The sequence below is a fragment of the Pseudomonas sp. MF6751 genome, assembly GCF_016613265.1.
Taxonomy (GTDB): domain Bacteria; phylum Pseudomonadota; class Gammaproteobacteria; order Pseudomonadales; family Pseudomonadaceae; genus Aquipseudomonas; species Aquipseudomonas fluorescens_BV.
The window spans coordinates 1-113,404 of record NZ_JAENSV010000015.1 but is presented as its reverse complement, the minus strand read 5'-3'; the positions used below and the strand labels follow the sequence as shown (position 1 = coordinate 113,404).

Annotated in this window: 113 protein-coding genes and 1 pseudogene (1 of these 114 cut by a window edge); 47 read left to right on the top strand and 67 right to left on the bottom strand. The window is 59.3% G+C overall.

The annotated features are described in order from the left end of the window. Positions 1–39 (bottom strand): peptide chain release factor 2 gene (prfB, locus tag JJD66_RS14820; protein WP_096001736.1) (it extends 1,057 nt beyond the left edge of the window). Within the gene, positions 1–39 belong to an annotated coding region that runs on past the window's edge; the region does not span the whole gene. 531 nt (positions 40–570) lie between these two features. On the opposite strand from prfB, the gene JJD66_RS14815 reads away from it, so the two are divergent. After that, on the top strand, positions 571–2,838 hold the full coding sequence (locus tag JJD66_RS14815) for an S-type pyocin domain-containing protein (protein WP_200648468.1): 2,268 nt from the start codon (positions 571–573) through the stop codon (positions 2,836–2,838). Position 2,839: 1 nt separating this feature from the next. Next, the gene (locus JJD66_RS14810) at positions 2,840–3,094 is read left to right on the top strand and encodes a bacteriocin immunity protein (protein ID WP_054897112.1); all 255 of its coding nucleotides are present in this window, start codon (positions 2,840–2,842) and stop codon (positions 3,092–3,094) included. 144 nt (positions 3,095–3,238) lie between these two features. On the opposite strand, the gene JJD66_RS14805 is transcribed toward JJD66_RS14810, so the two are convergent. The 8 genes from JJD66_RS14805 to JJD66_RS14770 form a co-directional block, all read right to left on the bottom strand. Next, positions 3,239–4,240 (bottom strand): response regulator, encoded by a 1,002-nt coding sequence (locus tag JJD66_RS14805; protein ID WP_054897111.1) that lies wholly within the window; start codon positions 4,238–4,240, stop codon positions 3,239–3,241. A gap of 52 nt (positions 4,241–4,292) precedes the next feature. Further along, on the bottom strand, positions 4,293–5,303 hold the full coding sequence (locus tag JJD66_RS14800) for a chemotaxis response regulator protein-glutamate methylesterase (protein ID WP_034126508.1): 1,011 nt from the start codon (positions 5,301–5,303) through the stop codon (positions 4,293–4,295). Further along, the gene (locus tag JJD66_RS14795; protein ID WP_200648467.1) at positions 5,300–7,579 is read right to left on the bottom strand and encodes a hybrid sensor histidine kinase/response regulator; all 2,280 of its coding nucleotides are present in this window, start codon (positions 7,577–7,579) and stop codon (positions 5,300–5,302) included. The genes JJD66_RS14800 and JJD66_RS14795 overlap by 4 nt, the downstream gene beginning before the upstream one ends. Further along, positions 7,576–8,277, bottom strand: coding sequence for a chemotaxis protein CheW (locus JJD66_RS14790; protein WP_200648466.1), 702 nt, complete (start codon positions 8,275–8,277; stop codon positions 7,576–7,578). Before JJD66_RS14790 ends, JJD66_RS14795 begins: the two co-directional genes overlap by 4 nt. Further along, positions 8,274–9,536 carry a CheR family methyltransferase gene (locus tag JJD66_RS14785; RefSeq protein ID WP_127882179.1) on the bottom strand — a complete coding sequence of 421 codons (1,263 nt, stop codon included), beginning with the start codon at positions 9,534–9,536 and terminating at the stop codon, positions 8,274–8,276. Before JJD66_RS14785 ends, JJD66_RS14790 begins: the two co-directional genes overlap by 4 nt. Continuing rightward, positions 9,533–10,045 carry a chemotaxis protein CheW gene (locus JJD66_RS14780; RefSeq protein WP_127882178.1) on the bottom strand — a complete coding sequence of 171 codons (513 nt, stop codon included), beginning with the start codon at positions 10,043–10,045 and terminating at the stop codon, positions 9,533–9,535. The genes JJD66_RS14785 and JJD66_RS14780 overlap by 4 nt, the downstream gene beginning before the upstream one ends. Beyond that, positions 10,045–11,667, bottom strand: a complete 1,623-nt coding sequence (locus JJD66_RS14775) for a methyl-accepting chemotaxis protein (protein ID WP_200648465.1) — start codon at positions 11,665–11,667, stop codon at positions 10,045–10,047. Before JJD66_RS14775 ends, JJD66_RS14780 begins: the two co-directional genes overlap by 1 nt. Positions 11,668–11,877: 210 nt before the next feature. Continuing rightward, positions 11,878–12,585, bottom strand: coding sequence for a tellurite resistance TerB family protein (locus JJD66_RS14770; protein ID WP_198716603.1), 708 nt, complete (start codon positions 12,583–12,585; stop codon positions 11,878–11,880). Positions 12,586–12,889: 304 nt separating this feature from the next. Between JJD66_RS14770 and JJD66_RS14765 the strand changes: the two genes are divergently transcribed. Next, positions 12,890–14,515: a glucan biosynthesis protein D gene (locus JJD66_RS14765; protein WP_054897106.1), complete on the top strand. Its 1,626-nt coding sequence runs from the start codon at positions 12,890–12,892 to the stop codon at positions 14,513–14,515. A 54-nt stretch (positions 14,516–14,569) separates the two neighbouring features. Here the strand turns inward: JJD66_RS14765 and JJD66_RS14760 are convergent, their stop codons facing one another. From JJD66_RS14760 to JJD66_RS14745, 4 genes are all read right to left on the bottom strand, one after another. Then, complete coding sequence (locus tag JJD66_RS14760; RefSeq protein ID WP_014717190.1) at positions 14,570–14,755, bottom strand: hypothetical protein; 186 nt, start codon at positions 14,753–14,755, stop codon at positions 14,570–14,572. A 204-nt stretch (positions 14,756–14,959) separates the two neighbouring features. Then, positions 14,960–15,496 carry a GNAT family N-acetyltransferase gene (locus JJD66_RS14755; protein WP_200648464.1) on the bottom strand — a complete coding sequence of 179 codons (537 nt, stop codon included), beginning with the start codon at positions 15,494–15,496 and terminating at the stop codon, positions 14,960–14,962. Positions 15,497–15,599: 103 nt separating this feature from the next. Next, positions 15,600–16,706 (bottom strand): NADH:flavin oxidoreductase/NADH oxidase, encoded by a 1,107-nt coding sequence (locus JJD66_RS14750; protein WP_200648463.1) that lies wholly within the window; start codon positions 16,704–16,706, stop codon positions 15,600–15,602. Between the two features lie 126 nt (positions 16,707–16,832). Then, positions 16,833–18,734, bottom strand: coding sequence for a potassium transporter Kup (locus JJD66_RS14745; RefSeq protein WP_014717187.1), 1,902 nt, complete (start codon positions 18,732–18,734; stop codon positions 16,833–16,835). A gap of 412 nt (positions 18,735–19,146) precedes the next feature. Here JJD66_RS14745 and JJD66_RS14740 point away from each other — a divergent pair. The 7 genes and pseudogenes from JJD66_RS14740 (at position 19,147) to tsaA (ending at position 24,040) form a co-directional block, all read left to right on the top strand. Further along, positions 19,147–19,469 (top strand): annotated as a pseudogene (locus JJD66_RS14740) (type II toxin-antitoxin system RelE/ParE family toxin). Then, positions 19,466–19,801, top strand: a complete 336-nt coding sequence (locus tag JJD66_RS14735; protein ID WP_105225983.1) for an addiction module antidote protein — start codon at positions 19,466–19,468, stop codon at positions 19,799–19,801. Before JJD66_RS14740 ends, JJD66_RS14735 begins: the two are co-directional and overlap by 4 nt. Positions 19,802–19,981: 180 nt before the next feature. Continuing rightward, on the top strand, positions 19,982–21,322 hold the full coding sequence (rimO, locus tag JJD66_RS14730; RefSeq protein ID WP_003231334.1) for a 30S ribosomal protein S12 methylthiotransferase RimO: 1,341 nt from the start codon (positions 19,982–19,984) through the stop codon (positions 21,320–21,322). 100 nt (positions 21,323–21,422) lie between these two features. Continuing rightward, positions 21,423–21,893 (top strand): GNAT family N-acetyltransferase, encoded by a 471-nt coding sequence (locus JJD66_RS14725; protein ID WP_200648461.1) that lies wholly within the window; start codon positions 21,423–21,425, stop codon positions 21,891–21,893. Between the two features lie 207 nt (positions 21,894–22,100). Beyond that, on the top strand, positions 22,101–22,811 hold the full coding sequence (locus JJD66_RS14720) for an rRNA pseudouridine synthase (RefSeq protein WP_034126494.1): 711 nt from the start codon (positions 22,101–22,103) through the stop codon (positions 22,809–22,811). A gap of 68 nt (positions 22,812–22,879) precedes the next feature. After that, entirely contained in the window at positions 22,880–23,341 is a 462-nt protein-coding gene (locus JJD66_RS14715) for a DUF1456 family protein (RefSeq protein WP_005785469.1), read from the top strand. Positions 23,342–23,344: 3 nt separating this feature from the next. Next, positions 23,345–24,040, top strand: a complete 696-nt coding sequence (gene tsaA, locus JJD66_RS14710) for a tRNA (N6-threonylcarbamoyladenosine(37)-N6)-methyltransferase TrmO (protein ID WP_200648460.1) — start codon at positions 23,345–23,347, stop codon at positions 24,038–24,040. Positions 24,041–24,174: 134 nt separating this feature from the next. Here tsaA and fpr read toward each other — a convergent pair whose 3' ends face one another. Then, on the bottom strand, positions 24,175–24,954 hold the full coding sequence (gene fpr / locus JJD66_RS14705) for a ferredoxin-NADP reductase (protein WP_003189055.1): 780 nt from the start codon (positions 24,952–24,954) through the stop codon (positions 24,175–24,177). 125 nt (positions 24,955–25,079) lie between these two features. Here fpr and JJD66_RS14700 point away from each other — a divergent pair, with 125 nt between their 5' ends. Continuing rightward, positions 25,080–26,006 (top strand): LysR family transcriptional regulator, encoded by a 927-nt coding sequence (locus tag JJD66_RS14700; protein ID WP_003189054.1) that lies wholly within the window; start codon positions 25,080–25,082, stop codon positions 26,004–26,006. Positions 26,007–26,009: 3 nt separating this feature from the next. Here the strand turns inward: JJD66_RS14700 and JJD66_RS14695 are convergent, their stop codons facing one another. From JJD66_RS14695 to JJD66_RS14685, 3 genes are all read right to left on the bottom strand, one after another. After that, a complete protein-coding gene (locus tag JJD66_RS14695; protein WP_003189051.1) occupies positions 26,010–26,372 on the bottom strand; it encodes a diacylglycerol kinase in 363 nt (120 codons plus the stop codon). A 75-nt stretch (positions 26,373–26,447) separates the two neighbouring features. Then, complete coding sequence (gene erdR, locus JJD66_RS14690; protein ID WP_003189050.1) at positions 26,448–27,098, bottom strand: response regulator transcription factor ErdR; 651 nt, start codon at positions 27,096–27,098, stop codon at positions 26,448–26,450. Between the two features lie 251 nt (positions 27,099–27,349). After that, positions 27,350–28,069 carry a tRNA-uridine aminocarboxypropyltransferase gene (locus JJD66_RS14685; RefSeq protein WP_054917802.1) on the bottom strand — a complete coding sequence of 240 codons (720 nt, stop codon included), beginning with the start codon at positions 28,067–28,069 and terminating at the stop codon, positions 27,350–27,352. A gap of 178 nt (positions 28,070–28,247) precedes the next feature. Between JJD66_RS14685 and JJD66_RS14680 the strand changes: the two genes are divergently transcribed. Together JJD66_RS14680 and JJD66_RS14675 are read left to right on the top strand one after the other, a co-directional pair. Further along, on the top strand, positions 28,248–28,682 hold the full coding sequence (locus tag JJD66_RS14680; RefSeq protein WP_034126491.1) for a PA3611 family quorum-sensing-regulated virulence factor: 435 nt from the start codon (positions 28,248–28,250) through the stop codon (positions 28,680–28,682). Positions 28,683–28,976: 294 nt separating this feature from the next. Beyond that, positions 28,977–30,089, top strand: coding sequence for a TIGR00730 family Rossman fold protein (locus JJD66_RS14675; protein ID WP_034126490.1), 1,113 nt, complete (start codon positions 28,977–28,979; stop codon positions 30,087–30,089). A gap of 58 nt (positions 30,090–30,147) precedes the next feature. Here the strand turns inward: JJD66_RS14675 and recX are convergent, their stop codons facing one another. The 25 genes from recX to JJD66_RS14555 all read right to left on the bottom strand — a co-directional run bounded on the left by recX (position 30,148) and on the right by JJD66_RS14555 (position 46,830). Next, complete coding sequence (recX, locus tag JJD66_RS14670; RefSeq protein ID WP_034126489.1) at positions 30,148–30,615, bottom strand: recombination regulator RecX; 468 nt, start codon at positions 30,613–30,615, stop codon at positions 30,148–30,150. An 8-nt stretch (positions 30,616–30,623) separates the two neighbouring features. Then, on the bottom strand, positions 30,624–31,682 hold the full coding sequence (gene recA, locus JJD66_RS14665) for a recombinase RecA (RefSeq protein WP_014717176.1): 1,059 nt from the start codon (positions 31,680–31,682) through the stop codon (positions 30,624–30,626). Positions 31,683–31,765: 83 nt separating this feature from the next. After that, positions 31,766–32,266: a CinA family protein gene (locus JJD66_RS14660; protein ID WP_034126488.1), complete on the bottom strand. Its 501-nt coding sequence runs from the start codon at positions 32,264–32,266 to the stop codon at positions 31,766–31,768. Between the two features lie 81 nt (positions 32,267–32,347). Further along, on the bottom strand, positions 32,348–32,842 hold the full coding sequence (locus tag JJD66_RS14655) for a lysis system i-spanin subunit Rz (protein ID WP_105225977.1): 495 nt from the start codon (positions 32,840–32,842) through the stop codon (positions 32,348–32,350). Continuing rightward, positions 32,830–33,387 carry a glycoside hydrolase family 19 protein gene (locus JJD66_RS14650; protein ID WP_200648459.1) on the bottom strand — a complete coding sequence of 186 codons (558 nt, stop codon included), beginning with the start codon at positions 33,385–33,387 and terminating at the stop codon, positions 32,830–32,832. Before JJD66_RS14650 ends, JJD66_RS14655 begins: the two co-directional genes overlap by 13 nt. A 22-nt stretch (positions 33,388–33,409) precedes the next feature. Then, positions 33,410–34,411 carry a phage late control D family protein gene (locus JJD66_RS14645; protein ID WP_200648458.1) on the bottom strand — a complete coding sequence of 334 codons (1,002 nt, stop codon included), beginning with the start codon at positions 34,409–34,411 and terminating at the stop codon, positions 33,410–33,412. A 9-nt stretch (positions 34,412–34,420) separates the two neighbouring features. Beyond that, positions 34,421–34,633: a tail protein X gene (locus JJD66_RS14640; protein ID WP_014717172.1), complete on the bottom strand. Its 213-nt coding sequence runs from the start codon at positions 34,631–34,633 to the stop codon at positions 34,421–34,423. Then, the gene (locus JJD66_RS14635) at positions 34,626–35,009 is read right to left on the bottom strand and encodes a phage tail protein (RefSeq protein WP_014717171.1); all 384 of its coding nucleotides are present in this window, start codon (positions 35,007–35,009) and stop codon (positions 34,626–34,628) included. The genes JJD66_RS14640 and JJD66_RS14635 overlap by 8 nt, the downstream gene beginning before the upstream one ends. Continuing rightward, positions 35,009–37,231 carry a phage tail tape measure protein gene (locus JJD66_RS14630; RefSeq protein ID WP_200648457.1) on the bottom strand — a complete coding sequence of 741 codons (2,223 nt, stop codon included), beginning with the start codon at positions 37,229–37,231 and terminating at the stop codon, positions 35,009–35,011. Before JJD66_RS14630 ends, JJD66_RS14635 begins: the two co-directional genes overlap by 1 nt. Positions 37,232–37,237: 6 nt before the next feature. Then, entirely contained in the window at positions 37,238–37,363 is a 126-nt protein-coding gene (locus JJD66_RS28275) for a hypothetical protein (protein WP_014717169.1), read from the bottom strand. Then, positions 37,360–37,932, bottom strand: a complete 573-nt coding sequence (locus JJD66_RS14625; protein WP_200648456.1) for a phage tail assembly protein — start codon at positions 37,930–37,932, stop codon at positions 37,360–37,362. The genes JJD66_RS28275 and JJD66_RS14625 overlap by 4 nt, the downstream gene beginning before the upstream one ends. A gap of 180 nt (positions 37,933–38,112) precedes the next feature. After that, on the bottom strand, positions 38,113–38,619 hold the full coding sequence (locus tag JJD66_RS14620; RefSeq protein WP_105225973.1) for a phage major tail tube protein: 507 nt from the start codon (positions 38,617–38,619) through the stop codon (positions 38,113–38,115). Continuing rightward, complete coding sequence (locus JJD66_RS14615; protein WP_200648455.1) at positions 38,619–39,785, bottom strand: phage tail protein; 1,167 nt, start codon at positions 39,783–39,785, stop codon at positions 38,619–38,621. Before JJD66_RS14615 ends, JJD66_RS14620 begins: the two co-directional genes overlap by 1 nt. 2 nt (positions 39,786–39,787) lie before the next feature. Continuing rightward, entirely contained in the window at positions 39,788–39,961 is a 174-nt protein-coding gene (locus JJD66_RS14610) for a hypothetical protein (protein ID WP_168220166.1), read from the bottom strand. A gap of 85 nt (positions 39,962–40,046) precedes the next feature. Continuing rightward, entirely contained in the window at positions 40,047–40,304 is a 258-nt protein-coding gene (locus JJD66_RS14605; RefSeq protein WP_256595303.1) for a phage tail assembly chaperone, read from the bottom strand. Then, positions 40,305–40,922 (bottom strand): hypothetical protein, encoded by a 618-nt coding sequence (locus JJD66_RS14600; RefSeq protein ID WP_105225972.1) that lies wholly within the window; start codon positions 40,920–40,922, stop codon positions 40,305–40,307. Between the two features lie 48 nt (positions 40,923–40,970). Continuing rightward, positions 40,971–41,504 carry a hypothetical protein gene (locus JJD66_RS14595; RefSeq protein WP_105225971.1) on the bottom strand — a complete coding sequence of 178 codons (534 nt, stop codon included), beginning with the start codon at positions 41,502–41,504 and terminating at the stop codon, positions 40,971–40,973. Next, positions 41,501–42,139, bottom strand: coding sequence for a phage tail protein I (locus JJD66_RS14590; protein WP_057976043.1), 639 nt, complete (start codon positions 42,137–42,139; stop codon positions 41,501–41,503). Before JJD66_RS14590 ends, JJD66_RS14595 begins: the two co-directional genes overlap by 4 nt. After that, positions 42,136–43,131, bottom strand: coding sequence for a baseplate J/gp47 family protein (locus JJD66_RS14585; RefSeq protein ID WP_105225970.1), 996 nt, complete (start codon positions 43,129–43,131; stop codon positions 42,136–42,138). Before JJD66_RS14585 ends, JJD66_RS14590 begins: the two co-directional genes overlap by 4 nt. Continuing rightward, positions 43,128–43,460 (bottom strand): phage baseplate protein, encoded by a 333-nt coding sequence (locus tag JJD66_RS14580; protein WP_200648454.1) that lies wholly within the window; start codon positions 43,458–43,460, stop codon positions 43,128–43,130. The genes JJD66_RS14585 and JJD66_RS14580 overlap by 4 nt, the downstream gene beginning before the upstream one ends. 9 nt (positions 43,461–43,469) lie before the next feature. After that, positions 43,470–44,081: a phage baseplate assembly protein V gene (locus JJD66_RS14575; RefSeq protein WP_200648453.1), complete on the bottom strand. Its 612-nt coding sequence runs from the start codon at positions 44,079–44,081 to the stop codon at positions 43,470–43,472. 3 nt (positions 44,082–44,084) lie between these two features. Beyond that, positions 44,085–44,600 carry a hypothetical protein gene (locus JJD66_RS14570; protein WP_198714758.1) on the bottom strand — a complete coding sequence of 172 codons (516 nt, stop codon included), beginning with the start codon at positions 44,598–44,600 and terminating at the stop codon, positions 44,085–44,087. Between the two features lie 23 nt (positions 44,601–44,623). Continuing rightward, the gene (locus JJD66_RS14565) at positions 44,624–44,962 is read right to left on the bottom strand and encodes a phage holin family protein (RefSeq protein WP_005785384.1); all 339 of its coding nucleotides are present in this window, start codon (positions 44,960–44,962) and stop codon (positions 44,624–44,626) included. A gap of 592 nt (positions 44,963–45,554) precedes the next feature. Next, positions 45,555–46,289, bottom strand: a complete 735-nt coding sequence (locus tag JJD66_RS14560; RefSeq protein WP_105225966.1) for a LexA family transcriptional regulator — start codon at positions 46,287–46,289, stop codon at positions 45,555–45,557. 319 nt (positions 46,290–46,608) lie between these two features. Further along, positions 46,609–46,830 carry a hypothetical protein gene (locus JJD66_RS14555; RefSeq protein WP_198714759.1) on the bottom strand — a complete coding sequence of 74 codons (222 nt, stop codon included), beginning with the start codon at positions 46,828–46,830 and terminating at the stop codon, positions 46,609–46,611. Positions 46,831–46,955: 125 nt separating this feature from the next. On the opposite strand from JJD66_RS14555, the gene mutS reads away from it, so the two are divergent. Together mutS and fdxA are read left to right on the top strand one after the other, a co-directional pair. Then, complete coding sequence (gene mutS, locus JJD66_RS14550) at positions 46,956–49,547, top strand: DNA mismatch repair protein MutS (RefSeq protein WP_200648452.1); 2,592 nt, start codon at positions 46,956–46,958, stop codon at positions 49,545–49,547. A gap of 142 nt (positions 49,548–49,689) precedes the next feature. After that, a complete protein-coding gene (fdxA, locus tag JJD66_RS14545; protein ID WP_003208688.1) occupies positions 49,690–50,013 on the top strand; it encodes a ferredoxin FdxA in 324 nt (107 codons plus the stop codon). Between the two features lie 522 nt (positions 50,014–50,535). Here fdxA and apbC read toward each other — a convergent pair. Next, a complete protein-coding gene (gene apbC / locus JJD66_RS14540; RefSeq protein WP_200648451.1) occupies positions 50,536–51,630 on the bottom strand; it encodes an iron-sulfur cluster carrier protein ApbC in 1,095 nt (364 codons plus the stop codon). Between the two features lie 172 nt (positions 51,631–51,802). On the opposite strand from apbC, the gene metG reads away from it, so the two are divergent. The 4 genes from metG (at position 51,803) to JJD66_RS14520 (ending at position 55,900) form a co-directional block, all read left to right on the top strand. Continuing rightward, the gene (gene metG, locus JJD66_RS14535; protein WP_200648450.1) at positions 51,803–53,854 is read left to right on the top strand and encodes a methionine--tRNA ligase; all 2,052 of its coding nucleotides are present in this window, start codon (positions 51,803–51,805) and stop codon (positions 53,852–53,854) included. An 88-nt stretch (positions 53,855–53,942) separates the two neighbouring features. Continuing rightward, on the top strand, positions 53,943–54,911 hold the full coding sequence (rsxB, locus tag JJD66_RS14530) for an electron transport complex subunit RsxB (protein WP_200648449.1): 969 nt from the start codon (positions 53,943–53,945) through the stop codon (positions 54,909–54,911). Positions 54,912–54,971: 60 nt separating this feature from the next. Beyond that, a complete protein-coding gene (gene nth, locus JJD66_RS14525) occupies positions 54,972–55,610 on the top strand; it encodes an endonuclease III (RefSeq protein ID WP_003188989.1) in 639 nt (212 codons plus the stop codon). Between the two features lie 107 nt (positions 55,611–55,717). Further along, complete coding sequence (locus tag JJD66_RS14520) at positions 55,718–55,900, top strand: PA3496 family putative envelope integrity protein (RefSeq protein ID WP_014717144.1); 183 nt, start codon at positions 55,718–55,720, stop codon at positions 55,898–55,900. An 83-nt stretch (positions 55,901–55,983) separates the two neighbouring features. On the opposite strand, the gene JJD66_RS14515 is transcribed toward JJD66_RS14520, so the two are convergent. From JJD66_RS14515 to JJD66_RS14505, 3 genes are all read right to left on the bottom strand, one after another. Then, positions 55,984–56,616 (bottom strand): response regulator transcription factor, encoded by a 633-nt coding sequence (locus JJD66_RS14515; protein ID WP_003188986.1) that lies wholly within the window; start codon positions 56,614–56,616, stop codon positions 55,984–55,986. Between the two features lie 611 nt (positions 56,617–57,227). Next, positions 57,228–58,445: an argininosuccinate synthase gene (locus JJD66_RS14510; protein WP_200648448.1), complete on the bottom strand. Its 1,218-nt coding sequence runs from the start codon at positions 58,443–58,445 to the stop codon at positions 57,228–57,230. A 129-nt stretch (positions 58,446–58,574) separates the two neighbouring features. After that, positions 58,575–59,483, bottom strand: coding sequence for a flagellar protein MotY (locus JJD66_RS14505; RefSeq protein ID WP_105225908.1), 909 nt, complete (start codon positions 59,481–59,483; stop codon positions 58,575–58,577). 156 nt (positions 59,484–59,639) lie between these two features. Between JJD66_RS14505 and pyrC the strand changes: the two genes are divergently transcribed. After that, entirely contained in the window at positions 59,640–60,686 is a 1,047-nt protein-coding gene (gene pyrC / locus JJD66_RS14500) for a dihydroorotase (protein WP_200648447.1), read from the top strand. Beyond that, positions 60,683–61,354 (top strand): ribonuclease T, encoded by a 672-nt coding sequence (gene rnt, locus JJD66_RS14495; protein WP_003188980.1) that lies wholly within the window; start codon positions 60,683–60,685, stop codon positions 61,352–61,354. Before pyrC ends, rnt begins: the two co-directional genes overlap by 4 nt. 66 nt (positions 61,355–61,420) lie before the next feature. Here rnt and JJD66_RS14490 read toward each other — a convergent pair whose 3' ends face one another. Further along, entirely contained in the window at positions 61,421–62,023 is a 603-nt protein-coding gene (locus tag JJD66_RS14490; RefSeq protein ID WP_003172097.1) for a peroxiredoxin, read from the bottom strand. 243 nt (positions 62,024–62,266) lie between these two features. Here JJD66_RS14490 and JJD66_RS14485 point away from each other — a divergent pair, with 243 nt between their 5' ends. After that, a complete protein-coding gene (locus JJD66_RS14485) occupies positions 62,267–62,485 on the top strand; it encodes a bacterioferritin-associated ferredoxin (protein WP_017526354.1) in 219 nt (72 codons plus the stop codon). 200 nt (positions 62,486–62,685) lie between these two features. After that, a complete protein-coding gene (bfr, locus tag JJD66_RS14480) occupies positions 62,686–63,156 on the top strand; it encodes a bacterioferritin (RefSeq protein WP_054898039.1) in 471 nt (156 codons plus the stop codon). Between the two features lie 68 nt (positions 63,157–63,224). Here the strand turns inward: bfr and grxD are convergent, their stop codons facing one another. Together grxD and JJD66_RS14470 are read right to left on the bottom strand one after the other, a co-directional pair. After that, a complete protein-coding gene (gene grxD, locus JJD66_RS14475; RefSeq protein ID WP_054898038.1) occupies positions 63,225–63,563 on the bottom strand; it encodes a Grx4 family monothiol glutaredoxin in 339 nt (112 codons plus the stop codon). A 77-nt stretch (positions 63,564–63,640) separates the two neighbouring features. Beyond that, positions 63,641–65,749, bottom strand: coding sequence for a molybdopterin oxidoreductase family protein (locus JJD66_RS14470; protein WP_105225907.1), 2,109 nt, complete (start codon positions 65,747–65,749; stop codon positions 63,641–63,643). A gap of 433 nt (positions 65,750–66,182) precedes the next feature. On the opposite strand from JJD66_RS14470, the gene argF reads away from it, so the two are divergent. Together argF and JJD66_RS14460 are read left to right on the top strand one after the other, a co-directional pair. Continuing rightward, the gene (argF, locus tag JJD66_RS14465; protein ID WP_200648446.1) at positions 66,183–67,103 is read left to right on the top strand and encodes an ornithine carbamoyltransferase; all 921 of its coding nucleotides are present in this window, start codon (positions 66,183–66,185) and stop codon (positions 67,101–67,103) included. Further along, a complete protein-coding gene (locus tag JJD66_RS14460) occupies positions 67,100–68,209 on the top strand; it encodes an ABC transporter ATP-binding protein (RefSeq protein WP_200648445.1) in 1,110 nt (369 codons plus the stop codon). The genes argF and JJD66_RS14460 overlap by 4 nt, the downstream gene beginning before the upstream one ends. A 134-nt stretch (positions 68,210–68,343) precedes the next feature. Here JJD66_RS14460 and ybaK read toward each other — a convergent pair whose 3' ends face one another. Then, entirely contained in the window at positions 68,344–68,814 is a 471-nt protein-coding gene (gene ybaK / locus JJD66_RS14455) for a Cys-tRNA(Pro) deacylase (protein WP_057021816.1), read from the bottom strand. A gap of 327 nt (positions 68,815–69,141) precedes the next feature. Between ybaK and JJD66_RS14450 the strand changes: the two genes are divergently transcribed. The 3 genes from JJD66_RS14450 (at position 69,142) to JJD66_RS14440 (ending at position 72,431) form a co-directional block, all read left to right on the top strand. After that, positions 69,142–69,999, top strand: a complete 858-nt coding sequence (locus JJD66_RS14450) for an MIP/aquaporin family protein (RefSeq protein ID WP_200648444.1) — start codon at positions 69,142–69,144, stop codon at positions 69,997–69,999. A 76-nt stretch (positions 70,000–70,075) separates the two neighbouring features. Beyond that, positions 70,076–71,581, top strand: coding sequence for a glycerol kinase GlpK (gene glpK / locus JJD66_RS14445; protein ID WP_032893327.1), 1,506 nt, complete (start codon positions 70,076–70,078; stop codon positions 71,579–71,581). 94 nt (positions 71,582–71,675) lie between these two features. After that, on the top strand, positions 71,676–72,431 hold the full coding sequence (locus JJD66_RS14440; RefSeq protein WP_003188962.1) for a DeoR/GlpR family transcriptional regulator: 756 nt from the start codon (positions 71,676–71,678) through the stop codon (positions 72,429–72,431). 54 nt (positions 72,432–72,485) lie between these two features. Here JJD66_RS14440 and JJD66_RS14435 read toward each other — a convergent pair whose 3' ends face one another. Beyond that, positions 72,486–72,704 (bottom strand): hypothetical protein, encoded by a 219-nt coding sequence (locus JJD66_RS14435; protein WP_146120457.1) that lies wholly within the window; start codon positions 72,702–72,704, stop codon positions 72,486–72,488. On the opposite strand from JJD66_RS14435, the gene glpD reads away from it, so the two are divergent. From glpD to JJD66_RS14395, 8 genes are all read left to right on the top strand, one after another. Further along, positions 72,691–74,229 carry a glycerol-3-phosphate dehydrogenase gene (gene glpD, locus JJD66_RS14430; protein WP_105225905.1) on the top strand — a complete coding sequence of 513 codons (1,539 nt, stop codon included), beginning with the start codon at positions 72,691–72,693 and terminating at the stop codon, positions 74,227–74,229. The two genes, JJD66_RS14435 and glpD, sit on opposite strands and share 14 nt — an antisense overlap. 363 nt (positions 74,230–74,592) lie before the next feature. Continuing rightward, positions 74,593–75,519, top strand: a complete 927-nt coding sequence (locus JJD66_RS14425) for a glutamate/aspartate ABC transporter substrate-binding protein (protein WP_003188957.1) — start codon at positions 74,593–74,595, stop codon at positions 75,517–75,519. Positions 75,520–75,713: 194 nt separating this feature from the next. Further along, on the top strand, positions 75,714–76,460 hold the full coding sequence (locus tag JJD66_RS14420) for an amino acid ABC transporter permease (RefSeq protein WP_003188956.1): 747 nt from the start codon (positions 75,714–75,716) through the stop codon (positions 76,458–76,460). Beyond that, positions 76,460–77,131 carry an amino acid ABC transporter permease gene (locus JJD66_RS14415; protein ID WP_003188954.1) on the top strand — a complete coding sequence of 224 codons (672 nt, stop codon included), beginning with the start codon at positions 76,460–76,462 and terminating at the stop codon, positions 77,129–77,131. The genes JJD66_RS14420 and JJD66_RS14415 overlap by 1 nt, the downstream gene beginning before the upstream one ends. After that, positions 77,128–77,862: an amino acid ABC transporter ATP-binding protein gene (locus JJD66_RS14410; RefSeq protein ID WP_003188952.1), complete on the top strand. Its 735-nt coding sequence runs from the start codon at positions 77,128–77,130 to the stop codon at positions 77,860–77,862. The genes JJD66_RS14415 and JJD66_RS14410 overlap by 4 nt, the downstream gene beginning before the upstream one ends. Before the next feature lie 172 nt (positions 77,863–78,034). Further along, on the top strand, positions 78,035–79,936 hold the full coding sequence (locus JJD66_RS14405; protein ID WP_198716676.1) for a sensor histidine kinase: 1,902 nt from the start codon (positions 78,035–78,037) through the stop codon (positions 79,934–79,936). Further along, complete coding sequence (locus tag JJD66_RS14400; RefSeq protein WP_105225903.1) at positions 79,933–81,270, top strand: sigma-54-dependent transcriptional regulator; 1,338 nt, start codon at positions 79,933–79,935, stop codon at positions 81,268–81,270. Before JJD66_RS14405 ends, JJD66_RS14400 begins: the two co-directional genes overlap by 4 nt. Continuing rightward, on the top strand, positions 81,270–81,608 hold the full coding sequence (locus JJD66_RS14395; protein WP_014717129.1) for a GlpM family protein: 339 nt from the start codon (positions 81,270–81,272) through the stop codon (positions 81,606–81,608). Before JJD66_RS14400 ends, JJD66_RS14395 begins: the two co-directional genes overlap by 1 nt. Positions 81,609–81,719: 111 nt before the next feature. Here the strand turns inward: JJD66_RS14395 and JJD66_RS14390 are convergent, their stop codons facing one another. The 6 genes from JJD66_RS14390 to JJD66_RS14365 form a co-directional block, all read right to left on the bottom strand. After that, a complete protein-coding gene (locus tag JJD66_RS14390; RefSeq protein WP_034126458.1) occupies positions 81,720–83,117 on the bottom strand; it encodes a sigma-54-dependent transcriptional regulator in 1,398 nt (465 codons plus the stop codon). Next, positions 83,107–84,885 carry a sensor histidine kinase gene (locus tag JJD66_RS14385; protein ID WP_198716674.1) on the bottom strand — a complete coding sequence of 593 codons (1,779 nt, stop codon included), beginning with the start codon at positions 84,883–84,885 and terminating at the stop codon, positions 83,107–83,109. The genes JJD66_RS14390 and JJD66_RS14385 overlap by 11 nt, the downstream gene beginning before the upstream one ends. Then, positions 84,885–86,009, bottom strand: coding sequence for a GNAT family N-acetyltransferase (locus JJD66_RS14380; RefSeq protein WP_200648443.1), 1,125 nt, complete (start codon positions 86,007–86,009; stop codon positions 84,885–84,887). The genes JJD66_RS14385 and JJD66_RS14380 overlap by 1 nt, the downstream gene beginning before the upstream one ends. Positions 86,010–86,101: 92 nt before the next feature. Beyond that, positions 86,102–86,995 (bottom strand): alpha/beta fold hydrolase, encoded by an 894-nt coding sequence (locus tag JJD66_RS14375; protein ID WP_200648442.1) that lies wholly within the window; start codon positions 86,993–86,995, stop codon positions 86,102–86,104. Then, entirely contained in the window at positions 86,992–88,386 is a 1,395-nt protein-coding gene (locus JJD66_RS14370) for an aspartate aminotransferase family protein (RefSeq protein WP_198716671.1), read from the bottom strand. Before JJD66_RS14370 ends, JJD66_RS14375 begins: the two co-directional genes overlap by 4 nt. Then, positions 88,379–89,083, bottom strand: coding sequence for an MtnX-like HAD-IB family phosphatase (locus tag JJD66_RS14365; RefSeq protein WP_200648441.1), 705 nt, complete (start codon positions 89,081–89,083; stop codon positions 88,379–88,381). Before JJD66_RS14365 ends, JJD66_RS14370 begins: the two co-directional genes overlap by 8 nt. 241 nt (positions 89,084–89,324) lie before the next feature. Here JJD66_RS14365 and JJD66_RS14360 point away from each other — a divergent pair, with 241 nt between their 5' ends. Then, the gene (locus JJD66_RS14360) at positions 89,325–90,095 is read left to right on the top strand and encodes a MipA/OmpV family protein (protein WP_020301179.1); all 771 of its coding nucleotides are present in this window, start codon (positions 89,325–89,327) and stop codon (positions 90,093–90,095) included. Positions 90,096–90,229: 134 nt separating this feature from the next. Here the strand turns inward: JJD66_RS14360 and JJD66_RS14355 are convergent, their stop codons facing one another. The 5 genes from JJD66_RS14355 to JJD66_RS14335 form a co-directional block, all read right to left on the bottom strand. Then, on the bottom strand, positions 90,230–90,634 hold the full coding sequence (locus tag JJD66_RS14355; protein ID WP_014717122.1) for an EamA family transporter: 405 nt from the start codon (positions 90,632–90,634) through the stop codon (positions 90,230–90,232). Next, positions 90,631–91,011, bottom strand: a complete 381-nt coding sequence (locus JJD66_RS14350; RefSeq protein ID WP_003188930.1) for an EamA family transporter — start codon at positions 91,009–91,011, stop codon at positions 90,631–90,633. The genes JJD66_RS14355 and JJD66_RS14350 overlap by 4 nt, the downstream gene beginning before the upstream one ends. Beyond that, positions 91,008–91,928 (bottom strand): arginase, encoded by a 921-nt coding sequence (locus JJD66_RS14345; RefSeq protein WP_096144226.1) that lies wholly within the window; start codon positions 91,926–91,928, stop codon positions 91,008–91,010. The genes JJD66_RS14350 and JJD66_RS14345 overlap by 4 nt, the downstream gene beginning before the upstream one ends. A 227-nt stretch (positions 91,929–92,155) precedes the next feature. Then, positions 92,156–92,809, bottom strand: a complete 654-nt coding sequence (locus JJD66_RS14340; RefSeq protein WP_034126450.1) for a DsbA family oxidoreductase — start codon at positions 92,807–92,809, stop codon at positions 92,156–92,158. A gap of 58 nt (positions 92,810–92,867) precedes the next feature. Continuing rightward, the gene (locus JJD66_RS14335; RefSeq protein WP_034126527.1) at positions 92,868–93,887 is read right to left on the bottom strand and encodes an alpha/beta fold hydrolase; all 1,020 of its coding nucleotides are present in this window, start codon (positions 93,885–93,887) and stop codon (positions 92,868–92,870) included. Positions 93,888–94,069: 182 nt separating this feature from the next. On the opposite strand from JJD66_RS14335, the gene metR reads away from it, so the two are divergent. Further along, positions 94,070–94,987: a transcriptional regulator MetR gene (gene metR, locus JJD66_RS14330; protein ID WP_200648440.1), complete on the top strand. Its 918-nt coding sequence runs from the start codon at positions 94,070–94,072 to the stop codon at positions 94,985–94,987. 128 nt (positions 94,988–95,115) lie between these two features. Here metR and JJD66_RS14325 read toward each other — a convergent pair whose 3' ends face one another. Continuing rightward, on the bottom strand, positions 95,116–95,622 hold the full coding sequence (locus JJD66_RS14325) for a GNAT family N-acetyltransferase (RefSeq protein ID WP_200648439.1): 507 nt from the start codon (positions 95,620–95,622) through the stop codon (positions 95,116–95,118). Further along, the gene (locus JJD66_RS14320; protein ID WP_105225895.1) at positions 95,619–96,029 is read right to left on the bottom strand and encodes an NUDIX hydrolase; all 411 of its coding nucleotides are present in this window, start codon (positions 96,027–96,029) and stop codon (positions 95,619–95,621) included. Before JJD66_RS14320 ends, JJD66_RS14325 begins: the two co-directional genes overlap by 4 nt. 197 nt (positions 96,030–96,226) lie before the next feature. Between JJD66_RS14320 and JJD66_RS14315 the strand changes: the two genes are divergently transcribed. After that, complete coding sequence (locus JJD66_RS14315) at positions 96,227–100,408, top strand: dermonecrotic toxin domain-containing protein (RefSeq protein ID WP_200648438.1); 4,182 nt, start codon at positions 96,227–96,229, stop codon at positions 100,406–100,408. Here JJD66_RS14315 and JJD66_RS14310 read toward each other — a convergent pair whose 3' ends face one another. Beyond that, positions 100,409–101,722: an HD domain-containing phosphohydrolase gene (locus JJD66_RS14310; RefSeq protein WP_198716781.1), complete on the bottom strand. Its 1,314-nt coding sequence runs from the start codon at positions 101,720–101,722 to the stop codon at positions 100,409–100,411. 199 nt (positions 101,723–101,921) lie between these two features. Here JJD66_RS14310 and JJD66_RS14305 point away from each other — a divergent pair, with 199 nt between their 5' ends. From JJD66_RS14305 to JJD66_RS14290, 4 genes are read left to right on the top strand one after another with little or no spacing between them, the layout of a single operon-like run. Beyond that, positions 101,922–103,796 carry a putative bifunctional diguanylate cyclase/phosphodiesterase gene (locus JJD66_RS14305; RefSeq protein WP_200648437.1) on the top strand — a complete coding sequence of 625 codons (1,875 nt, stop codon included), beginning with the start codon at positions 101,922–101,924 and terminating at the stop codon, positions 103,794–103,796. 34 nt (positions 103,797–103,830) lie between these two features. Beyond that, positions 103,831–104,796 carry a cytochrome-c peroxidase gene (locus tag JJD66_RS14300; RefSeq protein ID WP_198716779.1) on the top strand — a complete coding sequence of 322 codons (966 nt, stop codon included), beginning with the start codon at positions 103,831–103,833 and terminating at the stop codon, positions 104,794–104,796. Further along, positions 104,793–106,610, top strand: a complete 1,818-nt coding sequence (locus tag JJD66_RS14295) for a DAHL domain-containing protein (RefSeq protein WP_200648436.1) — start codon at positions 104,793–104,795, stop codon at positions 106,608–106,610. Before JJD66_RS14300 ends, JJD66_RS14295 begins: the two co-directional genes overlap by 4 nt. Next, positions 106,607–107,986 (top strand): ATP-binding protein, encoded by a 1,380-nt coding sequence (locus JJD66_RS14290; protein WP_200648435.1) that lies wholly within the window; start codon positions 106,607–106,609, stop codon positions 107,984–107,986. The genes JJD66_RS14295 and JJD66_RS14290 overlap by 4 nt, the downstream gene beginning before the upstream one ends. A gap of 20 nt (positions 107,987–108,006) precedes the next feature. On the opposite strand, the gene JJD66_RS14285 is transcribed toward JJD66_RS14290, so the two are convergent. Next, positions 108,007–108,279 (bottom strand): type B 50S ribosomal protein L31, encoded by a 273-nt coding sequence (locus tag JJD66_RS14285; RefSeq protein ID WP_034126440.1) that lies wholly within the window; start codon positions 108,277–108,279, stop codon positions 108,007–108,009. 158 nt (positions 108,280–108,437) lie between these two features. Next, positions 108,438–109,316: a hypothetical protein gene (locus tag JJD66_RS14280; protein WP_198716776.1), complete on the bottom strand. Its 879-nt coding sequence runs from the start codon at positions 109,314–109,316 to the stop codon at positions 108,438–108,440. A gap of 256 nt (positions 109,317–109,572) precedes the next feature. Between JJD66_RS14280 and JJD66_RS14275 the strand changes: the two genes are divergently transcribed. The 4 genes from JJD66_RS14275 to JJD66_RS14260 all read left to right on the top strand — a co-directional run bounded on the left by JJD66_RS14275 (position 109,573) and on the right by JJD66_RS14260 (position 113,103). Beyond that, positions 109,573–111,192, top strand: a complete 1,620-nt coding sequence (locus JJD66_RS14275) for an FMN-binding glutamate synthase family protein (RefSeq protein ID WP_105225888.1) — start codon at positions 109,573–109,575, stop codon at positions 111,190–111,192. Between the two features lie 12 nt (positions 111,193–111,204). Continuing rightward, positions 111,205–111,489 carry a putative quinol monooxygenase gene (locus tag JJD66_RS14270; RefSeq protein ID WP_200648434.1) on the top strand — a complete coding sequence of 95 codons (285 nt, stop codon included), beginning with the start codon at positions 111,205–111,207 and terminating at the stop codon, positions 111,487–111,489. 61 nt (positions 111,490–111,550) lie between these two features. Beyond that, positions 111,551–111,847, top strand: a complete 297-nt coding sequence (locus tag JJD66_RS14265) for a cupin domain-containing protein (protein WP_200648433.1) — start codon at positions 111,551–111,553, stop codon at positions 111,845–111,847. Positions 111,848–111,972: 125 nt separating this feature from the next. Further along, positions 111,973–113,103 (top strand): OpgC family protein, encoded by a 1,131-nt coding sequence (locus tag JJD66_RS14260; RefSeq protein ID WP_200648432.1) that lies wholly within the window; start codon positions 111,973–111,975, stop codon positions 113,101–113,103. The last annotated feature ends 301 nt before the right edge of the window (positions 113,104–113,404 follow it).

Genomic DNA, 113,404 nt, shown 5'->3' with positions numbered 1-113,404 from the left:
CAGGTCCTTGATGGTGTTAAGGATCGGGTTGATTTCCATGGCGGGCAGCACTCGTTGGCGAACTTTTGAAAGCCGGCGAGTATAACGGCAAACGGCTGGAAACGGCAGCCCGCTTGGTCGATTCTGCCAAGACAGCGCTTGCCTCTCGTCACGCTTGCTTCGGTGACGGATACGCGACCATCAGAGCATTTCCTATAGATTGACGATGCCGCGCGTTAGAAAACCCGACCTACTACTCGCTAAAACCAGACCGTTCATCTGTTTATACAAATAATTTGAAAATCCAAATCAGAGCCTGCCTAAAAGACCACAAACCAACCCACTCCAATAAAAACAACCAATTAGGTTTCTAGCCAAATCATCCCAAGACTCAAGTGATAAACATACAAGAATATAAATACATCAGTTTCAGAACCGTCTTACAGAGTCTCCTACGCGCATAAAATCAAATCAAAACGCCATCAGTTTTTTCTTTCTTCCCTCTCAAATAAGTTTGATCAAAGCGCCTGAGTTTTTTTCTTCAGGACGCACAAACTCTAACGATCACTCTCATAAAAATGGAGAGGCCCTATGGCACAACAAGGGTGGCAGCCAGGACAACCTTTAGAACTCAAGCCGACGATAATTACCGCAGGGAGACGAAACACTTATTGGGGTGGTGAAGGCGGAGGCTACGTAGGAAGTGGAGATGGCTGGGGCCTTCAAGAAGGGCCACGTCGGGGTGAAGGAGACCGTAGCCGCTTCAAGCAGTTTGACTTCCCTAGCACCACCGCCGATTTCATTGGAGAGCAAAAGTACAATCAATCCTTGATTGACGCGGAGTACAGCGCACGGTTCGCAACCCTCACTACTGACACTGAACGCGAACTCGCAGAGAAACAGCAAGCCGCGAAAGCTTCACAGGCACTCACAGAGACAGCCTCAGCCATTCTCGATCAAAAAATCGCATTTGAAATCATCGACGCGAAAAAATCCAAATACGCCAGCACTGCGCCACTCATCTATGGGCTCTATGATCAAAGCCCTTTTTACCTGATGGAAAACTTAACTTATACAAAGCTACGTGAAACACTTGCCTCTTCTGACCCGATAAAAAATCTGGGCGATGCCTACACACTTTACGACAACGTCTGGAGGGCCGCACAAGAACTCAAGGCTCTCTCGCTCTCCATAGACATTCAGACTAAAAAACTTTCAGGGTTGGCAAAGGCCCGGCAAACGCTGGAGGCCAATTTAGCCGAACATGATCCTGGCTGGGCAAATTTACACAATGAGTATCTGAAGGCCATTGCAGATGAGTTGGAAATTCAGGTGCAGTTGCTGCCGGAATACCTGCAGGTGGAACTCGCCTCTCTTGCCGGTTCGGTCGTTGGATTGACACCCGACCAGACCCTCATGCGTTACAAAAACACGCTGGGCAAAATGATCGAAAAAACGATGGCTGCGATCAAACCTATTGACCCACCGTTAGCCATAAACCGGAACGGGTTAATGATTTACTATCCCGCAGCCAACCCACAGGTTACACCGCCACTCAGCAAACCCGAGCTTGAGGGACTCAAACAGCTTATTTATCTACAGCAGAACACCGCGCTTGGGGTGAGATGGCTCAGCCACCATGATTTTGTGCTGAAGTCAGAGTCCGCGCGGTTTCTTGCCAACGCCTCCAATGCAATCAGCGACCTCGCAGAACGTGCGCAGCAGATAGCAACGGCCCAGGCGCGTATTGAAGCGGTACGAGTAGCCAATACCTATCGACTGTCGGGCACTGCTGCTGCGACTCAAGCGATAGTCATGACCTCAGTCGGGACTATCGCTACAGCAGAGGGGGTTACCGTCACGCTGCGAGCCGCTATTGGGGCAGCAGTGGCCGCATTGACGGAGTTGGCCGCCAGTACCGCGAGTGGCTTGATGGTCGGTGTTTCAGCGCTGATCTATTCTCCCAAACTCGCGAACGGAGAACTTCCAGAGCGTTATGCGCTTGGCATACCGATCTCAACCTTGGTACCAGACCTCGACGAGTCGACGATAAGTTCGGCAGTCAACGGCACAATCGACCTGCCGGTTCGAATGAGTTCGAGGACGACTGCGGATGGGCGGTCAGAAGTTTTTGTGGTCAACGCCGATGGTGCAAGCGTGCCTTCCAGGGTCAAAGTGGTTACTGCGACCTATGATCCTGGGCAGAAGGTATACACCGTCACGACAAGTGACATTCCACCAAGAACGCTGATTTGGACACCTATTTCCGCTGCTGGAGATAGCTCAACAACGCTGCCACCGGCCCCGCCTGAAACGCCCGTCTATGCAGGCGCCGACACAATTCCAGTCGAGGGTAGGGTTGACAGTTTTCCAGCCGTTGTTGAAGCTGGATTTGACGACTTCATCATCGTTTTCCCGGTCGATTCTGGCCTGCCTCCAATCTATGTCATGTTCAGGGATCGGCGTGAAGATCCCGGAATCGTGACAGGCAATGGGCAATCTATAACCGGCTCTTGGCTGGGAGCGGCCTCCCAGGGTGAAGGAGTCCCTATACCATCGCAAATTGCCGCAAAACTGAGAGGTCAAGAATTTAAAAACTTCAAGGCATTTCGTGAAGCCTTCTGGAAAACGGTTGCTAGCGACTCGGAACTGGCTAGTCAGTTAAACCGTCAAAACCTAAGAAGAATACTAAACGGCAAGGCGCCCTATACTAGCGAACTAGAACATGCTGGAAAATCTGGTAAATTCGAACTTCACCATAAAATATTCATTTCCCAAGGCGGAGAAATTTTCGACATCGACAATATCCACATAGTCACTCCAAAACTTCACAAGCGTATTCACGGCAAAGGTAATTAAGATGAAAACCTCAATTTCCGAGTACACAGAAAGCGAATTTTTAAAATTTGTAATTTCTCTTTGTGATGCGAGTGCTCGCTCTGAGGAAGAAGATGACGAAATGCTATTAGAATTCAAGCGACTTACGGAGCATCCTGATGGGTCAGACCTCGTCTATTATCCAAGAAAGGGTAGAGAAGACAGTCCAGAAGGCATTGTAAAAGAGGTCAAAGAGTGGCGCGCGAATAATGGCAAGCCTGGATTCAGAATAGAATAACGCCGCCCTATCACCTGCCATCGTTTCCACAACGATGGCAGACTTCTTAGCTCAAAAACTTTCATATGTAATCATATTCGGATGAGTACGAAACTCAGAAGTGCAAGGGGGAAGTCCCCCTCGCACATTGGAATTGGCCTCTAATTACTCGATACCAACCTGATTACGCCCATTGTTCTTGGCCGTGTACAACCCCTTGTCCGCCGCCATGATCAACTGCCGACAGTCCGTACCCTGAGCCGGCGTCAACGTCGACAGCCCGATACTGATGGTCAGGCTGGCACCTTCAGCCGGGGCGATGTGCGGGATTTTCAACGCCGCCACCGCCATGCGCAGTTTTTCCGCGACCAGGCGTGCGCCGCCCGGCGAGGTGTTGGGCAGGACCAGTGCGAACTCTTCGCCACCGTAGCGCGCCGGCAAGTCCGAAGGGCGGCTGCTGGCATCGCGAATGGTGGCGGCGACTTTGCGCAAGGCTTCGTCGCCCTCGACGTGGCCGAAGCTGTCGTTGTAGGTCTTGAAGAAGTCCACATCGATCATCAGCAACGAGAGTTGGGTCTGGTCGCGCATGGCGCGGCGCCATTCCAGCTCCAGGTATTCGTCGAAGTGGCGGCGGTTGGACAGCCCGGTCAGGCCATCGGAGTTCATCAGGCGTTGCAGCACCAGGTTGGTGTCCAGCAACTGTTGCTGGCTGACCCGCAACGCGCGGTAGGCCGCGTCGCGCTGCAACAGGGTCATGTAGGAGCGCGAGTGATAGCGGATGCGCGCCACCAGTTCGATGTTGTCCGGCAGCTTGACCAGGTAATCATTGGCCCCGGCCGCAAAGGCCGCGCTTTTGATCAGTGGGTCCTCTTTGGTGGACAGCACGATGATCGGAATATTCGCGGTGGCCGGGTGATTGCGGTACTCGCGCACCAGGGTCAGGCCGTCCAGACCCGGCATCACCAGGTCTTGCAGGATCACCGTGGGCTTGATGCGGATCGCCTGGGCGATCGCCTGATGCGGGTCGGCGCAAAAGTGGAAGTCGATGTTCTCTTCATGGGCCAGGCCACGCCGCACGGCTTCACCGATCATGGCCTGGTCGTCGACCAGCAGCACCATGGCGGCGTTTTCGTCGGTCTTGAAGTCGTCGAGCTGTAAATCATTCATGTGCAATCACCTGAATTACTACCTGCAAGCCAGCACGGCGGGAGATTTTTGTTCATTTTGCAAAGACCTCCAGCAATCGGGGCGCAATTCTATCCAGTGGGCGAATTTCAACAGCAGCATCAATCGCCGCCGCCGCTTTGGGCATGCCATACACCGCCGAGCTCTGTTGGTCCTGGGCGATGGTCAAATATCCTTGTTCACGCATCAGCTTGAGGCCCTGGGCGCCGTCGCGCCCCATGCCGGTGAGCAAGACGCCAACGGCGTCACCGTTCCAGTAGCTGGCGACGCTTTCGAAAAACACGTCGATGGAGGGCCGGTAAATCTCGTTCACCGGCTCTGCGGTATAGGCTAGCGTGCCATTTTTCAACAAGCGAATATGGTGGTTGGTGCCGGCCAGCAATACCACGCCGGGTTGAGGCGGCTCGCCCTCACAGGCCAGGCGCACCGGCAGGCCAGAAGCGCTGCTCAGCCACTCGGCCATGCCGGCGGCGAAGACCTGGTCCACATGCTGTACCAGCACGATGGCGGCGGGAAAATCCCGGGGCAAACCCTTGAGCAGAACTTCCAGTGCCGCCGGCCCACCAGCCGAAGAACCAATGGCCACCAGCCGTTGACGCTTGCCGGTGACCCGCTGCGGCGGGGTTTCGGCACGCACCCGCGTGCCGCGCTGGCCGATCAGCCAACCAATATTGAGGATCTTGCGCAGCAGGGGCGCCGCCGCATCCTTGGGATTGCCAACGCCCAGTGCCGGGGTGTCCACCACATCCAGGGCGCCGTGGCCCATGGCTTCGAATACGCGGCTGACGTTGGCCTGGCGGTCGACAGTGACGATCACAATCGGGCAAGGCGTGTCGGCCATTATCTGCCGGGTAGCCTCCACGCCGTCCATCACCGGCATGATCAGGTCCATCAGGATCAGGTCCGGGGTCAGCTCGGCGCAACGCTGTACCGCTTCCAGGCCATTGCTGGCCACCCATACCACCTCGTGGGCGGGCTCGTAACTCAGGGCGCGGCGCAAGGCCTCCACCGCCAGGGGCATGTCATTGACGATCGCAATCCTCATGCCCGGGCGCCTCCAATCAGTTCAACCACGGCGTCGAGCAAGGCGTCGTCATGGAAACTGGCTTTGGCTAGATAATAGTCGGCCCCGGCGTCGAGGCCACGGCGGCGGTCTTCTTCACGATCCTTGTAGGAAACCACCATCACCGGCAACGATTGCAGGCGACTGTCACGGCGCAAAAGTGTGACCAATTCAATACCGTCCATGCGAGGCATATCAATATCCGTGATAAGCAGGTCGAAGTCCTCGGAGCGCAATGCGTTCCAGCCATCCATGCCATCGACCGCAACAGCGACTTCATAACCACGATTGAGTAATAATTTGCGTTGCAGCTCGCGCACCGTCAGTGAGTCGTCCACCACCAGCACACGCTTGCGCGGCGCTTCGGTGGCCTGCTGGCTACGCCGGGCAATGCGCTCCAGGCGACCGGTGTTGAGCAATTTATCCACCGAACGCAGCATGTCTTCGACATCGACGATCAACACCACCGAGCCGTCATCGAGCAAGGCCCCGGCAGAAATGTCCTGGACTTTGCCCAGGCGATCATCCAGCGGCAACACCACCAGGGTGCGCTCGCCGATAAAACGCTCCACGGCAATCCCGTACACGGCATCGCGCTCGCGGATCACCACCACCTTCAAGGTATCTGACGGGCTCTGCCCCGGCGGGCGCTGCAGCAACTGGCTGGCGGCAACCAGGCCGACGTGCCGGCCCTCATGCCAGAAGTGCTGGCGGCCTTCCAACTGCACGATGTCGTCGGGCGCCAGGTCGCACATGCGTTCGATATGCGCCAGGGGAAAGGCATAGGCTTCTTCGCCGACTTCCACCACCAGGCTGCGCACCACCGACAGGGTCAACGGCACCTCAAGATGGAAGCGACTGCCCTGCCCCGCCGTCTGCTCCAGCACCACCGCGCCGCGCAGCTGACGAACCATATGTTGCACCGCGTCCAGGCCGACCCCGCGCCCGGACACTTCGGTGACTTTGTCGCGCAGGCTGAACCCTGGCAAGAAGAGGAACGTGAGCAGTTCCTCTTCACTCAGACGCAGGGCCGTTTCAACCGGCGACAGATGGCGGTCGACGATGGTGCCGCGCAGGCGCTCGAGGTCGACACCGTTGCCGTCATCGCTCAATTCCAGCACCAACAACCCGGCCTGATGGGACGCACGCAGGCGAATCAAGCCTTCCGCCGGTTTGCCCGCCAGCACGCGTTGCTCAGGGGTTTCGATGCCGTGGTCGACGGCATTGCGTAATAGATGGGTGAGCGGCGCTTCGAGTTTTTCCAGCACGTCCCGGTCGACCTGGGTCTTTTCGCCCTCAATCTCCAGGCGCACTTGCTTGCCCAGGCTGCGACCTAAGTCACGCACCATGCGCACCTGCCCGGCCAGCACATCGGCAAACGGCCGCATGCGGCAGGCCAATGCGGTGTCGTAGAGCACCTGGGCGCGCTGGCCGGCCTGCCAGCCGAACTCATCCAGCTCGGCGTTTTTTTCCGCCAGCAGGGCCTGGGCTTCACTCAGCAGGCGACGGGTATCGGCCAGGGCCTCCTGGGCTTCCAGGTTCAGATCCAGCGACTTGAGCTGGCCGTCCAGGGCATCCAGCGCACGCAAGCTGTTACTTTGAATGCGCTTGAGGCGTTGCAGGCTGGCCAGGTACGGCTTGAGCCGCTGGGTTTCCACCAGGGATTTGCTGGACAAGTCCAACAGACTGTTCAAGCGCTCAGCCGTCACCCGCAGCACACGCTCGCCGCCTTCGGTCATGCGCTTGTTCTGGCGCGGCGCGTCACTGCCGAGCGGTGGCGCAGACTCCAGCTCGGGCTCCAGCAGCAGCGCGTCAACCCGCGGCGCGGGGATGGGCTCGGGTTTTGGCACGGGCGTGGCAATCGGCTGCGAGGGATCGAGCAAGCGCTCCATCAGCGCTACGTACGCCTCGATATCCGACGGCCCCACGTCATTGCCTGGGGTGGCGATACGCATCAGCAGATCAGTACCTTGCAGCAACGCGTCGATATGTTCAGGTTGCAGGTACAGGCGGCCTTCCTGGGCGCTGACCAGGCAATCTTCCATGACGTGGGCCACGCTGACGCCGGCATCCACACCGACAATCCGCGCCGCCCCTTTGAGTGAATGCGCGGCGCGCATGCAGGCTTCGAGCTGGTCGGCCTGGGTCGGGTTGCGTTCCAGCGCCAGCAGGCCCGCGCTCAACACTTGGGTCTGCGCATCAGCCTCCAGGCTGAACAGTTCCAACAGCGAGGCATCGCGCATCTGGTCGGGGGTCATGCGAGGCTCCGGGTCACGGCGGACAACAATTGCGCTTCGTCCAGCCAACGCAGGCTGCGGCCTTTCCACTGCAACACGCCTTGGGTGTAGCGTGCGCTGGCCTGGGTGCCGGACACCGATGCGGCCTTCAAGGTGCGCTCATCGATGGCATGGATGCCGTCTACTTCATCCACCGGCACCACGACCGGGCCGTCCTGGGCAGCGATGATCAGCATGCGCGGCATGATCCGCCCGCCGCTGGCGCTGGCACTGGTGCTGTCCAGGCCCAACAGTTCCACCAGTGACAGGCACGCCACCAGCGCCCCGCGTACGTTGGCCACGCCCAGCAGCGCTCGGGAGCGCTGGTGCGGCAGCGAGTGGATCGGCTGCAACGGCGCCACTTCCACCAGGCAACGGGTGGCGATACCGAGCCATTCTTCGCCGAGGCGGAACATCAACAGCGATCGGGTGACCACCTCGTTATCCGCTTCGGCAGTTGCCTGCGCGTGATGGTCGTCCTGTTGCAGTGCGTAGCGGTCGAGCAGGCGTGTGGCGGCGGCGGAATACACCGAGCAATTGCGGCAGTGGATATGCTCGGCCAACAACGGGCAGGACTTGTCGCCATGAATACCGATGCGGTTCCAACAGTCGTCAATGGCTTGGGTATCGGTCAGCGTCAGGTCCAGGCCTGCGGTGTCGAGCGCGTCAGGGCTACTCATCGTTTGGACTCACTGTCAGCTCGCTCGCTACGGGCGGCGCGTGCCTGAAGACGACGCGCGCCGGCACTGTCACCCTGGGACTCGAGCAACGCGGCCAGGTGCATCAGGGCCTGGGGATGCTGCGGTTCCAGATACAGGGCTTTTCGGTAATACCCCTGTGCCTCCAGGGCACTGCCAGCCACATCGCTGAGCAGCCCCAACCAGTAAAACACCTGGGCGGCCGGCGGGTGACTGCTCAAATACCGTTCGCAGGCCGCTCGGGCCTCGGCACTTTTGCCCTCGTTGGCCAGGGTTGCGATCTGGCTGAGCAAATCCCCGGCATCGGTAGTCACCACTTTGACCGGTGGCACGTTGGGGCTGACCGTACTGAACGGCCGCGGCTTGAGCGGTATCGGCGCCGCCCTGCGCTGCGGTAGCGGCGCGGGCGTCGGTTTGACCACAGGTGCAACCGGCGGGGCCGGTTCTACATGCCGACTGAAGGCAAAGGACTGCGGCACACCGATGGAGCGCATGCCGTGACGCCCCAGCAGGCTGCCCTCGGCCGGGCCGATAAACAGCACACCGTCTACGTGAGTCAATGCCTTGAGCACATCAAAGACCTGTTTCTGGGTCGGCTGGTCGAAGTAGATCAGCAAGTTGCGGCAGAACACAAAATCGTAGGTTGGCTCATTCGCCAGCAGTGCCGGGTCCAGCAAGTTGCCGACTTGCAGGCGCACTTGTTCGCGCACCCGGTCGGCGATGCGGTAATTACCTGCGTCTTCAGTGAAGTGGCGGTCACGAAACTCAAGGTCGGCGCCGCGAAACGAGTTCTTGCCGTACACGCCCCGTCGCGCGCGCTCCACCGACAGCGGGCTGACATCCATGCCCTGCACTTTGAACTGGTGGGGCGCCAGGCCCGCATCGAGCAAGGCCATGGCAATCGAATAGGGTTCTTCGCCAGTCGAACACGGCAGGCTGAGAATACGCAGGGCGCGCAGCTGATTGATCTCGGCCAGGCGCACCTGAGCCAGGCGGGCCAGGGTTGCAAAGGATTCGGGATAGCGGAAAAACCAGGTCTCGGGGACGATCACCGCTTCGATCAGCGCCTGCTGCTCGTCATGGGAGGTTTGCAGGTGTTGCCAGTAAGCCTCCGCCGACTGCGACTGGGACGACTGGCAGCGCTGGCGCACCGCGCGTTCGATGATCGCCTCGCCCACCGAAGCGACGTCCAGGCCGATGCGTTCTTTCAAAAACGCGAAAAACCGCGGGTCATTGCTCATAGGCTCAACTCGGCGGAAAACAGCAAGGCGCGCACTGGCGCGGTCAACAGATCCGCAACGCCAATCCACTGCATCAAGCCCTGGGCATCCTCACGCACCGGCCCCAGGTACGGCGCCTGCCGGTTGTCCAGGCCATAGGGCTGGAATTCGGCGGGGTCGCAACGCAGGGTGTCGGTGGCCTGTTCCAGGATCAGCCCCAGCCAACGCGCCTCACTCCAGGGCTGCGGCTGGTAATTGACCAGCACCAGGCGCGTGCTGGTACGCGCCTGAGCCGAAGTGCCGAACGTCAGGGCGCTCAAGTCGATGACCGGCACCAGCACCCCACGATGGGCGAAGATACCTGCCACCCACAAGGGCGCTTGGGCGATAGGTTTGAGCGCCAGGCGCGGCAACACCTCGGCCACTTCCGTAGCCTTGAGGGCAAAGCGTTCGTTGCCGATGCGAAACACCAGGAACAACACCTTTTTCGCTGCCGGGACGGCACCGCGTTTAGCCGCGAGCTCGCTCATCAGACTTTGAAACGCGAGACGCCGCTGCGCAGACCGACCGCAACCTGGCTCAGTTCATCAATGGCAAAGCTGGCCTGGCGCAGGGATTCGACGGTCTGGCTGCTGGCATCGCCCAATTGCACCAGCGCGTGGTTGATCTGCTCGGCACCGGTGGCCTGGGCCTGCATGCCTTCGTTGACCATCAACACCCGCGGCGCCAGGGCCTGTACCTGATGGATGATCTGCGACAGTTGCTCGCCCACTTGCTGCACCTCAGACATGCCACGGCGCACCTCCTCGGAGAACTTGTCCATGCCCATCACCCCCGCCGACACCGCCGACTGGATCTCACGCACCATCTGCTCAATGTCGTAGGTCGCCACAGCGGTCTGGTCGGCCAGGCGGCGCACTTCGGTGGCAACCACGGCAAAGCCGCGCCCGTACTCACCGGCTTTCTCAGCCTCGATCGCAGCATTGAGGGACAACAGGTTGGTCTGGTCAGCCACCTTGACGATGGTGACTACCACCTGGTTGATGTTGCCAGCCTTCTCATTGAGGATCGCCAGCTTGGCGTTGACCAGGTCGGCAGCGCCCATCACCGAGTGCATGGTTTCTTCCATGCGGGCCAGGCCCTGCTGGCCGGAACCGGCAGCCACCGAGGCCTGGTCGGCGGCGGTGGAGACTTCGGTCATGGTGCGGACCAAGTCCTTGGACGTGGCGGCAATTTCGCGGGAAGTGGCGCCGATTTCGGTGGTCGTGGCCGCCGTCTCGGTAGCGGTCGCTTGTTGCTGCTTGGAGGTCGCGGCAATTTCGGTGACCGAGGTAGTGACCTGTACCGATGAACGCTGCGCCTGGGACACCAGGGCAGTCAGCTCGGTCATCATGTCGTTGAAGCCGGTTTCAACCGCGTTGAATTCGTCCTTGCGCTCCAGATTCAGGCGCTTGCTAAGGTCGCCGGTGCGCATGACTTCGAGGATTTGAACGATGCGCTGCATCGGCGCCATGATCGCGCGCATCAGCAACAAGCCACACAGCGCGGCGGCGAGAATCGCCAGCAACAGCGAGACGCCCATGCTGATCTTCGCGGCCGCTACCGCATCATCAATGGCCGCAGTGGCATTGTCGGCGACCTGTTTATTCTCGTTGATAATTTCATTGAGTTTCATGCGGCCTGCTGTCCAGGCGGGGGTCAGTTGCTCGTTGAACAACCTCAGCGCTTCGGCCGCGTTATTGCTCTGATGGGCTGCCAGGACTTGGGCGAGAATCTGATTGTAGTTCTGGTGCAGTTTTTCGAAGGCATCGTACTGGGTACGATCCTGGGCGATATTGATCGTCCCCGCGTAGCTGGCCATGTGTTGCTCAAGCCGAACCTCAAAAGACTTGTAGTCCTGCTTATCCTCTTCGGAAATGCCCTGGTTCTCGTGAATCCCCACCAACTCCTGGGTTTGCAGGTAGCTGTCGACCCAGGCGCTGCGAATCATGGAGCTGAAAAACACCCCGGGCACCGCATCGTCCCGCACTGAGTTTTCGCTGATTTCGATTTTCAGCAGGCGCGAATACGAGACCACGACCATCAGCAGCATGATCGCGATAATTACCGCAAAGCTCGCCAAAATCCTTTGGCGCAGGGTCCAGTTCTTCACAGTAATTCCTCGCAGGGCCATTCAAATGGAGGGGAGTATAGCTGAGCGGCTGCGCGCTTTTATCAAGGCTTTTGATGTGCAGTGCACAGAATGCAAAAGTGGGACCAGGCTTGCTCGCGAATGCGGTGAGTCAGCCAGAAAGAGTGTGACTGGTCTACCGCATTCGCGAGCAAGCCCGCTCCCACATTTTTGATGAGCGCGTGGCCTTGTTTATGAGTTAAGCCGTACTTGCTTTTCCAGCTCAAGCTTTAAACCGGGCTCAAGTTTCAGTTGGCGGGCCAGTTCGTCCAGGTAGGCTTTTTCCATGAAGTTTTCTTCGTCCACCAGCATCACGCTGGCGATGTACATTTCGGCGGCCATTTCCGGGGTGCTGGCGGCGCGGGCAACGTCGGTGGGGTCCAGGGGCTTGTTGAGTTCGGCGTGCAGCCAGTGTTGCAGCTCCTGGTCGTTGTCCAGCTTGGTAAATTCGCCTTCGATCAAGGCACGCTCGCGCTCATCCACATGCCCATCAGCCTTGGCCGCGGCCACCAGTGCCTTGAGAATGCCCTGGCTGTGTTGCTCCACTTGGTCAGCCGGCAGGCGGTCGATGGTTTGCGGCTCGCCTTGGGGCGCGCTGGCCTGCTGGGCTTGCCAGTTGCCGTAAGCCTTGTAGGCAATCACACCCAGTGCGGCCAGGCCGCCGTAGGTGAGCGCCTTGCCACCGAATTTACGCGCCTTCTTGTTGCCCAGCAGCAAGCCCATGGCCCCCGCCGCCAGGGCGCCGCCGCCGGCACCGCCGAGCATGCTGCCGAGCCCGCCACCGCTGAGCAAGCCGCCGAGGGCGCCCTTGTCATTGGATTTGCGTTGGCCGCCGGCCTTGTTTTGCAACATGTCCTGGCCAGACTTGAGCAACTGATCGAGCAATCCACGGGTATTCATTCGTAGCCTCCAGACACTTGGGTTCGTAGGACCAATAGGCCTCCAGCGTAAAACTAAGTGCCAAAAAGCCGCGATCTAGAGTGCTTCCAGATGTAACGTTCTCCTGCGATGCAGGAAATGTCTTGTTGCACATGCAACGCCATCATCCCGCCATCAATCAATTTGCCTTGTTCATCGAACCGCTTAAGCTATCCGGCGTCTGTTTATTGTCCGTTGCGTTTGGCCGAAGGCATGTCCGAACCGTTATTTCTGATCCGCTACGTGCCAGGAAAGGCGCGGGATTTGCTCACGACAGGTTGTCTCTATGCACCGCAGGAATTTGCTCAAAGCATCCATGGCCATTGCGGCTTACACCGGTTTGTCGGCCAGTGGCCTGCTGGCCGCGCAGGCCTGGGCCGGGAATCGGGCTGCCGATGGCAAGGCCGTGGCGTTCGATTTCGAATCGCTCAAGGCCCAGGCCAAGCAATTGGCCACCCGTGGCTACCAGGACACTAAGCAGGTGCTGCCGCCGACCCTGGCCACCATGACCCCGCAGAATTTCAACGCCATCGGCTATGACCGTAACCATTCGCTGTGGAAGGAGTTGAACGGCCAACTGGACGTGCAGTTCTTCCACGTCGGCATGGGCTTCAAGACGCCGGTGCGCATGCACAGCGTCGACCCAAAGACCCGTGAAGCCCGCGAAGTGCATTTTCGCCCTTCACTGTTCAACTATGAAAAAACCACGGTGGACACCCAGCAACTGACCGGGGACCTGGGTTTCTCCGGCTTCAAGCTGTTCAAGGCGCCGGAGTTGGACCGCCATGACGTGCTGTCGTTTCTCGGCGCCAGTTACTTCCGTGCGGTGGATTCCACCGGCCAGTACGGCCTCTCGGCGCGTGGCCTGGCGATTGATACCTACGCGAAAAAACGTGAGGAATTCCCCGATTTCACGCAGTTCTGGTTCGAAACCCCGGACAAGAACGCCACGCGCTTTGTGGTCTACGCCCTGCTCGACTCGCCAAGCGCCACCGGCGCCTACCGCTTCGACATCGACTGCCAGGCCAACCAAGTGGTGATGGCGATCGACGCGCACATCAACGCGCGCACCGCCATCGAACAACTGGGCATCGCGCCCATGACCAGTATGTTCAGCTGTGGCACCCATGAGCGCCGCATGTGCGACACCATCCACCCGCAAATCCACGACTCGGACCGCCTGGCCATGTGGCGCGGCAACGGCGAGTGGATCTGCCGCCCCCTGAACAACCCGGCCAAGCTGCAATTCAACGCGTTCGCCGACACCAACCCCAAAGGCTTCGGCCTGGTGCAGACCGACCATGAGTTCGCCAGCTACCAGGACACCGTCGACTGGTACAGCAAACGCCCAAGCCTGTGGGTTGAACCGACCACGGCCTGGGGCGAAGGCTCCATCGACTTGCTGGAAATCCCCACCACTGGCGAAACCCTGGACAATATCGTGGCCTTCTGGACCCCGAAAAAGCCCGTGGCCGCTGGTGATTCGCTCAACTACGGCTACAAGCTGTACTGGAGCGCACTGCCGCCGGTGAGCACGCCGCTGGCACAGGTGGACGCGACCCGTTCGGGCATGGGCGGCTTTACCGAAGGCTGGGCACCCGGCGAGCATTATCCGAAGGTATGGGCGCGGCGTTTCGCCGTAGACTTCAAGGGTGGCGGGCTGGATCGCCTGCCAGCGGGCACCGGCATCGAGCCGGTGGTGACTTGTTCCCATGGTGAGGTGAAGGATTTCAGCGTGCTGGTGCTGGATAACATCAAGGGCTATCGCATCCTGTTCGACTGGTACCCCACCAGCGACAGCGTGGAACCCGTCGAATTGCGCCTGTTTATACGAACCCAGGACCGCACCCTGAGTGAAACCTGGCTTTATCAGTACTTCCCGCCTGCACCAGAGCAACGCAAGTACACCTGATGCCACACTGCACGATCATTCCCACGCAATAACGTAGGAATGATCGGACTTGGCTCAGAACCGCGACACGCTTTTCATCGCGCCAATCAAATATCGCATCGCCACCTGATCGCTCTCGGTCAGTGCCCGGTATTGCACCAGCAACTCCATCTCATCCGAACTCAACCTTCGACCCCGCAAGGACATCCGGCGGCTCAGAAAAGACGCCACCGCACCCGCTACGCCATAGGATTTGGCCATGGACCACTACTCCTGCTATCAGTCAAATACTCCTGGTGCCCATTTCCAAACTCCCCGAAGTACAACATTTTCGTGGACAGACAGCCTGCCTCCCTGGGCTAGGAACCAAGCTCACCCTAAGCTTAGAAACTATCTCGTCACACGTGGGATTTTTTTAGAGTATTCACTTAAAAAAATAGCTTCAGTAATAAAAACCTACAGCCATTACTCACGAAGTGGTCGATACAAGTGGATGTCTAAAGGTTCTTGCGCATACAGCTCAGCACGGGGTTGCAGCAACAGACGACACCCATGACGCAGATAAAAGTCCACGGTATTACGCGACTCTGTGGCCGAGATATACAGCGCTTGGGCCCCCACTTGCCGGCCGTGCTCGCAAGCCAGCGCCAACAACCGCCCGCCCAGGCCCGAACCACGGGCGCTATGGCTGACATGCAGGAATTTCAACTGCCGCATCAGCAGGCCCTGGTGATGGAAGGGCCGATTGTCCACTACCACTGCGGCAATCAGCACCTGGCCGTCGAATACGCCCCACAACCACCCGCCGCGCTGGAGGCAGGCACGCAGCGCCACGGCATCCTGTTCAGCCTCGCCTTCGGGCCAGCCGTGCATGTCATGGTGCGTGGCATACAACACCAGTTCGCCGCATTCCATGCGGTAGCACGCCTGGATCAGCTCCGTGCGATCGATGGTTGCCAGCAAAGAAATATCGTCTTCGGTTAACGCGCGTTCCACCAGCATAGGGGTCTCCTGCTTCACAACCGCCAAGGATCAGCCTTCCTTTAAACACGAGCAAGAAAAAACCCACCGTGTCAGGGTGGGTCCGGTAGGGCCGTGTACAGGGTCAATCCCGCAGATCCGACTCATGGATCGGCTGGTCCCGATGGGTTGCCCGCTGGTACTGCGCCGGCCAGATGGCTTTGCGTCCGCCCAGGTCATCGTCGGCATGCAACGGCCAGTACGGGTCACGCAGCAGTTCACGGGCCAGGAAGATGATGTCGGCCTGGCAGGTACGCAGGATGTGCTCGGCCTGGGCCGGTTCGGTAATCATGCCGACCGTACCGGTGGCCATGCCCGATTCCTTGCGCACGCGCTCGGCGAAGCGCGTCTGGTAGCCGGGGCCGGTAGGAATCTCGGCATTGGCGGCGGTACCACCGGACGACACGTCGATCAGATCCACCCCGAGGTCTTTCAGGCGGCGCGCCAATTCCACGGTCTCATCCGGGTTCCAGCCGTCTTCCACCCAATCGGTGGCCGACACGCGCACAAACAGCGGCAACTCCTCAGGCCACACGGCACGCACGGCCTTGGTGACTTCCAGCGCCAGGCGAATGCGGTTTTCGAAGGAGCCGCCGTAGTGGTCCTGACGCTGGTTGCTGATCGGCGAGAGAAACTGGTGCAGCAGGTAACCGTGGGCGGCGTGGATTTCCACCACTTCAAAGCCTGCGGTCAAGGCGCGCCTGGCGGCGGCGACAAAGTCGGCGATCACTTGTTGGATCTGCCCTTCGTCCAATGGCTTGGGTTGGGTGTGATTGGGATCAAACGCAATTGGCGAAGGCCCCACCGGCACCCAGCCGCCCTCCTCCGGCTTGACGCTGCCGTGTTTGCCGATCCATGGCCGATGGGTGCTGGCCTTGCGCCCGGCATGGGCCAATTGAATACCCGCCACCGCGCCCTGGGCCGCGATAAAACGGGTGATGCGCCGCAATGGTTCGATCTGGGCGTCGCTCCACAGGCCCAGGTCCTGGGCGGTGATACGGCCATCGGCGGTCACCGCCGTGGCCTCGGTAAAAATCAGCCCGGCGCCACCCACGGCTCGGCTGCCGAGGTGCACCAGGTGCCAGTCATTGGCCAGGCCATCGTCGCTGGAGTATTGGCACATGGGTGAAACCGCGATGCGGTTTAGCAGGGTCAATTGGCGCAGGGTATAAGGTTCGAGCAGCTGACTCATGGCGCACCTCTTCTGGGTTCTGTGGGCACTGTTCAACAGTGCATAGAGCCTAGTCGACAACCATCGTTTGCACAGGGTTCAGAAAGGAAAGCGGGAGCCGATTGCCGGCTCCCGGTAGGCAGCACCTTACATCTCGACCTGGGTGCCCAGCTCGATCACACGGTTGACCGGCAGTTTGAAGAACCGCAGGTTGCCGTTGGCGTTTTTCAACATGAAGGCAAACAACACTTCACGCCAACGGGCCATGCCTTTGATACGCGAGGCAATTACCGTTTCACGGCTGAGGAAGTAGGTGGTGCGCATCGGGCTGAAGTCCAGGTCATCCAGATGGCACAGTTTCAGCGCTTCAGGCACGTCCGGTTCATCGGTGAACCCGAAGTGCAGGATCACCCGGAAGAAGCCTTCGCCATAGGCATCCACCTCGAAGCGTCGCGCCGCAGGCACCCGTGGAATGTCTTCGTAGACCACGGTCAATAGCACCACCTGCTCATGCAGCACCTGGTTATGCAGCAGGTTGTGCAACAGCGCATGGGGCACGGCGTCGGGCCGAGCGGTGAGAAACACCGCCGTGCCCTGAACGCGATGGGGCGGCTGTACACGGATACTGCTGATAAAGATCGGCAACGGCAGGCCACCCTCGTCGAGACGGCCGACCAGCAATTGCTTGCCACGCTTCCAGGTGGTCATCAGCACGAATAGCACGATCCCGGCCAGTACCGGGAAGGCGCCGCCCTGGAGGATCTTCGGCGCGTTGGCGGCGAAGAACAGGCCATCCACCAACAGGCAGCAGAGCAACAGCGGCACGGCCAGCACCGGTGGCCACTTCCACAGCAGCAGCATCACCGCCGATACCAGGATGGTGGTCATCAGCATGGTGCCGGTCACCGCTACACCGTAGGCCGAGGCCAGAGCGCCGGAAGATTCGAAACCCAGCACCAGCAGGATCACGCCGACCATCAACGACCAGTTCACTGCACCGATGTAGATCTGGCCCTGTTCGGCACTGGAGGTGTGCTGGATATGCATGCGCGGGATGTAACCCAGCTGGATCGCCTGGCGGGTCAACGAGAACGCGCCGGAAATCACCGCCTGGGAAGCAATTACCGTGGCCATGGTGGACAAGCCCACCAACGGGACCAGTGCCCAGCTCGGCGCCAGCAGGTAGAACGGGTTGCGCGCCGCCTCCGGATCGCCCAGCAGCATCGCGCCCTGGCCAAAATAGTTCAGCACCAGCGCCGGCAGCACCAGCAGGAACCAGGCGCGGGCGATGGGTTTGCGGCCAAAGTGGCCCATGTCGGCGTACAACGCTTCAGCGCCGGTCAATGCCAGCACCACCGCGCCGAGGATCGCCACGCCAATACCGGGGTGAACCATGAAGAAGCGCACGCCCCATGCCGGGTTCAGCGCATTGAGCACTTCGGGTTGCTGCAGAATGCCGTACACCCCCAGGCCGCCCAATACCAGGAACCAGGTAACCATCACCGGGCCAAACAGCTTGCCGATGCGGTCGGTGCCGTGTTTCTGGATCAGGAACAGCGCCACCAGCACCACCAGGGCAATGGGCACTACCCATTTTTCCAGGCCATCGAACGCCAGTTCCAAGCCTTCGATGGCCGACAACACCGAAATTGCCGGGGTGATCATACTGTCGCCGTAGAACAACGCCGCGCCACACAGGCCACACACCACCAGGAAACTGCGCAATTTCGTGTGCTTCCCGGCAGCTCGCCGGGCCAACGCGGTGAGGGCCATGATGCCGCCCTCGCCCTGGTTGTCGGCACGCAGCACGAACAGCACGTACTTGATCGACACCACCCAGATCAGCGACCAAAAGATCAGCGCCAGGATCCCCAAGACACCGTCATGGTTGACCTGCACCCCATAACCGCCGTTGAACACCTCTTTAAGGGTGTAGAGCGGGCTGGTCCCGATATCGCCATAAACCACCCCGACCGCCGCTACCAGCATGCCAATCGGCTTGGCTTTTGAATGCTCGGCACCTGCTGCCTGACTACTTGCCTGACCCATCAACCACTCCTGCCCTTTGACCTGAGGTCTTTTATAAACAGCGCTTCTAAGCTGACCCTAGCATGCGCTGTTTTACTTCTCGTAACAGACGTTTTATTGACCCAAGGGCTTTACCCGTGCGTAACGGCGCGAAGCATAGCGCAGCACTCGTCGCATTTCCCGTTCAAGTGAATCGGGCGTCGTTTTAGGCAATCAGTCATAGAGACCACAGCAGCACTTTGGCGCCTTTTTGCCTGCATTGATCACATTTACGGCCAACCGTATATTCCTGGCCCGGCTCAGTCGTGCTGCCCGGGTGGTGTGATCAGGAGCGCCTTGCCGGATTACCTGATCGGTCAATCGTGCATCCGCAGAGCACGCAGTCGATATAAAAACTCAATTATCGAGCTGTCTCTTTTAAGGTACATTCCTCATGTACGAAGTGAAACACGTACTGTCAATCAATGGCGTGGATATCTACCAGGCTTGGCTGGATACAGTGCTGGACACGCGTTCGAAAGCAAGAATCACCACCAGAGTGGATCGGGCGTCCCTTGGTCACTTTGGCGTTACCGAGCCAGTGGGTGATGGGGTCTTTGAGATGAAGCTCGACTTCGGCCCAGGGTTTCGCGTGTATTACGCAGTCTAGGATCGAAAATCATTTTCCTATTGGGCGGTGGTTCGAAGGCCAGACAGCAGAACGATATCGATCAGGCCAAGGCTCTCTGGAAATCTTACAAGGTGCAGCAAAAATGACCATTCGTACCCGCCCGCACGAAGATAGCGTTCTGGAAATGCTTCGCAACGACGAAGCATTCGCCCTCGAATATTTATCTGTCGCGCTTGAGGAAATAGATGAAGCCGGTGGCGAGGACGCTTTCCTTGTCGCTATCCGTCGAGTGGCGGAAGCTCGTGGTGGGATGCTCAGCTTGTCGCAGAACACAGGACTCAATCGAGCAAACCTCTACAGGTCCATCGGCGTCGGCGGTGATCCTAAGCTCTCCACTTTGCTTAAAGTCCTCAAGGCGTTAGGTGTGGGCATGTCTAAAGTGGTATCGCACCGAACAGAACAAGACGTCCAGGCTTAAGCGCGCGCCAGTAGCTATGGGATTACCCGGCGCAGCACTCGTCGTATTTCCCTGCATAAAGCTGGTCAAGTGCGTTGCCCACCGATAGAATTGCGCACTTTTTGATCAGAGGCGCACCAAGCGCCCATCCGTTGCCTTGTCGTGCACGACCGGCAGCGTCATTCAATACCGAGGTTAGACATGTCCACCACCATCGCAAAAGCCAACCCCAAGGTTGGCTTTGTTTCCCTGGGTTGCCCGAAGGCGCTTGTCGACTCCGAGCGCATCCTCACGCAATTGCGTATGGAAGGCTACGACGTCGTGTCCACTTACCAGGACGCCGATGTGGTGGTGGTCAACACCTGCGGCTTCATCGACTCGGCCAAGGCCGAATCCCTGGAAGTGATCGGCGAAGCCATCAAGGAAAACGGCAAGGTCATCGTGACCGGCTGCATGGGGGTGGAAGAAGGCAATATCCGCAACGTGCACCCAAGTGTGCTGGCGGTGACCGGCCCGCAGCAGTACGAGCAAGTGGTCAACGCTGTGCACGAGGTGGTGCCGCCACGCCAGGATCACAACCCGCTGATCGACCTGGTGCCGCCTCAAGGCATCAAGCTGACCCCGCGTCACTACGCATATCTGAAGATTTCCGAAGGCTGCAACCACAGCTGCAGCTTCTGCATCATCCCGTCGATGCGCGGCAAACTGGTAAGCCGCCCGGTGGGTGACGTGCTCGACGAGGCCCAGCGCCTGGTCAAGTCTGGCGTCAAGGAGCTGCTGGTGATCTCCCAGGACACCAGCGCCTACGGCGTCGATGTGAAATACCGCACCGGTTTCTGGAACGGCGCGCCGGTGAAAACCCGCATGACCGAGCTGTGCGAAGCCCTCAGCAGCCTGGGCGTGTGGGTGCGCCTGCACTATGTTTACCCTTACCCGCACGTGGACGAGTTGATCCCGTTGATGGCCGCCGGCAAGATCCTGCCGTACCTGGACATCCCGTTCCAGCACGCCAGCCCGAAAGTGCTCAAGGCGATGAAACGCCCGGCGTTCGAAGACAAGACCCTGGCGCGCATCAAGAACTGGCGCGAGATCTGCCCGGAGCTGATCATCCGCTCCACCTTCATCGTCGGTTTCCCCGGCGAGACCGAGGAAGACTTCCAGTACCTGCTGGACTGGCTGACCGAAGCGCAGCTGGACCGCGTCGGTTGCTTCCAGTACTCGCCGGTGGAAGGTGCTCCGGCCAACCTGCTGGACCTGGCCGTGGTGCCGGACGACGTCAAGCAAGACCGTTGGGAGCGCTTCATGGCGCACCAGCAGGCCATCAGCTCGGCACGCCTGCAACTGCGCATCGGCAAGGAAATCGAAGTGCTGATCGATGAAGTCGACGAGCAAGGCGCGGTGGGTCGTTGCTTCTTCGACGCCCCTGAAATTGACGGTAACGTGTTTATCGACGATGCCAGCGGCCTGAAGCCGGGTGACAAAGTGTGGTGCACCGTGACCGACGCCGACGAGTACGACTTGTGGGCTGAAAAGCGCGACTGATCGCACGGTGATAAAAAAGCCTCGCCTCTGAGAAGATGCGGGGCTTTTTTAGGTCTATCGTATTGTCCATCAACCCCGAATACAGCAAGGGACAGCGGGTATGCGTCAGCATTCGGTGATTCACACACCTAAAACCAGCGACTACACGCGCCTGGTGCAGATCTGGGAGGACTCGGTACGCGCCACCCACGACTTCCTCCCGAACAGCTATATCGACATGTTGAAAAACCTGGTGCTGAGCCGCTACCTCGATGCAGTCATGCTGATCTGCACCAAGGACTCATGCCAACGCATCACCGGGTTCGCCGGAGTGTCGGCGGGCAAGGTGGAAATGCTGTTTATCGACCCGCACCACCGTGGCCAGGGACTGGGCCGGCAATTGCTGGGTTACGCGATCGAACACATGAATGCCGATGAACTGGACGTCAACGAACAGAACCCCCAGGCTCTGGGTTTTTACCTCAAGCAAGGCTTTGAGGTAATCGGGCGCACAGAACATGATGGGCTCGGGCAGCCTTATCCATTGCTGCACCTGCGTCTACACCAGCAGCAACGGGCCCGTAATGCCTGAACTGTGGGAGCTGGCTTGCCTGCGAAGGCGTCGGGTCAGTCTACCCATCCGGTGCTGGTATACCGCCATCGCAGGCAAGCCAGCTCCCACATTTGGCCCGTGTTGCGTCAGTTAAATAATTGTTAGGGCACATGCGCTGAAATGGGGCCGGGATTAACCGGCGCCAGGCAGGTACAATAGTGGCCCCCTTTTGTTACGGCCCCTGTCATGACTGACCCCATACGCCTCTCCAAACGCCTTATCGAACTGGTCGGTTGCTCCCGTCGGGAGGCTGAGCTGTTTATCGAAGGCGGCTGGGTCTCGGTGGACGGCGAAGTGATCGACGAGCCGCAGTTCAAGGTCACTGACGAGAAAGTCGAGCTGGACCCGGAAGCTAAAGCCACCGCGCCAGAGCCGGTGACTATCCTGCTGCACGCCCCCGCAGGCGTGGATGCTGAAACCGCCATGGCCTCGATCAGCGCCGAAACCCTGTCTGAAGAACACCGCTTCGGCAAGCGTCCGCTCAAGGGGCACTTTCTGCGCCTGAGCGCCAGCGCCGACCTGCAAGCCAAGGCCAGTGGCCTGCTGGTGTTCACCCAGGACTGGAAGATTCTGCGCAAGTTGACCGCCGATGCCGCCAAGATCGAGCAGGAATACGTGGTGGAAGTCGAAGGCGACATGGTTGCCCACGGCCTTAACCGCCTGAACCACGGCCTGACCTACAAAGGCAAAGAGCTGCCTGCCGTCAAAGCCAGTTGGCAGAACGAGAACCGCCTGCGCTTTGCGATGAAAAACCCGCAACCCGGCGTGATCGCGCTGTTCTGCGAAGCCGTTGGCCTGAAAGTCATCGCCATCCGCCGCATCCGCATCGGCGGCGTGTCCATCGGCAAGGTGCCAGTGGGCCAATGGCGTTACCTGTCCGGCAAAGAAAAGTTTTAAGCCGTTCCCTTTTCCCGACACCGCCTGATTCCGGCGGGGTCATCAGTTGAATACCAGGATTGCCCACCATGATTCACAACGACGTACTGCGCAGCGTGCGCTACATGCTCGACATCAGCGACAACAAGATGGTCGAGATCATCAAGCTCGGCGGCATGGACGTGACCAAGGAAGACCTGCTGACCTACCTCAAGAAAGATGAGGAAGAAGGCTTTGTGTTCTGCCCGGATGAAGTCATGGCTCACTTCCTCGATGGCTTGGTGATTTTCAAGCGCGGCAAGGACGAAAGCCGCCCGCCGCAGCCGATCGAAACCCCGGTGACCAACAACATCATCCTGAAAAAGCTGCGCGTGGCCTTCGAACTGAAGGAAGACGACATGCATGCCATCCTCAAGGCAGCGGAGTTCCCGGTGTCCAAGCCAGAGCTGAGCGCGCTGTTTCGCAAGTTTGGTCATACCAACTACCGCACCTGTGGCGATCAGTTGCTGCGTAACTTCCTCAAGGGCCTGACGCTGCGGGTTCGTGCTTAAGCCATGAGTTACCCGGTCTCGCCCGTCGGCTTCGTACGCTCCTGTTTCAAGGAGAAGTTCGCCATCCCGCGCCAACCGCAACTGGCACCGGCTGCCCGTGGCGTGCTGGAGCTGGTGGCGCCGTTCGACCAGGGTGAGGCGGTGCAGGGGCTGGAGCAGGTCAGCCATGTGTGGCTGCTGTTTCTGTTTCATCAGGCCCTGGAAGACAAGCCACGCCTGAAAGTGCGCCCGCCACGCCTGGGCGGCAATACGTCCATGGGCGTGTTTGCCACCCGCGCAACCCATCGCCCCAATGGCATCGGCCAGTCGGTGGTGAAGCTGGACAAGGTGGAACCGGGGCGCCTGTGGATTTCCGGCATAGATTTGCTCGATGGCACGCCGGTGCTGGATATCAAGCCGTATGTGCCGTATGCCGATATCGTGGATGCGGCCACCAACGACATCGCCAGCGATGCGCCCTCGCTGATCGGCGTTCAATGGCTCAAGGCTGCCCTGCAACAGGCGCAAGGCCATGCACAGCGCCTTGGTGAACCGTTGGTGGAACTGATTGAACAGTGTCTGGCACAGGACCCGCGGCCGGCGTATCAGGTTCCGACGTCGGAACGCGAATACGGTGTGCGGTTCTGGGATGTGGATGTGCGCTGGCACTACCCGGAGCCGGGGATGATTTGTGTGCTGGAAGTGGTTTCGGCTAACTAAATAGGGCGAAAACCATGTGGGAGCTGGCTTGCCTGCGATAGCATCACCTCGGTTCAACTGAACCACTGAGGTGTCTGCATCGCAGGCAAGCCAGCTCCCACATTTTTTGGATCGCTGGTGTTACTGACTCTGTATTACTTCTCGACGAACGCACGCTCGATCAGGTAGTCACCCGGCTCACGCATCCGTGGCGAAACCTTGAGGCCAAAGCTGTTCAACACTTCGCTGGTCTCGTCCAACATGCTTGGGCTGCCGCACAGCATGGCGCGGTCGTCCTCGGGATTGATCGGCGGCAGGCCGATGTCGCTGAACAGCTTGCCGCTGCGCATCAGGTCGGTCAGGCGGCCTTCGTTTTCGAACGGCTCGCGGGTCACGGTCGGGTAGTAGATCAACTTGTCACGCAGGGCCTCACCGAAGAACTCGTTCTGCGGCAGGTGCTCGGTGATGAATTCGCGGTAGGCAACTTCGTTGACGTAACGCACGCCGTGGCACAGGATCACTTTTTCGAAACGCTCATAGGTCTCCGGGTCCTGGATCACGCTCATGAATGGAGCGAGGCCAGTACCGGTGCTGAGCAGGTACAGGTGTTTGCCCGGCTTCAAATCGTCAAGCACCAGGGTGCCCGTCGGTTTTTTGCTGATGATGATCTCGTCGCCTTCCTTCAAATGCTGCAATTGGGAAGTCAGCGGGCCATCGGGCACCTTGATGCTGAAGAACTCCAGATGCTCTTCCCAGTTCGGGCTGGCAATGGAGTAAGCGCGCATGAGCGGGCGGCCGTTGGGCTGTTGCAGGCCGATCATCACGAACTGACCGTTCTCGAAGCGCAGGCCCGGATCGCGGGTGCACTTGAAGCTGAACAGAGTGTCGTTCCAGTGATGAACACTGAGGACACGCTCGTGGTTCATGTTGCTCATGTACGGGGGACTCCTGGAAATGGGTCTGCGCCAAAGGTATGGATGCGCAATTGCACAGCATTCTAATGGCGGCGACAATATCTGTTAACTGGATTATTAAGATAAGGGTTATCGGTTATATCGATATGCGATTTACTCTCCGTCAACTGCAAGTTTTCGTCGCCGTCGCCCAGCAGGAAAGCGTCTCGCGCGCTGCTGGCCTTCTGGCCTTATCTCAATCCGCCGCCAGCACCTCGATTACCGAGCTGGAGCGTCAATCCAGCTGCCAATTATTCGACCGCGCCGGCAAACGCCTGAGCCTCAACGCCCTTGGTCACCAGCTATTACCCCAGGCCGTGGCATTGCTGGACCAAGCCAAGGAGATAGAAGACCTGCTCAACGGCAAGTCCGGCTTCGGTTCCCTGGCGGTCGGCGCCACGCTGACCATCGGCAATTACCTGGCGACGCTACTGATTGGCAGCTTTATGCAGCAACACCCCGAGAGCCAGGTAAAGCTGCACGTGCAGAACACTGCCCATATCGTGCATCAGGTTGCCCACTACGAAATTGATCTGGGTCTAATCGAAGGCGACTGCAGCCACCCAGATATCGAGGTGCAGACGTGGGTAGAAGATGAGCTGGTGGTGTTCTGTGCGCCCCAGCATCATTTGGCCAAGCGTGGCGTGGCCACCATGGACGAGTTGACCCACGAAGCGTGGATCCTGCGAGAACAAGGCTCGGGCACGCGCCTGACCTTCGACCAGGCTATGCGTCACCACCGTAGCGCACTGAATATCCGCCTGGAGCTGGAACACACCGAGGCAATCAAGCGAGCTGTGGAGTCAGGCTTGGGGATTGGCTGCATTTCGCGGCTGGCGCTGCGCGATGCCTTCCGCCGTGGCAGCCTGGTGCCGGTAGAAACCCCGGACCTGGATCTGGCCCGGCAGTTCTACTTCATCTGGCACAAGCAGAAGTATCAGACCTCGGCGATGCGCGAGTTTCTCGAACTGTGCCGCGCCTTCACCGCTGGGGTGCAGCGCAGCGACGAGATCGTGCTGCCGAGTATCGCGTGATCCTCAGATCAGGATCACCGCCCATACCAGGGTGATCATGGTCAGTGCCACAAATTGCGCGGCGCTGCCCATGTCCTTGGCGTTTTTCGACAGCGGGTGGCGGTCCAGGGAAATACGGTCAATGGCCGCTTCTACCGCGGAGTTGAGCAATTCGACGATCAGCGCCAACAGGCACACTGCAATCAGCAGCGCCCGTTCAACCCGACTGACCTGCAGGAAAAAGCTCAAGGGGATCAGGATGACGTTCAGCAACACCAACTGGCGGAATGCCGCCTCGCCAGTGAAAGCCGCACGCAGGCCATCCAGGGAATAGCCCCCTGCGTTGAAAATACGTTTGATACCGGTTTGACCCTTGAAAGGCGACATAGATGTAGGCAACTGAACCAAAGAAGTGGGGAAGCTAGATCACGCAAAGTCAAAAAAGCGTGAAGTGGCTGTAACTTAATGTTGCGAGATTGACTCAAGTTGCTGCAAAAGCAACGCCGCCTGAGTGCGCGTACGCACGCCCAACTTACGGAAAATCGCCGTAACGTGGGCCTTGATGGTCGCTTCCGACACACTCAATTCGTAGGCAATCTGCTTGTTCAACAAACCTTCGCAAACCATGGTCAACACCCGGAACTGCTGGGGCGTCAAGCTGGCCAGGCCATCGCGGGCGGCCTTGGCTTCATCGGACACATTGATTTCTTCAAACGCCTGGGGTGGCCAGGACACATCGCCGTCCAACACCGTGCGCACGGCTTTCTGGATATCTTCCATCGCGCTGGACTTGGGAATGAAACCGCTGGCGCCAAACTCCTTGGAGCGCACCACCACGTCGGCTTCTTCCTGGGCCGACACCATCACCACAGGGATCTGCGGGTATTGGCCACGCAGCAGCACCAGCCCGGAAAAACCGTAGGCGCCCGGCATGTTCAGGTCGAGCAACACCAGGTCCCAGTCGGATTTTTCAGTCAGGCGGGCTTCCAGTTCGGCAATGCTGGCTACTTCGACCAAACGTACATCGGGGCCAAGGCCCAGGGTTACGGCCTGATGCAGTGCGCTGCGAAACAGCGGGTGGTCATCGGCAATCAGGATTTCGTATGTGGCCATTGGTTAAATGATCCTGTTTTTTATGGGAGCCCTGATGGGTTCAGGGTTCACCAATACACGAGGCGACGGCCGGGCAGCGATCGCCACAGGGCCCGCTCAACGTCAAAAACACATGAAACGACGTCGATAATTCACGGTTGCGCCCAATCGGCGCACAGCATGCCCAGCGTAGCCTGGAGGGTCAAGCACTACGCCCGTGGGGATTTTAGCGGGTTGCAGGCTTACAGTGCCATCATGCAAACGTCGTCTGGTTAACCCGCCGGGATGTAGGGTGCAAGGCGCGTATGCACGGTGTCTGCCGCATCCAGTGGCAGTTGGAACTTGGCAGCCAGGTAATGGGTGCTGAATACATCGAGGTAGGCATCCAGCACTTCGCTGGCGACCAGGTCATCGGCCAGTTCCAGGCATAGCGCCGCCACCTCGGCCGTGCAGAAATGGTCATCGCGCTTGGAACGCCGTAGCTTGTAACGCGACAACTGCTCGGGCGCCAGGCTCAGCACCGGCAAATGTTCCAGATAGGGACTTTTGCGAAACATCTTGCGCGCTTCGCTCCAGGTGCCGTCCAGCAGGATGAACAGTGGACGCTTGCCCTCCTCCACGCGCACTTCACTGACCACCCGTTGCGGCGCCACGAATTCACCGGGAAATACGATGTAGGGTTGCCACTGCGGGTCGGCCAGCAATCTGAGCAACTCGGGGTCGACTTCGGTACGCGACCAGGCGAATGCGGTGGTGTCGTGTATGACATCGGCGATCAGCCAGCCCGTATTACTGGGCTTCATCGGTTCAACGTCATGCATCAATAGGCACATGGCGGACTTGGCTTCTACCTGAGGCCGCCAGGCACACAGGCAGTACTCAGGAATGACCCGACAGCCGGGACAGCGCTCAGCACGGGAACCCCGATTGAGAAACGGCCTGACGGCACGCGCCAGACGCTGGGTACGCAAACGGGAGACGGCGTGACTCATCGGGCACGCGGCGAAGTAGAAGAAATCGACACGGAACAAACTCGTGAAAAACAGAAGTCCCGCAGTTTACCAGCGATACGCCTGGCTGTAGTGGCAAGGGCTCACCTATAATTGCGCGCCACTGAACGCACAGCCCAGTGGCTGGTCTATGCACCAGTAACCGAATCAGGAGAGTTTCATGCTGCGTTCCATGCTGCGCCTTGTTGCCCCATCCGTCGCCCTTGCGCTGGTCTTGCCTATGGGCGCCCACGCGGCCTCGCTGCTGGAGGCTCAAATGAACAAGAAGCTGCAAAGCGTCGCGGCCGAAAGCAACAAGGACCTGCCCCGGGAAATCGATGAAAAAACCCTGGAAGTCGCCTACACCGTTGAAGGCATGCAACTGATCGATCACCTCAGCGTGCTGCCTGACCGTGCCGAACAGATGCGCGCCAACCCCAAGGCTGTGTATTTCCAGCTGGGCCGCAGTGTGTGCACCAACCCGGGCTACCGCGAGCTGATGGCCAAGGGCGCAGTGATGCGCTACGAAATTACCGAGAACAAGACCAATCGCCCGGTGGCTTCCGTCAAGTTCGCAGAGGCCGATTGCCCGGCTCCGGCGAAAAAGAAAAAGTAACCTCTGCTTGACCCTCCCGCGCTGCTTCCCAGCGGCGCGCACGCTTCCTCTGCGTTTGCCACCAACGTCTAAACTGCGTAATGAACCCCCAATAAGCGGTTGCCAGCCAAGGGTTTTTCGGCCCATGATCAGTTCATCCCAGATGCCCGCCCACCCCAGTTTTTAATGCTGTTCTGTCATATTTTCAGGACAAAAAAGGCCTGCCCTCCTGCGGCATGCCGCGACACAAGCAGTGTCGTGGCCCAGGCGACGTTCTCGTCGACTACCCAGGCCCTGTAAAGAAGGAGAAATTGAATGCCTTATGAATCGAATGATTTGCTGCTTCGTCATTTTGAAGAAAACGGGACCGACCTCACTCAGCAGGTCGACGCACAAATTCAGTTGATCGCCCCCAACAGCCCGAATATCCCTCTTTATCGAGACATGATCCTCACCGTCCTGCGCATGGCCCAGGACGACCGTGATCGCTGGAACGCCAAGATCACCCTGCGTGCCATCCGTGAACTAGACCATGCCTTTCGGGTGCTCGAACAATTCAAGGGCCGGCGCAAAGTCACGGTATTCGGGTCGGCGCGTACGCCAGTGGAAAGCCCGCTGTATGCGCTGGCCCGAGAGGTGGGTGCCGCGTTGGCACGTTCCGACCTGATGGTCATCACCGGTGGCGGTGGCGGCATCATGGCCGCAGCCCACGAAGGCGCGGGCCTGGAGCACAGCCTGGGGTTCAATATCACCCTGCCCTTTGAACAGCATGCCAACCCAACCATTGATGGCACCGACAACCTGCTGTCATTCCACTTCTTCTTTACCCGTAAGCTGTTCTTCGTCAAAGAAGCCGACGCGCTGGTGTTGTGCCCTGGCGGCTTCGGTACCCTCGACGAGGCATTGGAAGTGCTGACCCTGATCCAGACCGGCAAGAGCCCGCTGGTGCCGGTAGTGCTACTGGATGCGCCGGGCGGTGGATTCTGGCAAGGCGCCCTGGATTTCATCCGCAGCCAGCTGGAAGCCAATCGCTACATCCTGCCCACCGACCTCAAACTGGTCCGCCTGGTCTACAGCGCCGAAGAGGCGGTGGACGAAATCAACCAGTTCTACGCCAACTTCCACTCCACTCGCTGGCTTAAGCGTGAGTTTGTGGTGCGCATGAATCATCCCCTGAGTGACCGCGCCCTGGCCCATATGCAGCAAGCGTTTGCCAGCCTGCGGCTCAGTGGCGAGTTCCAGCAACTCGCCTATACGGGCGAAGACCATGACGAACCGAGGTTCAGCCATTTGACGCGTTTGGTGTTCAATTTCAACGGTCGCGATCAGGGGCGATTGCGGGAGTTGGTGGATTACATCAACCTGCCGGAGAACTGGGCACAGGCCCAGGGCAAGGCACAGCAACGGATGACACCAGAAACAGCGTGATTTTTTGCAGGCAAAAAAAAAGGCCCACTATTTTCATAGTGGGCCTTTTGTTTTTTGCTCAGTCGTCCATATCCCGACCGCTCAATAAGCGGCTGATCATGTCCATCGAAAACCCGCGATAACTCAAGAAGCGACCTTGCTTCGCACGCTCCTTGGCATCAATAGGAAGATGCCCAGCAAACTTGCGACGCCAGGTTTCCTCCAACTGCGACTGCCAACTGATACCGCACTCACGTAGCGCAAGGTCAATATCGGCACGTTGCAGTCCACGCTGGCTCAACTCTTCGCGAATCCGCGCAGGTCCATAACCGGAGCGTGCGCGGTAAGACACAAAGCTTTCGAGGTAACGGGCTTCCGACAACAGCCCTTCTTCCGTCAACCGGTCGAGGGCTGTTTCGATCATCTCAGGCTCTGCGCCGCGCTGACGCAACTTACGTGTCAGCTCGACTCGACCATGCTCGCGGCGAGCGAGCAGGTCCATCGCAGTGCGCCGAACGGCGACGAGTGTATCCAGTACAACAGTCATCGCTTGCTTCAGACGTCAGTATCGGCTTCTTCCATTTCATCTACCGGCTCGCGGTTGGCAGCCGCCTTCACGTCCGGCGCTGCGGTCAACAGCTTGTCGCGGATCTGCTTCTCAAGCGTGGCAGCGATATCCGGGTTATCCGCCAGGAACTTGGCCGAGTTGGCCTTGCCCTGACCGATCTTGCTGCCGTTGTAGGCATACCAGGCACCGGACTTCTCGACGAAACCGTGCAGTACGCCCAGGTCGATCATCTCACCGTTCAGGTAGATACCCTTACCGTAGAGAATCTGGAACTCAGCCTGACGGAATGGCGGGGCAACTTTGTTCTTCACGACCTTGACGCGGGTTTCGCTACCAACAACCTCGTCACCTTCCTTCACCGCGCCAGTACGGCGGATATCCAGACGGACCGAAGCGTAGAACTTCAGCGCGTTACCACCGGTGGTGGTTTCCGGGCTGCCGAACATCACGCCGATCTTCATACGGATCTGGTTGATGAAGATCACCAGGCAGTTGGCGTTCTTGATGTTACCGGTAATTTTACGCAGCGCCTGGGACATCAGGCGGGCTTGCAGGCCCACGTGCATGTCGCCCATTTCGCCTTCGATTTCAGCCTTGGGCACCAGGGCTGCCACGGAGTCGACCACGATCACGTCGATGGCGTTGGAGCGCACCAACATGTCGGTGATTTCCAGGGCTTGCTCGCCGGTGTCCGGCTGGGAAACCAGCAGGTCATCAACGTTGACGCCCAGCTTGCCGGCGTATTCAGGATCCAGGGCGTGCTCGGCGTCGACGAACGCACAGGTGGCGCCCATTTTCTGCGCCTGAGCAATCACCGACAGGGTCAGGGTGGTTTTACCGGAAGATTCAGGACCGTAGATTTCAACGATACGGCCTTTTGGCAGGCCGCCAATGCCGAGCGCGATGTCCAGACCCAGAGAGCCAGTGGAAATAGCCGGGATCGCCTGACGGTCGTGATCGCCCATACGCATTACGGCACCCTTGCCGAATTGACGTTCGATCTGACCCAGGGCCGCAGCCAAGGCTTTCTTCTTGTTGTCGTCCATTAAAGTCCTCACGTAATCAATAAGGCCTGACGGCCAACACCTGTATAAGTAGACAGTATTGTTCCACAAAGATCTGAGATCGCCTACCCCTGATTGTCTATTTCTGCTGCAGCTCGTCGCAACAAGCCCTCCAGCGCGGCTTTTACCGTTTGTCGGCGGACCTCGTCGCGGTTGCCGGGGAAGTGTGCAAGCTCAGCCGTCACCTCTTCGCCCACGGCAAAAGCCAGCCAAACGGTGCCCACCGGCTTGTCCGGCGAACCGCCATCGGGGCCGGCAACACCGCTGACCGCCACGGCAAACCGCGCCAGGCTTTTTTCCTGCGCGCCGCGGGCCATCGCCTCCACCACTTCCTGGCTGACGGCCCCGACTTTGGCGAACAGTTTTTCCGGTACATTCAACTGCCGGGTCTTCTGTCGGTTGGAATAAGTGACATAGCCCGCCTCGAACCAGGCCGAACTGCCCGGGATCCGCGTGATGGCTTCGGCGATGCCGCCGCCGGTACAGGACTCGGCAGTCGTGACGTGGGCACTGAGCACCTGCAAACGGCGACCCAGTTCGGCAGCCAGTTGAGTGATTTCCTTCACGGTCGTCTCCAGGAATGGGCGGGGGTTTGCCTACCCTACAGGAGCCCATCGACCATGCAAGGTACAGAGTGCATCAAGACGCTAATGCGCGACGGCCTGCACGTAGGCCTGGCAAGCACGCAAGGCGATCAGGGCGTTATCGCCGTCGTCGGTGATGCGAATAATTCGCTGAGCATGCGCCGGGTCAAGTCGGGCTCGCGAGGTTGCATGAACCACGCCGCCGGGGCTGGGGGCGGCAGGCACTGTGCAGCCAGTGGTGACGGTGGCGAGAAGGACTGACAGCCGCACATCAGCAGTGGCCAGGCGATCGCGCAGAGCCGCTTGATTACGCAGGGCATCGTTCAATTCCTGAATGTGTTGGTGATCGCTAGTAGAGAGTTGCTGTTCAAGGGCCAGGCGCTTGGCCTGTTCAGCCTGTTGTTGCTGAAGAATTGCCTGGCTTTGTTGGCTGAGCGCCTGTGTATGTCGGACCGATTGCAGCTCCAGCTGCGCCCCGTATCGCCACGCCTGCACCTGCCAAACAAGCGCCATGAGCAGGCACACACCGACCAAGCGAAACGCACCTAGGAAACGCATAGCACCGCCTTCGCTCGCCCCCACAACCGCAAACGATCGTCCAGACCGTTGAGCCCACCATTGATACGGCGAGTGATGGTGGTGAACTGGTCTTCGTCGGCGAGCTCATTGAGGCCGTTGCTTTGCCAGAACCAGGCGGCAGATTCGCAGGCCCACTGTGGCTGCTCCAGCAATTTTGGTTGTCGCAGCAGACGATCGTCACCAAACAGAGCTTGGCTGCACGCCATGTAATTACGGCGCCCGGTGATCTGGATCAGCCCCCTGCCCCGATACATTTGCCCATCACCGTCGGCCTCAGGGGTGTTGCCCAGCCGCGCGGCCAAGCTGCCGGTGTCGTACTTGCTCAGGTATTGATCGCTACCCAATTCGCGCACGTACTGTAACTGGGCAGACTCGTGACCGATTTGGGCGAGGAAGGCGGCGACGCGACGGGCCGTATTGATCTGATGCCCCGCAAAGGCCGCATTTAGAAAGGTTAAAAAAATGCCCGCGCGAAGGCGGGCTCCAGGCATTACACCCAGAAGCTGAGCATGTGTGATTACCATGGGTTTTACTCTAAGGAAGGATCTACACCGATAAACCGCTGGCCTGGACCGTACTCCGATAGCCACCTTTTCGCTCGCCCCTGGATTTCACCGTTTTAATCGACCAGCGCCCTTGCATGAACCCCGGCCACGACTCATCCAGCAGCAACAGGCCTTCAGCAGCCAACGAAGGATTACCCGGGCAGACCACATCGATCTGCAACCCTTCGCGCCCCACCCGCCGCATCTCTCCCTGCGCCGCCGAGCGTGCTTCGTCCTCGCTCTGGCAGCGCTGTGTCACCACTTTGAAGGGTGCGATGCCCACCTTGACGACACGCTGTTTTCCGGCTGCCGCGTCCCACCATGACGTTTGCGCGCCGTTGTATTTGCCACGGCTGGTTTCGGTGAAACTGGCGCTAATGAACGCGCGGTCACCTGGACGATTGTCATGGGTAATCGACAACCGTACATCCGGCAATGCCTTGCCCGACAGCGTCTTGATCTGGCCTTTGCGCCCCAGTACATACAGCTCATCGACAGGCTTGGCCACCGCATCGAAGCGCTTGGCCAGGCGCGTCAGAAAGGCCATGTCGCTTTCATTGGTCTGATCGATGTGCGCGATCGGCTCACCGTCGAGTTCAGGCGCCACACGCGGTGAAAAACCGTATCGGGTGGTCAGTTGGCGAAACAGCGCACCCAGGGTTATCGGCCCATGGCTGGCGGTGCGGCGCTGTTTGAATTCGTGCTCGTCGAACGGTGCCGCCGTGGCCACCAGCACCAGTCGCAATGGGAACATCGACGGCGTGCGCTGGGTGATCTTGAACACGCCCTTATCCACCAGGCCCGATTCCAGATAGCCAATACGCAGGCCAATTTTGCCGCCCAGATCGGGCAGCCCTTCAAGCCCCTCGATATCGAGGGTCAACTTCAGTTGATCAGATACAAACCCCGCTGCGTCGGTATGCTCCCACTCCAATAGCCGCTCGTTGAATAACGCGGCATTGGCTCCGTATAGCTCCACTACAGGTGTAAATCCGAGTGCCATGATGGCTCCTTAATCCCAGGCAGAAACCGGCCGACTTGCAACCGGTTGCGCGTCCAATTCGGGCACCAGCACGCTGACGCCCGCCGGCAGTACCGCGCCCTGTTCGGCCAACTCCGGGTTCAAGCGCCACAACGCTTCTTCTGCGGCATCATCACTGCGCCCCAGTTCGCGGTAGAGCAACAGGTTCACCGAGTCGCCGGCAATACTTCGAACCCTACGCATTGACGAACTCCTCCAGTAACAATGTCCAATTGATCACCATGGCCGTCCCGTCGTCGATCACGCTGGCTTGTTTTTCACTGATCGACTGGATGGTCCATAGCCCCCAGTTACGCCCCAACCCGTCCACCAAAGGCAACGGCGCACGCAGGGCCTGCAGGGTGCGCAACTCATCCAGGCGCGCCATGCCATTGGCACGCGCAGCCTTGCCGCCCAATGCCAGCGTTTCGAGCCCCTGGCCGACCTGGCTGGATTTAGGTTTGCCGGCAATGATGTCGAGACTGACCCAGCCCCCGCTGCTACCACGATCAAGCGTGTCGTAGGCGAACCCACGGGACAGCCCGAAAATAAAAGTACCCAAGACCATCTGTTGTCGCATCACACAGCTCCATCGGTGAGTGCTGCGCCGCGTCGGGTCGCCAGCAGGTTGTCCATCGACAGCGGGGTAAATTGCGCTTCGATCTGTTGCACCACGAGCGCCGCCAGTTGTTGATGGCTGGCTTGCTCAGGCGCGGTGATGGTGATTTGCGGGGCGAAGTTGATTTGGCGGTTGTCGGCTTGAGGGGCGTTGAGGTTTTTGCTGACCTCCGTGGGGGATGGCAGGCGATCGCCCGTCCCCATCACTTTTTCAGCCAGCCACGCACCGACGTCACTGCCCACGAAAGTGCCCACAGCACCACCGACTACCTTACCGATTGCGCCCCCGGCGACGCCGCCCATCACACCGCCCAACACTGTGCCGGCACCCGGAACGACCGAACCGATAACAGCTCCCGCCAGCGTGCCGACCGCTCGGCCTATCGCCATCCCGGCCACATCACCGACGACACCGCCGGCAACACCGCCGCCGATAGAGCCCACGCTAGTGCCAACCGCTTGACCCAGGTTTCCGGTGATCGCGCCTTGCGTCATCTCGACACCGGCCTGGGCCACTACCAAACCCAGGGGGGCACCTTTGGCAAGCTTGCTCACCTTCGCCGCTTTGCCAGAGATGCCAGGGCCGGAAGCAGACGGGCGATTACCGTTGTGCCCGTCATTACTCGGGGCTTTGCGCTGGCTGTCCGGCGGTGTGGTTTTATTCCCGGCTGCCGGCCCCTCTCCGAGCACTTTCCCTGCGACCTTTTCGAAAATCTTGTCCTTCACGGCACCGAAAACACCGGAAACCACCGGGATCAGCACCGCCCCCGCCAGGGTGACGGCGGCGGCAGCCTTGGGCAGGCCCTCCGCGAGCCAAGCCACGCCACTGACCAGGCCGTTCATGGCGGTCAGCGAGGCATCCACAACGGGGGCCAGCGCTGTATCAGAGGCGGTGCTCAAGCGTGTGGTACTGGCCTCGTAGGCTTGCCGACGTGCGTAAGTAGAGTCCGCACGAACCGCGGCCGAACGCAGCACCGAACCTTGGTCGCCCAGCGTCGAAGTGGCGTAGGTGGATTTTTCTGCGACCAGCGAAAAGGCCTGTTTCACGCTGTCGATCACCGGTACCAGGCTCAGAATCGTCTGGTTGCCGTCGAACAACTGCGTCGCCAGCACCGCCTGCCTTTCGGCAGGTTGCGACTTGAGCGCCTCCAGCACCGTAAGCACGGCCTGTGGGGCGTCCTGTTTCATGCCCGCCGCGAGTACTTTTGGATCAAGTTTGAGCTCTGCCCAGGCACTACGTTGCCCTGCAGAGGCGTTATCACCTTTAGCCAGGACGGCGCTGATTTTTTCCAGCCCGGCACCAGCAACAGCCTTGCTGTTACCTGCGCTCAACAACGCCGCCGAAAGCGCTGCAGCCTGTTCGGGACTCATGCCCGCAGCCTTCGCGGCAGCGCCCTGAAGTTGCACAACAGCGCCGATATCAGCCGATTCGGCCTTGAGCGATACCTGGGTGCCCAGCACGTTTGTTGCGTCGGCAAGGTCCAAGGCTTGTGCGCGATCAAGGTGCATTGACTCGCGCCAGCCGCCCATGATTTCACCGGCATTTTTGACGTCGATCTTGAACGCCGTCGCCAGGATCGCAGCGTCGCGAGCGAACTGCTGCAGGTCTGCCCGGCGCCCAACGGGGTCGATATTGCCCGAAGCGTCCTTACGATCACTGCCGATACCGGAGCGGGCGGCGGCATACTCGACCTTCGCGAGGTCGACGGCACTGGCACCACTGGCAGCCACCACCGGCTCGGACGCCATGGCAAGGTTGGCTTCACGCAATGCCTTGCGCTCATGCCGGGCAAACATCAACAGTTGATCAATATCGGTCATCGCGGCGTCCAGCGCCTGCGAGAGTGTGCGCTTGTCTGTAGCCGCGACGGTCTTCGTACCCTCTGCGTTCCCGGCAGTTTGAGCTTGCCGGGCGTCCATCACCTTGAGCAACGAGACGTTGAACAGCTCCAGCGTATCGACCAACCGTACCTGCCCGTCCGCCAGATGCTTGATCTGCAAGCTGGCATCGGCCAATGCCAGGGCCAAACTCGCCGCACTCCCCGGGGCTACCTCAAGCGGGCTCGGCAGCGCTTGGGTGATAGGTTTGAGACTGGCCTGCATTCCTGTCATCTGAAGTGCGCCCTGAGTCATCACGCCGTCCTTGGCAATGGCTGACCCTGCTCCATGATTACTATCTGCCATTGCGCTCTACTCCTGTTTGACGCCAAGACGACTGATCGCGATGTCGTAGCGGCGCAATGCTTTGCCGGCTTCCCAATCGAGGATTTCCGCTTCGTTTACCGAGTAAACCAGCGGCACTACATCGAGGATCACTTCGATGTCGCGCTCCGAAAGAAGGCCGCCGGTTTGTTTAAAAAATCGTCGATGCGCTCCTGCAGCTCGGTCCAGTCGGGCACGGTCAGGCCGGCAAGATCAGGAATCATCAGGCCGGTGCAATGGGCGGTGATGAACTCAGCACGCTCTTTGTTAGTGGCGAGTTTTTTCATCACCTTGGTAGCGCGCAGGGCGGGCATTTCCAGGGGCAATTCCGTCAGGGTTCGGCCGGCGGCTTCCAGGGGTAATAGCAGGTGGACAGGCTGGTCGTGGGTCGTCACGTCCTGGTCCTTCAGGAAGAACGAGGCCGGGCGCGTCGACATTTCGTGTACGTACTGCGCAATGCTTACGTAGTCCGGGCGCTTGAGTTGGTCGAGCTCTTTTTCCGACAGGCCGGTGGCGAGTTTCGCCAGTTCGAAGAACTGGTCGTCCTCGTCATCACCGGCCCGGGCCAGCGCGTCTTTTTGCGCGGCGTAGAACAACGGTTTGAGTTGAACCTGCTCGATCATTGCACCGGTGTCGGCGGTGATCGGGGACAGCAGGATGTGCAACGGTGGCATCCAGGCCATGGGGAATTCCTTGTTGAGCGGTGTTGAAAAGTGCGAAAAATCTAAACCTGAGCATGGCCCCTGTGGGAGCTGGCTTGCCTGCGATGGCATCCACTCGATACACCAGGGATACCGAGTCGCCTGCATCGCAGGCAAGCCAGCTCCCACCTTGACCGTGCTCGCTTCAGATTGCGCCGGCCCTTAAGGCATCAGCACGGCGCGGCGGGCATCGCCAAGAATGTCGACGCCGTTGAGCACGAACTTCTGGGTGCGCACATCGATGTCGATCACCGAAATGCCATTTTCCAGACGGTTGTAGGTACGGCAGGACAGCTCCAGCGTGGTGGTGGCCTTATCACCCATTTTCAGCTTCGCCTCCTCCAGGGATTTGAGCTTGCCGCCCACGGTGTGGTAGGTGAAGTAGGTCTTGCCGTCCTGGTCTTGGCCGGCTTCACGCACGTTCAGCAAGATGTCGTCGCCCGTGCGCACGCCCAGGGCCAGCATGATTTGCGGGCCGGCACCTTGCAGCACCAGCTTGGCATTGAGCACCTTGCCGCTCTTGGCCATTTCCTCGGCAATAAAGCGCCCGCCGGACATGGGCTCCATGTCGAACTCGATCTTCGGCGGGGTGAACTCTTCCACGGTTGCGGACAACGGCAGGCCTTGAAGGGTGGCCGCAATGGCCTGTCTGACTCGGTTGGTAAACATTAGAGAACGTCCTCCAGGAACTGCTCGATGATTTCATCGCGGGCGTTGAGTTGATAAACCATGTGTTCGTTCGGCGCGTAGCGGCCGTAGTCGATGACGATGAACCAGGTGCCGTTCTTGTACTTCTCGACGCTGTTCAGTTCCGGGTGCAGGTACACGCTGCCGCCGGGGATGGTTTCGTCGGCCACCAGGGTTTGCAGCCAGTCGTTGATGCGTTTGACCTCCTGGTCCATGAAGGACTTGGTGAGGTTCTTGGCCATGGCTTTCTGGCCGGCCTTGACCAGCTTGCGGCTGATGGCATCTTCCAGGCCGACGTAGCTGATGAACTTACCGGTGATGGAGCGGTTGCCCAGCAGCGAGAAGCCGCCGAGGATGGTGCGAGCGTAGTAGCTCACGCCGTAGCGGTTGAGCAGGTCGCCTTCGGTGGAGGTGTCGAGGATGTTGTACTCGACCACGCGGGAAACGTCCTCGGCGAAGGTCACCTGGCTACCTGGGCTTTCCCATTGCTTGACCTTGGCCAATGCGGCGATGGCCAGCGAGGATGGCGACAGGAACACGTTCTTCTTCGCGGCCTTGGAGTACACCGACGGCATGTTGTGCACCAGCAGGCAACGGTCGAAGCCCAGGTCGGCCCCGCCCAGTTCGCCGCTGTAGGTCACTTGGTCGGCAACGGACGCGTCCTTGCCATCCAGTACCACACGGGCCTTGATGCGCTTGCCGAAGGAGGCGAACTCACCAGCCACTGCCTTGGTGCCGGTAAAGCCTGGAGCGCCGATGATGGTCAGGTCTTCAGGCACGCTGCTCAGGGCCGCCAGGCCCAGTTTGCGACCGGTGACCGGGTCGTTGCCGCCGATCACATTGTTGATCGTATCGGCCGGAGTGGCGCCCTCTTCGACGATCACGACATAGACCGGCACCTTCACCACTTTGAGGATCTGGTACACCGCCTGGAACAGGGTGCCCGACTCAGTGCGGGTAGGGTCCAGCAACGCCTGAGTGGTAAAGCTGTTGATGCGAAACGGCGCGTTTTTCGGGATCGACGCATGGGCATTCGGCGCAGTGCCGACCAGGCCAATGACGTTATCGCCAAGGCCACCCATGGCCTCGGGGGATTCAGTGGCATTCACAGTGATGCCGTTGTGCTCGAAGTTCAGGACTTCTGCCATGGTTATTCAGCCTTCTTGGGGGTGGAGTTGAGGACGCTGGTCAGTTCCAGGCGGCCAGCGGTGCGCAGGGCGGATGCTTCGACGTCGAGCAGTTCCAACTCCTCGCCGGCGGTGGACCAATGGCCGTTGCCGGTGGGGAATGGGATGAGGACGGTGTAGGTTTGGCGGGTGGGCATGGGTGGAAATCTCCGGGTGGGAAATGTAAAAGCCCCTGCGGGGAGCGGCTTTGGGGAGGCGAAAAAAAACCGCTTTCGCGGTGGGTTATTTCAGGAAATCAGGCAACTCTGGCCATTCGACTTTGTAGGGATCGCCCGAGTCTTGTGGGACGTCGCGTACTGCCTGTCGATAAAGCGCAAGCTCACTACGTTGCAGGTCAGTCAGTGAGCTGTCTAAGGACTGCATTGCCTCTGTGGAAGCCAATAGCTGTTGACGACGAGTGCGTATAGAGGCCCATTCGGCAAGAGCAATAGACTCGGGGTTAGGTTTATACTCAAATTCCGACTTAACTAGTTCATTCACTTAAAATTCCACCTTATCAGTAAGCGATAGCTTCGAGCTAATGGTCCCAACGGCAAACAAACCGCCGATACCGACTTGCATAGTATCAATACGGATGGTAGTCACATAAATACTTGGAAATTTCAGACGCATAATCACATTACCACTCGCGTCCGTGTAAATTCCCGGAGACATATTTCCGAATACAGACTTGTTCAATACAGCGCGCTGAGGTGAGTAGCAATAACCCACAATTGTCTCATCCACGATGCTTGCACTTCCGTAGCTGTAACCACGAATATTAAACCAGAACATCTGAGTATGAGTATTAATGTTAACCGGCAACTTAAAGTGCATGTACACGTCAGCCGACGTGCCTAGATCAATGATGGGGAAACCACCTGACGCCCCGGTATTCTGAGGACCACCAGTACCCCATACGCCGCCTTGGAAGACGTTTAGCTGAACGGAACCTGCGGCCCCGACCAGCCCAACCATATCTTTTTTGCTGCGAAAATCATCAAACTCCGCCCGTGCAACGTCCATACGGTCGTCTATCTGAGAAATCTTACCGTTAACCGCAGTTGTCAGATTATCTGCGGCAGTGACCAAGTCACCAATTTTCTGCTCAATTCCCATAATCAACCTCTGAATTAAATACTAAGGAACAACGCAAAGCAGTCCCAACTAAACTTTTCGCTCCAGCTCCACCACCCGAAACAGCATACCTAAATGCCGCCCCATATTATTCACATTAGCAGCAGCAACAGCCGCCAACTCTTCTGTAAACAACAAATTAAGGTTGTGCTCCCCCACCACAATCATCACGCTATCCGCCGGCAACGGCGAAACATCCAGCGTGAACTTCTGCAACACCCGCGCCGCCGCCGCTTTATACGTCAGCAACGTCCCCGCCACGGAATACACCGCCAGCAAGGTGCCGCTGGCGAGGTAAAAACCGAACTCACCAATCTCATACTCACCGTCGCCATCGAACAGCGCGGCCATCCTGAGTTGGCGCTCGCCCAGGTCTTCGTAATCGACGATGGCCACCCGTTGGCGCTCGTCACGCAAGGCCACTTCCGTGCCGTCGGGGTTGTAGCGGCCGGTGCCGGCGCCGATGTGGGTGATTTCGCCTTTGAGGCCCTGGTTCTTTGCCTGCAGCACTTCATCCAAACCTTTGGAGGTGAAGCGCACCAGGCGCGTGATTTCATCTGTCATGGCTGCGCCCTGAGGTCGTAATCGTTAATGGTGTAGTGCTGGGCAACCCCGGCACTGTTTAGCCGGGCAACCAGCGCCAAGTCCGGCAACGCGCCGTTCAGATAGAACTCGCCGTCGCTTAAAGGCGCGTCGAGCACTTGCGTGAGGGCGAGCTGGCCTTCGGTTTCATGCACGATGGTAATCGTCGCCTGATCGCGCTCACTTTTGGCTGCGTTGATACGCCGGATCAGCCGGTTGTGGTCGCCGCTGGACCAACTGCGCCCGATGATCGCCTGCACGTCGAAGGTGTAAGGCACGCCCAGCGGACGTTGCTGGTACCAGGCGCTGATATTGGGCGTGAAGCCCAATGACTCCACCGCATGACTCAGCGCCTTGGGTGTGCCGGCCTGGCGCTGGATCTGCCAGGACAAGGCCACGGTCAGGCGTTTCTCCGCCTCGCTGGCCTCGGCATCCCACTCGCTGACGCCACGGTCTGCGGCCAGGTAAGGCAGGAATTCGCTGGGGGTGTGCAGCGGGTTCATCAGTGCCGGAAACGGCGGGGTGACGCGCTCAAGCAATGTGCCGAAGCCCAGGTCCAACGCCTTTTCCAGCGGTGAGCTGTTGGCGGGCAGCAAACTCGCTTTGGGTTCACTCATAGCGTGCGCACCTCCACCTCGACGCCCGTGCAATGCGGGGCCTGGAACGCGGTGCTGACAATCGGCGCCAGCGGTTCGAGGATGTGCAGTTGCGCAGCGCCGGCGCTGTGGATGGCGTAGTCGATCCAGCTGGGGTCCACCCGCCCTTCCAGGCGGTGGCAGGACTCTGCGTAATCTTGCAGCAGTTTCTGCGCCGCCACTTGGGTCAGGCCCGAGTCCGGGCCGGCGTTGATCTTGGCCACCACGCGAATTTTGTAGGGCTGAATCTGTGCGCCCTGGACGCTGACAAGATCGGTTTCGGGCCGTACATCCGGCCGTGCGAAATGTCGACGTACACCGTCAAGCAAGTCGGCAGATGGCGTGCCGTCACCCTCCCTGGAAAGCACGGTGACCATGACTTCCCCCGGTGCGGTGCGTCGAGCATTGCCGTCCTTGATCTGGGCCGCATAGCCGTCCGGGTCGAAGGTGTAGGTGACCGTCACGACACCCGGCGTCGCGCTCTGTACTTTCACCGCCGGGCGCTCGCCGAGGGTGAACACTTCGCGGCGATACTGCATGCGTGATCCCGCTGCCGGCGCGTGGGGGGCCAAGTAGTAACGCAGGCGAGCGTCGTCGTCGCTTTCCAGGGTTGGCGGCACCGGCGGGAACGCGGCCGGGTCGCCAGGGTCGAGCATTTGGCGTTCCAAGCCCATATCGGCCAGGCGTGCATCCAGGTTACTGCCGGTTGCCCACCACGCCAGCATCTGCTTGATGCGGGCGTTGTATTTGCGTTCGTGGGTTTGCAGACGCACGCAAAAAGCCTCCAGGGCCAGGGTCAGCAGTTCGCTCTCGTTATCGAGGCTGACCTGGAGTTTGGCTGCGCTTTGCGGCGCGCGGGTGGCGACATAGTCGATGACAAACGCTTTGAATTCGGCCAGCAACGGTTCGAACTCATCCACCTTAATGATGGCCGGTTCCGCCAGTTGGTTCTGGCCGGGGATCAACATGCTCATGTCACGACCTCGAAGGATTGTTGGCGGTTTTTCCAGGTGCCGGCAAACCGCAGCAGCAGGCCGGCGCCCTGGCGGGTAGCGACGATGACCTGAGGGTCGAAGTCGCCAACGCCGTTGTGGATGTTGTAGAACGCTTGGGCGGCGTGGCTTTGGGCGAGGATCAGCAAGTCGTCGCCCAGGTTCTGGCCGAGCAACTGCGGGATCAGCGAGCCGTACAACGGGCGTTTTTGCCGCGTTCCAATGGGAGTGGTCAGCGCCCGGGTGGCGCGCTGCACAAATTGCAGCCAGTCATCGACGGCTGCCCCGGTGTTCCTATCGATTCCGAGCATGGGATGTCCTTATCGGGGGCTGATGACGCGTCCTTGATGGTCCACCACCGGGCCGCTGAAGTGCGTGCCGCCGGCATCCAGCAACAGGCTGGTACCGCCGACTTGCAGGGTGATGCCCTGGGCGTTGAGGGTCAGGCTGGCGGCGCCGACTTTGACGTCAACTTGTTCGCGGGAACCGCTGAAGGTGGTCGGGCCATTGGCCCAGTTGAAGGTGTGGCTGGCGTCGTCGTAGTCGCTTTGGGTGCCGTCTTGATGGCGGCGCCGGGTCAACGTCGCAACGCTGGAGACTGGCGGAAAACGATCACTGTTGAGGCCAAACAAAGCCACGGATTGCACACCGCCTTCTCCCCCGCCGTAGTTGAGCAGCAGGCATTGTTCACCCACCGTGGGGATACGGGTTTCAGTTTGGGCCCCGGCACTGGGGTTGAAAAAACGGATCGCCGGGGTGAGCAAGTCACCGTGGCTGACCTTGCAGGTGTTGCTGGCCGCGTCGACCTGCTGGCAAATGCCGATCCGACAAAAGCTCTCGGCGCGGCGGTAGAGGTCTTCGAGCTGGGACTCCATCTCGGCCAAGCGTTCGACGATCGGCCCCAATTGCATGCGTAATAGCGCGTCGAACATAAGCTACTCCGCCAGTGGTTTGTATTGGGCCGGGTCGTCGATGTTGGAGACGTCCCAGGTGCAGGCAAACAGCGGCTGGCCTGGAGGATCTTCAAGTAACGACGGCCCCAGATAGAGGGTCTGAGTGAAGGAAACCGTCCAAGTGTCGTAGTCCGCATCAAGGGTGCTACGCACAGCCGGAGCGGCGACGATATTGGCGGGCAAATCGCATTGTGTCGTGGGCAGGTTCCAACGGTTATCCAACACCAGGTCCATGAGTTGGCTGGCCAGGTCACAGGCATCGAACGGCAATGCGCCGGGAGCGACCATGGCCCTGAGTGAAATGCTCAGCACGTGGGCCTTGCGCCCTTCGCGAGAGCGAATACCCGGGCCGTTGCCTTCGACCGTGACCTGCACACCGGTTTTTTCGGCGTCGCCCTGGAAGTCCTGATGACTGCCGACCTTGAGGTCCGGGAAGGCTGCATGCAGCGCAGCGGCCACGGCCTGGGGCAGTTGGGATGGCTTTTCGATAAGCGTCATTTTAAGTAGCGTCCTTGCAACAATTACTGCGGGTCCTGGCGGGAGCCTTGGTTGATCCCGATGCGCTTGGCCGCCCATCGCTCGTAAAGGCCGATAGCCACGTCGGCACCGGCCATGGCGGTCAGGCAACCGATGGCGCCGGCGGTCCAGATCGACATCCCCGCTGCGTAGCACAGCATCAAAGCCGAAACCCCGCAAACCATGCACGCCCCGGAACGCAGGGCCAGGCGACGGATCAACGACCAACCGCGGGCGCCCTCCTTGTCGGCCCGCCACATCTCGCCGGATACGCCGCCGATCACTGCCAGTACGATGACCAGCCAGATAGGCATTTCCGCTAACGCTTGCTGTTCATTTGTCATGTCACGCCTCCTGGCTGAGCAATTAATAATCCATATTTCATTTACAGATGCTTCGATAGGTAGGCATTCCAAAAAGCCCGGTTGCCCGGGCTTTTCAGTAATGCTGTCCTCGGACTTTCGGCGCTACTGGCGCGGTACGGTCCTTTCCTCAATGTTTTTTCCGACCACGATCCCTGTCTGCCGGATAACTGCTTCTGGTGCTTTACGCTGCACACCCGGGTCAGTTGCCAACCCTCTGAACCGTTAAGGCCGGTTCATCGCTGCCTGTTTTTTGAAGCGTTAAAACTAAAGAGCGTCGGCATCCTTGCCGGTGTTGCCTGGCATCCCTGCCATCGCTTCGATGGCGTCCTTGCCGATGTTGCGTGCCTTCCTTGTCTTCCTTGGCAGCATCCTTGCCGCCTCCACCAGGCCTTGTTGGCTGGCTTGAGATGAAGAATATGCATGTATGCATATACAGTCAATGCACAAATGCATTTATTTTTGCTATAGGAATGCACGGATGCATTGGAAGCCTGGCGGGCTTGGGTTTTGCCGGTTTTCTATGGACGAAAAAAAACCCGCACATGGGCGGGTTTCTTCTTACGCGTGGAGGTTAGCGGGCGTACATGCCCCACCAGAAAACATGACCGAGGATGCTGATCTGCTCGTCCTGGATATCCTGGAAACTGTAGTCCTCATCCGGGTGCTCATCACGGTTGAAGCTGCGCAGGCGAATCCCGGAAGGCAGGCGGTAGAGCTGTTTAACCCGCAACTGGCCGTTGTGATTGATTGCATACAGGTCGCCATCGACGATATCGCCGATGCCGCTCTTGCCAGCATTCACACCGACCGTGGCGCCGTCGCGCAATACCGGCAACATACTGTTGCCGCGCACCGTCACGCACTTGGCCTGGTCGAACTGCACACCGTTATGCCGCAGGCTGCGCTTGCCGAACCGCAGGCTGGCCTTCTCGCTTTCCTCGATGACGAATCTTCCTGATCCAGCAGCCAATTCAACCTCGCGCAGAAAGGGGATCGACACCTCGTCGTCATTAACGGGGGTGTCGTCGTCCCACAGGCTTATGTCCTTGAGTTCCGAATGCATCGGGTCGCGCCCGTCATCGCGCAAAACGCCCACTGCTGCGCGCCCGCGCAGGTAATCAGTACTCACGCGGAAATACTCGGCGATACGGGAGATGTGTTTATCCGACGGATCAACGATCTTGCCGCTGAGGATCCGGGACAATGTGGATTGAGGCACGCCAGTGCGCCGGTGAAGCTCCGTGGGGGAGATCCGGTCGCGATCCAGCAGTTCTCTTAAGACAATAGAAACGTTGCGTTTTTGCATAACGCGGATAGTGACGGGAGTTTTTGGGGTTGGCAAATGCTAATTTGCATATCTATACATAAAATGGATGTATTAAGTGAAGTTTTGGCCAGTAACGGGGCTGTAATCGCGTGATAATTTCTACCCCCTACGGATCGACCCCGATGAGCTTCGCAACGTGTTTGCCGCTTATCAGGGACGACGTTCACGTGGATTTGCCCATCAAGCATATCGACAACTCTGGACGGCAGGTGTCGACAAGATTGACTACCATATTCCCGAGCAGCATGCACCGGCCGATCTAGCGGTTAAGCTCGGGCCGCCATCAGGAGCGCGTTGATCAATCAAGCAGGGCTTGTCCAAAGAAGCAAAAAGCTCCTTTGCCGACTTTATCCGTAACGCAAAATCCGAGCAGAAAAAGCGCGTCTACAGTGAGGTTCTGACTGAAGCGACCAAGCAGCAGAATCTCGTGATGATGAAGGCAGAAGCGAAAAGAGCTTGATTGCACACCACCTTTCGAAGCCCGGCCCTGTGCCGGGCTTTTTATTGGGTCAATTTGCATTTTACCTAGCCGTTTGCAACCTGCGAACGCGCCACTTCGCGTGTTAACCTTGCCGCCATCGCAAAAAATGCTGGGCCAAGCGCCCCCTTTGCCCCATCACTTTCAACGAATTTGCCTATTACCCAATGAGTAAAAACACCTCCGATCTGTCCTCCCACACCCCGATGATGCAGCAGTACTGGCGCCTGAAAAACCAGCACCCTGATCAGTTGATGTTCTATCGCATGGGCGACTTCTACGAGATCTTCTACGAAGACGCGAAGAAGGCCGCCAAGCTGCTGGACATCACCCTGACCGCGCGCGGGCAGTCGGCGGGGCAGTCGATTCCGATGTGTGGGATTCCTTACCACTCGTTGGAAGGCTACCTGGTCAAGCTGGTGAAGCTGGGTGAGTCGGTGGTGATCTGTGAGCAGATCGGCGACCCGGCCACCAGTAAAGGGCCGGTGGAGCGTCAGGTAGTACGCATTATTACGCCGGGCACGGTGAGTGATGAGGCGTTGCTGGATGAGCGTCGCGACAACCTGATTGCGGCGGTGTTGGGCGATGAGCGTTTGTTCGGCCTGTCGGTGCTGGATATCACCAGCGGCAACTTCAGCGTGCTGGAGATCAAGGGCTGGGAGAACCTGTTGGCGGAACTTGAGCGTATCAATCCGGTGGAGTTGTTGATTCCGGATGATTGGCCCAAGGACTTGCCGGCGGAGAAACGTCGTGGGACCAAGCGTCGTGCACCGTGGGATTTCGAACGCGACTCGGCGCTGAAAAGTCTGTGCCAGCAGTTCTCGGTGCAGGACCTTAAAGGCTTCGGTTGCGAAACCCTGACCCTGGCCATCGGTGCCGCAGGCTGCCTGCTCAGCTACGCCAAGGAAACCCAGCGCACTGCCCTGCCGCACTTGCGCACCCTGCGCCATGAGCGTCTGGACGATACCGTGGTGCTCGATGGCGCCAGCCGTCGCAACCTGGAATTGGACACCAACCTGGCCGGTGGGCGTGATAACACCCTCCAATCGGTGGTGGACCGTTGCCAGACCGCGATGGGCAGCCGTTTGCTGACCCGTTGGTTGAACCGTCCGCTGCGGGATTTGACGGTGTTGCAAGCGCGCCAGTCTTCCATTACCTGCCTGCTCGACGGCTATCGCTTTGAAAAACTGCAGCCGCAACTGAAAGAGATTGGCGATATCGAGCGCATCCTGGCGCGGATCGGCCTGCGCAATGCGCGGCCCCGCGACTTGGCGCGCCTGCGTGATGCCTTGAGCGCCCTGCCGCAGTTGCAAGTGGCGATGACCGAACTGGACACGCCGCACCTGCAACAGCTTGCAGTCACCGCCGGCACTTACCCGGACCTCGCAGCGTTGCTGGAAAAGGCCATCATCGACAACCCGCCGGCGATCATTCGTGACGGCGGTGTGTTGAAAACCGGCTACGACAGCGAGTTGGATGAGCTGCAATCCCTCAGCGAAAACGCCGGGCAGTTCCTGATCGACCTGGAAGCCCGCGAAAAAGCCCGTACGGGCCTGGCTAACCTGAAGGTCGGCTATAACCGCGTGCATGGTTACTTTATCGAGTTGCCGAGCAAGCAGGCGGAGTCGGCGCCTATCGACTATCAACGTCGCCAGACCCTCAAAGGCGCCGAGCGTTTTATCACCCCCGAGCTAAAAGAGTTCGAAGACAAGGCGCTGTCAGCCAAAAGCCGCGCCCTGGCGCGGGAAAAAATGCTCTACGAAGCCTTGCTCGAGGACTTGATCAGCCGCCTGGCGCCGTTGCAAGACACCGCCGCCGCCCTGGCGGAGCTGGATGTGTTGAGCAACCTCGCCGAACGTGCGCTGAACCTGGACCTCAATTGCCCACGGTTTGTCAGCGAACCGTGCATGCGTATCGTGCAAGGTCGTCACCCGGTGGTAGAGCAGGTGCTGACTACGCCGTTCGTCGCCAATGACCTGTCGCTGGACGACGATACCCGCATGTTGGTGATCACCGGTCCGAACATGGGTGGTAAATCCACCTACATGCGCCAGACCGCGTTGATCGTGCTGTTGGCGCATATCGGCAGCTTCGTCCCAGCAGCCAGTTGCGAACTGTCCCTGGTGGACCGCATTTTCACGCGGATCGGCTCCAGCGATGACCTGGCCGGTGGCCGTTCGACCTTTATGGTGGAAATGAGCGAAACCGCCAACATTCTGCACAACGCCACCGAACGCAGCCTGGTGCTGATGGACGAAGTGGGCCGCGGCACCAGCACCTTCGACGGCCTGTCCCTGGCCTGGGCCGCGGCCGAACGCTTGGCGCATCTGCGTGCGTACACGCTGTTCGCCACGCACTACTTCGAGCTGACGGTGTTGCCGGAAAGCGAGCCGCTGGTGGCCAACGTGCATCTCAATGCCACCGAGCACAACGAGCGCATTGTGTTCCTGCACCATGTGCTGCCAGGGCCGGCAAGCCAGAGCTACGGCCTGGCCGTGGCGCAGTTGGCCGGTGTGCCGAGCGAGGTGATCACCCGTGCCCGTGAACACCTCAGCCGCCTGGAAACCACGGCCCTGCCCCATGAAACGGTGGTCGCCAGCCCGGCCAAAGCCAGCAAGAAACCCGCCGCGCCGCACCAGAGCGATATGTTCGCCAGCCTGCCCCATCCAGTGCTGGATGAGTTGGCAAAGCTTGACCTGGATGACTTGACGCCGCGTAAAGCGCTCGAAATGTTATATGCACTGAAGACTCGGATATAACGCAGACGCTTGCAAGCTGATAGAATCTCGCGCGGTTTGGGATGCTGCGGGCTTTTAGCCTGGTCCGCAGACTATCGCTCTCAAACCTCGCGAACCCCACCAAAAGGGGTTTCGCTGCCGCCGCCTGAGGAGAAAATTAGAAATGACCTTCGTCGTCACCGACAACTGCATCAAGTGCAAGTACACCGACTGCGTAGAAGTCTGTCCGGTGGACTGCTTCTACGAAGGCCCGAATTTCCTGGTTATCCACCCGGATGAGTGCATCGACTGCGCCCTGTGTGAACCAGAATGCCCGGCCGTCGCGATTTTCTCCGAGGACGAAGTGCCTGCGGAGATGCAGGAGTTTATTCAGCTGAACGTCGAGTTGGCGGAAATATGGCCGAATATCACCGAGCGCAAAGACCCGATGCCCGATGCTGCGGAGTGGGATGGCAAGAAAGGTAAGATTGCAGACCTCGAACGCTGATAGCGTCGTCGCCCCCAAAAGGCCCCTTGCGGGCCTTTTTGCGTTTCTGAAGGAAGCGTTTTACTTTTCTATAGGCAAAAAAAAGGGGCGGTATGACCCGCCCACATTTTTTCCCTAGTCCCTGTATTCCTTTTCATCATCCTGATGAATCGCATCCTGCGACGTTCCTTCAAACCATCGTTCCTTGATGGCTGTGCCAATCCGTGGACACGGGGCTGATGTTAGAGCGTTCCGAGAGAAGTTCAACGCGCCCCCCACGGCGGGCTGACAAACTTTTCCGCTCGCCAGAATGAAAATAATCGTTATTTTTCAAAACCTTAGATAATAACTTCGTCGATTCAAGACGTACGCAACCGCTAAAAAAACCAAACACTTACGGAAAAGTAAGCGAATGCTTACACGCGCATTACGCAAAGTAGCAGCAAGCCCTATTGGCGCCCCACCTGTAGGAGCGAGCTCGCTCGCGAAAAACCTGAGAGCACCACGGATCGTCAGGCTTTTCGCGTAACCGTTAAAGCCAAATCAATCGTCGCTCACGGTAATGGTCGGCATCGCCGGCGCCGTCGCTTCCTGCAAAACAATCCGCGCACCGACGTGACGGGCCAATTCCTGATAGATCATCGCGATCTGCCCATCAGCCTCTGCCGCTACGGTAGGTTTGCCACCATCGGCCTGCTCGCGAATCTCCATCGCCAATGGCAACGATGCCAACAGTTCAACGCCATACTGGGTAGCGAGCTTCTCGCCCCCACCTTCACCGAACAGATGCTCGGCATGCCCGCAGTTGGAACAGATGTGTACCGCCATGTTTTCCACAACACCCAGCACCGGGATGTTGACCTTGCGGAACATCTCCACACCTTTCCTGGCGTCGAGCAGCGCCAGGTCCTGAGGCGTGGTGACAATCACTGCACCGGCCACCGGGACTTTCTGCGCAAGGGTCAACTGGATGTCGCCGGTGCCTGGCGGCATGTCGATCACCAGGTAGTCGAGGTCGCCCCAAGCCGTTTGTGTGACCAGTTGCAGCAACGCACCGGAGACCATCGGCCCGCGCCAGACCATCGGCGTGTTGTCATCGGTGAGAAACGCCATGGACATCACTTCCACACCCAGCGACTCGATGGGCACAAACCATTTCTGATCCTTCACCTTCGGCCGCGTGCCTTCGGCGATGCCGAACATCACGCCCTGGCTCGGCCCGTAGATGTCGGCATCGAGAATGCCCACGCGCGCACCTTCCCGCGCCAGGGCCAGGGCCAGGTTAGCCGCCGTGGTGGATTTACCCACGCCGCCCTTGCCGGACGCCACCGCCACCACGTTCTTGACGTTGGCCAGGCCCGGGATCTGCGCCTGGGCCTTGTGCGGCGCGATCACACATTGGATATCGACCTTGGCCGAACTCACGCCGTCCAGGCCCTCGATGGCCATTTGCAACATCTGCGCCCAACCGCTTTTGAACAAACCCGCGGCATAACCCAGTTGCAACTGCACCGACACTTGGTCGCCCTGGACCTCGATGGCACGCACACAACCGGCACTGACCGGGTCCTGGTTCAAATAAGGGTCGGTGTACTGGCGAAGAACGGCTTCCACCGCTGCGCGATTGACGGCGCTCATGGGCTACTCCCGAAAAAAGACTGACTGAAACAGGCGGCTATCCTAACCGTTCCAGCCGCCGAACGGCATGCTTTCGAAGGTGCGCAAGACACTGAAACAGCGTCACGGGGTGAAATAAATTTCCCGGCGCTTTATAGTGGCCGACCTCCGTTTCATCAAGTAGCCGAGCCCCATGTCCGAGCCACGCAAGATCCTCGTCACCAGCGCCCTGCCCTATGCCAATGGTTCCATCCATCTTGGCCATATGCTTGAGTACATCCAGACCGATATGTGGGTGCGCTTCCAGAAGCATCGCGGCAATCAATGCATTTATGTCTGCGCGGACGACGCCCACGGTTCGGCCATCATGTTGCGCGCCGAAAAGGAAGGCATCACCCCGGAACAACTGATCGCCAATGTGCAGGCTGAACACAGCGCCGACTTTGCCGAGTTCCTGGTGGATTTCGACAATTTCCACTCGACCCACTCCGAAGAAAACCGCGAGCTGTCGAGCCAGATCTACCTGCGGCTGAAGGAAGCCGGGCACATCGACCAACGTTCGGTGACCCAGTATTTCGACCCGGAAAAGAAAATGTTCCTGGCCGACCGTTTCATCAAGGGCACCTGCCCTAAATGCGGCACCGAAGACCAGTACGGCGACAACTGCGAAAAATGCGGCGCGACCTACGCACCGACCGATTTGAAGGATCCCAAGTCAGCGATCTCCGGTGCCACTCCGGTGCTCAAGGACTCGCAGCACTTCTTCTTCAAGCTCCCGGATTTCCAGCAAATGCTGCAAACCTGGACGCGCAGCGGCACCTTGCAGGACGCCGTGGCCAACAAACTCTCCGAATGGCTCGACAGTGGCCTGCAGCAGTGGGACATCTCCCGCGACGCGCCGTACTTCGGCTTCGAGATTCCGGGCGAGCCGGGCAAGTATTTCTATGTATGGCTGGACGCGCCGATCGGCTACATGGCCAGCTTCAAGAACCTGTGCGACCGCACCCCGGAGTTGGACTTCGACGCGTTCTGGGGCAAGGACTCCACCGCCGAGCTGTACCACTTCATCGGCAAGGACATCGTCAACTTCCACGCGCTGTTCTGGCCAGCGATGCTTGAAGGCTCGGGCTACCGCAAGCCGACCGGTATTGCCGTGCACGGCTACCTGACGGTCAACGGCCAGAAAATGTCCAAGTCCCGTGGCACCTTTATCAAGGCGCGCACCTACCTGGACCACCTGTCGCCGGAATACCTGCGCTATTACTACGCGTCCAAGCTGGGCCGTGGCGTCGACGACCTGGACCTGAACCTGGAAGACTTCGTACAGAAGGTCAACTCGGACCTGGTGGGTAAAGTCGTCAACATCGCTAGCCGTTGCGCCGGGTTTATCCACAAGGGCAACGCCGGTGTACTGGTAGCCGAGAACGCCGCACCGGAACTGACCGACGCCTTCCTGGCCGCCGCGCCAAGCATCGCCGACGCTTATGAAGCCCGCGACTTTGCCCGCGCCATGCGCGAGATCATGGGCCTGGCCGACCGCGCCAACGCGTGGATCGCCGACAAGGCGCCGTGGTCACTGAACAAGCAGGAAGGCAAGGAAGCTGAAGTCCAGGCGATCTGCGCCACCGGGGTCAACCTGTTCCGCCAGTTGGTGATCTTCCTCAAGCCGGTGCTGCCACTGCTGGCCGCCGATGCCGAGGCGTTCCTCAACGTGGCGCCGTTGAGCTGGAACGATCACACCACCTTGCTCGGCAATCATCAATTGAACGCGTTCAAGCCCTTGATGACCCGAATTGACCCGGTGAAAGTCCAGGCCATGACCGACGCTTCGAAAGAAGACCTGGTGGCCAGCCAGACCGATACCGGCCAATCCGCGCCGGCGGGCAATGGCGAACTGGCCAAGGACCCGATTTCCCCGGAAATCGATTTCGACGCCTTTGCCGCCGTAGACCTGCGTGTGGCGCTGATCATCAAGGCCGAAGCCGTCGAAGGTGCCGACAAGCTGCTGCGCCTGACGCTGGATATCGGTGACGAACAGCGCAACGTATTCTCCGGCATCAAGAGCGCTTACCCGGCCCCGTCCAAGCTCGATGGCCGCCTGACCATGATGATCGCCAACCTCAAGCCACGGAAAATGAAGTTCGGCATTTCCGAAGGCATGGTGATGGCGGCGGGCCCTGGCGGCGAAGAAATCTACCTGCTGAGCCCGGACAGCGGTGCCAAGCCGGGTCAACGCATCAAGTAACCTCTGCAAAATGCCCCGCTGTTGCTAACGGCGGGGCTTCTCAGCTTGCCCTCCTCCCTGGGCCGGGCGTCAACGCTATGATCACAGCATGAACCTCATTCAACGTATCGACGCGCTGCTGCCGCAGACTCAATGCGGCAAGTGCGGGCACCCGGGTTGCAAGCCTTACGCAGAAGGCATCGCTAAAGGCGAAGCCATCAACAAGTGCCCGCCCGGTGGGCAGGAAACCATTGAGGGGCTCGCGCAACTGCTGCGCCTGCCGGTACTGGAACTGGACACCAGCCGAGGAGATGCGCCTGCGCAAGTCGCCTATATCCGCGAAGCCGAATGCATCGGTTGTACCAAATGCATCCAGGCCTGCCCGGTGGACGCCATTGTGGGTGCCGCCAAGTTGATGCACACCGTGATTGTCGACGAGTGCACCGGTTGCGACCTGTGTGTTGCGCCCTGCCCTGTCGACTGTATCGAGATGCGCCCGCTTGCTGACGTTCTGCCTATCGTCGGTGACTTGGCCAGCAACGATGATGAACGGCGTGCGCGCGACCTCAAACGCAACCGGGCGCGGCGACGCTTCGAACAACGTAACGCCCGTCTGCAACGTGAAGAAGCTTGCATGCTCGCCGAACGCCTGGCACGAGCCAAGCGCGCAGCGCCGATGGAGGTGGCACCGGTCGATAATACTCAGGCCGCTCAGGACGCTGCGATCAAGCAGGCCAAAAGCAGCGTCGCCATGAGTCGCGCTCAGTTGCACAAATCCTTGAAAGCGTTTGGGCATCCGCCGACCTTTGAGCAACAGTCGCAATTGATTATGCTGCAGCGACAGTTCGAGGCATCCGAGCAGGCGCTTGCCGCACTGGAGGCCAACAGCTCACCGCAGCCACCAAAGACGACCACTAAAAGCGCCGAGTTCAAGCGCGCAAAAATCCAGCTGGCCATGCGCCGTGCAGCATTGAAAAAGGCTCAGGATCACCATGCTGACGAGCATCAATTGGCAACCTTGAAAGCTGCATTGAATGACGCCGAGCAAACGCTGCAAGATGCCGAGGCCAACGGCTGACCCACTGCGCTGTGTATTACGAACATCACGCCGACCGCCTGCAAGGAAACGTCTGTCCCTATGAATGCCGCAAAACGCCTGGAAATCTTCCGCAGGTTTCACGAAGACAATCCGGAACCGAAAACCGAACTGGCCTACTCCTCACCGTTCGAATTACTGATTGCGGTGATCCTTTCGGCTCAATCCACGGACGTTGGCGTTAACAAGGCCACGGCGAAGTTGTACCCCGTGGCCAATACACCCGCCGCGATTTACGCCCTGGGTGTGGAAGGCCTGTCCGAATACATCAAGACCATCGGCCTGTATAACAGCAAAGCCAAGAATGTGATCGAAACGTGCCGCCTGCTGCTGGAGCTGCATGGGGGTGAGGTGCCACAAACCCGCGAAGCCCTCGAAGCCTTGCCTGGCGTGGGCCGCAAAACGGCTAACGTGGTACTCAATACGGCGTTTCGGCAGTTGACCATGGCGGTGGACACGCACATTTTCCGCGTCAGCAACCGAACCGGCATTGCGCGGGGCAAAAATGTGGTTGAGGTGGAAAAGCAATTGATGAAGTTCGTGCCCAAGCCCTATCTGCTCGACTCCCACCATTGGCTGATCCTGCACGGACGCTACGTTTGCCAGGCCCGCAAGCCGCGCTGCGGCAGTTGCCGTATCGAAGACTTGTGCGAATACAAGGACAAGACCTCCGACGATTGAGCGATCATTGGTTTTTGTGATCAGGCGATTGAAAAAATCTTTTTTACCCGTTCGCGGATTATCGCTATAAGGAGCCCCAACGGCAGTCTTAGCCTGGAGTTGACCTTATGAGCGCTGGCAACGAACAACTGGAAGTGGAAGACGACCTCGTTGAGTCGGATGACGATGTGGTAGAGGCACCTGTGGCAGAGGTGGCCAAGACCAATTTAAGCAAACGCCGCACTATCGACAATCTTCTGGAAGAGCGACGCTTGCAAAAACAGCTGGCCGATTACGACTTCGATCTCTGATCGAGCCGTTGACGGCCGGAAGCCTCCCTGACGGAGGCTTTTTTCTGCCGGTTACACGGGTATTCAAGGGGTGCAATATCCTCCTAGACCAAGCCGTTGCGCTGGGCCAGTTCGATCAGGTCCACGAGGGACCTGGCATTGAGCTTGAGCAGCAAGCGCGTCTTGTAGGTACTGACGGTTTTGTTGCTGAGGAACATGCCATCGGCAATTTCCTTGTTGGTTTTGCCGCGGGCCAGTTGCTGCAGCACCATCATCTCCCGCCCCGATAAGCGTTCGACCATGTCGGCTTCACTGGCATTGCCCATGGTTGACCGCACTGAGTTGAGCGCCTGGTTCGGGAAATAGCTATAGCCGGAAAGCACCGCCTTGATGGCACTGAGTAACTCTGTCAGATCCTGCTGCTTGCACACATAGCCGGCGGCACCTGCCTGCATGCAGCGCATGGAAAAATGGCCGGGCGCCTGGGACGTCAGCACCAGCACCTTGAACGAAACGGCTTGCTTGGTCGAAGCCAGCCGACAAATAACTTCCAGGCCGTCGAGCTTGGGGATTCCGATATCCAGTATCACAATATCCGGCATATGTTCCCGTGCAAGTTGCAACGCATCGACACCGTTATCAGTCTCGGCAACGACCTCATAACCATGACGCTCCATTAGCATGCGCACAGCAAGACGAATGACGGGATGATCATCCACGATCAGCACTTTATTCATGAGAAAGTCCAATTTCGCTGTTCGAATTATTTAGAGCAAACACAATAGCCTAGTCGATTACTAGTTGGCATAGCATTCCCCCCCGAGCAAGAGCAGGCAGAGACCCAACCCACAAGAAGATAGGAATTAGCCTACAAAAATTCGCCAACTTAGATGCATAGAGCTTTATGGTTGCTTTCAGACCTTTCTCGACGCGTACATATTTTGAGTGAAAGATCATGACCATCAGCCCGTAAAAGTAAACGTGCCGCACAAGTCTTTCAGGAAATACCCCTTGTTTGTCGCAATGACGCCAGCAAACCGCCCCGAAAAAACTATCCGTATTAGTTCCATTTAACATATTTCGACACTTCCATAATTCCTACAGAAAATTCAACAACTCACATATCCATTGCAGCTACATGAGTGAATTTTCTGTCAGACATAGTTCCTCCTCAGATGTAAAAAATCATTCAACCTTAAAAATATAAAGATAAACTGGATAATAATTGCGCAAGTTACGGAAAAATCCTTAAACACACGCTAAACGCTAATAAACAGCGCCGCATCTAAAATCCAGGCAAAAAAAGGCCCCTTGCAAAAGGGGCCTTTTTTCACGACAGACGCACGGTTCAGAACAACGAGCGGCCCTTGTTGGCAGCAATGCGCATGCGCAGCGCGTTCAACTTGATGAAGCCTGCCGCGTCCGCCTGATTGTAGGCGCCGCCGTCTTCTTCGAAGGTGGCGATGTTGGAGTCGAACAGCGACTCATCGGACTTGCGGCCGATGACGATCACGTTGCCCTTGTACAGCTTCAGGCGCACGACACCGTTCACGTGAGCCTGGGAGGCGTCGATCATCTGTTGCAGCATCAGACGCTCAGGGCTCCACCAGTAACCGGTGTAGATCAGGCTGGCGTACTTGGGCATCAGCTCGTCTTTGAGGTGCGCGACTTCGCGGTCCAGGGTGATGGATTCGATGGCGCGGTGGGCGCGCAGCATGATGGTGCCGCCCGGGGTTTCATAGCAGCCACGGGACTTCATGCCAACGTAACGGTTCTCGACGATGTCGAGACGGCCGATACCATGCTGACCGCCGATACGGTTCAGGGTCGCCAGTACGGTGGCCGGGGTCATTTCAACGCCGTCCAGCGCAACGATGTCGCCGTTGCGGTAAGTCAGTTCCAGGTACTGCGCCTTGTCTGGAGCGTTCTCCGGGGAGACCGTCCATTTCCACATATCTTCTTCGTGCTCGGTCCAGGTGTCTTCCAGCACGCCGCCTTCATAGGAAATGTGCAGCAGGTTGGCGTCCATCGAGTACGGCGACTTCTTCTTGCCATGGCGCTCGATCGGAATAGCGTGCTTTTCAGCGTAATCCATCAGCTTTTCACGGGACAGCAGGTCCCATTCACGCCACGGCGCAATGACTTTAACGCCTGGCTTTAGTGCGTAGGCACCCAGTTCGAAACGTACCTGGTCGTTGCCCTTGCCGGTGGCGCCGTGAGAAATGGCGTCGGCGCCCGTTTCATTGGCGATCTCGATCAGGCGCTTGGCGATCAGCGGACGTGCGATGGAGGTACCCAGCAGGTACTCACCTTCGTAGACAGTGTTGGCGCGAAACATCGGGAAAACGAAATCGCGGACGAACTCTTCGCGCAGGTCGTCAATGTAGATCTCTTTCACGCCCATGGCTTGCGCCTTGGCACGTGCAGGTTCGACCTCTTCACCCTGACCCAGGTCAGCGGTGAAGGTCACCACTTCACAGTTATAAGTATCCTGCAGCCACTTGAGGATCACCGAAGTGTCCAGGCCGCCGGAATACGCGAGAACGACCTTGTTTACGTCGGCCATGCCATCACTCCACGGGGTTGTACGGAAAGGCGACGATTCTACCGATCAAAACCGTGAAATTACAGGGGCGCGACAGCAAATGAAGATAAAGCGACAGATTATGTCGAGTGGGCGACCGATGGTCGCCTCTTATGAGGTAGCCGCCGGGTTGCTCGGCGCAGTGGCCTGAGGCGCCGGTTTCTCTGGGGTAGCCACCCGCTCAAGCTGAATATTTACACGGCGGTTACGCGCACGGTTGGCGGCATTAGTGTTGGGCGCCAAGGGGTAGCTTTCGCCATGGAAGCGCATCGTGATTTGCGATTCCTGGATGCCGTTGGCCTTGAAGTAGTCCATCACCGCCAGGGCGCGGCGCCGTGAGACGTCACGGTTGGTCAGGCGATTGCCACTGTTGTCGGAATGGCCGTTCAACTCGACATGATTGACCGTGGGATCGGCTTTCATGAATGCCAGGATCACCGACAACTTCTTCTTGGCCGCCGCGTCCAGCTCAATACCACCACCGGGGAAGCCCACTTCAGTCTGTTTGACCTGGTCGTAATTCATGGGCAGCAGCTTGGTGGTGCACACCTGATAATCGTTGTACGCCTTGTTGAACTTCACAGGCAGCAGGCGAATTTCCGAGTAGCCGCCTTGACGCCCGTAATGCCGCACGGTCGGGCTGCGCCCTTCAAGCAAACCCGTGAACAGGCGGCCGGCCTGGGCCTGGGAGCTATTGAACAGGACGTCGCCGCTGCCGACACGCACGGCCCCAAGGTTGATATCACCTCGGCCCGGCTGCCACGGCGCGGCCGCGGCCAATAAGGTTGCCGAGCCGGCGCCAAGGGTGCCGCCATAGGTTTTCAGACGAAACGTTGCCTGCTCGCCGGCCCGGCGCACGAACTCACCGGAACCGAAATCGGTGATCGGCTGGGTCAGGCGGCACTCGAACTGATCGCCCTCTACCTTCCACTCAATATTCTCCAGACGTGTCTGGAACGTGAGGGCCGCCGCAGGCAGGCTGGCGAACACACTGAGCAGGGCTAGATAATACTGGCGCACGGGAGGCTCCACTGGTTTCTACAACACTTCAAAGCGTCATACATCGTTAAGGCATACCCGGAGATATCGGTAGCATCCGGCAAAACTTGATAGCGAGTGCCTGCAAGAGTCTTTTCCGGTAGCATTCCCACCAGATTGACCCGCCTGGAATCCCCAATGTCCGACCGCCTGACCCTGCTGCGTCCCGACGACTGGCATATTCATCTTCGCGATGGTGCTGCGTTACCCCAAACCGTGGCCGATGTGGCCCGCACGTTTGGCCGTGCCATCATCATGCCTAACCTGGTACCTCCGGTGCGCAATGCCGCAGAAGCCGACGCCTATCGCCAGCGCATCCTCGCTGCACGACCGGCCGGCAGCCGCTTCGAACCGTTGATGGTGCTCTACCTGACCGACCGCACCCAGCCTGAAGAAATCCGTGAAGCCAAGGCCAGCGGTTATGTGCACGCCGCCAAGCTGTACCCGGCAGGTGCGACCACCAACTCCGATTCCGGTGTAACCAGTATCGACAAGATCCTGCCGGCGATCGAAGCCATGGCGGAGGTCGGCATGCCATTGCTGATCCACGGGGAAGTCACCCGTGGCGACGTGGATGTGTTCGATCGCGAAAAAATCTTCATCGATGAACACATGCGTCGTGTGGTCGAGTTGTTCCCTACGCTCAAAGTGGTGTTTGAACACATCACCACCGCCGATGCGGTGCAGTTCGTCAGCGAAGCGTCGGCCAACGTTGGCGCGACCATCACCGCTCATCACCTGCTCTACAACCGCAACCACATGCTGGTGGGCGGGATTCGGCCGCATTTCTATTGCCTGCCTATCCTCAAGCGCAATACCCACCAGGTGGCACTACTGGATGCCGCCACCAGCGGCAGCTCGAAGTTCTTCCTCGGCACCGACTCTGCGCCACACGCCCAGCACGCCAAGGAAGCCGCATGCGGCTGCGCCGGCTGCTACACCGCGTTTGCCGCCATCGAGTTGTACGCCGAAGCGTTCGAACAGCGTAACGCGCTGGACAAACTCGAAGGTTTCGCCAGCCTCAACGGCCCGCGTTTCTACGGCCTGCCGGCGAATACCGACCGCATTACCCTGGTCCGTGAAGACTGGACCGCCCCTGCCAGCCTGCCGTTTGGCGAGCTGACCGTTATCCCGCTGCGCGCCGGTGAAACACTGCGCTGGCGCCTGCTGGAGGAAAGCAAGTGAGTGAAGACCATTACGACGACGAACAAGAGCACGGCGGTGGCGGCTCGCGCCATCCGATGGCCGAGCGTTTTCGCGGTTATCTGCCGGTTGTCATCGACGTAGAAACCGGTGGTTTCAACTGCGCCACCGACGCCTTGCTGGAAATCGCCGCAACCACCATCGGCATGGACGAACAGGGCTTTGTGTACCCGGAACACACTCATTTCTTCCGCGTCGAGCCGTTTGAAGGCGCCAATATCGAAGCCGCTGCCCTGGAATTCACCGGGATCAAGCTCGACCACCCGCTGCGCATGGCGGTAAGTGAAGAAGCGGCGCTGACCGATATCTTCCGTGGCGTGCGCAAGGCGTTGAAGGCCAATGGCTGCAAACGTGCGATTCTGGTCGGCCACAACAGCAGTTTCGACCTGGGCTTCCTGAACGCCGCCGTGGCGCGGCTGGACATGAAGCGCAACCCGTTTCATCCGTTCTCCAGTTTCGACACCGCAACGCTTGCCGGCCTGGCCTACGGTCAGACCGTTCTGGCTAAAGCCTGCCAGGCGGCCGGTATCGACTTTGACGGGCGTGAAGCCCACTCGGCCCGCTACGACACCGAGAAGACCGCCGAGCTGTTCTGCGGCATCGTCAATCGGTGGAAACAGATGGGCGGCTGGGAAGACTTCAACGACTGAAGGCAAATCCCGCGCATAAAAAAACCGGCCTTTTCAGGCCGGTTTTTTTTGTACCGTGACGTTGGCTTACAGCTTGCCAGCGTTCTCGGTCAGGTAAGCCGCTACGCCTTCAGGCGAAGCGTTCATGCCTTTGTCGCCTTTTTTCCAGTTGGCAGGGCAGACTTCGCCGTGCTCTTCGTGGAATTGCAGCGCGTCGACCAGGCGGATCAGCTCTTCCATGTTACGGCCCAGCGGCAGGTCGTTGATGATCTGCGAGCGCACAACGCCCTTGTCGTCGATCAGGAACGCGCCACGGAACGCCACGCCGCCTTCGGACTCCACGTCGTAAGCCTTGGCGATGTCGTGCTTCATGTCGGCAGCCATGGTGTATTTGACTTTGCCGATGCCGCCGTCGTTGATGGCGGTGTTGCGCCAGGCGTTGTGGGTGAAATGGGAGTCGATGGAAACCGCGACCACTTCAACATTGCGCGCTTTGAAATCGTCCATGCGGTGGTCCAGGGCGATCAGCTCTGAAGGGCAGACGAAGGTGAAGTCCAGCGGGTAGAAGAACACCAGGCCGTATTTGCCTTTGATGGCTTCAGACAGTTTGAAGCTGTCTACGATTTCGCCATTGCCGAGGACGGCTGGTACGTCGAAATCCGGGGCTTGTTTACCGACGAGTACGCTCATTGGATATCTCCTGATATAGGGGTGACGATTGAAGTAAAAGGACCGGTCGAGTCTGCCTGTGGAAACAGACAGAAATATGACGCAATCACGCTTCGTGAAGACCGACCATCATACACCGAAAAAACCGTTCGTCAGCGCACGGGCGATTCCCCCCGGATTGCTGCTGAAACTATTTTGACAATCATTCTCGTTAACATTAAGATCCATCGCACTTAAGCCATAAACCCGCGACGGTTCTCACTTATGTATGTCTGCCTCTGCACTGGCGTCACCGACGGACAAATCCGCGAAGCAATCTATGAAGGTTGCTGCAGCTACAAAGAAGTGCGTGAAACCACCGGCGTTGCCAGCCAGTGCGGCAAATGTGCTTGCCTGGCCAAGCAAGTGGTACGGGAAACCCTGACGCAGCTGCAAACAGCCCAGGCCGCACTCCCCTACTCGACAGAATTTACACACGCCTGATAGGCATGTTTTAAAGAGCCGGACCTTGTGTCCGGTTTTTTTATGCCTGTAATTCAATTAGTTAGCGCCAAGACGCGGAACACAAACATTCTTATTCCGATTAATTTTCATTTATTATTCAATAACTTAGGTTTGACACTAGGATTTTCACCGCTCAGACTCCGCCCTATACACAGCTATTACAGGGCAGGACCCCAGTCATGAAAGGCGACATCTCAGTCATCCAGCAACTCAACAAAATCCTTGCCAATGAACTGGTCGCGATCAATCAGTACTTCCTGCATGCGCGCATGTACGATGACTGGGGCCTGGAAAAGCTCGGCAAGCGTGAATACAAAGAATCGATCAAGGCCATGAAGGACGCCGACGCGCTGATCAAGCGCATCCTGTTCCTGGAAGGCCTGCCGAACGTGCAGGACCTGGGCAAGCTGAACATCGGCGAGCACACCCAGGAAATGATCAGCAGCGACCTGGGCTTTGAGCGCAAGAGCCACAGCGACCTGAAGGCTGGTATCGCTCACTGCGAAACCAAGGGCGATTTCGGCAGCCGTGAACTGTTGGAAGATATCCTGGAAGATCAGGAAGAGCATATCGACTGGCTTGAAACCCAGTTGGGCCTGATCGACAAGGTCAGCCTGGAGAATTACCTGCAATCGCAGATGGGTGAATAACCCGTAGCGTTCAGGCACAAAAAAGCCCCGCTCTCACCAGAGAAGCGGGGCTTTTTATTGCTCGCCAATTAGGCGTCAGTCTTGACTGCTGCTTTTTGCGCTGCGTCTTTGATCAGCGCTTGCAGCGAGCCATCAGCTGCCATTTCAGTGATGATGTCGCTACCGCCAACCAGCTCACCGGCTACCCACAACTGCGGGAAAGTCGGCCAGTTGGCGTACTTTGGCAGGTTGGCGCGGATTTCAGGGTTTTGCAGGATATCCACGTAAGCGAACTTCTCGCCACATGCCATCACAGCCTGGGACGCTTTTGCGGAGAAACCGCACTGAGGCGCGTTAGGTGCGCCCTTCATGTAAAGCAGAATGGTGTTGTTGGCAATCTGCTCTTTGATCGTTTCGATGATATCCATGGAACACCTCTGCAGGAACTTTGCGACTCACGGGTCGGCACGGTGGCGCATTGTAACGCAAAAATCCAGCAGGATGCTCAGGCCGCCGCCACCTTCACCGGTACGCCGTTGAGCGCCGCATTACCCGACAACTCGTCCAATTGCCGCTCGTCGGTCAAGTCATTGGCACTCGCCCCCGGCTGGCTGCTCGCGATGCTCATCTGCACGCCCGGACGACCGTGGCCCCAGCCGTGAGGCAGGCTGACCACACCCGGCATCATGTCCGTGCTGGCCGCTACTTCCACCTCGACCATACCGATACGCGAACTCACCCGCACCCGCTGGCCATCGCTCAACTGACGGCTAGCCAGATCATCGGGGTGCATCAGCAGTTGATGGCGTGGCTTACCCTTCACCAGCCGGTGATAGTTATGCATCCAGGAATTATTGCTGCGCACATGCCGCCTGCCAATCAATAGCAGTTCGTCGGCCACCGGCACCGGCTGCGCGGCGAAACGCGCCAGGTCTGCCAGGATCACGGCCGGTGCCGCTTGCACCTTGCCATCCGCGGTTTTCAAACGTGCCGCGAGGTTGGGTTTGAGCGGCCCCAGGTCCACGCCATGGGGATGATCCGCCAACATCGCCACCGACAGTTTATGACTGGATGCGTCACCATAGGCACCCGCACGCAGCCCGAAGTCGATCATCTGTGCCGGTGGCAGGGTGGGTTTGAGCACCGCGCCAGTGTGCGCCGCAAACGCCTTGGCCAAGCCGACAAAGATCTCCCAGTCATGCAACGCACCCTCAGGCTTGGGCAGGATGGCGCGATTGAAGCGTGTGACATTGCGTACCGCGAACAGATTGAAGGTGGTGTCGTAGTGATCGTTTTCCAGCGCCGAGGTGGACGGCAGGATCAGGTCGGCATAACGCGTGGTCTCGTTGATATACAGGTCGATGCTGACCATGAACTCCAACCCGTCCAGGGCTTGTTCCAATTGGCGGCCGTTAGGCGTGGACAGTACCGGGTTGCCGGCCACCGTCACCAGGGCGCGGATCTGCCCTTCACCCTCGGTCAGCATTTCTTCGGCCAGGGCTGACACCGGCAGTTCTCCGCCGTACTCCGGCCGCCCGGACACGCGGCTCTGCCAGCGGTTGAAATGGCCGCCGCTGGTGGAGGCCACCAGGTCCACCGCGGGGCTGGTGCAGAGCGCGCCGCCGACACGGTCCAGGTTGCCGGTCACCAGGTTGATCAGTTGCACCAGCCAATGGCACAGCGTGCCAAACGCTTGGGTCGAGACCCCCATGCGGCCATAACAAACGGCCTTGTCAGCGCCGGCGAAGTCCCTGGCCAACTGGCGAATCTGCTCGGCAGGCACCGCACACTGGCGGCTCATGGCCTCGGCATCGAAGCCGGTAATCGCCTTGCGTACATCATCCAGACCTTGCACCGGCAAATGGCTGTCGCGTGTCAGCCCTTCGGAGAACAAAGTGTTGAGCACCCCAAACAACAATGCCGCATCGCCGCCGGGGCGCACGAACACGTGCTGGTCGGCGATGGCTGCCGTCTCGCTGCGCCGAGGGTCGACCACCACCACTTTTCCGCCCCGCGCCTGGATGGCCTTGAGGCGTTTCTCCACATCGGGCACGGTCATGATGCTGCCATTGGAAGCCAGCGGGTTGCCGCCGAGAATCAACATGAAGTCGGTCTGGTCGATATCGGGTATGGGCAACAACAGGCCGTGGCCGTACATCAGGTGACTGGTGAGGTGATGAGGCAGTTGGTCTACCGAGGTCGCGGAAAAGCGATTGCGCGTCTTCAACAGCCCTAGAAAGTAGTTGCTGTGGGTCATCAACCCATAGTTATGCACGCTTGGGTTGCCCTGATACACCGCCACCGCGTTCTGCCCATGCCGCGCCTGGATACCCGCAAGCCGCTCGGCCACCAGGGCAAAGGCTTCATCCCAGGCAATCGGCTGCCATTCGCTGCCCACCCGCCGCATGGGTTGGTGCAGGCGGTCCGGGTCATTCTGGATGTCCTGCAGGGCCACCGCCTTGGGGCAAATGTGGCCGCGACTGAAACTGTCCAGAGGGTCGCCCTTGATCGAGGTGATCGCCAGGCTACCGTCTTCGGCTTGGGTGGTTTCCAGGGTGAGGCCGCAGATGGCTTCGCACAGGTGGCAGGCACGGTGGTGGAGAGTCTTGGTCATGGCCAGTCTCTTTTATAGGGGCTTTGACTCAACTATGGGCCGCGACCACTTGGCGCGCCAGCAACCTTCGCGTTGTGAATCGACGGGCATAGGCCAGGGCATGGCTAAGCATGAGCAAATGTTTCAGAAACCTTGTCGGCAGGCGCTGAAACCGACGCGACCTAGCCCAAGCCCGCCCCCGCGCATTGCAAAAGGCCTGGACGCCAGTGTACAAATGGCTCGCTGCTGTCAGGAATTCGTCTTCAAACGCGCGCCAGCGCCCTGCTTGAACACCCCTAAAGCCGTAGCCCTATTGGTAAAACGCGACATTTAATGTCAATATCGCGTCTTCCCCTATTTCGTCGCCCCGTGCGGCTTTCGCCGCAGGTCTCGCCCGTTGTCGCAATAAACAAGGCTTTGAGTATCTGCGGTCTGTTGCAAAAGGTAGTTAATGATGAGCGCAAGGCACTTTCTCTCCCTGATGGATTGCACGCCCGAAGAGCTGGTCAGCGTGATCCGTCGAGGCATTGAGCTTAAAGACCTGCGTAACCGCGGTGTACTGTTTGAGCCGTTGAAAAACCGGGTACTCGGGATGATTTTCGAAAAGTCCTCGACCCGCACACGCCTGTCGTTCGAAGCCGGCATGATCCAGCTGGGTGGCCAGGCCATCTTCCTGTCACCGCGCGACACCCAATTGGGCCGTGGTGAGCCGATCAGCGATTGCGCCATCGTGATGTCGCGCATGCTCGATGCCGTGATGATCCGTACCTTCGCCCACAGCACCTTGACCGAATTTGCCGCCAACTCCCGTGTGCCCGTGATCAACGGCCTGTCCGATGACCTGCACCCCTGCCAGTTGCTGGCCGACATGCAAACCTTCCTCGAGCACCGTGGCTCGATCCAAGGCAAGACCGTGGCCTGGATCGGCGATGGCAACAACATGTGCAACAGCTATATAGAAGCGGCGATCCAGTTCGACTTCCACCTGCGCATCGCCTGCCCTGAAGGCTACGAGCCCAGCGCCGAGTTCATGGCCAAGGCCGATGGCCGTGTGCAACTGCTGCGCGATCCAAAAGACGCAGTGGTCGGCGCGCACCTGGTCAGCACCGACGTCTGGACCTCCATGGGCCAGGAAGACGAAACCGCCAAGCGCCTGGCCAGGTTCGCGCCGTTTCAGGTGACCCGTGCGTTGCTCGACCTGGCCGCGCCAGACGTGCTGTTCATGCACTGCCTGCCCGCCCACCGGGGCGAAGAAATCAGCCAGGACCTGCTCGACGATTCGCGCTCAGTCGCGTGGGATCAGGCCGAGAACCGCCTGCATGCGCAAAAAGCCTTGCTCGAATTCCTCGTACCACCGTCGTACCACCACGCATGAGCCAGCCATTACTGCTGAACCTGCGCAATCTGGCATGCGGCTATCAAGACCAGCGGGTGGTGCAAAACCTCAACCTGCACCTCAACGCCGGCGATATCGGTTGCCTGCTCGGCTCTTCAGGGTGTGGCAAGACCACTACCCTGCGCGCGATTGCTGGCTTTGAGCCGGTGCATGAAGGCGAAATCAGCTTGGCGGGCGAAGTCATCTCCCGTGCCGGTTTCACCCTCGCCCCGGAAAAACGTCGCATCGGCATGGTGTTCCAGGACTACGCGTTGTTCCCGCACCTGAACGTGGCTGACAACATCGCCTTTGGCATTCGCAAGCACCCGCAAAAAGAGCGCGTAGTTGCCGAGTTGCTGGAACTGGTCAACTTGAAGAACCTGGGCAAGCGCTTCCCCCATGAGCTGTCCGGTGGTCAGCAACAACGTGTCGCCCTCGCCCGCGCCCTCGCGCCGGAACCGCAACTGCTGTTGCTGGATGAACCCTTTTCCAACCTCGATGGCGAACTGCGCCGCAAGCTCAGCCATGAAGTGCGCGACATCCTCAAGGCTCGCGGCACCAGCGCGATCCTGGTAACCCATGATCAGGAAGAGGCCTTCGCGGTCAGCGACCATGTCGGCGTGTTCAAGGAGGGTCGTCTTGAGCAATGGGACACGCCCTACAACCTCTATCACGAACCGCAGACGCCTTACGTTGCCAGTTTCATCGGCCAGGGGTATTTCATCCGTGGTCGGCTGAACTCGCCCGAATCGGTCAGCACTGAACTGGGCGACCTGCGCGGCAACCGTGCCTACACCTTGCCGACCGGCGCTGCGGTGGACGTGCTGCTGCGCCCGGACGATATCGTGTATGCGCCGGACAGCGCGTTGAAAGCCCGGATCGTCGGCAAGACCTTCCTCGGCGCCTCAACGCTGTACCGGTTACAGCTGCCGACCGGCGCTCAGTTGGAGTCGATTTTCCCCAGCCATGCCGATCACCAAGTGGGCGCAGAGGTGGGGATTCGTGTGGCGGCTGAGCATTTGGTGGTGTTCCAGGCATCCGGCAGCACAGCGGCGCAGATTCCTGCTGTTGAGTCAGGCGTGCGCCGCCACAGCGTCGCTCACTGATAAAACCGGGTCGGAATGTAGGACCTGGCTTGCCTGCGATGCAGACAACTCGGGTTATCTGTTACACCGCGTTGATGCTATCGCAGGCAAGCCAGCTCCCACATTTGATCCTCATAAACTTCAAAGAATAATTATCAGGCCCGCCCGATCGGTGCGAATTTGGCCTGGGTGTGTTCAGCCAACACCGCTGCTGGCAATTCGACTTCCAATCCTCTTCTGCCCGCGCTGACAAAAATCGTTGCAAAGGGTTGCGCCGTTTCATCGATAAACGTTCGCAGCCGCTTCTTCTGACCCAGCGGGCTGATGCCGCCCAACAGATAACCGGTGGAACGCTGCGCCGCTGCCGGGTCAGCCATTTCGACTTTCTTCACACCCGCAGCGTGAGCCAGGGCTTTCAAGTCCAGACTTCCGACGACCGGCACCACGGCAACCAACAATTCGCCCTTCTCGCTACTCGCCAAGAGCGTCTTGAACACCTGCGCCGGGTCGAGGCCCAATTTCTCCGCAGCTTCCAGGCCATATGACGCCGCCTTAGGGTCATGTTCATAACTGTGAATGCGATGTTCGGCGCGAACTTTTTTCAACAAATCCAGTGCGGGCGTCATGGCGTCTCCGGCAGGGAAAACAGGTGCCCAATTCTAGGCCAAGCGCCGGCAAAACGCTCTAGTTCAAGCGCTGCTGGCTCACAGCTCCGGGATACACGGCGTGATCATTCATCAGACCAATAGTTCGAAAGTGACCAATGGTTCACTTTCGACCTTTGACAGCGGTCATTCTTGTCTATATTTTTTCGTTTCCGAATACTGTAGGAATAGTCCATCAGTGCTCCAGCAGTAAGCCGCGGCTAAGGATGGGGATCCTCGTCACGGTGAAAATCGCGCAACCGCCCGTTGAGGCAGTGCGCAAGACAAGAACAACAATTGAGGTTTTCCATGACAACTGCTCTTCAACAGCCTTCACTTTCGAGCCAATGCATGGCCGAATTCCTGGGCACCGCGCTGCTGATCTTCTTCGGTACAGGATGCGTCGCCGCGCTCAAGGTCGCGGGTGCGAGCTTTGGCTTGTGGGAAATCAGTATCATCTGGGGGGTCGGCGTGAGCATGGCGATCTACCTGAGTGCCGGTATTTCCGGGGCTCACCTCAACCCGGCGGTCAGTATCGCCCTGTGCATCTTTGCCGATTTTGAAAAGCGCAAACTGCCCTTCTATATTCTTGCCCAGGTCGCCGGCGCCTTTTGCTCCGCCGCCCTGGTGTACACGCTCTACAGCAATCTGTTTTTCGATTACGAACAAACCCACCACATGGTCCGCGGCTCACAAGCCAGCCTGGAATTGGCGTCGGTGTTCTCCACCTATCCCCATGCGCTGCTGAGCACGGCCCAGGCATTCCTGGTGGAGATGGTCATCACCGCCATCCTGATGGGCGTGATCATGGCGCTGACCGATGATAACAACGGCCTGCCACGCGGCCCCCTGGCACCTCTGCTGATCGGTTTGCTGATCGCCGTAATCGGCAGCGCCATGGGCCCGCTGACTGGCTTTGCGATGAACCCGGCACGGGATTTCGGTCCCAAACTGATGACCTTTTTCGCCGGTTGGGGTGAAATGGCCTTTACTGGCGGTCGCTATATTCCTTACTTCTTGGTGCCGATTTTCGCCCCGATTGTCGGCGCATGCCTGGGTGCTGCGGCCTATCGCGGGCTGATTGCTCGCCACCTGCCGAGCGCCGCACCGGCTATCGCTGAAGAAACACCTGACACGGCTGTCAACGGCAAGACTCGTATTTCCTGAAAGCGCCAGCCTGGTCCTCTGCCCTTCGCGGCCCAGGCTGATTTCTGACTTCCTTATTTCGTCCAAGGCAATTGACATGACCGACCTTCAGAATAAGAACTACATCATTGCCCTTGATCAGGGCACCACCAGTTCCCGGGCGATCATCTTCGATCGTGACGCCAACGTGGTGTGTACCGCCCAGCGTGAATTCGTCCAGCACTACCCGCAGGCTGGCTGGGTTGAACATGACCCGATGGAAATCTTCGCCACCCAGAGCGCGGTGATGGTCGAAGCGCTGGCGCAGGCCGGCCTGCACCATGACCAGGTGGCCGCCATCGGTATCACCAACCAGCGTGAAACCACGGTGGTCTGGGACAAGATCACCGGCCGCCCGATCTATAACGCTATTGTCTGGCAGTGCCGCCGCAGTACCGAGATCTGCCAGCAGCTCAAGCGCGACGGCCATGAGCAATACATCAGCGACACCACGGGCCTTGTGACCGACCCGTACTTCTCCGGCACCAAGCTCAAGTGGATCCTCGACAACGTCGAAGGCAGCCGCGAACGTGCGCGCAATGGCGAACTGCTGTTCGGCACCGTCGACAGCTGGCTGATCTGGAAATTTACCGGCGGCAAGACCCACGTCACCGACTACACCAATGCTTCGCGCACCATGCTCTTCAACATCCACACCCTGGAGTGGGATGCGAAGATGCTGGAGATTCTCGACATTCCGCGGGAAATGCTCCCGGAAGTGAAGTCCTCATCGGAAATCTACGGCCGCACCAAGAGCGGCATCGCTATCGGCGGCATTGCCGGTGACCAGCAAGCGGCCCTGTTTGGCCAGATGTGCGTGGAAGCGGGCCAGGCCAAGAACACCTACGGCACCGGCTGCTTCCTGCTGATGAACACCGGCGACAAGGCGGTGAAATCCAAGCACGGCATGCTCACCACCATCGCCTGCGGCCCGCGCGGTGAGGTGGCCTATGCCCTGGAAGGCGCGGTCTTCAACGGTGGCTCCACCGTGCAATGGCTACGTGACGAGCTGAAGATCATCAACGATGCCCACGACACCGAATACTTTGCCGGCAAGGTCAAGGACAGCAACGGCGTGTACCTGGTACCCGCTTTCACCGGTCTCGGCGCGCCCTACTGGGACCCGTATGCCCGTGGCGCACTGTTCGGCCTGACCCGTGGCGTACGCGTAGACCACATTATTCGTGCAGCCCTGGAATCGATTGCCTACCAGACCCGCGACGTCCTCGACGCCATGCAACAGGACTCGGGCGAACGCCTCAAGGCCCTGCGCGTGGACGGCGGCGCGGTTGCCAACAACTTCCTGATGCAATTCCAGGCCGACATCCTCGGCACCCAGGTAGAACGCCCGCAAATGCGCGAGACCACCGCCCTCGGCGCGGCCTACCTGGCGGGCCTGGCGTGTGGCTTCTGGGGCAGCCTGGACGAGTTGCGCGGCAAGGCGGTAATCGAGCGCGAGTTCGAGCCACAGCTGGATGAGGCGGCCAAAGAGAAACTCTACGCCGGCTGGCAAAAAGCTGTGAGCCGCACCCGTGACTGGGAGCCGCACGAAGGCGCCGAATAAGCCAAGCGCTGGCTTACGGTAGGTTGTAACTGGCAGGGAGCGGATTCCTGCGTCATCATGGGCCACTTTTGTATGGCAGCCCAAAGGACGCCCCATGAATCTGCCTCCCCGCCAACAACAAATCCTCGAACTGGTCCGCGAACGCGGGTACGTCAGTATCGAGGAAATGGCGCAGCTATTCGTTGTCACCCCGCAAACCATCCGCCGCGATATCAACCAACTGGCGGACGCCAACCTGTTGCGCCGCTACCACGGCGGCGCAGCCTATGACTCCAGTGTCGAGAACACCGCGTACGCCATGCGTGCCGACCAGATGCGCGACGAGAAGCAACGCATCGGTGAAGCCATCGCCGCGCAGATTCCCGATCACGCCTCGCTGTTCATCAACATCGGCACCACCACCGAATCCATCGCCCGTGCGCTGCTCAATCACAGCCACCTGAAAATCATCACCAACAACCTCAACGTTGCCACCATGCTCAGTGCCAAGGACGACTTCGATGTGTTGCTCACCGGCGGCAATGTGCGCCGTGACGGTGGTGTGGTGGGCCAGGCCAGTGTCGACTTCATCAACCAGTTCAAGGTCGACTTTGCCCTGGTGGGCATCAGCGGGATCGACGAGGACGGCAGCCTGCTGGACTTCGATTACCAGGAAGTGCGGGTTTCCCAGGCAATCATCGCCAATGCGCGGCAGGTGATCCTGGCGGCGGACTCCAGCAAATTCGGGCGCAATGCCATGATTCGCCTGGGGCCGATCAGCCTGGTGGACTGCCTGGTGACTGACCAGCAGCCGGTGCCGGCGTTGGTGCAAGTGCTGAATGAGCACAAGGTGCGGCTGGAAGTCGTTTAGCGCCTGTTCAGGCGTCATCGCGGGCAAGCCCGACTCCCACAGTTTGAAATGCGATCAAATGTGGGAGCCGGGCTTGCCCGCGATGACGGCCTCACTAACACCCATACATTCACCTTTGTTCATAATTCTTCCTTTTTCCACCCTTCGATGAGTTTTTTCAATCGAAGTCGGGTGGCTGTGCCCGCAATTATCAGCTACCATTTTCGCAAATGAACATTCATGTTCGAATTCCAAGACGAAAAGATCGCGAGGCCAGCCGATGAACCCTTCCACCTTGCCTGCTCCACCGCTTGCCGAAGTCTATGACGTTGCCGTAATTGGTGGCGGGATCAATGGCGTCGGGATTGCAGCAGACGCAGCCGGTCGCGGTTTGTCGGTATTCCTTTGCGAAAAGGATGACTTGGCCAGCCACACCTCATCGGCCAGCAGCAAGCTGATCCACGGTGGACTGCGTTACCTGGAGCATTACGAATTCCGTCTGGTGCGTGAAGCATTGGCCGAACGCGAAGTACTGCTGGCCAAGGCACCGCACATCGTCAAGCAAATGCGCTTCGTACTGCCGCACCGCCCGCACCTGCGCCCGGCCTGGATGATTCGTGCTGGTCTGTTCCTTTATGACCACTTGGGCAAGCGCGAAAAGCTCGCGGGTTCCAAAAGCCTCAAGTTCGGTGCCGACAGCCCGCTGAAAAGCGAAATCACCAAAGGCTTTGAATACTCCGACTGCTGGGTCGACGACGCCCGCCTGGTGGTACTCAACGCCATGGCTGCCCGCGAGAAAGGCGCGCACATCCACACCCAGACCCGTTGCGTCAGCGCCAAGCGCAGCAACGGCATGTGGGAAATGAACATGGAACGTGCCGACGGCAGCCTGTTCTCGATCCGCGCCCGCGCCCTGGTGAATGCCGCCGGCCCATGGGTGGCCAAATTCATCCGGGACGACCTGAAGCTGGATTCACCGTACGGCATTCGTCTGATCCAGGGCAGCCACCTGATCGTGCCGAGACTGTACGAGGGTGCTCACGCGCATATTCTGCAAAACGAAGACCAACGCATCGTCTTCACCATTCCGTACCTGAACCACCTGACCATCATCGGCACCACCGACCGCGAATACACCGGCGATCCGGCAAAAGTCGCGATTACCGAAGGTGAAACCGACTACATGCTCAAGGTGGTCAACGCGCACTTCAAGAAACAGCTGAGCCGCGACGATATTGTCCACACCTACTCCGGCGTGCGCCCACTGTGCAATGACGAGTCGGACAACCCGTCGGCCATTACGCGTGACTACACCCTGTCGCTGTCCGGCGGCACCGGCGAAGCACCGATCCTGTCGGTGTTCGGTGGCAAGCTGACCACCTATCGCAAACTGGCCGAGTCGGCCATGGCCCAACTGGCGCCGTACTTCACCCAGATGCGCCCAAGCTGGACTGCCACAGCCAGCCTGCCCGGTGGCGAACACATGACTACCCCAGAAGCCCTGGCCGATGCCATCCGCGCCAAGTTCGACTGGGTACCGAGCGAGATCGCCCGTCGCTGGTCCACCACCTACGGCAGCCGCACCTGGCGCCTGCTGGAGGGCGTGCAATCGCTCGCCGATCTGGGTGACCACTTGGGTGGCGGCCTCTATACCCGCGAAGTCGACTACCTGTGCGCCGAAGAGTGGGTGACACAACCACAGGACGTGCTGTGGCGCCGTACCAAGCTTGGCCTGTTCACCACGCCGCAAGAGCAGGAAAACCTGCAACGCTACTTGTCCAAGGTCGAGCAGAACCGCAGCAAGATCGAAGCCGCCTGACCGCCCCAATTGTAGGAGCGAGCTTGCTCGCGAAAAACCCGAGAGCGCCGCGTTTATTCAGCATAAACGCGGCGTTTTTGCGTTTTTCGCGAGCAAGCTCGCTCCTACGGACTATTCGGTTTTCCGAACACACCCCTCTGCCCTATTCGGTTTGCCGGACTACCGACCGAAAATACTGCCGACACAAAAAGTTAATTTTCATATAAATCATGAAGTTATCCTTTTATTTTCGGTATGGCACGACTCATGCTCTACACTCTTCAACGATTGCCTGAGGCGCCTTAGGAGCCGTCACGGGCAGTCGCTGTACAAGAGAGCCGTTCAGCTGGCTTCATAAAAAAAACAAATGTCGAGGAAGTATTGATGCGCATCGTTCCCCATATCCTGGGCGCAGCTATCGCTGCTGCTCTGATCAGCACTCCAGTTTTTGCCGCCGAACTCACCGGTACACTGAAGAAAATCAACGACTCCGGCACCATCACTCTCGCTCACCGCGACAGCTCCATTCCGTTTTCCTACATCGCGGATGGCTCGGGCAAACCCGTGGGCTACTCCCACGACATCCAGTTGGCCGTTGTCGAGCAACTGAAAAAAGACCTGAACAAACCCGACCTCAAAGCCAAGTACAACCTGGTGACCTCGCAAACCCGTATCCCGTTGATCCAGAACGGCACCGCGGATCTGGAGTGCGGCTCCACCACCAACAACACCGAACGCGCCCAGCAAGTTGATTTCACCGTCAACATCTTCGAAATCGGCACCCGCCTGCTGGTCAAGAAAGACAAGGAAGGCAAGCCGTCCTACGCTGACTTTGCCGACCTGAAAGGCAAAAACGTCGTGACCACCGCCGGCACCACGTCCGAGCGCATCATCAAGGCGATGAACGCCGACAAGCAGATGGGCATGAACGTTATCTCCGCCAAAGACCACGGCGAATCCTTCCAGATGCTCGAAAGCGGCCGCGCCGTTGCATTCATGATGGACGACGCCCTGCTGGCCGGTGAAGAAGCCAAGGCCAAGAAGCCGGACGACTGGGTCATTACCGGTACTCCGCAGTCCTTTGAAGCCTACGCTTGCATGGTTCGCAAAGGCGACCCGGACTTCAAGAAAGCCGTGGATGACGCCATTGTCGCCCTGTACAAGTCCGGCGAGATCAACAAGATCTACGCCAAATGGTTCGAAAGCCCGATCCCACCGAAAGGCCTGAACCTTAACTTCCCGATGAGCGACAAGGTCAAGGAGCTGATCGCTAACCCTAGCGACAAACCAGCGCCAGAAGTAAAAATCTGATACCTGACTAAGCTTATGTCCTGAGGGAGCCAACCCTCCCTCAGGCGTCTGTAATTACCTGCTGGTTTTAACTTGGAACACTCGACCTGGCGGTTTTCGAGCCGATCGTGTGTGCCTGGCGTTCAACGTCAGGCGGGAACGGATCTTCCCCAAGCGGGTGCTTGTACATCGATCGATCTCGAGGGGAGACCCTAATGAATTACAACTGGGACTGGGGCGTGTTCTTCAAGTCCACCGGCGTGGGCAGCGAGACTTATCTCGACTGGTACCTCTCCGGGCTGGGCTGGACCATCGCCATCGCTATCGTGGCATGGATTATCGCCTTGCTGCTGGGCTCCATTCTGGGGGTCATGCGCACTGTGCCAAACCGCCTCGTATCGGGCATCGCGACCTGCTACGTGGAACTGTTTCGTAACGTGCCGCTGCTGGTTCAGCTGTTCATCTGGTACTTCCTGGTACCGGACATGCTGCCGCAGAACCTGCAGGACTGGTACAAACAAGACCTGAACCCGACCACCTCGGCCTACCTGAGCGTCGTGGTGTGCCTGGGCCTGTTCACCGCCGCTCGTGTGTGCGAGCAAGTGCGTACCGGTATCCAGGCGCTGCCACGCGGCCAGGAATCCGCGGCGCGCGCCATGGGCTTCAAGCTGCCGCAGATCTACTGGAACGTGCTGCTGCCCCAGGCTTACCGCATCATCATTCCGCCGCTTACCTCGGAATTCCTCAACGTGTTCAAGAACTCCTCCGTGGCGTCCTTGATCGGCTTGATGGAACTGCTGGCTCAAACCAAACAGACCGCCGAGTTCTCGGCCAACCTGTTTGAAGCCTTCACCCTGGCCACGCTGATCTACTTCACCCTGAACATGAGCCTGATGCTGCTGATGCGCGTGGTCGAGAAGAAAGTCGCGGTGCCCGGCCTGATCTCCGTGGGGGGCAAATAATGGACTTCGATTTCAGCGGCATCATCCCCGCCATTCCAGGCCTGTGGAACGGCATGGTCATGACCTTGAAGCTGATGGTCATGGGTGTGGTCGGCGGCATCATCATCGGGACCATTCTGGCCCTGATGCGCTTGTCGTCCAACAAACTGCTGTCCCGCGTGGCCGGCGCCTATGTGAACTACTTCCGCTCGATCCCCTTGCTGCTGGTGATCACCTGGTTCTACCTGGCGGTGCCGTTCGTACTGCGCTGGATCACCGGCGAAGATACGCCGATCGGTGCGTTCACCTCCTGCGTCGTGGCATTCATGATGTTCGAGGCCGCGTACTTCTGCGAAATCGTACGAGCCGGCGTGCAGTCGATTCCCAAGGGCCAGATGGCGGCAGCACAAGCCATGGGCATGACCTACGGTCAGACCATGCGCCTGATCATCCTGCCCCAGGCGTTCCGCAAGATGACGCCGTTGCTGCTGCAACAGTCGATCATCCTGTTCCAGGACACCTCCCTGGTCTACACCGTGGGCCTGGTGGACTTCCTCAACTCCGCCCGCTCCAACGGCGACATCATCGGCCGCTCCAATGAGTTCCTGATCTTCGCCGGTGTCGTCTACTTCATCATCAGCTTTTCCGCCTCGCTGCTGGTCAAGCGTCTGCAAAAAAGGTTTGCCGTATGATCTCTATCAAGAACATCAACAAGTGGTATGGCGACTTCCAGGTGCTGACCGATTGCAGCACCGAGGTTAAAAAAGGCGAAGTGATCGTGGTGTGCGGGCCATCCGGCTCGGGCAAGTCCACCCTGATCAAGTGCGTCAACGCACTGGAACCGTTCCAGAAGGGCGACATCGTGGTCGACGGCACCTCCATCGCCGACCCGAAGACCAACCTGCCAAAACTGCGCTCGCGCGTAGGCATGGTGTTCCAGCACTTCGAGCTGTTTCCGCACCTGACCATCACCGAAAACCTGACCATCGCGCAGATCAAGGTACTGGGCCGCAGCAAGGAAGAAGCCACCAAGAAGGGCCTGCAACTGCTCGACCGCGTGGGCTTGTCGGCACACGCCCACAAGCACCCTGGCCAGCTCTCCGGCGGCCAGCAACAACGTGTGGCGATTGCCCGCGCCCTGGCCATGGACCCGATCGTCATGCTGTTCGACGAACCGACCTCGGCGCTGGACCCGGAAATGGTCAACGAAGTGCTCGACGTGATGGTGCAACTGGCCCACGAAGGCATGACCATGATGTGCGTGACCCACGAAATGGGCTTTGCGCGCAAAGTGGCCGACCGCGTTATCTTCATGGACGCCGGCAAGATCATCGAAGATTGCCCTAAAGAAGAGTTCTTCGGCGACATCAGCGCACGCTCCGAACGCGCGCAGCACTTCCTCGAGAAAATCCTGCAGCACTAAAAGCAACACCGTTCGTCCTGTAGGAGCCGGGCTTGTGTGGGAGCTGGCTTGCCTGCGATGGCATCGCCTCGGTGCAACTGTTACACCGAGGCGCCTGCATCGCGGGCAAGCCCGGCTCCCACACAAGCCCGCTCTTACACTGGCAAGCGGTAGCTGACCCAAGGCATCTGTGATGAAATGCGACCCCAATCAATATCGCGCCGCGCCGCCATCACTTGCAGTGAAGCCTCGTCTGATACGCCAACTGTTCCTGCCGCCGTTGATCATCGCCCTGATGGTCGGCCTGGGTTATATCGGCTTCTGGGTCAGTGACTACTACGGCATCCGCACCCTCAGTGACAATGGCGAACGCCAGTTGGAGCTGCACGCCCGCACCGTCGAAAGCGAACTGAGCAAGTACACCTACCTGCCCAGCCTGCTGGAACTGGAGTCCAGTGTTTCCCAACTGCTCGCCGACCCGAACCAGGAAACCCGCAAGACGGTCAACGACTACCTCGAAGGCCTGAACCGCCGCAGTCGCAGCCGCGCCATCTATGTGATGGACACTACCGGCCGCGTGCTGGCCACCAGTAACTGGCGCGATGCCGACAGTTACCAAGGTGAGGACCTGTCCTTTCGCGCCTATTTCCAGAACGCCGTACGCGGCCAGCCCGGTCGTTTCTACGGCATCGGCAGCACCAACGGCGAACCCGGCTATTACCTGGCCCATGGCCTGGAAGAGCACGGCAAGATCATCGGCGTCGCCGTGGTCAAGGTGCGCCTCGAAGCCCTTGAAGAGCGCTGGCAACGTGCGCGCCTCGAAGCTTTCGTGAGCGATGAGAACGGCATCATTATTCTTTCCAGCGACCCGGCGCGTCGCCTCAAGGCTGTACGCCCGCTGAGCGATGACACCAAGGACCGCCTGGCCCACAGCCTGCAATATTACTGGGCGACGCTCAATGAACTGCAACCCCTGGCCCGTGAGCGCCTGAACGAAGGCACCGAGAAACTGACCTTCCCGGCCAACACCGAAGTGGTCAATGACCAGTACGCCGTCAGCTACCTGGCTCAGACCCGCCCGCTCAACGACACGCCCTGGAACTTCACCCTGCTCACGCCGCTCAACGACCTGCGCCGCGCTGCGATCAACCAGGGCATCCTGGTGGCCGTCGCCTTTGGCCTGGTCGCCTTCCTGCTGATCGCCTGGAACGAACGGCGCAAGGTCATCGCCACCCGCCTCGCCGCACGGGAAGCCTTGCAGGAAGCCAACAGCCAGCTTGAGCGTCGGATTGCCGAACGCACCGCCGACCTGCGCGCCAGTAACGAACGGCTCAAGGGCCAGATTCGCGAACGACGCCAGGCCGAAGAAACCCTGCGCCGCGCCCAGGACGAACTGGTGCAGGCTGGAAAACTTGCGGCCATTGGCCAGATGTCCACCAGCATCGCCCACGAACTGAACCAGCCGCTGGCAGCGCTGCGCACGCTGTCGGGCAACACCGTACGCTTCCTTGAGCGCGGCGCCCTGGACACTGCCAGCACCAACCTCAAGACCATCAACGAACTGATCGACCGCATGGGCCGCATCACCGCCAGCCTGCGCTCCTTTGCCCGGCGCGGTGACGACCAGGGCGAAGCCAGCCTCGGCAAGGCCGTGGACGCCGCGTTCCAGGTGCTCGGCGCGCGCCTGGACAGCTTGCCGTTGACCGTGCACCGTGACTTTGCCAACGCCCAATTGCAGATCGACCAGACCCGCCTGGAGCAGATCCTGGTCAACCTGATCGGTAACGCGCTCGATGCGATGCAAGCCCAAGCGGTGCCACAACTATGGCTGGAAGGCCAGAGCGGCGATGGCAAATACCGCCTGTTGGTGCGTGATAATGGCCACGGCATCGACCCCGAGGCGCGCAAGCATTTGTTCGAACCCTTTTTTACCACCAAGCCCGGCGAACAAGGCCTGGGCCTGGGCCTGACCCTTTCCGCAAGCCTCGCGGCCGCCACCGGCGGTAGCCTTGCCGTGGAACATCCGGCCAATGGTGGTACCGCCTTTGTCCTGAACCTGCCATTGGTGGGCGCTCAACGAGCTGAGTCGACATGAATACACAAGCCCAAGACCTTACCGTCCTGATCGTCGAAGACGACCCCCATGTACTGCTCGGTTGCCAGCAAGCACTGGCGCTCGAAGACATCACCAGCGTCGGCGTGGGCAGCGCCGAAGAAGCGCTCAAGCGCATCGGCGAAAACTTTGCCGGCATCGTCATCAGCGATATCCGCCTGCCGGGCATCGATGGCCTGGAACTGCTGACCCGCCTCAAGGCCCTGGATAAAAGCCTGCCAGTGGTGTTGATCACCGGGCATGGCGATATCTCCATGGCGGTGGGCGCCATGCGTAACGGCGCCTACGACTTCATGGAGAAACCCTTCTCGCCCGAACGCCTGGTGGACGTGGCACGTCGCGCCCTGGAACAACGCGGGCTGGCGCGGGAAGTCTGGTCGCTACGCCGGCAACTGGCCGAACGCGACTCGCTGGAAGGCCGCATCATCGGCCGCTCGCCGGCCATGCAAAACCTGCGTGAACTGATTGCCAATGTCGCCGATACCTCGGCCAACGTGCTGATCGAAGGCGAGACCGGCACTGGCAAGGAACTGGTCGCGCGCTGCCTGCATGATTTCAGCCGACGCCATACCCACCAGTTCGTCGCGCTCAACTGCGGCGGCCTGCCGGAAAACCTGTTTGAAAGCGAGATTTTCGGCCACGAGGCCAACGCCTTCACCGGCGCCGGCAAACGTCGCATCGGCAAGATCGAGCATGCCCATCAAGGCACGCTGTTCCTCGATGAAGTAGAGAGCATGCCGATCAACCTGCAGATCAAATTGCTGCGGGTGCTGCAAGAACGTACGTTGGAACGCCTGGGTTCGAACCAGAGCGTGGCGGTGGATTGCCGAGTAATCGCTGCCACCAAGTCCGACCTCGACGAGTTGAGCCGCGCCAGCCAGTTCCGCAGCGACCTGTACTACCGCCTCAACGTCGTCACCCTTGAACTGCCGCCCCTGCGCGAGCGGCGTGAAGATATCCTGCAACTGTTCGAACACTTCCTGCAGCAATCGTCGCTACGCTTCGACAGGGCGGTGCCGGAGCTGGACAACCAGACCCTGTCCAACCTGATGAGCCACGACTGGCCAGGCAATGTGCGTGAGCTGCGCAACGTCGCCGAACGTTTCGCCCTCGGCCTGCCCGCCTTCAAGAAAAGCGGCGCCGGCAGCGGCAACCAAGGGGTTGCCTTTACCGAGGCGGTGGAAGCCTTTGAACGCAACCTGCTCAACGATGCCCTGCAGCGCAGCGGCGGGAACCTGACCCAGGCCAGCCAGGAACTGGGGATGGCCAAGACCACCCTGTTCGACAAGGTCAAGAAATACGGGTTGAGTCACTGATGGATCTGTTCCTGAAGGCTGCACTTGGCGCCGCAGTGGTGCTGATCCTGGCGGCGCTGGCCAAGACCAGAAACTATTACATCGCAGGCTTGGTGCCGCTGTTTCCCACTTTTGCGCTGATCGCCCATTACATCGTTGGCAAAGGCCGAACGGTTGCGGACTTGAAGACCACGATCCTGTTCGGGATGTGGTCGATCATTCCGTACTTTGTGTATTTGGCGACGCTGTATGTGATGGTCGATCGGCTGCGGTTGGAGGCATCGCTTGCAGTCGCCGCCGTGGCCTGGTTGATGGCCGCGACCGTGTTGGTCAGCGTGTGGGTACGCCTGCACACCTGACACAACACGGTTAAACCAGTGGGAGCTGTCTTGCCTGCGATAGCGGTGTGTCAGGTAAACATCCGGCACAGACAGACCGCAATCGCAGGCAGGCCAGCTCCCACACTCAGATCAGCGCACGATCTTGTCGACCTGAATCCCCAGCTTCTTCAGGCGATACCAGAAGCTCCTCTCGGAAATCCCGATCCGCTGCGCCGCCGCGGCCTGCACCCCATTGCTCTCCTGCAGCGCCGCAAGAATATAGGCTTTCTCCACTTCGGCCAGCGCCGCATCCAGATCCCGCGGCACGCCTGGGCCGTCGCTGAGGATCGCGGTCACATCACCCTCGCTCGGTGTGGAGGCAAACAGATACCCCGGCAAATCAATATCCTCGATCACCGATGAAGCCGCCACGATGGTTGCGCGCTCCACGCAGTTTTGCAGCTCGCGGATATTGCCCGGCCAGTGATACGCCGCCATGGCCTGCAACGCCTCGGGGCTGAAACCGGTGATACGTTTGCCAGTGGTGGCGCTCAAAGTGTGGGCGAAGTGGCGCGCCAGGGGCGCGATGTCTTCCACGCGTTCGCGCAACGACGGCAACGGAATCGGAAAGACATTGAGGCGGTAATACAGGTCTTCGCGAAACTCCTTGGCCGCCACCGCATCCAGCAGGTTCTTGTTGGTGGCGGCAATTACTCGTACATCCACCTTGCGTTCGCGGGGGTCGCCTACCGGCTCGATAACCCGCTCCTGCAATGCGCGCAGAATCTTGGCCTGCAACGCCAAGGGCATATCACCGACTTCATCCAGAAACAGCGTGCCCTTGTCGGCCTGCATGAAACGCCCTACCCGGTCAGCCACGGCGCCGGTGAACGCGCCTTTGCGATGGCCAAACATCTCGCTTTCCAGCAAGCCTTCAGGGATGGCCGCGCAATTGACCGCCACGAAGGGTTGGTCGGCACGGCTGCCATGCTTGTGGATGGCGCGGGCGACCATTTCCTTGCCAGTGCCGCTTTCGCCGGTCAGCAGGATGGTGGCGTTGCTGTCACGCACCGAATCCACCGCCTGGAGCACCTGGCGAAACGCCGGGCTGTCGCCCACCAGGCTGTCGAACTGCGCATGCTCGTCCAGCTCGGCGCGCATGCGCGCGTTGTCGCGCATGATGTCGCGAAATTGCAGGGCCTTGGCCACGGTGATGTCCAGCTCGTCGATGTCGAACGGCTTGGCAATATAGTCATAGGCACCGTTACGCATCGACTGCACGGCGTTTTTCACCGTGCTGTAGGCCGTCATCACGATCACCGGCAAGGTCGGATAACGCACCTTGATCTCGGCCAGCAACGCCGGCCCGTCCATGCCCGGCATGCGCCAGTCGCTGATGACCAGGTCGATGTCCTCCTCCCCCAGCACCTTGAGCGCATGCAGGCCATTGCCCGCGCTGAACACCTGGATGCCGTTCTGGCTCAAGGCCTGGGTCAGCAGATCACAGAGCTTGGGCTCATCGTCGACCACCAATACGTTATGCGTCATGCCCGTCCTCATCTTCACCGTCGTCTTCACCGTCAGCAGGAATGTACAGGCTGAAGGTCGCGCCGGCATCTTTCTCACTGGCGCATTCGATGCTGCCGTCGTGACTTTCCATGATCGAATAGACTTTGGCCAGGCCCAGCCCTGTGCCCGAGGCCTTGGTGGTGACGAATGGCGTGAAGATGCGCTCCACCATGTCCGCAGGGATGCCCTCGCCGGTATCGGCGATGCTGATCACGGTGTTGTCGCCCACGCTGCGAATGCCCAGGGTCAGGCGCCCGCCGTCGGGCATCGCGTCGATGGCGTTGAGAATCAGGTTGAGACAGGCCTGTTTGAGCTGCTTGGCATCGGCGTAGATCGTCGCGCCAGGTGCCTGGTCGTCGATCTGCGCGTCAATGCGATGGCTACTCAGCTCCGGGCCGCAGAAACCGAGAATTTCCTCTACCAGGGCGCGTGCCGGTTGTTGCACGCGTATCGGCGGGTTGGGCTTGGCGAAATCGAGGAATTCGGTAATCAGCTCGTTGATGCGGCTGACTTCGCTGATGACATATTCCAGGTGACGCTTGTCGGTTTCCGCCAGGTCAGCGCGCCGATGCAACAGTTGGGTGGCGGTCTTGATGATGCCCAGTGGGTTGCGAATTTCGTGAGCCAGGCCCATGGCGACTTCACCCAGGGCATGCAAGCGGTCACGCCGACGCAGTTGGGCTTCCAGATGATGCAACTCGCCCAGGCGTTCGGTCATGTGGTTGAAGGTGCTGCTCAATTGCGCCAGTTCGTCACCGCCACTGACCACCACACGGTGCGCATAACTGCCCGAGATCACCGCATCCACGCCTTGGGACAAATCGCGCAGGGGCTTGGTCAGGCGCCGCGACACCAGCAACCCGGCCGCCAGCGACAGCGCCGAGCTGACCAGGAAGATCAGCACGAACAGGTTGCTCTGGTTCACCAGCCCCACCAGGCTGGTATGGCGTAGCAGGCCGCTGAAGATCACGCCTTGCAACTCGCCGGCATCATTGAAAATCGGCCAATACAAACCGCTGTACTGGTTAGTGAACTGCTCGCTGGGCTGCTTGGTACTGCGCAGGTAGGTCTCGACATTCTTGGGGATGCGCGAGGGGTGATTGGCGAATCGCTGGGTGGAAAATATTTCGGAAAAACCGGCAGGGTTGGCCAGGTACAAACGCAGGTCGAGGGAATGCACGTCGGCCACGCTGGTGAGGAAACTGCTGTCCAGGTAAGTGGCGACCAGCAACAGGTAATCAACGCCGTCACGGCTGGTTTCGAAGGTGGACACCACCAGGCCCGTGCTCACGCCGGCGACTTGCACGGTTTGCAGCACCGCGTTGCTGGTGAGGTTGATCTGCCGGACGATGTCATCGGCGGCCGTGCTGAACATCACTTTACGGTCGCTGGTGCGGATCAGCGCGACCACGTCGATATCGGTGGCATCGGCAATGTCGGCAGTGAGCCGGTCGTGCTTCTCGGCATTTTTGGACGACGGCGGGCTGGTATAGCGCAGGAACAGCTTGGCCATGCGCGCGTTGTCGTGAAGGATGTCGCCGATTTCGTCCTTGACGATCTTGGTCGACTCTTGCAGCCAGATACGCACGTTGCTGTCGAAAATCTGCGACAGCGTGGTGGCAGCCAGCTCAGCCGCGATCATGGTGGGAATCACGCTGACCAGCCAGAACGCCAGCACCAGCTTGCGCTGGACGCTCCAACGCGAGATGGCAAAGGGGCGGGCTTTCTGGCGGGTCTTGGTAATCATCAGGTTTCGCTTATCGCAGCAGCCATGGCAGGGTCGGAACGATCCGGTCGAATAAACAGTTTTACAAGCGTGAGCAGGCCGTTGACCAGCCGGTTGCGGTGGCGGAAGAACAGGCTGTTGCCCTCGAACTCGCAACCCAGGCGCAGTTTACTGGCATACCCGGCCTGGCCGCACTCGTACAGCGGAATATGGTGTTCAATACAATAGTCGACATTGGTCAACCAACTGCGGAAGTACAGGTTGTACTCGCGGCTGAACGCAAGGTCATGGCCAAAGAACTTGTCCACCAGCCGATGCTCATCCAACAGGATAAGGTTGAACGCCACCAGGCGCTCGTCCACCCAGTACAGAACACAGACCGCCCGCTCGTGCAGGTGTTCGAGCACGCCCGTGAAGTAACCGGCGGGCAGGCGTTCGAACTGCAAGTCTGCGCGCGCGAGCGTGGCTTCATACAGGCGCATGACCTCAGGCAGCACGTCATCGATATTACGCCGCCACTCGACCCGCGGCCCTGGTGCGCGCAGTTTGCGGCGCAGGTCCTTGCGCGTGGATTTGCCCAGCGAACCCAGGTAGGCATCCACCGAGCCATAAGGCAGCGGCAACACCCCCGTGGGCAAGCTGGGCATGCTTTGAAAACCTGCGGCAAGGCAGCTCTGGGCCCAATGCGGGTCGTTGGTGGGCGCATCCTTGACCGCCAGCAAGCCGATACCGAGCGCGTCGGCATCGCTGCGCGCAGCCTCCAGTAACTGCTGCAACAGCAACGGGCGCCGGGATTCGGGCACATGGCTGGCGACACCGGCATCACAGCGTTCAGCCACCGGCGAACCGATGGCGTACAACGCCAGTTGCAAAACGCCAGGCCACAGACGCTCCAGGCGCTCGGTCAAGCGCTTGCCGACCCCCGACACCGTGGTGTCGAGGCGATAATGGGTGACGAACGCGGCAGCCACGGCCACCAGCGTTTGATCCTCGAAGACCGCGAGGTAACGCCACTGAAAGTCATCGATCGCGGCGTTTTCCACGGCCAGGTAATAGTCCCAATCCTCCAGGGCGCCGGGAAAACAGTCGTTCCAGGCATCGCGCTGGATGGCCCGGATGGTCGGGAAGGCTTGGGTGGTTATCACAGATTGCCCTTATTTCTATGGCGAACGCCGGTCCAATGTGGGAGCTGGCTTGTCGGATCGCCGCACCGCTGCGATGCAGGCGCCTCGGTATGTCAGGCAGACCGCAGTGATGCCATCGCGGGCAAGCCCGCTCCCACATTGACCTGCGTTGAATTGAGAACTGTGTGCTGCTCGACAAACCTGGCACTCAACTCGATCACCCGCCGGTACTGCAAATCGACCGTGATCATGTGGTAGCAGTTGTCCAACAGGATCTTGGTCACCGGCCCGCCGAGGTGGCGCTCCACGTAATCGGCGTTCCAGCGGCTGGTGATGTCGTCCTCGATGGAGTGCAGCACCAGCGCCGGCACCTTGATCTGGGGCATGCGCTTCTTGACCACGGCGTTCATGCGGTGCAGCTCGCGCACGGTGATGCCTTCCATGGTCAGCAACCCCGCCTCGCTGCTCTCGCCTTCCTTCATCTGCCGCTCGACGATGGCCCGCAGGCGCTCGTTCTTGATGCCGTAGGGCGGCTTCTCTTCGAAGCTGCAAATGTGTACGCCGAATGGAATCTTCATCAGCAACGGCGTGAGGAACGCCAGCTTGTTGATGCTCCAACCGTCGTACTTCAAGGTGGTGGAATACATCAGCAACCCGGCAACTTGCCCAGGATGTTCGGACGCCACATACATCGACATCACCGCGCCCATCGACAAGCCACCGACAAACACCTGCCCGTGGCGTTGCTTGACCTGCACGAAGGTCTTGCGCACGCCTTCGTACCAGTCCCGCCAGCCGGTGGCCTGCAGGTCGCTGTTGTCGCCGCAGTGCCCCGCCAGCGTGGGCACATACACCGTGCAGTTACCCACCTTGGCCAGGCCCTTCGCGACCTGGCGCAACTCGGTCGGCGTGCCGGTCAGGCCGTGGATCAACAGGATCCCGACCGGACCATCACCGAGAACGAAACCGGCAGTGCCTTCACCGAGGTCGATCCCTTGAGCATTCACCGCTTGGTCGCTCGAACCAGCAGTTGCTCGAGCAACTTGAGGCCCAGGTCGATTTCCGGGTAGCTGATTTCCAGAGACGGCGCCAGGGTGATCACGTTCTTGTAGTAACCGCCTACGTCGAGGATCAGCCCGAGTTTCTGGCCGTCCACCACCATGTCGCCTTTCATGCCTTCCTCGACCATGTAGTCCAGGGTCGCCTTGTCCGGGGTGAAGCCATCCGGGCCGCAGATTTCGCAACGCAGCGCCAGGCCCAGGCCGTCCACATCGCCGATGATCGGGAAGCGTTTTTGCAAGTCTTGCAGGCCTTCCAGGAAGTATTTGCCCTTGGCCATGACCATGGCGCCGTAGTCGACTTCGCTGGTCATCTTGAACATTTCCAGGCCGACGGCGGTGCCCAGCGGGTTGGAGGCGAAGGTGGAGTGAGTCGAACCTGGCGGAAACACCGTCGGGTTGATCAACTCTTCACGGGCCCAGATGCCGCCCAGTGGGTTGAGGCCGTTGGTCAGGGCCTTGCCGAACACGATCACGTCCGGCTGCACATCGAAGTGCTCGATCGACCAGAGTTTGCCGGTGCGGTAGAAGCCCATCTGGATTTCGTCGGACACCATCAAGATGCCGTGCTGGTCCAGGACGTGCTTGAGTTCGCGATAGAAATTCATTGGCGGGATCACGTAGCCGCCAGTGCCCTGGATCGGCTCGACGTAGAAGGCTGCGTATTCGCACTGGTTGGTCTTAGGGTCCCAGACGCCGTTGTATTCGGTCTCGAACAGGCGGGCGAACTGCTGCACGCAATGGCTGCCGTACTCTTCCTTGGTCATGCCCTTCGGGCCACGGAAGTGGTACGGGAAGGGAATGAAGTTGGCGCGTTCGCCAAAGTGGCCGTAGCGACGACGATAGCGGAAGCTGGAGGTGATCGACGAGGCGCCGAGGGTGCGGCCGTGGTAGCCGCCTTCGAAGGCGAACATCAGGCTTTTGCCGTTGCTGGCGTTGCGCACCACTTTCAGGGAGTCTTCGATCGACTGCGAACCGCCGACGTTGAAGTGCACACGGCCGTCGAGGCCGAACTTGTTCTTGGCATCGACCGCGATCATTTCCGACAGCTCGATCTTGCCTTTGTGCAGGTACTGGCTGGCGATTTGCGGCAGGGTGTCGATCTGCTTTTTCAGCGCGTTGTTCAGGCGCGGGTTGGCATAGCCGAAGTTGACGGCCGAGTACCACATTTGCAGGTCGAGGTAGGCCTGGTCTTCGGTGTCCCACACATAAGAGCCTTCGCAGCGGCTGAAAATACGCGGCGGCTCGATGTAGTGAACGGTGTCGCCATAGGAGCAGTACTTGGCTTCTTTATCCAGGAGAACCTGGTCTTCGGCGGTAGCGATACGGATATCAGACATGATGGAAGAGTTCCTGATTGTCAGAAGAGGTGTTGAAGGTGGTGGCGTTGGCGGCGATGCCTTGAGGCAGCTTGGCCAGCAACGCCGGCACTTGCGCAAAGGTGTCGAAGCGCGCATGAGGGATCTGGTGGGCGACGCAGTACTCGGCGAGGCTGCCCTTGGCGAACACGAAGTCGGCAGTGGAGGCCACGCACATGTCGGACTTGCCATCGCCGATCACCAGCACGCGCTTGTTGCGCGGCGTGGATTTGCACTTGCAGTTGCCGGCAGCGGCGCGGCAGGCATCGCTGGCATACGGGAAGTCGATGCGCCAGCTGTCCTGGTCAACCTGGCGCAGGCGGTTGGCGAGGATCGGCAGCAGGGTCACGTAGTTGCGCGAAAGGATGCGGGCAATGCCCTGCTCGATGCCGTCGCTGACCACTTCGATGGAAGCACCCAGGCCCATGACGTGATCGACGAAATCCGGGAAGTCCGGGTCGATCTCGACACTGTCAAAGTACGCCAGCAGTTCAGCCGGGGTGGCCTTGATCAGCGCCAGTTGGCGGCTCAGGCATTCGCGTGAACCGATATGCCCATCCAGCCATTCCTGCTCAATGGTTTCCCACTCGGGGCCGGCGAAGCGTTGGAGGACGTTGTCGATGACATCCGTGGGAGTAATGGTCCCGTCGAAGTCACACACGATATGCCAGTTGATCATCTGCCTTTCCTTTAGGTAAAGGGCCTTGGAGGAGCGCGCTGTATGCGCTTGCCAAGGGATAGAGCAGGGACTGTGCCAACTGGCGAAAACCCCGCAGGGCTGGGGGTTAGGGCGAAATGCGCGGTGGTAGGTGTCGCTGGAGCTACAATTTTTGTAGCTTGCTACAAACAACATGAGTGCTTGCGCAGGCGCGTCGGTTTGCGCGTTCATGCGCGCCTGCCCACCTTCAGGAAACGTCCCCATGTCCAAGCTCGCTGCTGCTGTATTCACCGGTTTACTTGGAGGGTGGGGCCTTTGCAGTGCCGCGTGGGCAGAAGGCATCACGGGCGACGTGGGCGCGGGCCTCAGCTATCAGCCCCACGACCCCAGCGCCAGCCGCTACGAAACCCGGCCTGTGCCTTATCTGGACCTGGATTGGGGCGACGTCAGCCTGAGCACCGATGACGGCCTCACCTGGAGCGCCCTGGATACCCACGGCCTTACCGCTGGCCCCTATATCAACTACCTGCCGGGGCGTACTTCCAACGGCGAATTGCAGGGCCTGCGCAACGTGTCGGACATGGCCGAGGTGGGCGGTTTCGTCCAATATGCCCCGGCCAATTTCTGGCGGGTCTACGCGCAATTGGGCCAGGCCGTGGGCGGCGGGCATTCCCAGAGCGGCGCCCTGGGTAAAATCGGCGGCGAACTGGGTTACCCCGTGGGTGGCGGGATTATCGGCAGCAATAGCCTGGTTGCGCATTTTGCCGATGCGCGCCAGACCAACACCTTCTTCGGCGTGGACAACAACGAAGCTGTCGCCTCGGGCTTGCGGCCCTATAACGCGAGCGGGGGCTTCCAGAACGTGACGCTGAGCCAAAGCTTCGCCTTTCCCCTTGCGCCCCATTGGTCGCTACTGACCAGCGCCAGCTGGGTACACCTGGTGGGGTCGGCGGCCAAGAGCAGCATCGTCAAGGAGGCTGGCCATGTGAATCAGGGCCAGGTGCAGACGGCGATCAGCTACACCTTCGACTGAATTACACGGGAGCAAAATTGTGGGAGCGGGCTTGCTCGCGAAAGCAGTGTGTCAGTCACCCGATACTTCACTGATCCACCGCATTCGCGAGCAAGCCCGCTCCCACAATGGGCCTGTGTTTCATAGCTCTATCTTCAGTGTTCTTCGCCCTCAGCCAACAGCGCGATACCACCGATAATTACCACCACGCCCACCCAATGCAACACGCTGATGTGCTCCCCCAACCCCAGCCAAGAGCCCAGCAGCACCGCCACAAACACCAGCGAACTCAGCGGAAACGCCAGGGACAAACTGCTACGCCGCAGGATCAGCATCCACACAAAAAACGCACCCAGATAGCTGGCAATCGCCGCCAGAATCCCCGGGTTGCGCGCCACGTCCGCCAGCCATTGCCAACTGAAGTCCATCGGCCCCAATTGATCGCCGGCTACCTTGGTGAACAACTGCCCGGCGCTTTCGGTGGCGATCAGCAATGCCCATAGCACCAGGGTGCCAAGCCGCCCATGCAGCCAGCCGGTATTGATTGTTTGCGTTGTCATGCCTGGTTCCCCGCGATCGCTACCAACATCACACCTAAAGTAATCACCAGCGTGCCCAGCCAACGACGCCGACTGACGGTTTCCTTGAGCACCACCCTGCCTGCCAGTACCACCAAGCAATAGGCCAACGCCGCCAGCGGAAACAGCAGACTCAAGGGCGCACGGGACAGCGCTTCGAGCCACACAAAAAACTCAATCACATAGGCGCCGACGCCGGCCCACAGCAGCGGCGCATTGAACACCTGGCCCCAGAACGCACGCAGGCGAAAACCGCCATCGAGTTGCGGCAAACGGTCCACGCCCAATTTGAAACACAGCTGGCCAATCACATCGAGGACGATGGAAAACGCCAGTAACAGCACCACGGTCAGGGTCACGGGAACAGCTCCTCAAACAGGTCGATCAAGGCTTCATTGGTTGCCGCATTACGCTGCAAGTCTTGCGGGCTCCAGCGCTCCGGTGGCGGCTGGTCGGACTTGGCTTCCCAGCGCTTGAACGCGTTGCTGAATGCCGGCGTAGCGAACTCACCGCAGACGTCAATGCCAATGATGCGTTTACCCGCCGCCAACGCCCGCAGGGCCTGGAGCAAATGGGTCAGGCGCATGCCACCCTGGTCCCAGTTGGTGGCGGCGTCTTCACTGGCGAGCACATCTTTGTCGATGGTGATCCAGATCGCCTCGGTGGGCAGGCTGGCAATCATCTGGTCGAGGAAGGCGCCCCAATCCAGGTCCGCCAGGTTGCGCCAGTGCAGGTGGTTCTCCTGTTGCTGGTGGCCGGCGCCGTCCCCCACCCGGCCCCAGACCTTGGACGGCGGATGCTGCCAGGGAAACAGCTGCAAACGCCCGCGCTTGAGGGCGCCAAGGTTGCCGCCGCGCAGTTGCGGGTTATGCAGGTCATCGCTGCACGGGCCCAGGGTGACGATGCGTTGGATCGCTGGCATCTTCAGCGCCCGGTTGACCCACGAACCACAGTGCCGCTTGGGCGCAAAGCGCACCCAGTCTGGGTGGTTGTCAAAGTGAATCAGGCTGACGGGCTCTTTGAGGTCGGCCAAAAACGCCGGCGTAAGGTGGTGATAATCGCCGGAACCGACAAACAGGATTTCCGGGCGCGCGTCACGGGGCCGTGGCCGTTGGGCCAGGCGCTCGACGAAACGCTTCCAGGTTTTTTCGGTGGACCACAAACGCAATTTCGGGCCCAGGTCCAGTAGGTCCAGGCGCGTGGCCCGACCGCTGGCCAACCGCCGGGCAATCGGTGCCTGGCCGGTGAGGCTGTGGTCAAGGTCAAGAATATTCAAGGTAAGTTTCACCCCTAATGGCAGTGCCCAACCGCAGGCCGGTTGGGCTTTAGGGGGGTAATGCAAGGGATGGGCCAGCGCTTGGATGAGCGCCACTTTTGCAAACAATGAGTATCAAGTGTGGGAGCTGGCTTGCCTGCGATAACGGTGTGTCAGCCAGCCCATTTGCAACTGACAGTCTGCTATCGCAGGCAAGCCAGCTCCCACATTTTGCTACATGCTCGGCCTCAGGATTTCGATTCGTTGATGATCTGGCGAATCGCGCCGACGAAGGCTTCCGCCGGTTGCCCACCGCTCACCGCATATTGGTCATTGAAGACAATGGTCGGCACCGAACTCACCCCACGAGAAACCCACAGCTGTTCCTGCTCGCGGACTTCGGCGGCGTATTCATCGCTGGCAAGAATCTCGGCGGCGCGCGCAATGTCCAGCCCTACGCTCTCGGCGATGATCGCCAGGGTCGCGTGGTCGGAAGGGTCCTGGCCATCGCTGAAATACGCCTTGAACAGCGCTTCCTTGAGGTTGTATTGCAAACCTTCCAACCCGGCCCAATGCAACAGGCGGTGCGCGTCGAAGGTGTTGTAGATACGGCTCTGGCCGTCGGTGCGGAACGCAAAGCCCAATGCGGCGCCCATGTCGCGGATACGCGCACGATTAGCCTGGGACTCTTCAGCCGTGGAGCCGTATTTTTCAGTGATGTGCTCGACGATGTTCTGACCGATGGCGGGCATGTTCGGGTTCAGTTCGAACGGCTGGAAATGAATCTCGGCCTGCACTTCGCTGCCGAGTTGGTCGAGGGCTTCGGTCAGGCCACGCAGGCCGATGATGCACCAGGGGCAGGATACGTCGCTGACGAAATCGATTTTCAGGGGAGTACTCATGGTGGGCAACCTCGCGTGCAGTCATGCGTATACATAAAGGTTGCACGATACACCACCTTCACAGCACCTTCGAAGGCTCGCTCAAATCGATCTGCGCCCAGTGCGCGGCATCCTGGCGATGGGCTTGCAGGTAGGGCAACACCGCCGCCAGCAAGGGCGCCTTGAACGCTTCCTGAAAACGGTGGGCCAGGCCGGGAATCAATTTCAACTGGCTGCCCTGGATATGCGCAGCCAGGTGCACGCCGTGCATCACCGGCAGCAAGGGGTCGGCGGTGCCGTGAACGACCAACGCCGGCACGCGCAGTTGGTTGAGCAAGGGTACACGGCTTGGCTCGGCCAGGATTGCCATGATCTGGCGCTTCACGCCTTCGGGGTTGAAGGCGCGGTCATAGGACAGCGCCGCCTGGTGCAGCAACGCCTGGCGATCGTCCTTGATATCCGGGCTGCCCAACGCCGCGAGCAAGTCTGCCTGTTGCTCCAGCGCCACCTCACGGTTGGGCGCGCTGCGCCGCGAGAGCAATTGCACCAGCGCCGCGTTCGGCGCGGGCAAGCCCTCGGCGCCGGAGCTGGTCATGATCAGGGTCAGGCTTTCCACGCGCTGTGGCGCCATGGCTGCCAGGTGTTGAGCGATCATGCCGCCCATGCTCGCGCCGAGTACGTGAAATTGCTGCACCTGCAGCGCGTCCATCAAACCCAGAGCGTCATCGGCCATATCGGTCAAGGTGTAGGGCGCGGCCACCGGCAGGCCGAGCTTGTAGCGCAGCACTTCGAAGGTCAGGTTGGCGCTCGCCGGCGCCTGCCGCCAGGTGGACAGGCCGACGTCGCGGTTGTCGTAGCGAATCACCCGAAAGCCTTGTTCGCACAGGGCCACCACCACTTCGTCCGGCCAGTGAATCAACTGCCCGCCCAAGCCCATCACCAGCAGCAACGCAGGGTCGGACGCACGGCCGATACTTTGATAGGCGATGCTCACCTGAGCCAGGTCGACCGTTTGGGTCGGGACATTGACATCACATCGAGACGCCGCAAAAGACGGCAGGCCGAACAGTAGAGCGGCCACTAAAAACAACGCACGCATGAAAAACACCAAAACGCAGAACCCCAGTAGAGCGCGAGTCTGATGAAGTTTGTTCAAGCGCGCTGCCACAGTTCGATGACAGTTTGATGAAGAGCGCCCAGTGGTCATGGTCGACACGCCCCACAACATGAGACAAAATCAAGCAATCCGTTTTCGTCGCAAATTATATTCATGGAGCGCCTGTGCTCGAAATCCGTCACTTGAAAACCCTGTACGCCTTGCGCGAAGCCGACAGCCTGGTGGAAGCCGCCGAACGCCTGCACCTGACCCAGTCCGCCCTCTCCCATCAGTTCAAGGAACTGGAAGAGCGCCTGGGCATGCCACTGTTCGTGCGCAAGACCAAACCGGTGCGCTTCACCAGCGCCGGCCTGCGCCTACTGCAATTGGCCGACGCCACCCTGCCGTTGTTGCGCGGTGCCGAGCGCGATATTGCGCGGCTGGCCGGGGGTACCGCTGGGCGCTTGCACATGGCGATCGAATGCCACAGTTGTTTCCAGTGGCTGATGCCGACCATCGACCAGTTCCGCGATGCCTGGCCGGAAGTCGAGCTGGACCTGGCCTCGGGCTTTGCCTTCGCGCCGCTGCCGGCCCTGGCCCGTGGCGACCTGGACCTGGTGGTGACCTCCGACCCGCTGGAACTGCCGGGTATCACCTACGTACCGCTGTTTACCTACGAGGCCATGCTGGCGGTGGCCAACCAGCACGCGTTGGCGAACAAGTCCTATATCGTGCCGGAAGACCTGCTGACAGAAACCCTGATCACCTACCCGGTGGAACGTGACCGCCTGGACATCTTCACCCGCTTCCTGGAACCGGCCGACGTTGAACCGGCCCAGGTGCGGACTTCGGAGCTGACCGTGATGATGATGCAACTGGTGGCCAGCGGCCGTGGGGTGTGCGGTATGCCCCACTGGGCGCTGCATGAATACAGCTCACGCGGGTATGTGAAAGCCAAGCGGTTGGGCGAAAAAGGTTTATTTGCCACGCTGTATGCCGGAATTCGCGCAGACATGCTGGATGCGCCGTATATGCGCGACTTTTTGCTGACCGCCAAGGACACGTCGTTTTCGACCTTGGATGGAGTTAGCGCGGTTCGCTGAGCTGGAGAGAACCTCATCGAGCCAGCAGATCGGGCTTGTGTGGGAGTCGGGCTTGCCCGCGATGCGGGCAACTCGGATCGCTTGTCACACCGCGTTGATGCTATCGCAGGCAAGCCACACCTTGGGCTTCATTCAACCCGAAGTTCGCGCCACATGTGGATCTTGTCGAAGTAATCGACACCTACCCGCACCGCCAATGGCTCGAGGCCGTACTGGATGAAGCCGCAGCGTTGGTAAAGTGCCAACGCCGCCTCATTTCCAGCGGTGACGGTCAGTTGAATCAGTTTCAGGCGCGGATGCCGGCGAGCCTCCTCAAGCGCTGCTTGCACCAGTTGCCGCCCCATTCCCTTCTGCTGATAAGCCTCGGTCACGTACATGCCGAACAAGGTCACCTTGTGCCGCGCCTTTTCGCGAGGCTCGTAGGCCAGGCCAACGATGCCGGCCAGTCGCTCCTCATCAAAGCCGCCCAACAGGCAATCCAGCGGGCTGTCGAGACGCTTTTCCCACCAGCTCAACGGCATCGAGGCGCGCTCCGCGACACTGGACGTGAACGCTTGCGGATACGCGCCATAGGCCTCGAGCATCAATGCCCGATAGGCTTGCGCATCGTCGGCGTCCAGCGGGCGAATCATCATGCGGTAGCCAGCGAATCACGATAGAACGGCAGGATCAAATCGCGCGTCAATGGCGCCAGATGCAAGTCACCTTCGCCCATGGGATCGATCCAGCACACCTCTTCAATCTCTGCTGCAGGGGTGACGGCGACGTCGACCTGCACCTTGAACAACTCAGCCTCTACGGTAAAACCCGGTTCGTTGGCCGCGGGTGCCGAGAACAGGCCAAGATAGACGGCTTGGCTCGGATCAACGCGCAGGTTCAGCTCCTCGTGCAACTCACGGACGAGCGCCTCGGCAGGTTGCTCGCCGGCGTCGATTTTGCCGCCCGGTTGCATGAAAGCCAGGGTATCGCGCTTGCGCACAAGCAGGGTTTGACCGTCGCCACGGACCAACAGCGCGGCTGCAATGCGGATAGTCTTGGACATGGAAGGCCCTCTCTCGGATTGAAAAGCGGCCAAGGATCCCACGCGCATTCTGCGCACGCAACTCGCGCGTGCAGGGCGATTTTTTCCGACATACATACACCGCAGGGTCCAGTTTCGGCCACCCTAAACTCGCAAACTCATATTCAGCAGGGCTCGCTGCACCTCGGTGCGCCGCGCTCTTTTATAAGAGTTTACTCATGCACAATTCATTGCCCACCCTCAAACAATCATCCACTGACGAACCGCAACCGCTGCCGGCCGACAGCACGTCAACCCCTACCATGCAACCGATGACGCTTGCGGTCGTGCCGCCGGCTTCACTTTCTGCCGAAGAACAACTGGCTTACCTCACCCGTGAACTCGACAAACTCAATGCACAGACCTCTGAGCTGGTAAGGCGACAGCCGAGTGTCGGCCGCGTGTACCAGCAGCAATTGGCCGAGATGTTTCCCGATGCACATCTGCCCATCAATCCCAACCAGATTTTTTATAGCCGCTATCGCGAAGACCAGGAAGGACAAAAGCACCTGCTGTCCTGCGAACCACTGGGCTCGCTGCTGGCCACCTTACGCGCGCCTGGCGCAGAGTCTTATCTGACCCAGGAGAGCGGCGCCTTCTACCGCGAATGCAACACCCTGGACACCGATAAAATCCTCTCTGCCAATGCCTCGACGACAACCCTGGCCGCCAGGCTGGAAATAGCCATCACCTTGAGCCTGAATACATTCTGGGGGGCTGGCGAGCCCTCCCAACCCAACACGGAGGAGCAATTGGTCGCACTGCGACGACAAGTGCTGGCCCATCAACTGGCATTGCGCTCGTTGGACGGCACGTTGTCGGCGCATGCACGGGCGCTGGCGCAGAATGTGCTCAAGTACCCAAGTGCTGCGGCACGTGAACAGGTGTTTACCGTCGACAACAGGCCCACGGTGTACCGACTGGCCCTGGAGAATGGCAGTGAATTCGCCGGCGCATTCATTCTGACCCCCACGGGCACGACGCCTCTGACGGGCAAAGTGATGCTCTATAGCCCAAGCGAGGAATTTGAGGAGTTTGAAAACCTGGCGCGTTTGAATGACGCCGTCGCAGCCCGCATACAAGACGGCGCAGCGCCAGGCAAGCTGTTGATCGCAAGCCTGCCGACAGCCGCTCGTGCCGCGCTGAGCGGCTTGCCCGTACTGACGACGACCCCGTCCCAGATAGACGCTGACGTGATTGCTGACAGTGTCCGCGCATTGCGAGTCAGGCAACATTTCTCTGTTCGCGAAGCCTTGCGCAGGGAGACGTTGCCCTCCACAGGCGAGCTCGACCTGGCCGCAGACCTGACGCCACAGTGGGATGTCGCTAATGCTTTTATGGTGCGCAACCTACGCCTGTTGACGGCCGAACCCGCATGGTTGAAAACCGCCGACGAGCAAGACCAGGCTCGGTACAGGCAACTGGAGCAAGAACTGATCGACAGCAATGAGGAACTCGCACCTCATCTTGAGAGAATCTTGACACTGGAAGCGTTCTCCCAACAGGAGACCGACAAGGTGCTGAAAAAACAGAAACCTGTGTATGCCAACGTTGATATTGACCCTTATAGAAGCCTGGTTCATCTGCGCGTCACAACGTCCTCCCGGTCGGCCGAAATGACGGGGTACCGTAACGAGGAAGCCACCATTGTCTACATCAGCGAAGACCGCAAGATCAATATCCCGCAGTGCCTGCCAGGCGAAAAACTGACGTGGGGCACCTGGCGTACCCAAACCGTGGTGGATCTGCGCACACTGGGAAGTTATACCCAACGTAATGTCGACCCATGGTCGGTGCATGGCATACATAGAACGATCAGTGCCACCGCCAACATTATTGACACAGCCGGCAACCCTCACGGAAAACTTGGCAACGATGATTTGCGCGCACTCGCGACAGAAGCTGACATTGGCCAAAAATACGATACGTATCTGCGGTCAACCTTCTCGCAGAGCAGCGGGACAAGCAGCTTCGCTACAGTCTGGCAGCGCGCCAACGCGGCAAAAATGAATAAGGACGCGCTTGAGAACCGTCTCAACCCTGACGCAGCCAAACTGTTTACATTCCAGACGCCAGGCAGTGGGTTTGACTGGATAAAAGCCGTCACTGAACACCCTGATTCAACCTCCCGCCCCCGAGTCAGCGAATTCGAGATAGAGGTCAACCTGCTGGTATTGGGCGCCGCGCAAGAGAGGGGCCAAGGCGGGCAGGTCATGCATCGTGTCCTGGTCATTCATCGAAAAGGCACCAAGCCTGACGGGGTCAGTGTGCTGTATACCCCGGATGCACCAGATGGCGTTGCCTTCCGGGAGCTGACCAAGGGGCTGGTGGAGCTGGACACGCTGAAAGCAAAACCGGAATGGCAGGCCTATTTCACTTCCCAGATGGCCACTAAGGATACGAAAGAGATCACACGGATCTTCAACGATACGCGCAGTGTGTACCGCTATACCTTGACGCCGATAACCGGCAATTTCCACGCGTACCTGTATTCGGCGCAACTGGGTTTTCAACTCGCGCACGCCGACTACCGTTCACGGAGCAATGCGCAAATTTTCCGCGAATCGGCGGTAAACGCCTTTATGTTCGGGGTGGAAACCGCCGATTTTCTGCTCGGGTTGATACCCGGCAAAACCGCCCTGTCGTTTTTGCGCCGAGCTATCAACCGCGGATTAGGCGTGGCCAAGCAGCTGGGGCGGCGCATTCCGGGGCTGGCCAGTAAAGTCGGTACGGACAGGAGCACCGCCATTGTACTGACGGGTGCCTCCCTCCGCCCGTTGGAACCCGCCTGGGTCAATGTGATGCCGTATCGGTTGCCTGAGCAAATAGAGCCGTTCTTTGACGTAGTGGAGTTTGCCGACACCCACCGATACAGACTGTCGCGCCAGTCGGGCCGCGCACCGTGTTTTTTTGATAAACACAATAACCAGTTCATCGCGATGCGCGACCCAACAGGCCGCTATCACCTGTATCAGTCCTATGTAGAAGACGGCGCACGCTATGTAAAAGACCCGGCAGGTCACCACGTGGACTTTATGGTCGTACCGGGAGACGCAAAGAGCTGGAAGCCCCGTTTCGAACGAAACGCTGTGGGCGGAGGTTCCGTTCTGGGCGCCCTGCGTCCTCTCACCCCTGAACAGCAAGTGGATGCGGACCTGATCGCGGCGATGCGGCTTTTTGCAACAGAAGGGGAAATGCGGGATTTCGTGCGCGTCATAGAACAAACCGACGCTTCCCTGAAGCTCGATTTGATCACTCGCGCCCGACAACAGCTTGGCACCCTGGATGAAGCTGAATTTCACCGCTGGATGTCGAACTCGAAAAGCTTGAGCCGAGCCAATCAAGAGAGATTACGTAGTTCCCTGTTAAACCTGCGGCTCGAACTGGCCACGGTTGAACATATACACCTGTCGACACAGCATTTTGCGCAACCCCTGTCTGCGCGGGACAAGGAAGAACTGTTTAAAAAAGTCAAAAGGCTCATTGGCAAGAACGAGAACCTCGACAAACAGATCAGAACATCGATTGCCGTTGCCGACCCCGATACTGGCGCACAATTTGTCGGGTACGCCATCACCCACAAACACCAGCATGCGATGGATAAATTCGCAGCAAAATATGAACTTTATACTTGGCGGGATGCTGCACTGAAAGTGTTTGCAAACAAGCCCGAACACCTCGTACGTATTAATCAACTCGCCTCAGATCTGGGAATTACACGCCAGGAGGCGATACGTCGATTCTTACTGCTGCCTGAGACAAAAAGCACCCTGGATGCCTTCATGAAGGATACCTTCAAGGCCAAGCTCGCCAAGCTTCAAGTCACCTCCTTTTCAGAGGATTTCAAAAAATCCGGTATTCCCTATATCGCCCTATCCCGAGGCCAGCATGGGGCAGATACTGGCGTAGCCATGGTAGACAGTAGAGACGTCACAGCATTCGAAAAAGCCCTGCCCAAGTTTGCAACGCCTCTGGAGTTTGAAGTCCCCCGCGTTCAAACCCATAGAGTTGAAAGGCCAGGGCCGGCGCTGCCTGTCGGGCCGGAAGTCGTGCCCACTCGCGATCCGCACATCAACATCGTGAAGCTGGATGAACTGGCGCAAACCCAGAAAAAACTCCTGCCCGCCCCTGCCACCGCCAAACTTGGGGAGATCACCCAGGATATCCAAGCCGGTCGCCTCAGCCGCAAGCGAATAGGCAACTTCACCTATGTCGATCTCCCTCAGGTGCAGCCCGGCACGGGCCGTGGTCTTTGGCGCGTGGCAATTGAAAAAAACGGCAAAGAAGGTGGCAAAGATGTCTACATCATCAGGGGTATCTTTGATTACCACGCCAGCAAGCACGTAGCCTGGGGCATATAACTACAGGAGGGGCGGCACCTCGTCCGGCGCCCTGATAAACACACTGTACTTGGCGCCCTCCATCGCCTCGAACGCGATCAGCTTGTCCACCAGTGGCAGGTTCAGCACCTTGCCGGCATTGAGCAATAACATGCCGTTGTCGGCATTGAGGTTGCGCGCCAGCACCATGCCGGCTTCCAGCTCACGGGTGGAGAGGACTTTTACCGTCGGATCACCCAGGGTCACATCGCTGAGGAAGGTCGCGCAGGCTTGCACGAAATCTTCCACCAACGCCGGGTCATACAGGCGCCCGGCGTACTTGCGGATATACAACAGCGCCTCGTCGCTGTTGAGGTGCCGCTCCAGGATCAGGCCTTTCTGCAATTCGATAAAGTCCACCGCCAGCTTCAGCAGCCGTGAACCGGGCGGGATGGTATCGCCCTTGAGGTGGTCGGGAAACCCCGTGCCGTCCCAACGTTCCTGGTGATGACGAATGATCCGCGCTGCGTCCTTCATCGGCTCCAGGGTCATCAGCAGCGACTCGCTCTGCCCCGGATACTCACGGTACAAGCCGCGGTCGGTACTATGCAGTTTGTCCGACGGTGCAACCATCATGCTGTCCGTCCAGCTCAACTTGCCGATGTTGTACAACGCGGCGGCCATGGTCAGGTCACGGGTGCTTGATTCGTCCATGGACTGGGTGGCGCAATACACCCGGATCAACTCGATCAACGCGCGGTTGGTCTGTTTGTCCTTGGGCAAGCGCAGGTTGGCCAGCAGCGAAAACACTTCCGTGCCGGTCACATAGCTGCGCTTGAGCTCGTCGTAGGCCAGGTCGAGCATGTCGGCGGTTTGTTGCAACTCGGCGGTACGCGCCGCCACACGTTTTTCCAGGGTGGCGTTGAGTAGCTTTAGCTGTTCGGTCTGGTCTCGGGCCAGGCGTTCAAGGCGTTGGTGCTCGAGGGTTTGCTGCAACACCAGTTGCAACTCTTCGTCGTTCCAGGGTTTGCTGATGTAGCGGTGGATCTGCCCGTCGTTGATCGCCTTGATGATGGTGGTGAGGTCGGCGTAGCCGGTGAGCAGGATGCGGCTGGTGGCGGGATACAGGCGGTGGACCTCGGCCAGCAGCGTGGCGCCGTCCATGCCGGGCATGCGCGCATCGCTCATCACCAGATCGATAGGCCGGGTCGCCATGATCTCCAGCGCCTGGGCGCCGCTGGTGGCCAATACCACCTCATAGGGCTGGCCGCGCAACAGGCGGCGCAGGCTATTAAGGATCGACTCTTCATCGTCGACTAGCAAAACAGCGGACTTCGTAGCGAGTTGTTCATCCATGGCGACTCTGCCTTCAAATTAAACGAAGTTAAGCTAAATTGAATCCGCGCAATACAAAGCGCGATTGATTTGACGCCAACTGGCCGTCGATATCAAGGGAACTCAACTATGCTGCACTGCATGCTCGCGCCCCGTTCAGTTGTAGAACCAGGGAAGGAATTGTCATGCCATCAAGCCTTTTGCACGTGCCGAGTGCGCCATGAGGACGGAATCGGGCCGGGCCAACCGGCGCATCCTGATCGTGGATGACACGGCTTCGATCCACCAGGATTTTCGCAAGATCCTCTGTGCCGACGAGCATGGCGAGCCCTCCCTCGACACCCTGGAGTCCACCCTCTTCGGCACCACCGCGCCGGCTCGCCAGGCGTTTGACCTGGATTCGGCCTATCAGGGCCAGGAAGCCTTGGCGCTGGTCAAGAAAGCCCTGGACGCCCACTCGCCCTACGCAATGGTGTTTATCGATATGCGCATGCCCCCTGGCTGGGACGGCCTGCACACCATCGAACAGTTGTGGGAGGCGGACCCCAACCTGCAAATCGCGCTCTGCACGGCCTATTCCGACTACTCCTTCGAGGCAATCGAAGCGCGCCTGAAATACAACGACCAACTGCTGATCCTGAAAAAGCCCTTCGACCACCTGGAAATCCGCCAGATGGCCAGCGCCCTGACCTGGAAATGGCAACTGGCCCAAGACGCGGCCCTCAAGGTGATCAGCCTGGAGCGCACCATCGAGGAACGCGTGCAGGAGCTGCTCAAGGTCTCGCATTTATTGCAATACGACGCCCTGACGGAGTTGCCCAACAGCACGTTGCTGGGCGACCGCCTGACCCAGGCGATCGCCTTGGGCCGCAGGCATGACACGCAACTGGCAGTGATGTTTCTGGGGCTCGACCGCTTCAAGCGCATCAACAACGCCCTGGGCTATCCGGCCGGCGACGAGGTGCTTGCGCAGCTCAGCCTGAGCCTGGTGGCGGCGGTACGGGCGTCGGATTCGGTGTTTCGTTACGGCTCCGACGAGTTCGTGGTGCTGCTCAACGATATCCAGCATCCCCAGCAAACCCAGCACATTGCCCAAAAGGTGCTCAATGCCGTCAGCGCGACTCGCCATGTCGCGGGGCATGACCTGAGTGTGAGCGCCAGCCTGGGCATCAGCATTTATCCCGATGACAGCGACAATGCCGTGGGCTTGCTCAAGCATGCCGAAACCGCGATGCGTACCAGCAAAGAACGCGGCCCGGGGGATTTCAGCTTTTACACCGAAGACATGAACCTGCGCGCCCAGCACCAGCAAAACCTGGAAAGCGCGATCCGCCAGGCGCTGGACCGCGATGAATTTGTGCTGCATTACCAGCCCAAGCTGGCGCTGGAGACCGGGCGCATCGTCGGTGCGGAAGCGCTGACCCGCTGGTTTCGACCGCAGTCGGGTTGGGTCAGCCCGGCGGAGTTCATTCCGGTCGCCGAAGACAGCGGCCTGATCGTGCGCCTGACTCAGTGGGTACTGCGCCAAGCCTGCGCACAAGCCCAAGCCTGGCGCGAGATGGGCCTGGCACCCCTGCGCATGTCGGTGAACATCTCGGCGATCGACTTTCGCCAACGGGACTTCGTCGACAACCTGGCCGCCATCCTGAAAGAAACAGGCCTGCCGCCCACCCAACTGGAACTGGAAATCACCGAAAGCGTGCTGATGCAGAACGTCGACGAAACCGTGGAGACCCTGCAAAAGATCAAGGCCATGGGCATCCGCCTGGCCCTGGACGATTTCGGCACCGGCTACTCCAGCCTCAGCTACCTGCGGCGCTTTCCCATCGACGTGCTGAAGATCGATCAATCCTTCGTGCGCGGCCTGCGCATCAATAGCCAGGACGAACAATTGATCAGCGCTATCATCGGCATGGGCAAGAGCCTGGAACTGAACATCATTGCCGAAGGTGTGGAAACCGTCGACCAATTGAATTTCCTCAAAGCCCAGCGGTGTGAGGAGGGCCAGGGCTTTCTGTTCAGCAAGGCGCTGCCTTCGAAAGATTTTGTGCAACTGCTGCAAACGGATAGCGCGACACTGATGCCGGATCAATAAAATAAATAGCCCTAGGCCTGCAAGGAGTGCTCGCTTGAGCAACGTCGTAAACCACCGTTCTGGCCTGATGTTCGCGTTATGCCTGGGCACCGCATCGCTGTCAGCCGCACCGCTGAACGAAGCGCTCAAGCCCTTGCCGGCGGTTCCAGTACTGGACCCGGCCAAGGTTGAGTTGGGTCGCCAACTGTTCAACGAGCCGCGTTTGTCGGTCAACAACACCTTGTCCTGCGCAAGCTGTCACCAACTCACCAGCGGCGGCGCCGACAATAAGCCATTCTCCATTGGCTTTGACGGCAAACCGGTGCAGATCAATACCCCTTCCGTATTCAATGCCAGCCTGAACTTCAAACAGTTCTGGAACGGTCGGGTGGACACGCTGCAGGCCCAGGTCGAGCAGGTGGTGATCAGCCCGGTGGAAATGGGCAGCGACTGGAATACCGTGGTGCGCAACCTGTCCGCCCTGCCCGCCTACCAGAACGCGTTCAAGCAGGCCTATCCCGATGGCGTCACCGCTTCCAATGTGCAAAACGCCCTGGCCACCTATGAGCGCACGCTGCTGACACCCAATTCGCGGTTTGACCAATACTTGCTGGGCAACACCGATATCCTGACCCGCCAGGAAAAATACGGCTACCAACGCTTCAAGGATTACGGCTGCATCGCCTGTCACCAGGGCGTGAACATTGGCGGCAATATGTTCCAGAAGTTCGGCGTGATGGGCGACTACTTCAAGGCCCGCGGCAACCCGCTGGAATCGGACCTGGGGCGCTACCTGCTGACCCAGGATGAAGAAGACCGTCACGTGTTCAAGGTGCCCAGCCTGCGCAATGTGGCCGTCACGGCGCCGTACTTCCACGACGCCTCGGCCAAGACCCTTGAAGAGGCGGTTGACGTGATGTTCAAGTACCAGTTGGGGCGCAACCCGTCCCAGGAAGACAAGGACCTGATTATCCAGTTTCTCAAGACCCTGACCGGTGAATGGGCGGGCAAGCCGTTATGAGACCCTTGTCACGCCGACGCACCAGCCAAATCCTGCTAGGCCTCATCACCGTGCTCCTGGCCTCCACCCTGGTGTTTTTGTACCTCAAGTCTTCACGCGACCAGACAGCCACTTATACCCAGTCGCGCGACTTGATCCGCCAACTCCAGCAGCTCAATGCTCAGTGGGACAGCGAAGTGCTCAAGGCCCGCATCGCGATCACCCACAACTACGATCCACTGGTGACACCGCTGACCGAGATGACCCGTATCGGGGCTGAGCTGGAAAGCCGCGACACCTACCACAGCGCTGTCGACCTGCCTGGTTGGCAAGCCAGCCATGCGGCGTATCTGACGGCCATCGAGGAAAAAGCCCGGCTCGTCGACCAGTTCAAATCCCACAACGCAGTGCTGCGTAACTCATTGGCTTTTTTGCCGACGGCCGAAGACGACATCCAGGCCCAATTCAACAGCATGACCGACGAAGGCCGGCTGCAACTGCAAAGCGTGGCCACTGACACTTACGACCTGCTGCTCAGCAGCCTGGAGTTCGCCCAGGTCACCAGCGACGAACGTGCCGCCGACATCCTGGTGGGCCTGGGCAAACTGGCAGTCAACCAACAGAGCCTGCCCAGTGAATTCCAGGTACCAGTGGAGATTCTCAGCAATCATATTTCGCTGATCCTGCGCGAACAGCCACTGGTCAACAGCCTGCTCGAGCGGATTGCCGCCGTGCCGGTGGCCGAACACCTCGATGACCTGACCACTCACCTCAATCAGGACCAGCAGGCTACGGACCTCATCGATCATCAGTACCATCGCTACCTGCTGATCTTCTCGACCTTGCTGGTGGTGCTGCTGCTTTATCTGGCTGTGCGCCTGTTGCGCAGTTTCGCCGAGATCAACCGCGTCAACCGAGCGTTGCAGGCCGCCAACGAAACCCTGGAACAACGAGTGGAACGGCGCACGCAACAGCTCAAGGATGCCCAGAGCGAGCTGATGAACAGCGCCCGCCAGGCCGGCATGGCGGAGATCGCCACCAACGTACTGCACAACGTCGGTAACGTGCTCAACAGTGTGAACATCTCTGCCGACCTGGTCAGCCGCAAGCTGCGCAGCAGCAAGGCCCTCGGCCTGGGCAAGGCCATGCAACTGATCAACGCCCATCAGGGCGACCTGGGCACCTTCCTTACCGAGGATGAAAAGGGCAAGTTGCTGCCGGGCTATCTGAACCAGTTGGTCGAAGCGATTGCCCTCGAACAGCAAGGCATGAGCGATGAGCTGGTGCAGTTGAGCAAAAGCGTGGACCACATCAAGGACATCGTCTCGACCCAGCAATCCTATGCGGGTGCGTCTACCTTGCTGGAGCCGGTCAATATCAGCGCCTTGATGGATGACGCCCTGCGCATGAACGCCGGCGCGCTGAGCCGTCACCATGTCACTGTTGTGAAGGCGTACGCCCCGGTGCCGGAGATTTTGGCGGACAAGCACAGGTTATTGCTGATCATGGTCAACCTGATCAGCAATGCCAAATACGCCATGGACAAACTGTCTGAGCGCCCACGGCAAATCACCCTGGCGGTGGAATCGGTAGGTAACGAGACCCTGAAGATCACTGTGAAGGACGATGGCGAAGGCATACCACCCGAGAACATGGCACGTATCTTCACCCACGGTTTTACCACCCGCAAGGAAGGCCACGGCTTCGGCCTGCACAGCTGCGCCCTGGCCGCCGTGGAAATGAACGGCCAGCTCAGCGCCCACAGCGACGGGCCGGGCCTTGGCGCCGTCTTCACCTTGACCATCCCCCTGACCCTTGCCGGAAGCAGCTCATGAACCAACCTCCCAACCGGCGCATCCTGCTGATCGATGACACACCGTCCATTCATGAGGATTTTCGCAAGATCCTGATGCCCGACGAAGCCTCAGCCGAAGCGCTGGATGAAATGGAGTCGGCGTTGTTCGGCGACACCGCCAAACCTCAAGCCCAGGCATTCGAACTGCACGGCGCGTATGGCGGCGAGGAAGGCCTGGGCTTGCTGACCAGCGCCATGGCGCAACAGCGCCCCTATGCCTTGGCCTTCGTTGACATGCGCATGCCCCAGGGCTGGGACGGCGCCAAGACCATTGAAGAACTGTGGAAAGTCGCCCCCGACTTGCAAGTGGTGGTGTGCAGCGCCTACTCGGACTATTCCTGGGATGACCTGTTGTTTCGCCTGCACGCCCACGACCGCCTGCTGATCCTGAAAAAGCCGTTCGACAACATTGAAGTCCAGCAAATGGCCAACACCCTGGCCAACAAGTGGGACATGGCCCGCCGCGCCTCCTTGCAAACCTCGCAGTTGGAGCGGTTGGTGGAAGAACGCACCCAAGCGCTGCAACTGGAAATTGAAGAGCGCAAGCACTTGGAAAGCCAATTGGTGCAGTCGGAAAAACTCGCCTCGCTGGGGCAACTCGCGGCCGGCGTCGCCCATGAGATCAACAACCCCGTGGGCTTTATTTCCTCCAACCTCAGCACCCTCGACAGTTACTTCAAGCAGCTGCAACAGATGCTCGATGCCTACCAGCGCAGCGAAGCGCACATCGGGGCGCCAGAACATCGCGACCTACTTGCGGCATTGCGCAGCGAGCTGGACCTGGACTTTCTCAAGGACGACATTCCGATCCTGATCCGCGAGTCCAAGGACGGCATCGGCCGTGTGGTGCAGATCGTCAAGGACCTGAAGAACTTCTCACGGGTGGATAACGACCAGACCTGGCAATTCGCCAACCTGCAGCAAGGCATCGATTCGACGCTGAACATCGTCGCCAGCGAACTCAAGTACAAGGCCGATGTGGTCAAGCACTACACGCCGCTGCCAGAAATCGAGTGCCTGGCCTCGCAACTCAACCAGGTGGTGATGAACCTGGTGATCAACGCCGCACAAGCCATGGGCCCTGAGCGCGGCACCATTACCATCAGCAACGGGGTGGACGGCGAGAACGTGTGGCTGGAAGTCGCAGACAACGGCTGTGGGATTGCCCCCGACACCGTGCAGAAGATTTTCGACCCGTTCTTCACCACCAAGCCTGTGGGCGAAGGTACCGGGTTGGGTTTGTCGTTGTCCTACGGGATCGTCAAGAAACACCGTGGCGATATCAGCGTCAGCAGTGAGGTGGGCAAGGGTACGAAGTTTCGGGTAGTACTGCCGATTCGGCAGACGGCGGCGTAGGACACGCCGCCGAATCATGCTCATGCGTCAGCTTTTTTCGGGCTCGACCCAAACGATGCAAAACGCTTGTTGAACCCGGCAATCCGGCCTTCGGCCTGGGTCTTGCGCTGCTGGCCGGTGTAGACCGGGTGCGAGGCGCTGGAGACGTCCAGGGGGATGTAGGGATAGGTGTTGCCGTCGCTGTGTTTCTGGGTGCGATCACTGTCGGCGGTGGAACCGATGAGGAAGAACACGTCGGCGGCAGTGTCGTGGAACAGCACGGTGCGGTAGTCGGGGTGGATACCAGCTTTCATGAGGCCTCCGGGGCGTCTGGGCGCGGTTGATTTGTTATACAGTAACATAATATCGCACAGACAAACGAGAACCTATTGCAATAAAGGTATAACACGAGGGGCCTTGGGCCTTCTGGAAATCCATTTCCTGTGGCGTCCAACCATTAAACCAAACTGGCTTAACTGCTGATCTTATCCAGTGTTGACTGGGCCTCATTCGGCTTGGCTTCGTTGTTCTTCACGGCATTGATATACCCTTTAACGACGCCGACAAGATTTCCTCTCGTAGCGCTGGCGAGCGCTTCATCGAAACCATCAGCCCGAGTTTTGTCAAAACCCGCCTTGGCCCCTTTGATAGCTCCGATCACTCCCGGTTCCGAATCGCCAATACCTAGAAGAATGTTGCTGAGCCCAGGGATAAACCGGGTTCTCTTTCCAGCCTCGCCGGCAGCCCACTGCACGTTATCTTTGTTGGTGCCGTCCTTCCTGACATGGGTGTCGCTGGTACTATCCAGACGGTGATGCTCACGCAAGGCTAAATAACCCTGTTCCGTAAAGTCTTTCCACATGCCTGCAGGTGTACCGTGCCGAGCGTCGCCGCTACGGGTAATGCCTTCAAGGTCGCCATTTCCGTGGGCCTTGCCTCGGTGTTCGCCGTCAGCCGATAACGACGAATCAATATAGTTGAGCACCCGCGCAGCGTTGAAGGCTGCATCAGCCCGTGCGTCCGGGTCTTTGTTGTTACTCGTCCAATCCCCCAGAAGTTTGTAAGCCAATGAGCGATTGATATCTTTTTGATGACCCAGGTTTTTGAGGATCGGATTATCGTTGATGATTTGTTCGGCGGTGCGGTTATCACCCGGTGGGCGGCCTGTGGCGGTCTCCGGCTTTCGGCTCACATCCTGCTCGGGTTTTTCGATACCTTCCATGCGTTTGTGTTCTTGGGCAATTTGCTCCCGTAGCGGGCCGGTTAACTGGCTTTTATTCCAATCGTGGCTGGAGGGGGCAGAATTCCAGACATTGGAAAAAGCATTCCCTACCGCTATCGATGTCGTCATAGGTAAGTCACTCGTTTTGGTCGTTATAAATTCCTTCTTGATAAAGTGTCCTTACTTTCACAGCGCCCGGTCACAACCAGACACTCAATGAATGTGATGGGGCAGCAATACGTTCCTGATCAAGCTGATAATTTTTTTGTCGGTACAAATACGCAGAGGCCCAAATAGCTGACTGGACGATCAATCCTTGTCCGTGCTTTGTCGACAGGTGCAGAATGGTTAATCGACCTGAAGAGTCCGAACCCAAGGAAACCGTATGAGCCTGTCCTTGTTAAGCCGCTACGCCTTCTTTGCTGTGTGCGTCATTTTCACCCTCGCCAGCCTCCCCTTTATCGAACACGAATGGCTGTGGCCGATCACGCTGGTCACCGGTGTACTCAGCCTGATCGGCATTGTCGACCTGCTGCAAAGCCCCCATGCGGTGCGCCGCAACTATCCGATCCTGGGCAATATCCGTTACCTGGTAGAAACCATCCGCCCGGAAATCCGCCAGTACCTGCTGGAGTCTGACAGCGACGCCCTGCCCTTCTCCCGCGCCCAGCGCTCGCTGGTGTATTCGCGCGCCAAGAACGAAACGGCAGACAAACCCTTCGGCACCCTGATTGACGTATACCAGTCAGGCTTCGAATTTATCGGCCACTCCATGCGCCCTGCGCCACTGAGCGACCCCAGCAGTTTTCGCGTGATGGTCGGCGGCCCGCAGTGCACACAGCCGTACTCGGCGTCGGTGTTCAATATCTCGGCGATGAGTTTCGGCTCATTGAGCGCCAACGCGATCCGGGCACTCAACCACGGCGCCAAGCTCGGCAACTTTGCCCACGACACCGGCGAAGGCAGCATCAGCCCCTACCATCGCGAAAACGGCGGCGACCTCACTTGGGAACTGGGCAGCGGCTACTTTGGCTGCCGCACCAGCGACGGCCGTTTCGACCCCGAACGCTTCGCCGTGCAGGCTCAGAACCCCCAAGTGCGCATGATCGAAATCAAGATGAGCCAAGGGGCCAAGCCCGGCCATGGCGGGATTTTGCCCAAGCACAAGGTCACCCAGGAAATCGCCGACACCCGCGGTATCATGATGGGTGAAGACTGCATCTCGCCGTCGCGTCACAGCGCGTTTTCCACGCCGATCGAGCTGATGCAGTTCATCGCTCAGTTGCGCGAACTGTCCGGCGGCAAGCCCGTGGGCTTCAAGTTCTGCCTGGGCCATCCGTGGGAATTCATGGGCATCGCCAAGGCCATGCTCGAAACCGGCATCCTTCCGGACTTTATCGTGGTGGACGGCAAGGAAGGCGGTACCGGTGCCGCGCCGGTGGAATTCACCGACCATATCGGCGTGCCGCTGCGCGAAGGCCTGCTGTTCGTACACAACACCCTGGTGGGCCTGAACCTGCGCGACAAGATCAAGCTCGGCGCCAGCGGCAAGATCGTCAGCGCCTTCGACATCGCCAGCGTCCTGGCCATCGGCGCCGACTGGGCCAACTCGGCACGCGGCTTCATGTTCGCCATCGGCTGCATTCAGTCTCAGTCATGCCACACCAACAAATGCCCGACTGGCGTCGCCACCCAAGACCCGCTGCGCCAACGCGCGCTGGTGGTGCCGGACAAGGCCCAGCGCGTGTTCAACTTCCACCGCAACACGCTGCATGCCCTGGCAGAAATGCTCGCCGCCGCCGGGCTGGAGCATCCGTCGCAGTTGTCGGCCAAGCATTTGGTACGTCGGATGTCGGCGACGGAGATCAAGCTGTTTTCGCAGTTGCATGTGTTCCTAAAGCCCGGCGAGTTGCTCACCGGGGAAGTGAACGGCGAGTTTTATTCGCGGATGTGGCAGATGGCGCGGGCGGACAGTTTTGAGCCGCATGAAATCGCTGCTGCCTGACGGAGGCCTGCCATGTTGAAAGTCATCGCTGAAGACTTTATCAAGCCCGAACATTTGGAAACCGTGCGGCCCTGGTACGCTGAACTGGTGGAAAAAACCCGCCAGGAACCGCTGTGCATCGCCTACGATCTGTTTGTCGATCAAAAAGACCCCGGGCACTTCGTCTTTATCGAACAGTGGCCTGATCAGGCAGCGCTGGATGCGCATTGCCAGACCGAACACTTCACCCGATTGGTACCCCAGATCAATGCGTATCAGGCCAAACCGTGCAGGGTCTTGTTGATGGACACTTTCTGACAGGCCCCACCGCCTGCTGAACCGGACCACCGACGGCATCGTTGAAAACAAGGAGATTCACATGCCGTTACTGGACTTCGCCGCAATCGCCGCGCAACTGCCCGACAGTTGGACATCCACACGTCTGGGCCAGGTTGGCCCGGCGCGGATCAAAGTACTGCGCATGGATGAACAGACGTACGAGGAAGAAACCCACGACTACAACGAAGGGTTGTTGGTGATCAGTGGGTACTTGCACCTGCGCATCGGTGATCAAGCCATCAGGGTGGACGCCGGCCAGATGTACCTGGTGGAAGCCGGCACTGCCCACGGTGTGCTCACCGGCAGCCAGGGCACCCTGGTGATCATTGATCTCTAGAGACATTCAGTAATACCCAGCCTTTGCAATTGCTTACAAATTCCGCCAACCTCCGCCCGCCCGACGTGCGGCGACGCCCGCGCTCACCTATCGTCATTCAACAACTTGTTCAAGAGCCCGCTGCCATGCTGAACGGACGCGACCCGCGCATCGACTTTTTTCGGGGCCTGGCGTTGATCTTCATTTTCTGGGATCACGTGCCCCACAACCCTCTCGCCAACATCACCGTGCAGAACTTCGGGTTCAGTGACGCCGCGGAAATCTTCGTGTTCCTGGCCGGCTACGCAGCCGTGCTGGCCTACGGCAAGATTCTGCAGCGCGAGGGCTATCTCTTCGCCTGCCTGAAAATCCTGCGTCGAGTGTGGACACTCTACGTGGCGCATATTTTCCTGTTGGCGCTGTTGATGGGCATCGTGGTTTTCGCCAACAGCCATATCGAGACCCGCGACCTGGTGCAGGAGATGGGCCTGGGGCATTTTCTCGGCAATACCCAGCAGGCCTTGATGGATGAGTTGCTGCTGCGCTTCAAGCCCAACCTCACCGACCCGTTGCCGTTGTACATCGTGCTGATTCTGAGCCTGCCGCTCACCCTGCCACTGCTGGTGTATGTGCCCAACGTGATGGTGGCGATCTCGGTGGCGGTGTACCTGCTGGCGCCCTGGCAGGGCTGGAATTTGCCCGCGAGCAACGGCGGAGTGTGGTACTTCAACCCCATCACCTGGCAATGCTTGTTCATCCTCGGCGGCGCAGCCGCGTTGCGCTCACCCAGCCGCGCCGAAGCGCGGCCGTTGCTGCGCCAACCCTTGTTCGTGGCCGCTGCGCTCTACGTGTTGGTGACTTGTGTGATCACCCTGTCGTGGCGCTGGCCCGAGGTGCATGACGCCTGGATGCCACGCGTGATTGGCGAATGGCTGTACCCCATCAGCAAGACCGACCTGTCCCCGGTGCGCCTGCTGCACTTCCTGGCATTGGCCTACGTCACCGCCAAATTGCTCCCCGACGTCGGCTGGACGCAGCAGTGGCTGGCCCTGCAATTGGCGAGGATGGGGCGTTACTCCCTGGAAGTGTTTTGCCTGGGCGTGGTGCTGGCGCCACTGGCCGACATGCTCAATGCCATGGCCGGCGACAGCCTGGCGATCAAGTTATCCACGGCCTTGGCGGGCGCTGTGTTGATGGGTTTATTGGCGGCATGGCTGGACCTGAACAAGCGCCTGGACCAACGCTACGCCAGCCACGCCGTCGTCACGACTACATAGTTAGCGACGCCGCCGGACACCGGGATGGCAACTGAACCACCGCTTTCGCAGGCAAGCCAGCTCCCACATTGGTCGGGTATTGACCACAGGATCAACGCCCGGCACAGATCCCCCTGTGGGAGCGGGCTTGCTCGCGAAGGTGGCGGGCCAGTCAATTAATCTGCAACTGAACCACCGCTATCGCAGCATAGGTATCTACACAACTTCGGCACGACGCTAAATCTGTGGCGAGGGAGCTTGCTCCCGTGACGGCCTGGCAGCCGACACAGATATAACTGATGCCCCGCGATCCAATGTGGGA

Excerpts from the sequence above, each read along its gene's own strand:
- JJD66_RS14580 (WP_200648454.1), bottom strand. The coding sequence starts at position 43,460 with ATGCTCGGAATCGATAGGAACACCGGGGCAGCCGTCGATGACTGGCTG.
- JJD66_RS14280 (WP_198716776.1), bottom strand. The coding sequence starts at position 109,316 with ATGACGACATCGATAGCGGTAGGGAATGCTTTTTCCAATGTCTGGAAT.
- JJD66_RS14785 (WP_127882179.1), bottom strand. The coding sequence starts at position 9,536 with ATGAGCAATGACCCGCGGTTTTTCGCGTTTTTGAAAGAACGCATCGGC.
- JJD66_RS14735 (WP_105225983.1), top strand. The coding sequence starts at position 19,466 with ATGACCATTCGTACCCGCCCGCACGAAGATAGCGTTCTGGAAATGCTT.
- JJD66_RS14450 (WP_200648444.1), top strand. The coding sequence starts at position 69,142 with ATGACAACTGCTCTTCAACAGCCTTCACTTTCGAGCCAATGCATGGCC.
- JJD66_RS14565 (WP_005785384.1), bottom strand. The coding sequence starts at position 44,962 with ATGACAAATGAACAGCAAGCGTTAGCGGAAATGCCTATCTGGCTGGTC.
- JJD66_RS14760 (WP_014717190.1), bottom strand. The coding sequence starts at position 14,755 with ATGGCCAAATCCTATGGCGTAGCGGGTGCGGTGGCGTCTTTTCTGAGC.
- JJD66_RS14600 (WP_105225972.1), bottom strand. The coding sequence starts at position 40,922 with ATGGGAATTGAGCAGAAAATTGGTGACTTGGTCACTGCCGCAGATAAT.
- JJD66_RS14275 (WP_105225888.1), top strand. The coding sequence starts at position 109,573 with ATGAGCCTGTCCTTGTTAAGCCGCTACGCCTTCTTTGCTGTGTGCGTC.
- JJD66_RS14685 (WP_054917802.1), bottom strand. The coding sequence starts at position 28,069 with ATGAGTCACGCCGTCTCCCGTTTGCGTACCCAGCGTCTGGCGCGTGCC.
- JJD66_RS14510 (WP_200648448.1), bottom strand. The coding sequence starts at position 58,445 with ATGGCCGACGTAAACAAGGTCGTTCTCGCGTATTCCGGCGGCCTGGAC.
- glpK (WP_032893327.1), top strand. The coding sequence starts at position 70,076 with ATGACCGACCTTCAGAATAAGAACTACATCATTGCCCTTGATCAGGGC.
- JJD66_RS14755 (WP_200648464.1), bottom strand. The coding sequence starts at position 15,496 with ATGCTGGTGGAACGCGCGTTAACCGAAGACGATATTTCTTTGCTGGCA.
- JJD66_RS14695 (WP_003189051.1), bottom strand. The coding sequence starts at position 26,372 with ATGTCGCCTTTCAAGGGTCAAACCGGTATCAAACGTATTTTCAACGCA.
- rsxB (WP_200648449.1), top strand. The coding sequence starts at position 53,943 with ATGAACCTCATTCAACGTATCGACGCGCTGCTGCCGCAGACTCAATGC.
- fpr (WP_003189055.1), bottom strand. The coding sequence starts at position 24,954 with ATGAGCAACATGAACCACGAGCGTGTCCTCAGTGTTCATCACTGGAAC.
- JJD66_RS14555 (WP_198714759.1), bottom strand. The coding sequence starts at position 46,830 with ATGCAAATTGACCCAATAAAAAGCCCGGCACAGGGCCGGGCTTCGAAA.
- JJD66_RS14270 (WP_200648434.1), top strand. The coding sequence starts at position 111,205 with ATGTTGAAAGTCATCGCTGAAGACTTTATCAAGCCCGAACATTTGGAA.
- nth (WP_003188989.1), top strand. The coding sequence starts at position 54,972 with ATGAATGCCGCAAAACGCCTGGAAATCTTCCGCAGGTTTCACGAAGAC.
- JJD66_RS14310 (WP_198716781.1), bottom strand. The coding sequence starts at position 101,722 with ATGGATGAACAACTCGCTACGAAGTCCGCTGTTTTGCTAGTCGACGAT.
- JJD66_RS14655 (WP_105225977.1), bottom strand. The coding sequence starts at position 32,842 with ATGCGTTTCCTAGGTGCGTTTCGCTTGGTCGGTGTGTGCCTGCTCATG.
- tsaA (WP_200648460.1), top strand. The coding sequence starts at position 23,345 with ATGAGTTACCCGGTCTCGCCCGTCGGCTTCGTACGCTCCTGTTTCAAG.
- JJD66_RS14425 (WP_003188957.1), top strand. The coding sequence starts at position 74,593 with ATGCGCATCGTTCCCCATATCCTGGGCGCAGCTATCGCTGCTGCTCTG.
- JJD66_RS14585 (WP_105225970.1), bottom strand. The coding sequence starts at position 43,131 with ATGAGCATGTTGATCCCCGGCCAGAACCAACTGGCGGAACCGGCCATC.
- erdR (WP_003189050.1), bottom strand. The coding sequence starts at position 27,098 with ATGGCCACATACGAAATCCTGATTGCCGATGACCACCCGCTGTTTCGC.
- JJD66_RS14590 (WP_057976043.1), bottom strand. The coding sequence starts at position 42,139 with ATGAGTGAACCCAAAGCGAGTTTGCTGCCCGCCAACAGCTCACCGCTG.
- metG (WP_200648450.1), top strand. The coding sequence starts at position 51,803 with ATGTCCGAGCCACGCAAGATCCTCGTCACCAGCGCCCTGCCCTATGCC.
- recA (WP_014717176.1), bottom strand. The coding sequence starts at position 31,682 with ATGGACGACAACAAGAAGAAAGCCTTGGCTGCGGCCCTGGGTCAGATC.
- JJD66_RS14700 (WP_003189054.1), top strand. The coding sequence starts at position 25,080 with ATGCGATTTACTCTCCGTCAACTGCAAGTTTTCGTCGCCGTCGCCCAG.
- JJD66_RS14370 (WP_198716671.1), bottom strand. The coding sequence starts at position 88,386 with ATGTCTGATATCCGTATCGCTACCGCCGAAGACCAGGTTCTCCTGGAT.
- JJD66_RS14610 (WP_168220166.1), bottom strand. The coding sequence starts at position 39,961 with ATGCCCACCCGCCAAACCTACACCGTCCTCATCCCATTCCCCACCGGC.
- JJD66_RS14675 (WP_034126490.1), top strand. The coding sequence starts at position 28,977 with ATGCCTTATGAATCGAATGATTTGCTGCTTCGTCATTTTGAAGAAAAC.
- JJD66_RS14810 (WP_054897112.1), top strand. The coding sequence starts at position 2,840 with ATGAAAACCTCAATTTCCGAGTACACAGAAAGCGAATTTTTAAAATTT.
- JJD66_RS14470 (WP_105225907.1), bottom strand. The coding sequence starts at position 65,749 with ATGACCAAGACTCTCCACCACCGTGCCTGCCACCTGTGCGAAGCCATC.
- JJD66_RS14680 (WP_034126491.1), top strand. The coding sequence starts at position 28,248 with ATGCTGCGTTCCATGCTGCGCCTTGTTGCCCCATCCGTCGCCCTTGCG.
- JJD66_RS14815 (WP_200648468.1), top strand. The coding sequence starts at position 571 with ATGGCACAACAAGGGTGGCAGCCAGGACAACCTTTAGAACTCAAGCCG.
- JJD66_RS14460 (WP_200648445.1), top strand. The coding sequence starts at position 67,100 with ATGAGCCAGCCATTACTGCTGAACCTGCGCAATCTGGCATGCGGCTAT.
- JJD66_RS14355 (WP_014717122.1), bottom strand. The coding sequence starts at position 90,634 with ATGACAACGCAAACAATCAATACCGGCTGGCTGCATGGGCGGCTTGGC.
- JJD66_RS14620 (WP_105225973.1), bottom strand. The coding sequence starts at position 38,619 with ATGTTTACCAACCGAGTCAGACAGGCCATTGCGGCCACCCTTCAAGGC.
- JJD66_RS14490 (WP_003172097.1), bottom strand. The coding sequence starts at position 62,023 with ATGAGCGTACTCGTCGGTAAACAAGCCCCGGATTTCGACGTACCAGCC.
- JJD66_RS14420 (WP_003188956.1), top strand. The coding sequence starts at position 75,714 with ATGAATTACAACTGGGACTGGGGCGTGTTCTTCAAGTCCACCGGCGTG.
- JJD66_RS14315 (WP_200648438.1), top strand. The coding sequence starts at position 96,227 with ATGCACAATTCATTGCCCACCCTCAAACAATCATCCACTGACGAACCG.
- JJD66_RS14805 (WP_054897111.1), bottom strand. The coding sequence starts at position 4,240 with ATGAATGATTTACAGCTCGACGACTTCAAGACCGACGAAAACGCCGCC.
- JJD66_RS14415 (WP_003188954.1), top strand. The coding sequence starts at position 76,460 with ATGGACTTCGATTTCAGCGGCATCATCCCCGCCATTCCAGGCCTGTGG.
- JJD66_RS14780 (WP_127882178.1), bottom strand. The coding sequence starts at position 10,045 with ATGAGCGAGCTCGCGGCTAAACGCGGTGCCGTCCCGGCAGCGAAAAAG.
- JJD66_RS14650 (WP_200648459.1), bottom strand. The coding sequence starts at position 33,387 with ATGGTAATCACACATGCTCAGCTTCTGGGTGTAATGCCTGGAGCCCGC.
- recX (WP_034126489.1), bottom strand. The coding sequence starts at position 30,615 with ATGACTGTTGTACTGGATACACTCGTCGCCGTTCGGCGCACTGCGATG.
- JJD66_RS14750 (WP_200648463.1), bottom strand. The coding sequence starts at position 16,706 with ATGAGTCAGCTGCTCGAACCTTATACCCTGCGCCAATTGACCCTGCTA.
- JJD66_RS14365 (WP_200648441.1), bottom strand. The coding sequence starts at position 89,083 with ATGATCAACTGGCATATCGTGTGTGACTTCGACGGGACCATTACTCCC.
- JJD66_RS14320 (WP_105225895.1), bottom strand. The coding sequence starts at position 96,029 with ATGTCCAAGACTATCCGCATTGCAGCCGCGCTGTTGGTCCGTGGCGAC.
- JJD66_RS14390 (WP_034126458.1), bottom strand. The coding sequence starts at position 83,117 with ATGACGCATAACGTATTGGTGGTCGACGATGAGCCCAAGCTCTGTGAT.
- ybaK (WP_057021816.1), bottom strand. The coding sequence starts at position 68,814 with ATGACGCCCGCACTGGATTTGTTGAAAAAAGTTCGCGCCGAACATCGC.
- JJD66_RS14295 (WP_200648436.1), top strand. The coding sequence starts at position 104,793 with ATGAGACCCTTGTCACGCCGACGCACCAGCCAAATCCTGCTAGGCCTC.
- grxD (WP_054898038.1), bottom strand. The coding sequence starts at position 63,563 with ATGGATATCATCGAAACGATCAAAGAGCAGATTGCCAACAACACCATT.
- JJD66_RS14285 (WP_034126440.1), bottom strand. The coding sequence starts at position 108,279 with ATGAAAGCTGGTATCCACCCCGACTACCGCACCGTGCTGTTCCACGAC.
- JJD66_RS14595 (WP_105225971.1), bottom strand. The coding sequence starts at position 41,504 with ATGACAGATGAAATCACGCGCCTGGTGCGCTTCACCTCCAAAGGTTTG.
- JJD66_RS14405 (WP_198716676.1), top strand. The coding sequence starts at position 78,035 with ATGAAATGCGACCCCAATCAATATCGCGCCGCGCCGCCATCACTTGCA.
- JJD66_RS14635 (WP_014717171.1), bottom strand. The coding sequence starts at position 35,009 with ATGCGACAACAGATGGTCTTGGGTACTTTTATTTTCGGGCTGTCCCGT.
- JJD66_RS14385 (WP_198716674.1), bottom strand. The coding sequence starts at position 84,885 with ATGATTACCAAGACCCGCCAGAAAGCCCGCCCCTTTGCCATCTCGCGT.
- argF (WP_200648446.1), top strand. The coding sequence starts at position 66,183 with ATGAGCGCAAGGCACTTTCTCTCCCTGATGGATTGCACGCCCGAAGAG.
- JJD66_RS14260 (WP_200648432.1), top strand. The coding sequence starts at position 111,973 with ATGCTGAACGGACGCGACCCGCGCATCGACTTTTTTCGGGGCCTGGCG.
- JJD66_RS14765 (WP_054897106.1), top strand. The coding sequence starts at position 12,890 with ATGCACCGCAGGAATTTGCTCAAAGCATCCATGGCCATTGCGGCTTAC.
- JJD66_RS14395 (WP_014717129.1), top strand. The coding sequence starts at position 81,270 with ATGGATCTGTTCCTGAAGGCTGCACTTGGCGCCGCAGTGGTGCTGATC.
- apbC (WP_200648451.1), bottom strand. The coding sequence starts at position 51,630 with ATGAGCGCCGTCAATCGCGCAGCGGTGGAAGCCGTTCTTCGCCAGTAC.
- JJD66_RS14290 (WP_200648435.1), top strand. The coding sequence starts at position 106,607 with ATGAACCAACCTCCCAACCGGCGCATCCTGCTGATCGATGACACACCG.
- JJD66_RS14325 (WP_200648439.1), bottom strand. The coding sequence starts at position 95,622 with ATGATGATTCGCCCGCTGGACGCCGACGATGCGCAAGCCTATCGGGCA.
- JJD66_RS14560 (WP_105225966.1), bottom strand. The coding sequence starts at position 46,289 with ATGCAAAAACGCAACGTTTCTATTGTCTTAAGAGAACTGCTGGATCGC.
- rimO (WP_003231334.1), top strand. The coding sequence starts at position 19,982 with ATGTCCACCACCATCGCAAAAGCCAACCCCAAGGTTGGCTTTGTTTCC.
- JJD66_RS14640 (WP_014717172.1), bottom strand. The coding sequence starts at position 34,633 with ATGCGTAGGGTTCGAAGTATTGCCGGCGACTCGGTGAACCTGTTGCTC.
- JJD66_RS14770 (WP_198716603.1), bottom strand. The coding sequence starts at position 12,585 with ATGAATACCCGTGGATTGCTCGATCAGTTGCTCAAGTCTGGCCAGGAC.
- JJD66_RS14625 (WP_200648456.1), bottom strand. The coding sequence starts at position 37,932 with ATGGCCTGGATGCCACCGTTGCACATCCTGCTGTCCCCGATCACCGCC.
- JJD66_RS14715 (WP_005785469.1), top strand. The coding sequence starts at position 22,880 with ATGATTCACAACGACGTACTGCGCAGCGTGCGCTACATGCTCGACATC.
- JJD66_RS14305 (WP_200648437.1), top strand. The coding sequence starts at position 101,922 with ATGAGGACGGAATCGGGCCGGGCCAACCGGCGCATCCTGATCGTGGAT.
- JJD66_RS14410 (WP_003188952.1), top strand. The coding sequence starts at position 77,128 with ATGATCTCTATCAAGAACATCAACAAGTGGTATGGCGACTTCCAGGTG.
- JJD66_RS14485 (WP_017526354.1), top strand. The coding sequence starts at position 62,267 with ATGTATGTCTGCCTCTGCACTGGCGTCACCGACGGACAAATCCGCGAA.
- JJD66_RS14335 (WP_034126527.1), bottom strand. The coding sequence starts at position 93,887 with ATGCGTGCGTTGTTTTTAGTGGCCGCTCTACTGTTCGGCCTGCCGTCT.
- JJD66_RS14615 (WP_200648455.1), bottom strand. The coding sequence starts at position 39,785 with ATGGCAGAAGTCCTGAACTTCGAGCACAACGGCATCACTGTGAATGCC.
- bfr (WP_054898039.1), top strand. The coding sequence starts at position 62,686 with ATGAAAGGCGACATCTCAGTCATCCAGCAACTCAACAAAATCCTTGCC.
- JJD66_RS14265 (WP_200648433.1), top strand. The coding sequence starts at position 111,551 with ATGCCGTTACTGGACTTCGCCGCAATCGCCGCGCAACTGCCCGACAGT.
- JJD66_RS14440 (WP_003188962.1), top strand. The coding sequence starts at position 71,676 with ATGAATCTGCCTCCCCGCCAACAACAAATCCTCGAACTGGTCCGCGAA.
- JJD66_RS14575 (WP_200648453.1), bottom strand. The coding sequence starts at position 44,081 with ATGTTCGACGCGCTATTACGCATGCAATTGGGGCCGATCGTCGAACGC.
- JJD66_RS14720 (WP_034126494.1), top strand. The coding sequence starts at position 22,101 with ATGACTGACCCCATACGCCTCTCCAAACGCCTTATCGAACTGGTCGGT.
- JJD66_RS14790 (WP_200648466.1), bottom strand. The coding sequence starts at position 8,277 with ATGAGTAGCCCTGACGCGCTCGACACCGCAGGCCTGGACCTGACGCTG.
- JJD66_RS14400 (WP_105225903.1), top strand. The coding sequence starts at position 79,933 with ATGAATACACAAGCCCAAGACCTTACCGTCCTGATCGTCGAAGACGAC.
- JJD66_RS14360 (WP_020301179.1), top strand. The coding sequence starts at position 89,325 with ATGTCCAAGCTCGCTGCTGCTGTATTCACCGGTTTACTTGGAGGGTGG.
- JJD66_RS14630 (WP_200648457.1), bottom strand. The coding sequence starts at position 37,231 with ATGGCAGATAGTAATCATGGAGCAGGGTCAGCCATTGCCAAGGACGGC.
- fdxA (WP_003208688.1), top strand. The coding sequence starts at position 49,690 with ATGACCTTCGTCGTCACCGACAACTGCATCAAGTGCAAGTACACCGAC.
- JJD66_RS14800 (WP_034126508.1), bottom strand. The coding sequence starts at position 5,303 with ATGAGGATTGCGATCGTCAATGACATGCCCCTGGCGGTGGAGGCCTTG.
- JJD66_RS14745 (WP_014717187.1), bottom strand. The coding sequence starts at position 18,734 with ATGGGTCAGGCAAGTAGTCAGGCAGCAGGTGCCGAGCATTCAAAAGCC.
- pyrC (WP_200648447.1), top strand. The coding sequence starts at position 59,640 with ATGTCCGACCGCCTGACCCTGCTGCGTCCCGACGACTGGCATATTCAT.
- JJD66_RS14515 (WP_003188986.1), bottom strand. The coding sequence starts at position 56,616 with ATGAATAAAGTGCTGATCGTGGATGATCATCCCGTCATTCGTCTTGCT.
- JJD66_RS14645 (WP_200648458.1), bottom strand. The coding sequence starts at position 34,411 with ATGGCACTCGGATTTACACCTGTAGTGGAGCTATACGGAGCCAATGCC.
- JJD66_RS14570 (WP_198714758.1), bottom strand. The coding sequence starts at position 44,600 with ATGACGCTTATCGAAAAGCCATCCCAACTGCCCCAGGCCGTGGCCGCT.
- JJD66_RS14340 (WP_034126450.1), bottom strand. The coding sequence starts at position 92,809 with ATGAGTACTCCCCTGAAAATCGATTTCGTCAGCGACGTATCCTGCCCC.
- JJD66_RS14795 (WP_200648467.1), bottom strand. The coding sequence starts at position 7,579 with ATGACCCCCGACCAGATGCGCGATGCCTCGCTGTTGGAACTGTTCAGC.
- JJD66_RS14725 (WP_200648461.1), top strand. The coding sequence starts at position 21,423 with ATGCGTCAGCATTCGGTGATTCACACACCTAAAACCAGCGACTACACG.
- mutS (WP_200648452.1), top strand. The coding sequence starts at position 46,956 with ATGAGTAAAAACACCTCCGATCTGTCCTCCCACACCCCGATGATGCAG.
- JJD66_RS14520 (WP_014717144.1), top strand. The coding sequence starts at position 55,718 with ATGAGCGCTGGCAACGAACAACTGGAAGTGGAAGACGACCTCGTTGAG.
- glpD (WP_105225905.1), top strand. The coding sequence starts at position 72,691 with ATGAACCCTTCCACCTTGCCTGCTCCACCGCTTGCCGAAGTCTATGAC.